The sequence below is a fragment of the Alkalihalobacterium chitinilyticum genome (assembly GCF_029028005.1).
Classification (GTDB): Bacteria; Bacillota; Bacilli; order Bacillales; family Bacillaceae_F; genus Alkalihalobacterium; species Alkalihalobacterium chitinilyticum.
This window is the reverse complement of record NZ_JAOTPO010000001.1, coordinates 1-115343: the sequence shown is the minus strand read 5'-3', so window position 1 is coordinate 115343 and position 115343 is coordinate 1. Positions and strand designations below refer to the sequence as shown.

Genomic DNA, 115343 nt, shown 5'->3' with positions numbered 1-115343 from the left:
TTGAACAAAGGCTAGACGAAATGGATGAAGTTATAAAGCAAAATATGACGATTCCGTTAGAAGAACTACCACCAAAAAGACGTTCGTTGATGCAACTTTTTTCATTCTAAATAGTTTTTTGTTATGATGTGTTGTGAGGTGATCCCATGACACATGAAGAATTAAACAAACTAATCGAACTGACAAAACAACTACGCGAGTTTAACGATGCTTCTCGAAAGCAATATACAACCTATACGATCAAAGAAGGCTTTACTGCTGATTTTTATACAGACGTAAAGCCTTTTGCTGATCGTGTTTTTATGACTGCAAACCCGTGGAAAGAATTAGCGGAGCAGTGGGTAAAGGAGTACAGACCTAAATATGTTTATACGATGCAACTTTCAAATGCTTATGACCAATTGTTGGAAACGTCGGTTGCAGCTTTTCAAAAAGATACAAAATCAAAACGTTTTATAGATACAATTAAATCGATTGATTACCTCCTTGATACGGTTCTCATCCAAATTAAACAACATAACAAATAGATATTATGTTAATATGTAGGAAAATTCTAATAAATCTATAGAAATGGAGTGATTGGATGAAGCATGTAGTAGAGATGGAATGGCTTTCTCGTCATTTAGAGGATCCAAATGTAAGAATTGTCGATTGTAGATTTCAATTAGGAGCACCAGAGGAAGGGTTTAAAGCTTATCTAAAAGACCATATTCCAGGATCTTTTTACTTTGACTTAGAAAAAGATCTATCAAGTGAGGTAAAAGAGCATGGGGGAAGACACCCTCTTCCAGACGTGGAAGAATTGGCAGGTAAATTATCTGCTGCTGGAATTGATGAACATGTCACTGTTATTGCTTATGACGATCAAGGAGGACCTTTTGCATCAAGGATGTGGTGGCTGTTAAATTACTTAGGCCACTCAAAGGCTTTTGTATTAAATGGCACATATAGTCAGTGGAAAGAAAAAGGTTATCATGTAACAGATAAAATTCCTCAACTCTCTATCCGAAATTTTGAGGCAAACATCCAATCAGCATTCCTTATTGAGCGAAGTGAATTGATGAACAAAGTTAGGACTAAAAACCAAGATTACATATTACTCGATTCTAGAGAAGAAAAGCGGTATTTAGGAATAGAAGAACCAGTAGATAAAATTGCAGGACATATCCCAACTGCACGTCATTTCTTCTGGAAGGATTCGCTGACTGCAAATCAGAAGTGGAAACCGGTTGAAGAACAAAGCATGCGTTTAGGGGGGCTGGATAAAGACAAGGAAATAATCGTCTATTGCGGATCTGGTGTAACGGCTTGTCCTAATGTATTGACGTTGAAAGAAGCTGACTTCACCAATGTCCGTCTTTACGTAGGGAGTTGGAGTGATTGGATTACATATGAGGATTACTTAGTAGAAGCAGGAAGATAAATTTACATAAGAAAGGTGACTAAATAGGGTGCGCTTTCTGCTCTAACCTTATTTAGTCACCTTATTATTTAGGTGTTTAACTTACGGTGTGGAAGTCTCCATTGAAATGATACAGATAACATTCTCATAGTGACAATCAGTATAAAAAGTATAATTAGACCTGCAGTACCATTTACGATGTTAAGACCTATGCCAAGTCCTGCTAACATTGTCCAGGCAATGTATATTTCCTTTTGAAGAAAGAGTGGCTTTCTTCCAGCTAAAACATCTCGGATCATTCCACCGCCTGTTCCAGTTAATGCAGCTGCCACGATGACTGCACTTAAAGGATGTCCCATGGCTGAAGCGTACATTGCTCCTTGAATAGCGAAGGCAGCAAGCCCTAATGCATCAAAGAAAATTCCCCATTTTATCCAATGGTTAATCCAAAGAGAAGGTATAAAGAAGGCGATTGTCATAACAATTATTGCAATTGTAAAAAGATTGCCTTGTTCCCATAACGCAGAAACAGGAACACCTATTAGCAAGTTTCTGATGGCACCGCCGCCAAAAGCAGTAACTAAGCCTAGGATATAAACTCCCATCAAATCATAGTCTTCTTCCATTGCAACAATTACTCCACTTAAGGCAAAAGCAATCGTTCCTATTATGTTTAAAATATCCCAAGCCATCTGACTACCTCCTTCGTGTTGTATGTGACTTCGATAAAAAACGAACGCGATAAATCGCGCTCGTCTTATATCCTTTTATGTAAGGAAGCAGTTTAGTTGTTATCTGTTAGGCTTAGAAAAATCATATAAGCTAAAGTAACAAAAGAAAGAACAGCTAATGAAGTCATGATTAGACCAGATGGTTCAGCAGCACCTTCGGCAGCTTCTCCTCCTCCTGCAGCTAAGACAGTAGTAACTGGAAGAAGCAGTAAAGTAAATAAAAACGCTGTAAGCATCGTTAATTTTTTGATCATTTTCGATCCACCCCTTTTTACGCATAATTATGACAGATCAGCTCTGTCATTACAAATGATACCAACATTTACATTATAGTTTTCTACAAACGGAATCGCAATATAAATTGCCTTGAAAAGATTTTTCAAAGCAGTGAACTTATGATAAGATGTTAAAGGATATTTCGTTCGGCCAAAAGGCTGTCCTATAAGTATTTAATCCTTATGTTTATATGATTTTAGTTCATTAAATTGATGAAGAACGATCTAGGGATATTTATAGAGAAGCTAATTAATTTCTACTTCAGAAAGGGATTACAACGATGGGGAAAATTAATATAGAAGACATTATTATTGCAAATCAAACGTTAAAGGATGTAGTCTTTCATACACCTTTACAGAAGGATCAGGTTTTATCAGAAAGATATCAATGTAACGTGTACTTAAAAAGAGAAGACTTACAAGTCGTTCGTTCTTTTAAAATACGGGGTGCTTATTATCAAATCCAAAGTCATCCGAAAGAAGAGCTTGAGCAAGGTGTAGTTTGTGCAAGTGCTGGAAATCATGCGCAAGGAGTAGCATATTCATGTCGCACGCTAAAAATTAAAGGAAAAATCTTTATGCCTTCTACGACCCCACGACAAAAAGTAGACCAAGTTAAGTTTTTTGGAAAAGAGTATGTAGAAGTAATGTTAACAGGGGACACGTTTGATGACTCTTTTAATGAAGCAATGAAATACAGTACGGAACACAAAATGGCATTTATCCATCCTTTTGATCAGGAAAAGATTATCGCGGGTCAAGGAACCGTAGGAATGGAGATTATGAATGATATCGACGAAAAAATTGACTACTTGTTTAGCTCAATTGGTGGAGGCGGTTTAATCTCGGGTGTAGGTACGTACATTAAGAGTATTAGTCCTAAAACAAAGGTCATCGGAGCAGAACCTGCAGGAGCGCCAGGAATGAAAAACTCCATTGATGCGGGTCAAGTTGTAGAACTTGATAAAATCGATAAATTTGTAGATGGAGCCGCAGTTAAGAAGGTTGGACAACTTCCATTTGATATTTGCAAAAATGTGTTGGATGATATTGTCTTGGTTCCTGAGGGAAAAATATGCACAACGATCCTTGAATTATATAATCAAAATGCCATTGTCGCTGAACCTGCTGGTGCAATGCCAATCGCCGCCCTAGATTTCTATAAAGATGAGATTAAAGGAAAAACGGTTATATGTATAGTTAGTGGAGGAAATAACGACATTGGTCGAATGCAGGAAATGAGGGAACGTTCATTGATTTATGAAGGTTTACAACATTACTTTATCATTCAGTTCCCACAACGAGCTGGGGCGCTCCGTGAATTTATTGAAGATGTTTTAGGACCAGATGACGACATTACTCGATTTGAATATACGAAAAAGAACAATAAAGCCAATGGCCCTGCATTGGTCGGAATTGAACTAAAACGAGACGAGGATTATCATCTCTTTATTGAACGCTTAAATAAAAAAGGCTTTGAATACGATGAAATCAATAAAAATGAAAGTTTGTTTAACCTACTCATCTAAGGCGTGATTATTAACAAGTTTAATGGTAGTATAGTACTACAAAGAGATATGAGTAGGGGAGGAAAGTAAAATGTCCGAACATAAAGGAATTTTGCTTGAAAGTGGTACTAATGAACTAGAGGTAATTGCATTTACGATTGATGAAGGAACATTTGGCATAAATGTTCTTAAGGTAAGAGAAATTATCAACCCATTACCTATTGTAAAAGTACCAAATAGTCATCCGAATGTAGAAGGGATAATCCGATTACGAGATGAAGTTATTACAGTAGTCGATTTAGCTAAAGTGCTAGGTTTTCCACCTTCAGAAGACAGTGAAAAAGATAAGTTCATTGTAGCTGAACTGAATCAAATGAAAGTGGCTTTTCACGTTCATAATGTGTCAAGAATACATCGTATCTCATGGGAACAGATCGAGAAGCCGACTGAATTATCGCAAGGTCTGGAAGCTTCGACAATTGGTGTTGTGAAAATGGATGAACTAATGCTTCTTTTATTGGACTATGAAAAAATAGTCGTTGATATTAATCCTGAATCTGGAATTAATGTTGGACAACTGAAGTCGCTTGGAAAACGTGAACGCAGTATGAAAAAAATTGTAGTAGCCGAAGATTCGCCTATCTTAAGAAAATTACTTCAAGATACATTATCGGAAGCTGGTTATGTGAATGTTCAGTTTTTTCATGATGGTAAAGAAGCATGGGAGTTTCTCGAGCAGATAAAACAATCCGATGTAACTGTTGAGCAAAAGGTACAATTGGTCATTACAGATTTAGAAATGCCGAAGATGGACGGGCACCATTTAACGAAGAGAATTAAAGATGATGTTTGTTTAAATGTTTTACCAGTTATTATATTCTCGTCATTAATTACAGGTGACCTCTATCATAAAGGGGTAAGAGTAGGTGCAGATGCACAAGTAAGTAAACCTGAAATTGTAGAACTCGTCCATATCATTGATAAACATATTATTTAGAGGCTGAGTTATTTCATTTAAGGTAACAAATTAAACTGTTCAGGATGATCACTAATTAACATGTATAGTTTTCATTAACGAAAGAGGCTGACATTTTGCTAAAGTCAGTCTCTTTTTTATATTGTGGAAAATGTAGAATTAGTAGAATTGTATTGGTATAATAAAGTGATAGAATAGTAAAAATGTAGGGGGAGTTAAGTAGTGGGGATTGCACAATTTTTTCGCTCAAAACAAGAGGAAAGTCTAGCAGATAAAAGTATGAAACATGAGGCTTTTCTTAGAATACCTAGTGACAAAAAAGAATTGAAAGAGCAAGTAAAAATAATAAATTTAACACTGGATGATTTAAAGGTTATCCAAGAATTGAAGCCATTTGTAGAAAGAAATGTGGGAGATCTTACAGACATGTTTTATTCTACAATAGGGCAGTCACCGGACTTGGTAAACATTATTTCTAACCACTCTACAATAGAAAGATTAAAAGGTACATTACAAACTCACTTAATTGAAATGTTCAGTGGTACAATAGATGAGGTATTTATAGAGAAACGTATTCGTATTGCAAAAGCGCATGTTCGAATTGGTCTAGAACAGAAATGGTATATCTGTGCCTATCAAGGTTTGCTCAATCATTTTGTAGGACTCATTGAGAAGGAATTTGAAAATGCAAGTGACACCTTAATTGCACTGAAAGCCGTTACTAAATTAATTAATCTAGAACAACAATTAGTAGTGGAAGCTTATGATGAAGAAATACTGCGCTTAAAACAAAAAGAAGAAGAAACGAAAAGTGAAGTAAAAGCATTAATGGATGAAACATCAGCTAGTTTAGCCACGCTGGCACAGGAAACGAATGCAGCGATTGAGGAAGTTAATGCACAAACAGATGAAATGGCCGTTAAGTCAACAAAAGGACTAGAAATTGCAAGTCTTGCCGAAGAAAAAGCAAACGATGGTAAAAAGCTAATTGACCAAGTAAGTAATAATATAAAAGATATTAAGAAAACAACAGATATTATTACCGAAGATATCACTGAACTTGAAGTTACGGCAAAACAAATTAATGAAATTGTAACGATTGTTCAATCGATTGCAAATGAAACGAACCTCCTTGCCCTAAATGCAGCCATAGAAGCAGCACGTGCTGGTGAACATGGAAAAGGATTTGCTGTCGTTGCGGAAGAAGTACGAAAACTATCTGAGCAAACCAATCAATCGGTAGAAGGCGTTAAAAAATTAATTGAAAAAACAAATGAACAAATCTATAAAAATAATGCCAGCATGAAAAAAGTAGAAACGTTGGTCGAACAAAGTAATCAAAATATGAAGGATACTGAAGCTTCTTTTGTCGAGATTATTCAACAAATGAACGAAACTAAAGAGAAAAATAGAGAAATTCAAACCGATTTAGACGAGTTTACGCGAGTAATCGGTGAAATTGCAAAAGCATCGTCTAACATCGCCTCAGCTTCAGATAATCTCCTTCACACAACTAAACAATGGTAATAAAGAAAGGTACCTGGCACCAGCAGGATCAGATTTAGAAAAAAACTCTAATTAACTACCAATTAAGATGAAAAAATTTTTTAGCGGACTCACAGGACCTTATTTACTTAAAATCTATCATGTTATCAGTGTTAGTGGACTGAGAGGTCCTTATTTGTAGCATTTTTTGTGTAAAAGGTTGTATTATTATCCAATAAGAGCCTCAGAGTCCGTTAGACCTTAGAAAACACTGTTTTTTCCAGAAATAACGGCTCTTGAGTCCGCTTGTTGTAAAACAAAACAACAAGCGATATCTGACCCTCACTAAAGAAAGAGGTGCAAATCATAAATTGATTCGCACCTCTATTTTTTGTAGTGTTTAATAGTTTTTTCTTCGATAACTGACACGTTAGCCCGATATCTTTTTTTGTTCTTATCTTTAAATTAATTAAGTGCCAGCATACTTTCCATATCATCTTTTGCATTGCTGATAAGTTGTAGATTAAATGCTTCTTGAAGTACATTTAATACCCCTGGAGTAACAAATTCAGGTGGCTTTGGTCCGATTCTGATGTCCTTAATACCTAAGCTGAACAGACCGAGCAGGATGGCAACAGCTTTTTGCTCAAACCATGATAAAACGATACTCACTGGCAATTCATTTACTTCACAACCAAACGCATCAGCTAAAGCCATTGCAATCTTTACAGTTGAAACAGAATTATTACATTGACCCAAGTCTACAAATCTAGGAATGTTAGTTCCTTCGATCGTTCCGTATTCAACATCATTAAAACGGAACTTTCCACAGGATGTTGTCAAAATAATGGTGTCATTTGGGAGCGAAGTAGCTAATTCACGATAGTAATTGCCGCCAGGACCAGGTGCATCACAACCAGCAATAACAAAGAAACGCTTTATTTTACCAGCTTTAACTGCGTCAATAATTTCAGGTGCTAAGCCAATAACTGTCTCATGGTGAAAACCAGTTGTTAATGTATCTTCACTTTCCATATCGGCGTCAGGTAGAACTAACGCTTTTTGGATTAAACCAGAAAAGTCATCATTTTCAATCTTATGAACACCTTCTAAACCAGTAATATCATAGGAATAGAAACGATCAGAATAGCTGCCTTTTATCGGCATTACACAGTTTGTAGTTGCAAGAATGGCCCCAGGAAACTTTTCAAACAAACGGCGTTGATCAAACCAAGCTTTCCCGATGTTACCTTTTAAATGCGGGTACTTTCTTAGTTCCGGATACCCATGTGCAGGTAACATTTCCGAGTGTGTATATATGTTTACTCCTTTACCTTCAGACTGTTTTAATAATTCCTCAAGGGCGAGTAAGTTGTGTCCAGTAACGATAATTGCTTTTCCTTCAACTTTATTTTGACTGACAGTAATCGGTTGCGGAATACCAAGGCGATCTGTATGAGCTCGGTCTAAAAGTTCCATGATACGTACAGCAGCATTCCCAACTTTTAATGCCATATCGATATGTTCTTGCATATTAAAGTTTGAATTCGTTAATGTCATATAAAGTGCTTCATGTGTTACTTTATCAACTTCTGGGTCTGAATATCCTAATTGTCTAGCATGAGTAGCATACGCAGCAATTCCTTTTAATGCAAAGACAATCGTATCTTGTAAACTGGCTATATCTTCATTTTTTCCGCAAACTCCTACGATCTTACATCCACCTGTAGGTGTTTGCTCACATTGATGGCAAAACATAAGGATCCCCTCCAATAATAAACATGTATTTAAAATACATATTAAAGGATTGGAAAAAATTCCACTGTGATAAAAATCACACCTTCATTAATTTTCACAACTTAGTCAAAAAACTGTAATTAATTAGAAAATTTCGATTTATAAATATTCATCAATATGCATTGAAAAGTTTAGTAGATTTGCGTATTGTTAATATGAGATACATAGGAGGAGAGAATTTCATTGAATCATTTGATAACTCGTTGGTTATTTATTATAGTCGGATTACTAATAACATCATTAGGTTTAAGGATATTGGCCATCCATCATTTCACTTTTGGAGGTACTGCAGGAGTTGCTACCATATTAGACTTTCTAACGAATTGGTCTTGGGGAATTTTATTCTTTCTAGTAAACTTGCCGTTTTTTATCATCTCCATTCAAAAGCTAGGAATGAGGTTTACAATTTCCAGTCTTGTTTCCATTACTGCAATTTCTTTTATTAGTGAATGGTTTCAGGTTTTTCAAGTGACTCCTTTTCCTGATTGGCTTGCAACGATTGTTGCAGGACTATTTATTGGAATCGGTGTGACGCTTGTTTTAAATAATGGGTCTTCACTCGGCGGTATTCACATCTTAGCGTTATACTTAGATCAAAAGTTTAAAATTAACCGTGGTATTACTATTTTTGCAAGTGATTTCTTAATTATCTTCTTAGCTGGAGTATTAGTCGGTTGGTCAAACGCATTACTTTCAGTAGCTGCTATTTTTATTGCAAGTTCAATTATTGGGCGATATAAAAAGAGCCCTATTAATGAAAAGCAAGTTCAAGAGGAAGAGGCACAATTCCAGGCTGTGTCAACACAAGTTCAAAAATAGACTGGAAATAAAAAAGCGGAAAGGTGATGTTTTTTCACCTTTCCGCTTTTTGTACGCTAAGATTATAAATTTTTCAGTAAACGTTCATTTTAATTTAATGTTCTTGCTCCAAGATAACGGGAGTTCCAGTATGAACCATCAATACTACTGATTGTTACCCCAGTTGATGAACCTGCATGAATAAATTGACGGTTACCGAGATAAATTCCTACGTGTGATGGTCCTGACTGATACGTTGTAAAAAAGACAAGGTCACCAGGTTGCGGGTTAGTGGTAGCAGTACTCGATCCCCAAATAGATGATGTGTTCCTTGGGATCGACCTTCCATGTTGTTTATAGACATATTGTAAAAACCCGCTGCAGTCAAAACCAGACCTTGTCGTTCCACCCCATTTATAAGGAGTTCCTATTAAGGATTTTGCAGTGGAGATAACCGACGAATTGGCTACAGGTGTTGAAACAGTCTCCTCAACTGGTTCAGGTTTCTTAGCAGATGAGTCCTCAGCCTCTTCTGTGACATCAGCTGTACTGTTATTGGAAGCAACGGTGTTTTCTATATGTGTAATTGAAGTTTCAGAAGTAACAACTGCTCGTTCTTGTTCAATATTTTGTGGAGCTCTTTGATCTTTAGTTTTTCTGTAATCTGTATACGTCTTCTTTTTACTATCACTAGTCATATGTTGAATAGTTTGAGGTCCTGCTATCCCATCAACATTGAGTTGATGAGCCTTTTGGTAGTTGATGATTGCAGTTTTTGTCTGCGGTCCATATATTCCATCTATATGTTTATAATACCCTAAATCTTGAAGCTTTTGTTGAATTAAGGTGACAGCTTTTCCTTTATCTCCGACCTTCAATAAAAGATCTGAAGAGAGTTCCGTTATTTTCGTTAACGTTTCAGCTGGTGCGGCGGAAAGAAGTACAGAAGTTGTATCATTTTTATCTTCTTGGTAATGCACAATTTCACTCATTTTTTTTTGACTTATCGTATGAAATACATCTGTATGCTCATGATAAAGATGATTTAATGTCTTCTTTCCTGCAATTCCATCAGGTTTTAGCGAGTGAGATCTTTGATAGTCTCTTACTGCTTGTTTCGTAAGCATTCCATATAATCCATCCATTTTCCCGTTATAGTACTTAAAAGTAGCTAAGAACATTTGCAACTGGGATACAGCTGCTCCCCCTTTGCCAAAACTTATTGTTGAATACGGTTCGTACTTATTCACTTCTGAGTCTGCTTTTGGTTCAGTAGATGTTAATGTTCGTTCACTAACTTCTAATTCACTTGCACCTACATTCATCAATGAACTTAAAATAACTGAGGATGCTAAAAGAGTTCCCGTCGAATATTGAAAAAGAGTCATCATCGTCCTCCTAAGCTGTTTTTTTACATTCCATGCCCGAATGTTTCTTCACTGATGTAATGAATGATGACAAAAATTCACCCACGAACATCATCATTTTCATATGTAGACTCGTAAAACTATTCGATATAAAGTTTATGAAAATGACACTTTATGGGCTATTGTATGAGTGTTCCTAATGAATAGAACGGGATAGGTTTGTCTTGATACTTTATTACTAAAATAAAGAAATACCTTGAGTATTCAATTGAAAACGGGATGATCCACATTGTAAAATGAACTGTCACACCTTGGGATATGAGCTTAAAGGAAACAAGGATCTTCAAAGAGGGAGGGAAGTTAGTTGGAATTTCATTTCTTAGGAACAGGAGCTGGGGTACCATCAACAAAACGAAATGTAAGTTCACTGGCCATTCGTTTTTTACAATGCAACGGAAGTGTGTGGATGGTTGATTGTGGAGAAGGTACTCAACAACAAATTCTAAGGTCTTCCATTAAATTAAGTAAGCTTGAAAAAATATTTATTACCCACCTTCATGGTGATCATATTTTCGGCTTACCAGGTTTGCTTGGAAGCAGATCGTTTCAAGGGGGAATTACACCGCTTACGATTTACGGTCCAAAGGGTATCAAAGCATATATTGAGCAATGTCTTTCTCTTTCAAACACTACATTGCTGTATCCTTTATCAGTTGTGGAGCTAGAAGAAGGAATCATCTTTGAAGATAAACACTATTCAGTTCAATGCTTATTGTTAGAGCATGTCATGCCTAGCTATGGTTTTAGAATAGAAGAAAAAGCTCAAAGTGGGGAGCTGTTAGTGGATAAATTAAAAGAGAAAGGAATTACGCCTGGTCCGCTGTATAAAAAAGTGAAGGCTAAAGAAAAAATTCAATTAAGTACAGGAGAATGGATTGATGGTGCTGAATTTGTTGGACCAGAAGTTCCAGGTCGAATCGTTACTATATTAGGGGATACAAAACCGTGTGAAGCAGCTGTTAAATTAGCTGTAAATGCAGATGTACTTATTCATGAAGCAACTTTTAGTATTGAAAATCAAGAAATGGCTCATCAATACGGTCATTCTACAGCTTATGACGCTGCTAAAATTGCAAGAAATGCAAAGGTGAAGACGCTTATCTTAAATCATATTAGTGCCAGGTATGAGGGGAAATCTCATCTATTAGAAACAGAAGCATGTGAAGTGTTTCCAAATACTTATATTGCTCATGATTCGTATATACATACATTGTTGCGCAGCAAGAGCAGCTAAGACCTATTCATAGAAAAAGAAAATGTTTATCCTCAGGAATAAAACAGTTCAATAAAAGACAAATTAATACCATTGAACTGTGATTGTAAAGAGGAGGAAATGGTGTGGTTATACATCAACAAGTAGATTTCTATTTATTAAAAGCAAATCAGGTCATTGAACAAGCTCAAGAACAATTGAATGTAGGTATGCAAGTTCAAGAGGGAGATGTTGCTGAGTATACAAATGCACAACAACAGTTAGAGGAAATCAGTCAAGAAATTGAGGCGTTATCAAGAAGTGCAACGGCCGAACAAAGGGACCAGTTAGGTAGAGCACAACAACGTCTTCGACAAATGCAAAATCAAATGATCCTGCAACGTTCAGATTATTAATGAGAAAAAGAGGCTGATAAATCAGCCTCTTTTTTTATGAGAGTGAAAAACGAGCACGAAGCAATCTAGATGCTGCCAGTGCTGTGGTTATTGTTTAGCTAAGTCTTAGTTTGTGAGCACTAAGACTGTTGCTTTTTTATTACCAAGTGTAAGCTGCACCAACGATAATTAACAAGATGAATAATACAACAATTAGAGTGAAACCACCGCTATAAGTGTGTCCCATTCTAAGCACCTCCTTAAATTAATTCATCTTACATTTATAAGCTATGTAAAATTTCTTCTACATGTGTGGGCGATCTCCCAGAAAGTTTAACTTTCTTATAGGTTAAAATATACAAAAAGAAATAAGAGGAGAATTATTAAAAATATGGTATTGTAGTAGTAATAATAATTGTTTAGGAGTGTGAAACAAATGGTAGCAGAATTATTACCCCCAGAACGAGTTTTAATGGGTCCAGGACCAAGTAATGTTCATCCACACGTTTTACGTGCCATGTCTACTCCATTGTTAGGACATCTTGATCCTGCGTTTTTAACGATTATGAATGAGACGATGGATTTATTGAGAAAAGTTTATCAAACGGAGAATAAATTAACAATTGCGATGAGTGGAACAGGCAGTGCAGGAATGGAGACTGTTTTTGTCAATTTGGTTGAGCCAGGAGATAAGGTGATAGTTGGCGTTAATGGTTTATTTGGAACACGTATGGTTGATGTTGCTGAGCGATGCGGTGCAACTGTTGTGCAAATAAGTGCGCCATGGGGAGAAATTATTGAGCCTCAAAAGGTAAAAGAAGCTTTAGATTCTCACCCCGATGCAAAATTAGTCGCGGTCGTCCATGCTGAGACATCAACTGGGGTTAGGCAGCCACTAGAGAAGATAAGTGAAATTGTACATAATACGGACGCTTTACTTGTGTGTGATATGGTTACATCACTTGGCGGCTGTCCAACTGAAATTGATAAGTTAAAAATTGATGCAGCTTATAGCGGGACACAGAAGTGTTTAAGTGCACCTCCTGGGTTAGCACCTGTAACAATGAGTGACCGTGCTGTTGAAGTGATGAATAACCGCAAATCGAAAGTACAAAGCTGGTATTTAGATTTGTCTATGATCGTCAGCTATTGGGGAGAAGAACGTTCCTATCATCACACAGCTCCGATAACGATGGCTTATTCATTACGTGAGTCATTGCGGTTAATTGTTAATGAAGGTGTAGAGAATGTCTATGCTCGTCATGCGTTGTATGGAGAAGCTCTTCAACAGGGGTTAGAAGCGATGGGACTTAAACTGTTAGTTAATAAAGAACATCGACTTCATCAATTAACTTCAGTTTGTATTCCAGAAGGTGTGAATGATGCAAAGGTAAGAAGTCGCCTGTTAGAAAAATATGATCTTGAAATTGGCGGTGGCTTAGGAGAGTTAAAAGGAAAGGTCTGGAGAATTGGATTGATGGGCTATAACGCCAGACAACAGAATGTCACGTTAATGCTTAGTGCTTTAGAAGACATTCTTTTAGAAGAAGGGGCTTCCATTGAACAAGGGGCAGCACTTTCAAAAGCGAATGAAGTATTAAAGAAATGTGTACTCGTTTGATGAATACAATGTTCTAAATTAAAGGCAATATTTTATACTCCATTGAAAAAACACTGCATAGAGGAACTTTTTATTTGAGCTTGACTTAAAGCTGAATTATTAATTAAGTCAGGCTCCATTCTTTTTTCGAGGTGGCGCAGGTGGAGCCGGAATTAATTCTAACTTTTACAATATTAGCGGTTACAACCGTGTTTTTTATGATAGGAAATATTCGTACCGACCTTGTGGCTTTATTATCGTTGTTAACCCTCGTATTAACCGGGATCATTTCAACACAGGATGCACTGAATGGATTTTCAAATTCAGTGGTTATTATGATTGCAGGTCTTTTTATTGTAGGCGGCGGAATTTTCCGAACAGGTCTCGCAAGTCAGGCAGGACAAATATTAATGAAAGCTTCAAAGAACAGTGAACTGAGGCTTCTAATTTTACTAATGATCATTGTAGGTGTCTTAAGCGGATTTATGAGTAATACAGGGACAGTTGCTGTTTTATTACCAGTAGTTGTGAGTTTGGCGATGAGCATGAAAAAGAGTCCTGCCAAATTTCTAATTCCACTAGCATTTGCCAGCAGTCTAGGAGGTGTTCTGACCTTGATCGGTACACCGCCTAACTTAATTGTAAGTCAAATGTTAGCCGATTATGGGTATGAACGGTTATCTTTTTTTGATTTTACACCATTGGGACTCGTCGCTTTTATAACCGGGATTATTTTTCTTGTTTTTTTCGGCCCTTTCTTGTTACCAAAAGATAGTCAATTTAATAGAGAACGGCGAGATGGCACGATAAGCGTCACGGAGATGGCAAAAAACTATCAAATTACTGATAAGTTATACACGGTGAGAGTTTTGCAAGGGTGTCCTATGGCAAATCAAAAATTAGCAGATATTAGACTTCCTGCTAACTATCAACTATGCGTATTAAAAATTCAAAGAAAATCAAAAGAAGGAACAAAGATCTTGCCCGTGACTTATCATGAAATGGCAGGCCCAAAGAGCATCATTCACGAACAAGATATTTTATATCTGCAAGGGGCTCAAGAAAATATAGAAAAATTATGTAAAGACTATGGATTGAAGTTAACCACAGAGAGTTCAACAGACGCAGAAAAACTGGTTTCTAGAGAATTAGGAATTGCTGAAGTTCTTTTAACACCACACTCTAGGCTTATTAATTCGACAATACAAAAATTATCATTTAGAGAAAAGTATAACTTAAACATTATCGGGATTAATCGAAAAGGTCAGTATGTACTAGATAATATGTCGAATGTAAAGCTTCGTTTTGGAGATGCTCTCCTCGTTCAAGGAGCATGGCCTGATATTGAATTGTTAGCGAAAGAGACACAAGATGTGGTTGTAGTTGGACAGCCGCAAGAACAAGCGAGTATGGCAGCCGCTAGTGGAAAAGCTCCCATTGCAGGGGCTATAATGCTAATGATGTTAATCTTAATGACATTTGAGATTGTACCTGCTGTTACGGCGGTTATTATTGCTGCAGTATTAATGGTCATTACTGGTTGTTTACGTAATATGGACGATGCATATGGAAGAATTAATTGGGAAAGCGTCATTTTAATTGCTGCGATGCTGCCAATGGCAACAGCTCTTGAGAATACTGGTGGAGTACAATTCTTGGCTGATGGGCTGGTGTCAGTTTTAGGCGGGTATGGTCCACTTGCTGTATTGGCAGGTTTTTATTTAGCGACTATGTTCTTTAGTCAGTTTATTTCAAATACAGCCACAGCGGTTTTGTTTGCTCCAATTGCTGTAACGGCGGCGGTCAATATGGGAGTTAGTCCTTATCCATTACTATTATCTGTAAGTATTGCTGCTAGTATGGCATTTGCCACACCGGTGGCTTCACCAACCAATGCTCTCGTTATGACAGCCGGGGGATATAAGTTTAGTGATTTTGTTAAAATTGGTGTACCGCTTCAACTGCTTTTATTTATCGTTATGTTGTTTGCTATCCCTTTTTTCTTCCCATTTTGATTGAGGTGGTTTTATGAAAGAAATATCGAGACAGCAGCTAATTCAAATGTTAGGAAGTCAAGTAGGAGTATCTTTAGTTTACTTTTATTCTCCTTTTTGCGGAACGTGTAAGTTAGCGACAAAAATGTTAGAAGTGATTACAACTGAGATATACCCAACTTTACAAATTAGTAAGTGTAATATTAATGCAGTTCCTGATGTTGCACAGTCATTAAAAATTAAAAGTGTACCTTTATTATTAATTATGAAGCATGGAGAAATTGTTGAAGAAATTTATGCATTTCGTTCAATCGAATATCTCGATAAAATTCTTGAACCGTACTAGTACGTTAATATTTGATTCAAATGTTTTCACTATAGTATGATGAGTTTGTATGTAATGGAAAGGTTTATTAAAAGGCTCTTTTCTAAATGTTGCTCTTTGCTGGGGTCCTAATAACAAATGAGTACAACCTTTTGAAATAGCTTTTAAACATTAGATTGTGGAAGGGGAAAAGAAATATGTCAATGTCTTATGAAGAATATATGCGTCAAGTTGTACAGCCCATGCGTGCAGAACTAACAAATGCTGGTTTTACAGAACTAACTACTGTAGAGGAAGTCGAAAATTTCATGGAAACCGTAGAAGGAACAACACTCGTTGTTATTAACTCGGTTTGTGGCTGTGCAGCTGGACTAGCTCGTCCGGCAGCTGTTGTTTCTCAAAATAATGAAAAGAAACCAGATCACATCGTAACAGTCTTTGCTGGACAAGACCGTGACGCAACTGCAAAACTGCGTGAATATATTACAGGATATGAACCATCTTCACCGTCAATGGCTCTTTTTAAAGGGAAGGAAATCGTACATTTCATTCCGAGAGAGCAAATTGAAGATCAATCCGTTGAAAGTATCGTTAATAATCTCACGTCTGCATTTAATATTCACTGCTAGAATTTTTCTATGGATATTTCAAGTATTCGATTATTCGACATTCAAGAAAGTCGTGAAGTCAGTTTATCAGAATATAGAGGTAAACCATGTATAATTACATTTTGGGCGTCTTGGTGTCCTGACTCACAGCGGGATCTTGTCCGAAAACATCAGCTGTATCAGCAAATGGACAAAAGTGAATTAGGTTTTATTACGATCAATGTCGTAGGTCGAGAAGGAAATAAACTGGACGGAATTAAGTACATGGAACAAAATCAGTTTCAATTCCCTGTATTATTAGATGAAGGTACAAAAATTTATGATTTGTTTGAATGTAAAGGTGTACCTACTACGATCATACTAGATGAGGAACTCGTCGTACGAGAGACGTTTGGTGAACGAGCAACTTTCATTGAAATAATGAATGGACTTGCAAAAGTAATATAAGGCTGTGTTAATAGAGTCTCTATTGACACAGCCTCTATTTATACATAAAAACCTATATCATTCATTCATAAGCACATATTTAGAACTAAATGAAGTGATATGTTAGCATAATAATAAATAAAAAAAGACAGTGGAAGGATGATGAATATGTACATAAAAACAATTGAACCGACTCCGAGTCCAAATACAATGAAGTTAATACTATCTGAAACGTTGGCAGCAGGTAAACGTAATAATTACACAAAGGAAAATGCAAATGAAGCACCTGAATTCATTGAACAACTGTTTACGGTTGAAGGGATCAAAGGGGTTTACCACGTTGCTGATTTTATTGCGCTAGAGAGAAATGCCAAATTTGACTGGAAAGTCATCTTGCCAAAAGTTCGAGAAATTTTTGGAGAAGCACCGGTAAATGAGAATGAAGGTCAAGTTCTACAAAATAATGAGCAGTCATTTGGAGAAGTTCGAGTACAGCTTCAATTGTTTAAACAAATTCCAATGCAAGTGAAAGTAACGGATGGAGAGCGTGAAGTACGTGTTGGTTTGCCTGAGCGGTTTATGGCTGCATTACAAAAAGTTCAATCAGACAACGATAATGTTGTATTAGAACGAAAATGGGTAGAGCAAGATGTGAGGTATGGTGAGTTAGAAGAAGTTGCTAACACCGTTGCGGAAGAGATTGAAGCAGCCTACTCAGAGGACCGAATTAACCAGCTATTAAATGGAGAAAGTTCGTCGAAACAAGTGGATAAGCAAAATCTTTATAAGAAAGTAACATTGGAGATGTTAGATAACCCCGACTGGAAAAAAAGGTATGAGGCTCTTGACCGAATGAATCCCACAGAAGAAGATCTTCCCATCTTATTAAAAGCATTAGAAGATGAGAAAGCCTCCATTCGCAGACAAGCAACTGTATATTTAGGAATGCTTGAAGATACGGCGCTTCAATACTTATATAAAGCGTTAAACGATAAGTCGGTTACCGTAAGAAGAACGGCAGGCGATTGTTTATCAGATATTGGTAATAAAGAGGCGATCCCGGCTATGGTTGAAGCCTTAAAAGATGAAAGTAAGCTTGTTCGTTGGCGTGCTGCGATGTTCCTTTATGAAGTTGGCGATGAGCAGGTCCTTCCTGCATTGAAGGAGGCTAAAAATGACAGTGAATTTGAAGTCAGTATGCAAATTAATATGGCTATCGAGCGAATTGAAAAAGGGGAGGAAGCAAAAGGGTCTGTTTGGAAACAAATGACGGAAGCAGTATTAAAAAAAGATAGCAAGGATTAGTGATTAGTTTACAAGTGATGCATGATATGAACTTCAGGAAAAAATCAGGCTATACTAAACCTTTTTATGGGCAAATGTTCCAATTAATGAATATTCACGTTAAAATAAAATGAGTATGTTATGGGAGGTTTGTTAAATGAACAAAGATGAGTTAATTCAACAATTAACCGAAAAACAATTAGATGATATTATTGAATTAATTGAAGATGCTGAAGGAGGATACTTAGAGGAACTGGAACTCGTTGAGTCTTTAGGGTTGGTTCACGATGGTGAATTGAACACCAGAGTGATTGAATTGTTGAAATCATTAGGTGTGAAAATCATTTATGTCACAGACGATGAGTAATCAAGAGTTTATGAGTAAACGACCTGCTCCAAGTCGAGCCATTGCTAGAAAAGCGCTGACGGTGTGGAGGATCCGAGCAAGTATTGAATCTCTATTTGTTGCTTTAGTCCCCATTGGATATGGGATTTTAATGCTTTATTTCCCAATTCCTGTGTGGATGTTGTATATCTTAATTCCTGCATTTGTTATTTTTGTTATTGTAAATGTCATTGTAGCCCCGTATTTTCGATGGAAGAGATTTAAATATGAAGTGTATGATGAGGAAGTTGAACTGCAATATGGTGTAATTATTGTAAGGCGCACCTTAATCCCAATGATTCGGGTACAACATGTTGATACAGAACAAGGACCGTTATTGCGAAAATTTGATTTAGCGGCTGTCACCATTTCAACTGCAGCAACAACGCACCGAATACCAGCTCTAACGACTTCGATTGCAGATGAATTGAGAAATCAAATTGTTAAATTAGCAGCTGTGGCGGATGATGATGCCGATGAATAATGAAAGCTATCGACTTCATTGGTCAGCGATACTCATTTCTTTTTTTACTTCATTAAAACATTTGATTGTCCCTATACTCTTTGGGTTAATATTTGGAACGACAAGGGATACGACGCTATTCGGATCGATCTATTTTTATATCATTCTTTTCCTTATGCTTTTTTCACTCATACATAGTATTTTGTATTGGTTCACCTTCCGTTATGAATGGATTGAAGGAGAACTGCGAGTGAAAGAGGGTGTGTTCGTTAAGAAGCGGAGATATATCCGCCTCGAGCGCGTACAGAGCGTTGATCTCACTTCAGGATTAATACAAAGGTTGTTCGGATTAGTAAGTGTAAAAATTGAAACAGCTGGCGGTGGAAACGAACCTGAAGTTCATTTAATTGCCGTAAGTAAAGAAGAAGGTATAAGTACTCGAAATTATCTTTTACAAAAGGATGGTTCACTTCAATCGAATGAAACTCCAGTTGAAGACGGCTTTCAGGAAGAGCTTCAAATAGAAAAACCTAGTCAATGGGTACTCTCCAAAAAAGATTTGATGATCGCATCAATGACTTCTAGTGGTATTGGTATCGTTCTCTCTGCTGTCATTGCTTTGTTTCCGCAGATTGAACAATTCTTTTCAATCACGATATTTGAGGAGTTCATTGAGTATTTTACAGGTACGTCTTACGTAGTAGTATTACTTTATAGTTTGTTTATCATTGCGATCGCTTGGCTCATATCGATCGTCATTACGGTATTTAAGTACGGGAACTTTTCTGTTGAAAAAATTGGTAATGAGCTAACGATTACAAGAGGCTTACTAGAAAAAAGACAACTCACGTTACAAACTGACCGGATAACGGCTGTAAGAGTCGTTCGGAATATATTTCGTCAACCGTTTGGTTACAGTGCTGTATATGTCGAAAGTAAAGGTGGCGGGACCAATGAGGAGCAGCGATCGACAGTTGTGTTTCCATTGATCAGACATCGTGATATTGATAAAACACTTGAAGGCTTTATATCTGAATATAGGATGAGCGAAGAGTTAGAGCGAGCACCAAAGCGGGCCTGGATCCGATTCCAATTTCGAATGTTGTTATTGCCGGTTTTAATCTTTGGTGCAATTGCTTATTTCTTTCCAGCTGTCACTTATTTTGCTGGGATTTTCGTTATCCTTTCGTTTGTAGGTTTTTTACAATATCGTGATGCAGCTATCGGAATAAAGGATAATCAAGTAACCCTATCATACCGAGTCCTGTCTAAGAACATCGTTTTAATTAGAAAAAATAAGGTGCAAAGCGGAGAGTTGGTTTCTTCACCTATCCAACGTTACCGTTCATTGACGACAATCCAATTGTCAGTATTGTCTAGCTTGTTTGGTAAGACCTTTTCTGTTGTTGATTTAGATCAACAAACTGGGCTGACCTTGTTATCTTGGTTATCACATAGTAAAAAGGAGTGATCTATGATCACTCCTTTTTATATATAGAAATCTAAGGATTGAGTTTAAGCTGCACCGTTAAACGGGCACTTGCGTTTTGCTATGTCAAGCTCCAGGCGCCATCGGTTCGAGGTCGCTTTTCTTGTCTTCATGATGTAAATGAGTTTGTGTAAGTGACGATTGAACGGACCCCAGTAGAAGAGGTTAACTCAAAGCGATCATAGACGGTATCTAATCCTTTATTTAACTTACGTTCATAGTGATGTTGAATGATGATCATGTCATTCTGATCTTTATACGTAATAAAGTTTGTGCCATTAAACTCTTTTTGTTCAGTCGAAAATAATAATTGACCTACTAAAGAGTTATGACAGTTTATCATTTGTTTATGAGTTAAATGATTTGTTTTTAAAAAATGTTCAAAAGACTGAAGAGCTGGTTTATCAAGCTCATTTAATAATAATTCATACGGTTCTAGATGTTTTTTGTTTAGACGTAGGATTTTATCTTCCTTCAGTTTGTATTTTTTTCCTGATACTGCTTGGAACAGCCATTTTGAGTAATATCCCCCTTTTACCCAGCCGCGGCTTGTTTTTAATTCAAATTCAAACGGACAACCTTCTAACGGGACTTCTTTTTTATGAATCTCTTCAACTAAAATAGGACTGTTATTTCGATTCTCCAAAGTATAATATAAGTAATCTGTTTTCTCACTATCATCTGCTTCTATTAGTGATAAATCTTTTAGAATAGAAGTAGCACGAGAAGGTTCGAATTCATGAAGATAACTAGCTAATGCTTCAAAAATACTAGAATGCTCTTTACTTTTATCTTTATGATAGTTAAGTTGTTTAATTATCGCTAATTCGAGACCTTTCTTGTAGGTAACAGCAGTACTATCGGCTTCGAAGGGGATAATCTTAGTACCGCTTACTTCGATTGTTTCTCCTTCGGAGTAAAGGGGTAAACCAAGTTCTACACCGTTTTTAATAGTAGGTTTTGGTAGAGTTTCGACAGAGACGATCTTCACTAATCCTCGCCACGGTTTTCTAGGTGCTGTAATAACTTCTTCGAGTGTTCCAATATATTGTCCTTGTTCGTTCTCGTTTATCATAACTAGTTTTCCTACTAGTGTTTCCGCTTGTTTTCGTTCCATGGTTACCCTCGCTTTATGAAAAAATATGTTCATAGAAATATGGAATGTGGTATGTTTTCATTTTATCTGATAAATGGGCTTCTGTAAATTTCGTTTATGAAAAACCCTCACTAGAATTGTAATTACAGTAAATGAAAGAAAAAAGGCCGACATCGTGTCAGCCTTATCACCTTAACGTTTTTTCTTAGCAAGATAATCTGCAATGCCCATTGCACAAACAGATGTATCTAGTTTAATAAATTCATAAACAGGGTGTGTTTCAGGAATATTATACTTTTTTAAATCTTCCTTCGCAGCTTGTAACAGTTGTTCTGCAATCCAGTGGTGGTCTTTTCCTGTTTCCTCAGCTTTTTCCCCAATCTCAACAAAAATAGGCAACCATGTTTTAATCTGCTTGTACACTTCCTCAACATCCCGGGCTACATTAAAGTGACCAAAATAAACACAGTCTACATTCAGGGCATGTATTCGTTCTAGAGAAGCTAACATGGCATCCGGCTTAAATTGATTTGGTGATGTGGATGGAAGATAAAGCTGGATATCAGTACCTTCAAGTACTTGATTGTAATTTACACCAATTGTATCACCTGTAAATATACCATTACTGACTGGATCATAAATACTAAAGTGATGATCACTATGTCCTGGTGTATCGTAGAAAGTTAGTTCACATGTCTCACTCAATGCTAGAGTTTCTAAATCTTCTTTAATAATTACTTTTTCTTCAGGAATAGGTAAGATTGGATCAAATAATCGGTCGAAGTCATCTCCATAAACAGCTTTTGCTCCTATAATGAGGCGGGATGGGTCAATTAAATGACGAGCACCTTTAGGATGAACGATTACTTTAGCGTTTGGGCAATCTTTTAATAGTAATCCAGCGCCGCCAGAATGGTCTAAATGAATGTGGGTAACAATTATGTATGTAACGTCGTTAGGGTCAATTTCCAGCTCTTTAAGACCGTTTAAAATATGAGGAACAGAAAGACTCGGTCCAGTTTCTACAAGTGCAATTTTTTCATCTTGGATAACGTATGTACCTGTACGATAAGGTAACCCAAGGTCAAATCCATCAATGAGATGAATACGATTTCCTAAATCAAATATTTTTTGTGTCATAGTATCCTCCTTTTTTCAATTCCTTCCCATTTTGAAAACCCTTACAATAGAGTTTATAAGAAGGGACGAGCGATGTAAAGCAGTTTAAGTACAATCGATGAAATTTTTCCAAAATTAAAACATTTTTTACAGTTAAAAACAGGTGACACTGACGTCACCTGTTTTGTTATTCGTGTCTGTCATTAGTATACCTTAAATGATTGAGCTTTAATAAATGTTCCATCCGCTGAACTCTTGCTTTTTCAAGGTCTTCTTTTAAACGAATGAGAGTTAATTCCATTTTAGATAACGTTACGAACACATTTTCACGTTGTTCTTTTTTATTCTCAGGGGATAAAGAGAGATACGTATGGACTAGGTTAGGAATGTCTTCATTTAACATCCGCTTCATCATATGTCTTTCTTCAATTTCAAGTAATGAAAAGTCAGGTAGTAACATTTCAGTATGATCGATAATTTGTTCTAGTCTTTTTTCAATCAGTGGGTCAATATGAAGCTTACGTGTATGGCTGATCAACCGATTGGTTTCCATAACTAAACTTTTTACTTGATCATTACTTTTTAGTTGATTGGTTTGTGGAATGTAATTCTCTTCTTCATTATCACTCTGAATAAGTTGTCCAAGTAAGGCATCATCTAATTTATCAATTTTATAAAATAAATTTTGTGTATATGGTGATTTTTTGACACTTCGTACGAATGTTTTTTTATTTTTGGTGTAGTGAATGGATGCTTCTTTACATTTCCCAACACCGTGATCTGCTTTAAAGTACTTACGATAACATTGAATGTAAATACGTTTTTTATATTTAGATTTGGAGTAATACGTATCCAGGATCGTTAGGCTAATCATTTTCTTTTTTATTTTTACAGTGATGACATATTCATGATGCTTCTTTTTCACGGTCCGGTTTTTACTATATTTACTGGATTGCTTAATGACATGTTCTAGGATGCGTTCAGCTTCATGTAAAGTTTCCAATGTAGCTTCGTCTGATAAAATTTCATCTTGGACGGGACGAAGTCGATCAGGTAAAATACTTTCTATCCAAGGAATTTCTAATAAACGATTTAACATCGCTTTCGCTCCTTTAAAGGCCAATGAGCACTCTTACTGAAGTAACTTTGTTTTCATTCGATCATTTAATTCATCGATTTCTGCGATAAATCGTTTTCCACTGGAAATGATCCGCTCATTTGATTGCTCAGTAAGTTGGATAGCAGAAAACACATCCTCATAGGCCTTTTTAAATGATTCAAGCGCAATTGCTGGCTCTTCTAAAGTTTTTAAGGTCTGTTCTGTATTATCTTTTAACATCTGTGCATTGGTAAGTAACATGGATTCTGTCGCTTGATTAACATTTTGAACGGCTTTAATCACTTTTTGCTGATTCCCTAATGCAAGTTGGATAGATGCAGTTACTGTTATTATGTTTTTCGTCATGGTAATTGCGTTAAATATCGCTTCTTCTAGCTTATCATTATTCTCAATAATAAGGTCGATAGAAGCAACCGATTGTTGCAATACCATAATGGCCTGCGACATATTTTTAATACGAGATATCACTTTTTGCTGTCCTTTTTGCAAGGCAGCGGGGTTATCTTTCCATTCTTCCGCTGTCATTTCAGCTTCAAGCATGCCATTTAACTGTTTGCCAATTTCGATTTGCTCATTTAAGTTCGTGATACGATCTCTCGCAACAACTTTTAATTCTTTAAGCATGAGGGAGTCTTCTTGAAGTTTATCTTTACCGTGGAGCAAGCCTTCAATAATGGACTCAATTTGAGCTTCAACCGTTTGATACTTTTTAGCATATTGTTCAATTGGACTGCGACGTAATACTTTATTAACGAATTTTTTTAGTTGTCCGTCTTTTAAATAATCAGGTTCAAGTTCACCCACAACTTCCTTTAACTTATGCAGTTGAGCAGGCAAGTCATTATTGGGCTGCGACAACATTTCTTTTACAGGTCGTTTCAAGGCCTCAAGTGATTCTCCTGCTTCTTTTTGTGCAGCTTCACCAAGTCCACCGATTTTATGTAATACTTTATCTACATCTTGTTCTTCTTTAAACATATCAAGTAGTTCTTGTGAATAATTTGCTTTTTCAGTCATTTTCACGCCTCCTCTTCCATTCGTATTAGTATTTACGATTTGAGTGAAATAAAGTTTCATACTATACTATGTCTAAAAATTATACCAATCTTTTACCTTTACCTACAAGGAGTGTATATAATGTGTTTAATTAATTTTGCTTATAAATCACACGACCAATACGATTTAATCTTAGCTGCGAACCGTGATGAATTCTTTATAAGGCCGACAGCAAAAGCTGATTATTGGAAAGAGGTACCTGGTCTCATTGCCGGAAAAGACCTCGAGCAAGGTGGAACGTGGCTTGGTGTTACAACAGAAGGGCGTTTTGCTGCACTTACAAACTATCGTGAAGTACGAGAAAAGAAAGATGAAAAGTCTCGTGGAGAATTAGTACTAAATTTTTTAAAAAGTGACTCGTCCGCAAGAGACTTTTTAAACAGGGTAAGAGATCGCAGGGCTGATTATTTAGGATTTAATCTATTATGTGGTACTGTCGACGATCTTTTTTATTACTCAAATCGCCAAGACACCATTAAAAAAATTGAGCCTGGAATTCATAGTGTCAGCAATGCTTTTTTAAATACATCATGGCCAAAAGTTGAGCGTGGGAGAACATTAGTAGAAAAAACTCTTCAAAATGAGAAAGAGGATATCATTGGGGAGTTATTAGATGGTCTTACAAACGACGAAAAAGCAGAAGAACAATTATTACCTGAAACAGGGGTAGGTATTGAGTTAGAAAAACAATTATCACCGATGTTTATTAATATGGAGACATACGGAACGAGATGTTCGACGGTTATAACGATTAGCAAGTCAAAGCAAGTAACATTTTGTGAACGTACTTATGTACAAGGTCAAAAAACATTTGAAGATCAAGTTTTCCTATTCCGAATAGGAAAATAGATTCAATAATGGATAGGTAGTTACTGTGAAAATAATGAATGTAAGCATATAGAACTTGATGAATAGGGCGCTAGTCAGGAGTAAAAGTCAAAAAAACGTCTAAAACCCTTCTGTTAGAGAATATATACCTATGATAATATAAGAATACTAGATAAAAAGAGGTATATATGAGTAGGGGAGTAGTATTAATGGACTTGATGAAACAACGACTTTTAGTAGTTCTAGCAGCGGTGTTATTTGTAGGTGTTTGGAGTGTGGTTATTATACAATTAACTTCAGCTCAAGAAAAAGCGAAGACAGGAATGGCGGTTTCTGGTTTAGAACGAATGAGTATTGAAAAACAAAAGGTCGATATAGCCTGGGGAGAAGATTGGGATACTCGAATTCTAAAGACAGACCATCAAGTTAACCAAACTAAAGAAGTGGGTACAAGGGACTTGAGAACTGTCAGTTTTAGTGATATTGACACGTCAGATGGTGTACCGATAGATATCATCTTAAAAAGGCTTGAACTTAAATAATTCGTAATTCGTTACAAAAACTAAAATATTTGTTATTATAGAGAAAGAAATGTTAGGAGATTGTAGATATGGATCCAGGAATGATGATTGTTTTATTAGGGTTTGGCTTTTTTCTATTAACTGGGATGTTTGGTGCTCTAGGTTTTTTCTTCATTATGAAGGCTAAAAAGCGCTTAGCTGCTATATTTTTTGCCATTGGTTTTTCTTGTATAGCTATATTTATCTTTTCTTTGTTTACATTTTTATAATCCTAAAAGGTAAAGCTGCATATGCAGCTTTTTTCAGTTGTAAGGGAGCAGAATATATGAGTATGAAGTGGAATACTATTATAGGTTTGGTCTGCTTTTTAACAGTTGCCTTGTATCTATTATCAGTCTTTTATTCTAGTTTACTATTGAGTGTGTCGTATAGTTTATTAGCAGCCGTTTTGTTGTTTGCTGCGTTACCTTTTGTAAGGAAGAGCAGTATTATCATTACTATTCCATTATTAACGATTGGAATGGCTGTCTTTTTTACGGCAGATACGGATGCGACTTCTTTCTTATTGGCGTTTGGCTATAATATTAATTTATTATCCCTCTTTTTGCTCGTACCGTTAATAGGGGTTTTTATTTCTTTAGCTGGGTTATTGACAACGTTAAAAATCCGTATTGAACGAATGGAACAGGAAAAGAAAAATAATTCGCATCCTTATCGTCTAGGTTTTCTACTAACAGCAACGATGGGTGCCATACTTAATTTAGGTTCGATGGTTCTAGTACATCGAATTATCGAAGGAAGTTTATCCAATTTTTTAAAAAAGAAAATGGTAATGATCTTACTTCGAGCCTTTGGGTTTTGCATGTTTTGGTCTCCATATTTTGTAAATGTAGGTCTTGTGTTAGTTCTTTTCGATGTGTCATGGAGTTCAATCGGGGTATTTGGACTAACCATTGGATTGATTTACGCAGTGATTTCTATTATTTTCTTTCCTCGATTGGAATTTGAACATGATGAAAAACATGTTCTGCCTAAGGGTGTGAAAAAAGAACATGAAAAAGAGCTACCGTCCCTGCGTTTATTAGTGTTGTTTGGTTTAGGGCTGTTTTTAAGTTCATTTCTATTAGAATTCATCCTGCCCGTTAATATGTTAACGGTTGTGTCTCTGCTCGGATTTTTTTATCCAATATTATGGGCCGTTTTTTCAAGACAGTTCAAAGATTATATACGGGAACTAGTTTCTTATATTAATCAATGTTTTGCTCGTTTGAAAAATGAAATTGTTATTTTTATTAGTGCGGGTTTTTTTGGTGCAGCACTATCATTAACAGAAATTGGAGCCCATGTTTCTCAAATGATCTTAACTGTTTCTCAAGGGTATATTTATGTAATGGCTATAATCGTTATAAGTTTTGCGATTCTTTTATCGATTTTTGGGATACATCCCGTTGTGATTGTAATTGGGATAGGTAGTGCACTGTCACCGCAACTTTTTTCCGTTAGTTCTGAATTCATGGCGATACTTTTGTTGATTGCCTGGACGTTAGCAACGCAAGTGTCACCTTTTTCTGGATCGGTTCTAATGGCCTCAGGATTAATGAACTATTCATCAATTGATATTGCAAAAAAGAACAGTCAATTTGTCTTTGTTTGTATGTTTGTATTAGCATTATTCCTCTATCTATTTCATTGGCTGCAGCTTATTTAAAAGGGGAGATCAACTTTGAATAACACAAACTCTAATATGTTTACATACGTATTGCTTATGTTCGTTATGGTCATCTGGGGGATGAATGTCGTATTTATTAAAATGCTTGTTGATGTTTTTCCAACCGTTACCATGACGTCTTTTCGAGTATTCTTAGCAGGAGTTGTAGCAATTACAGTATGTATCTTGATTAAACAATTAAGGAAATTCACAAAGGTAGAATGGAAGTACATTTTTATAGCAACAATTTTTGGAGTGACGGGTCACCATTTTTTCTTAGCATGGGGTTTAACAACGACAACAGCATCTAATACAGCATTAATTTTAGCATTACTGCCTCTGACAACATCAATTTTGGCTTCTGTCATGTTAAAAGATTCATTATCGAGGTTACGGGTTGTGGGTATTATTTTCGCTTTCTGTGGTGTTGCTTCAATCATTTTACAAAGTGGAGAGAGTTTCACATCGATAAATGTGGGAGATGTCTCTATATTTATTGCGATGTTCGTTCAGGCGGTTTCTTTTATATACATTAAGAAAGGAACAAATACGATCGATTCAAGGGTAATGACAGCGGTAATGTTAGTTGTCGGTTCCAGTTTTTTATTTGTTATCAGCTTATTTGCAGAGCCGGCAGGAACATCCCAAATGATCGAACAAACCGGTTGGATCTGGGGTATATTTTTAGTTTCTTCTATTTTCGCTACAGCTTTAGGTCATTTCTTGTTTAATGCTGCGATCCATCGACTTGGGGCTGGGCAGACGGCAGTATTTAATAATTTTGTTCCTTTCTTTGGATTAGTTTTTTCAGCTTTGTGGTTAGGCGAACAAATAACGTTACTACAATTAACTGGTTTTGTATTTATCGTACTCGGTGTTTTATTAGGGACTGGATTCATTGACGAATATGTGAAGAGGCGAGTATTGAAAAAGAGAAAAGTGCAAAAGGCAGTTTAAAGAAAACCCCGAGTTACCTCATTAGGTTAACTCGGGGTTGTTTAGTTATAGTTTCCTCATCTATTTGATCACTTTTAGCCAACGTTATAAGAAATTTCTGGGAAAATGGTCGTTCGTAATTGTTGTTCTTCTTCTTCTGTTAATGGAACGAGAGGAAGACGAACTGAACCTACCGTAATTCCTTTCATATTTAACGCTGCTTTGACAGGTGATGGACTAGGTGCTGTAAATAATGATTTCATTACTGGTAATAATGTGCGATGTTGTTCTGCAGCTTCATATACATTTCCTTTCAAGAAGCTTGTTACCATGTTTTGCATTTCATTCCCGAGAATGTGTGCAGAAACCGAAACAATGCCTGTACCTCCAATTGATAAGATCGGTAATGTTAGACTGTCATCCCCACTATAGAGACTAAAGTTGCTGTCCGTTTCACTAATAATTTTTGCCATTGCTTCTAAATCTCCGCTTGCTTCTTTAGTTGCAACGATATTAGGAATATGCGATAAGCGGACAGTCGTTTCTACCGAGATATTAACAGCGCTGCGCCCAGGGATGTTATAGATCATAACAGGCAATTTTGTTTGCTCTGCAATCGCTTTGAAGTGTTGATAAAGTCCTTCTTGAGATGGTTTATTATAATAAGGGGCAACGAGCATGATGCCATCCACACCAATTTCTTCTGCTTGTTTTGTTAGTTCAATTGATGTTGCTGTATTGTTAGAACCTGTTCCTGCAATGACAGGTACTCGACCGTTTACAACCTCAACTACATGTTTGAAAAGCGTTAGTTTTTCTGTTGCAGTTAAAGTAGGTGATTCACCTGTAGTTCCTGCGACAACAAGTCCGTCCGAACCATTGGCGATCAGGTGATTTACTAATTGCTCCGTAGCTTGCAGATCGAGATTTCCATATACGTCAAAAGGTGTAACCATTGCTGTTAAAACTTTTCCAAAATTCATTTTAGCTTCCCCCTTAGTGCATTTAAAATACAAATTTTATAACAATAAAAAGCAACAATGAGAAGAGCTGCTCATTGTTGCTAGGAATGACAATTACCATTATCCTTGCGTAAGATAGCCCTCCATATAGTATGTACTATATGACAGTTCTGCATTTCTTCAATACAGAACCAGCCCTTGGTTAGTATGAGAACCGTAGACTTCGGCAAATCCCCCTTTCAACAATGTTCACAAGAGCTCATCCTCCTCGCATTGCTTACTTATGGTCTTTGCACCTCTATCCTCACTTCAATTTAGAAGTAAAGAATATTCATTTTTGTTGTTGTGTCTACCTTATCAAATTGTAGTATTGATTGCAATGGTTAATCGAAAATTCTTTTAGGTTTTCGAAAAAGCTACATTCACATCGATCTCTAGACTAGTCAACCAAAACCGACTTATTCGATTGTACTATTCATTTGCTTTTTAAGGCGAGCTCATGTCAAATATAATGCCGATCAACCGTTTTTCAATTTCCTATAGTTTACAGGGGTATTATGTTGAAAAAAATTAAACGATAATAAAAGAAAGGGGAGTGTACCGTGAAAAAAGTATGTATCTGCTTTTTATCGTTATGGGTTTTAGTTATTGTATCAACTGCTTGTGGTACAGGAGCAGGGGTGCAACAAAATGAACAAAGAATATTGGAAGAACAACAAGTTCCAGAGCTAGATCCGGAAATGGCTGTTGATGGGAGAACCCCATTAATGAGTAGACAACTTATTACTTCGAGAAGAAATACGGGTCATGGGACAAACACTAGAACTGATAATGCGGATTACATTGAATTTTATAATGGAAACAGACCTTTAACGAAGCAACTGTTGCAATTAGAGGAAGTTGAAGACGCACATGTGTATATTCAAGGAAGAATAGTCTTAGTAGGTGTTTATACAACAGAAGAGTGGAACGATGAGATAGAAAACAAGGTGAAAAAAACAGTACATTCAGCTATCGCAAATGATGAGGAAGTTCGTGTCATTCATGATGATCAAGGTTTTTCTGAATTCCAAAGACAACTTTATAACTTGAGAGAGGGAACTCCTTATGAAGAAGGTATAGAATCTGAAAACTTTATGAGGGACCTTGGTAGAATTTTGCAACGTCCATTTGAACGGGCTAGAATAATTAATTAATTTTTTCTAAAGTGCCAGAACTGCCCATTACCTTGAAAGAACTTCGATTTGTTTCTTTTAAGTGTAAAAAGTAATGCTGGCACTTTTTCGTTTGTTTGCGATCAGCCGCTATGATATTTTTATTTGTTTTTTCTCGGCTTCCAGTTGTCCATCTGCATATCCAAGATGGTATGTACTTCTAATGATACGTTCGATCTCATCTTGTGTTTGATAAGAGACTTTGACACCATCCATCAGTTGAAGACGTAAAAGAATTTCCTGGCAAGCTATTTTTACACCATCCACAGATACAACTCCTTACACATTGAAGTAGAAGAATGTTCTTTTAAACAAAGGGGTTAAACTATATAAGTATAGTGGTAAAGATGCTTTTATTATAACAATAGTAGCCGTGAAAGGTAAACAATAAATGGTAACTACTTGGCCATTTTCACATTCATACAGGTCGTTTGCTGCGCTAGGTTCAACAGCCTGTCCAACTCTTGACTACATCTAACCGTTGCCTCGGAAGTATAGCCATATTTTTCAGCTAGTAAGATCATCTGACTTCTTTTTCGTTCAATCGCATACAATAACATTTCTTCCACTCCATTTTTTCATCAATATTAATTTGTGTAAACCGATTGTCTCATTGCTAATATGTGAGAAAGTTTGAATTTATTTTACACACAACGACAATTATACGTATTTTTAGTGATAATTAAATACATTCCCTAAAAGTAGTCATGAACTTTAAAAATAAACAACAAATCGACAAAAAGTGAGGTTTCTTCTATAAGTTTTTCTCTTGTAAAGAAACAATTTCCGCTAACTTCTTCTCATGAAATCGACTCATTGTACACAACTTATAAGTAACAAGAAAGGAGAATTATGATGAAAAAACTAACCTCGGTTATCGTCATGCTTATGTTGCTCTTAGCGATGTTCTCCGGATGTGGCGTTGTGGAACAGAAGCACCCAATGGGCGCAAACCATTTTCGTGAAGAGGGATTTAGTGGTTTCGGAACCAATCGAGCTAGAAATCATGAAGGTCCTTTAAGTGATATGATGGTTCCTGATGGTGTACCAAAGGGGCGTACTGATCGGGCACAACCGATTGCTCAAAATAATATGTACTATACAAGCGAACGTAATTTAGGATTTAAAACCCAAGGTACAAATCGAAGTGGGGCAAGGATTTACAATAATATTCCTAATACAATTAGAGGTAAGTATGTGCTTGGAGATCGTCCACATTTAAGACATAAGCAAATGGATAACGAAAAACTTCAAACTTTAGATACTAATGATTCCATTCGACAAAGATTGTTGGCAATTGAAAATATCAATGAAGTTTATGTGCTCCCGCATGAAGGGGTGTTACTTATTGGCATTGAATCACCGGAACAAAATCGACCGAAGCTTATTCAAGAAGTTGAGGAAGAACTCTCCGAAGTAGTTGATCTAGACCGAGTGCGCATTGCTATAGATCGAAGAAACGTCAATCGAATTCGTGCAGTGCTTGAAGGAAACGATATCGCCGAGCCGTTCCAAGGAATTGGCGGTCAACTATCAGAAATCAGAAAAAACGTCTTCCCTAGACATGAATAATTTAACCGGTGCCAGGCACCTTCACCGCTTTAATGTAGTGAAGGTGCCTGGCACTTTTTTTATTTGATCCCGTGTTCTTCGAGTACGCCTTTATATTCACGTTCCATCGACTTTACGGCAATAATGGTGTTTTCGTAATATAAACGAGCCCTTCTAAAGTCAACCTCATCATTTAAGTCCATATCCTCTAAACTTTTCATAAGAGAGTCTAGTTCCAGGAGTGTACTACTATGTCCTATATAAAGATTTACGAACTCTGGTGGTGTATCTAAACTAAGTATGTACTCACTCCAATCCTGTGCATTTTGAACGTGTTCTCGAGCCTCGTGAACATCAGTTTCTGTTGGGTTTTCTGTATAAAACAAATTATTTAAAGGCTCCAGGTGAGCATATAATTGGTTTAAATAATATCCAAATTCCGAAGCATAAGAAACCGCGTTCTCAGTTACATCTCTTCTTGTTTTATTCTGATCTTTATTTGAAGGATGCAAGGGTTCAATTCCGTCTGCACCACGCATATGTTGTTTTTCTATACTTTGTGTAATATCTTCAGGACGATCTTGGCAAGCTGTAAACGTAAGCATCGTAACAGTTAGGACAATTAAGATAGCAAGTTTTTGCATAAGTAAATAAATCTCCTTTGCGATGAAAATAATCTGACAGTATCCATTTGAAAAATGATCGGACGTTACATTGGACTTCGACCAAAAATCGTATATATTTAATTTAGTGCCTGTCATTTTCTTCTTCGATTATTATCCTTTTTCCAGTACAATTTTATACATGAGTACTAAAAGAATTTAAAGCATGAATTTTTGTTTAGGGGAAAAAACTACTATAGGGCTGCTTTGGTCATAAAGGTAGCCACCCAAGAAGCTACAAAGTGAAGGTTTGCATTTTAAAATTGAGATTACATAACCTAATAAAGTTGTGACAGCAGGTTGTATAATGAATTGAATGAATTAAGAATGGGTTGGTGGATGTATGAAAGAGTTTTGTAAGCCAAAAGTGGTGGTCAGTAAATGTATTGAATTTTCTGCTTGCCGCTATAATGGAGATAAATTAACGGACCAAACCGTACATAATTTAAAGCCGTATGTTGAATTCATTCCAGTATGTCCAGAAGTGGAAATCGGTTTAGGAACACCTCGAGAAGTTATTCGTCTCGTGGCAGAAGGTGAAAAAGACCGCCTGGTACAACCGAAAACAGGAAAAGACTTAACGACACATATGGAAGAATTTGCAGATAGTTTTTTAGAGGAATTAAAAGATGTTGATGGATTTATTCTGAAAAATCGTTCCCCAAGTTGTGGGATTACAGATGTAAAAGTATATTCAGGCTTAGAGAAGTCTCCAACTGTACGAACTGGCAGTGGTGCTTTCACTGCAAAAGTACTACAGTATTATCCGAAATCCTCTATTGAAGATGAAGGAAGACTAAAAAATTTTAAGATTAGAGAACACTATTTAACGAAATTATTTACGACGACCGAATTTAAAAAAGTAAAGTCACTTTTAAAACTAAATCAACTCAATGACTTTCATAAGAAAAATAAATATTTATTCATGTCCTATAACCAAAAAAGGTTGAAGATTTTAGGTCAAATTCTAAGTAATAAAGATAACAGACCAATTGAAGAAACGTTTAGTTTATATGAGGATGAACTATTTCAGCTTTTTAGCAGAATACCTCGTTACACATCAAACATCAATGTATGCCAGCGGATATTCGGCTATTTTTCGCCTCATTTATCAGTGAAAGAAAAGGAATACTTTTTATCGACATTAGAAAAGTATCGTGAAAAGAAACTTCCTATTAGCAGCGTTGTGAGTATTTTAAAAGCATGGGCGTATCGATTTGAAAATGAGTATATGCTCGAACAAACTTTTTTTGAGCCATACCCTGAGGAGCTTGTTGAAATAAGCGATTCAGGAAAAGGAAGAAACTATAGTTGAGGACCACGATATCTTATTATTGACAATGAATTCGTCAGGCCAGATAGGTAAGTAAGATAGAGGTGCTAATTTGATTAGCACCTCTATTAGAGTCGGCTACACTTAATGGCTTTCCTCGTTTTGTTTGATTTCCTCTTCAAGTTGACGGGAACGTTTGGCATTTCCTTGTGCAAAATTCTCTAAGCGATTTTTTAATACATCATTATCATGGATTCGCTCTGCTAAAATCGTGTACGTTTTCAACATTTCTTCTTCTTGCTGTAAACTCGACTTGAGCAAATTCACGATTTGTGTTTCTGTTAGTTCATCTTCACGATCGCCATCTCGATCGTAGTCGATATCATGATTATAACTCAAAAGATTCACCTCGTTTGATTTTTTGTCTTGGTTTCTTTTTCTGGGACAGGGTCAAATCCACCTGGATGAAACGGATGACACTTTAATATCCTTTTTAGCGTCAACCAGCTTCCTTTAATAGCCCCAAATCGTTTAATCGCTTCAAAGCCGTAATGGGAACAAGATGGATGAAAGCGGCAGGTAGGTGGTTTTAGTGGCGAAATGATTTTTTGATATAAGTATATAATCCCCAGTAACAGCCTTTTCATTTGTAGTAATCTCCCCGTTCTCTTTATTTATGTTTATCTTATCATAAGAACTTAACCAAAATAAAAAAACGTCTGTTTCGATTCTGATTGAAACAGACATTTTCTATACTTGAACTATGACAGCACTAACATCATCCTTCATGCGCTAACCTCCATAAATTACCTTCCTTGTATTGAGTTTATTGTGATTGTTCAAATAATTGTTCAATTTGATCTACGGTCATTGAATTCACAAACTGATAAAAGTCTAATTTACTTTCAATCCCGTATTTTTCACAGTTAGATAAATAAAGAAACCATACATGACGATATTTTTCAGTTTGACACATTAACAACCGCCTCCTAATTTCAATCTGTTTTATAACAGATTTTTTTCTTATCTCTATACTATAACAGATAGTGGTCGTTGGTCAACTGAATTTGATTAAAATAGGCAGAAAATTTATAAAATTCATTTTCGTCTTAGAGGTTTTCTAGGTAATCGAGTACTGTATCGACATTTTTAGTTAACGATAAGCCTTTCTCTTTTAGTATAGCTTGATGGATATCATTAAACGTTTTGGTTTCCAGTTGTATCGTTCGAGACCATTCAGATAAATGTTTTTGGTGCTCAGTGTCCAACTGATCTTCAATGGTTGAGCAGATAAACGATCGACAGGTTGCATTTTTATAGGAAGGTTTGAGCGAACAGCCTTTATTCCTTTCGAAAAATTGACAGGTCGAATAGCTTAATTTTAAATCAGATAGCTCAATGGAAGAGAGCTGATCGGTGTTTTCTTCTTCAAAAAGAGGATGTACATGCGCATGAATAATAATGTTAAAGTCATTAATGGTACAGTTATCATTCTTATAAATTGTATTAATAAAAAAATTACGGTCAGTTTGTTGTACCATTTGATTAATTTCATAAAGACTGATTACAGGACTGTAACTGCAACAACCAATAACAGGTAAACTAGAATGTCCAGGTTGAAAATATGAATCACTGCAATTGAAGCAGGCTTTACTTAGGATTTGCAGCTGTTTTTTGTCAATCTCAATCATGTTTTTCACTCCAAAATTAAAGTTGCATAAAGACCCATAGTCGAAAGTTCGTTAAATACTTGTGTTAGGCGTTTGAAATCGAACGAGCGCAAACAACGCAAAAGATTATTTTATATCGAAAAAAATAAAATATGAAACCAATTGTACTACGGTTACGTATAAAAAGATAGAAACGAGTTTCATCAAAATTTTAAAATTGTAAGTAATAGTCAAGAACGTTTTTTATACACATTCGCTGGCGAGTCACATCAATAAAATGAAAGAAAAAAATAAATGGGGGGATCTACGTGACACAACAACATTTATTTATTGATTTTGAATTTACTATGAGCCAAAGTAAGGGAAATCCAAGTATGTTTCGTCCTGAAATTATTGAGGTTGGTGTTGTATCAGTCATTGACGAAAAAATATATGATACATATTCGTCTTTTGTTAAGCCTGTATTGTTTCCAAAACTAACAGAACGTTGTGTTGGCTTTTTAGGTATTCAACAAGAGCAGGTTGATCAAGGTATACCACTTGCCCACCTTGTGGAGTTGCTCAACATGTATATGTCGTTCGGTCCAACGAAGGTCGTTACTTGGGGTAATCAAGATATAAAGGTGTTACGTAACAATTGCCGCTACTCTAATATAGAATGTCCGATAAAAGAAAGAGAGCGTGATCTATCCAAAGAGTATCAACGGTTTTTCGGTCATAAAAATCAAAGCGGGCTATGGAGAGTTCTTGAGGAATATGGTAGTAAAGGTATTGGTAAACATCATCGTGCCTTAGATGATGCCTTAACAACGTATGAGGTCTTTAAAGCCATCGAAAAGGATAAGGCCTATATGAAGCCTACAAAACAACCAACATTAGGAGATCGTGTTGACTTCTCTAAAATATTATCCCACCTTGCATAACCAAAGGGGCACGATGAATATAGGAAAAGAAAAACCTACCAAAAGGTAGGTTTTTCCATCCGTAGAGACCTGTTTCATCTTAGAACTTTACAACCTCTATTCTAATTCCCTTGATGTAATTTTGTTGTATGTTGTATTCTGCCTAAAAGCAGCATACAAATAGGGGCTATTATCGTTACAATTCCAATAACCGTAAATGCCATTCCCCAATTAAATTGATCAAGAAAATATCCAAAAACAATTGGAGAAAAAATCGTTACCGTAAAGCCTAGAACAGATTGGACTCCTAGTGCCAGAGCAATTACATCTGGGTCAGATACTTCCGTTATGGATACATTATAAATAGGAGAATCAGCCACAATGGTAAAACCATAGACGACTGCTAGTAGGAGCATAAGTATGATTGGAAGTTGGACTGACCAACCAATGGCGATGGAACAAAAGATACTAATTAGTAAAAAGAATGTTGCAGCCCTCACCCGGCCGATAGCATCTGAAACTCTACCGCCTATATATGTAGCAATACCGCCTATCATAATGACTAAAGCACCGGCAATGTTACCAAAGCGGATGGCAGCCTCTTGTTCAAATCCTTGCTGGAGAAAGTAGTATACGAGAAAAGGTCCAATCCATGCCCACATCGCATATAACTCCCAACAATGTCCAGCATAACCGCCATTCACTAATAGGTTAGGTTTTTTAAATACGTTCTTTATTTTCTTCAAGTCAAAAGCACTTCCATTACCAGAAGGCATTGGTGGAACTTTAACAAAAAACGCAATTAAGCTAGCGATTAAGCAAAATGTAGAAGTAATAAATACAACACCTTGCCATCCTATCATTTCAATAAACAACCCGGAGATGAGTAAGGAAAACCCCGACCCAACAACTAATGAACCTACAAAGACTCCAAGTGCCTTACCTCTTTCATAAGAAGGAAATAATTGCGATATAATTCGCATGCCAGGTACATAAATTCCTGCAATTCCAATTCCGCTTATTGTTCGTAAAATGAGAGTAGACCAAAAACCTTGGGCAAAGAAGCTCAGTAAAATTCCAGCTGTTCCAGCAATTAAAGCTCCATAAACAAAAGATTGTTTTGGATCATACTTATCACTCATAAAGCTATAAAAAAGGATAGCAATGACATAACCGAGGTGGAAACAAGCGATGATAACACCCGATTGTGTTGAAGTTAATCCCCATTCACTTTCTACGACTGGGAGTACTGCAGAAAAATTAAACCAGACTTGCATCGCTAAGAATTGAGCGATTGAAAGTAACCAAAGTATTTTATACGGATTCATGCTCGTACCACCTCTCCTAGTGTTCATTATATTATAAATAGGAAGAGAGTTTAATAGATATGATATAAAATTGGAAAAAAACGGTTGATTGAGTGAGTGGACAGTAGTTTAATTCTTAAAATTAATATGGTGAGGTAACCCTAATTAACCTAGTTAACCAAATGGCAATTATAATGTATAATAGACAACGTAGATTTTAAAACTTGAAAGTGAGTGTTCATTATGGGTCGTAAATGGAATAACATTAAAGAGAAAAAAGCGGCTAAAGACAAAAATACGAGTCGTGTTTATGCAAAGTTTGGTCGTGAAATTTACGTGGCTGCAAAACAAGGTGAGCCTGATCCAGAATCTAACCAAGCTTTAAAAGTAGTCCTTGAGCGTGCAAAAACATATAGTGTACCGAAGACAATTATTGATCGAGCGATTGAAAAAGCAAAAGGTGGTTCAGAGGAAAGTTACGATGAATTACGTTATGAAGGTTTTGGACCAAACGGGTCAATGATTATCGTCGACGCGCTAACAAATAACGTGAACCGTACAGCAGCTGAAGTGCGTGCTGCTTTCAAAAAAAATGGTGGAAATATGGGTGTTAGTGGTTCGGTATCTTATATGTTTGATGCAACGACTGTTATCGGTGTTGAAGGAAAAACTGCCGATGAAGTGTTAGAGCTATTAATGGAAGCGGATATCGATCCACGAGATATTTTGGAAGAAGATGAAACAGTTATTGTTTACGCTGAACCAGATCAGTTCCATGAAGTGCAGGAAGCGTTTATAAATAACGGTATTACAGAATTCAATGTTGCTGAACTAACGATGCTAGCACAAAATGACATTACGCTTCCAGAAGATGCACAAGAACAATTCGAAAAATTATTGGATGCTCTAGAAGACTTAGAAGATGTGGGTCAAGTGTATCACAATGTTGATTTTGGTTAATAAATAAAACTAAAAAGCTTGCTTTTCTGTATGATGATTATCCGTTTCATACAGGAGGGGAGCTTTTTTGTTAGAAAATATTTTAATGTGTGCTATGAAAACTGAGTATTATAACGATTATTTTAAAAAGAGAGAAGCGGGACCTACCTTACGATAAAAGGAGAAAGTGAATCGGAAATTAAAAACAAACAGTACACATCACGCCTAACCAATAAAAAACCCGATTATCCAATGGAGAGGGATAATCGAGCTAAAAAATTTGTCGTAATATTATTAGTTCTGTTTAGCCACGATCATTTACTTCATAAATTGCAAACTTTAAGTAATCGCCTTCTTCCGCACTAAGCAGTTTAGGGTGATCATAACCTGCGCCGCTCCAATGAATTTGACGGAGAACTTTGCGTGCATCAAATGCTGCTTCTTGGACCATTTCTTCAAACATATGCCCATGGACATGAAACGAGCAACTGGCGGTAACAAAATATCCTCCATCACGAACAAGTTTTAAACCATTTAAGTTGACGTCTTTATAGCCTCGTAATGCTTTTTTTACAGCATGACGCGATTTTGCAAATGCCGGTGGATCGATGATGACTACGTCAAACTCGGTTCCTTTTTGAACTTCATCACGTAAGTAATCAAAGGCATTAGCAACAACAAAATCTACATTAGAAAAGCCATTAAGACTTGCATTTTGCTTTGCTGTTGCAATTGCATGATCTGAGATATCGACGGCAGTAACGTGCTTAGCGCCATACTTACACGCATTTAACATAAAAGAGCCAGTGTGAGTAAAACAATCGAGAACTGTTGATTCTGAAGTAATAAGCGGTTTGATCGCTGCACGATTTTGACGTTGGTCAAAGAAGAAGCCTGTTTTTTGGCCGCCTTCAATATCAGCAATATATTTCACACCGTTTTCTTCAATTTCAATCTCAGTAGGTCCTTCTCCGTACCAAAATCCTTTTTCTTGTTCTAAACCTTCCAATTCTCTAACGTATACATCGTTTCTTAAGTAAATTGCTTTTGGACTAAATACCTCTAGTAAAGCCTCTAATATAAGCTCTTTTCGTACTTCCATACCTAGAGCCATATTTTGAACGACTAAAGTGTCTTCATATTTATCAACTATTAACCCTGGTAAAAAGTCCGCTTCGCCATAGATCGCACGGCAAGAACGTACATTTGGAACAAAGCGTTCACGATGTGACCAAGCTTTTTTGACTTTTCGATAAAAAAACGCTTGATCAATAGCTTCGTCTTTTTCATAAGACAGAATGCGAACAATCATTTGCGAATTCGGATTAATAAAACCTTTTGCTAAAAAGAAATTTTGATGATTATAGACATCAACGATATCTCCTGGTTGGTAGTCCCCTTCAATAGAAGCGACCTCACTCTGATAAACCCATGGGTGTCCTTGTTCTAGTCGTTTTCTTCGTTTGCGATTTAAAACTACTTTTGCCACATTCTCAACTCCAATTTTTCCTGGTGATTGAACTTGTTCAGTATAGAAACTGTTAGAAGTTCACGATATGTATTATCTTGTCTATCATACATAATTGTATGTTCATTTACAATAAAGGGCACATGGTAGCAGGGTGATGTCCTTACATGAAAAATAGTATTGAAGATGGGGAGGTTAAAGTATAAAGGTTAGTACTTTATATTACACAATGTAATCACAATACGTAAAAAACATAAGAGGCCCACCCAACATGATAAATAAATACTCCAAAGTAAATTAGGAGTGCAAAAGTTAATGTTCGTTTGACTAAACGATTAGAAAAGGCATAGGGGATGAAAATGAGTAACATTACAGGCAGTATGATTTTTAAAACATAAAATAAAGAGATACTTGTGTGGTAGACTGAATTCATAATGGGATTGAGTTCTGTAATAACAGCGTGACGTAAACCGAAATCGGTAAAAATCGCATCAGCAAGTGACAATAGTAAGAGACAAAAGGTTATGAGGTATGGCTTTCGATGTTTATGGATATGTTCAAGCACGTGAAATAACCTCCTACACCGTTCTTAATAAAGAATGTTGTTCTTTATTAAGAATACAATAAAGGGGAAAGAGAAGGAAGAAAAAACAATCGCATAGTAAACATTAGTCCATATGACCTATTACTTCAGCTTTTTACGATTTATAATATCTATGCCCAATTTCATAATAAATAATTTCGATATGTAAATATTTTCGCAGAAAATAAGATATTTCTTTAGAGCAAAAAAAGAGGCTGACTCTAAGCCAGCCTCTTAAGGTAAATTCATAATAGTTTTTATCGTACGAATTTAGTTCTTTAAGTCTTCAATTGAGTCAATATCCATGTATGCTGGAACAACTAGACCAATTTTTGCGCCGTCTAAGTTTGCACCAAGATCAACAAAGTCTTCTTTGAAGTCTTCGTAGTAAGACTCATGAGTTGCTGGAAGCCATGCTGCTACCATAGCATCTGCACTACCTGTTGCAACTGCTGTAAACATTGGACCTGGTTCCATTGACATTAATGTTACATCATAACCAATTGATTCAAGAACGGCACCAATCATGTGTGTTGAAGCAATTTCAGAATCCCATGCTACAAATGCTAGTGTAATCGCTTCGCCATCAACTGCATCAACACCATTTGTCCACTCAGAAACGATGTCTTGATTACCTTCGATCCAAGCAGCAGCTGCATCTGCAGGTTCAGCACCTTCGTTCACTTCAACCATGATTTCTCCCATGTGATCAGGTGTCCAGTAGAAGTTATCTAATACTTGGTACGCTTCAGGTAAGTCAGCATCTAAACCTTCACGAACGATCGTGTGGATGCTTTCGGCTGCACCGAATACACCTTCAGGATCTTCTAAGTATTTTAAATCATATGCAGCAAACTTCCAATGGGGTGTCCAACCTGTTACAACAATAGCTTCTTCTCTTTCAATGGCAGCATCTAGTGCACTAGTCATCGCTGCACCAGAACTAGGTTGTAATTGATAGTCATCTAAACCATAAGTTTCAATTGCGTTTTCTGTTGCTGCCATAATACCAGCACCTGCATCAATTCCTGTAATTGTAAAGTCTAGTTGCTCTCCTACAGATACTTCTTCTGTTACAGCATCATCATTGCTGTCGCCAGTTGGTGCTTCTTGACTAGCATCTTCTGAACCGCACCCCGCAGCTACTAATGTTAAAGATAGACCAGTAGCTATTCCTAACCTTTTTAAATATTTTTTCATTTTGACCCTCTCCTTTTGTTTTTATCTATGTCAACTCTAGTAAAAGAGTGACGAGCGTAATCTTAATGTGTTGTTCCTTTTTGCCGGTTAAAGCTTTGTGTTAAACGATCGAGAATAATTGCTAGTATAACGATAGCAATCCCTGCTTCAAATCCACCGCCTGCATCATTTCTACCCACGGCGTAGTACACTTTTGTACCAAGCCCCATCGCTCCAATCATCGAAGCAATAACGACCATGGATAGGGCAAGCATAATACTTTGGTTAACACCAGCCATGATGGTAGTCTTGGCCATCGGCAATTGAACTTTAAAAAGTTTTTGTGCCGGGGTTGAACCGAAAGCATCTGCAGCTTCTACTAATTCAGTCGATACTTGCCGGATGCCTAAGTTCGTCAAGCGAACAGTAGGAGGCATAGCAAAAATAACAGATGCAACGACACCAGGTACCATTCCAATCCCAAAGAACACAACAGCAGGAATTAAGTATACGAATGCGGGCATCGTTTGCATAAAGTCTAATATTGGCTTGAAAATACTATCAATCACCTTGTTTTTGGCCATCCAAATTCCAAGAGGAATTCCAAAGATGACAGAGATCATTGCACTCGTCAGGACAAGAGACAATGTAAGTAACATATCTTGCCAGAAACCTAAATTATCAATTAAGAGTAACCCTAAAAAGACAAAGACAGCTAAGCCCCATTTTCGTTTAGTGACAAAATAAGCGACCACTGTTAATAACAAGATGAATAACCAACTTGGAAGTAAACTTAGTAAGAGTTCATTTACATCCACTAAAAAACGAATGGCCCCTGTAACCGCCGAGAAAAACCACTCCGCATTTTTTAACCAATCTACAAAACTATCAATCCAATCAGCTAATGGAAGCTTCGGTAATAGATCCATTGAAATTCACCTCACTTCCTGATAAAGCTGCAAGAACTGCGCCTCGTACTATAATACCTTTTAATTTATTGTCATCGACTACAGCGATAGGAACTGGACTTGTAGATGCAATTTCCATTAAGTCATTTAAGGGTGTCTCAGAAGTGACTTGAGGAACATTCTTCTGGACAATTCCTTCTAAACTATTAATATTTTCTTTGACAAGCTTTGAAACTTCATCGGCATGAACGATCCCGAGAAGTTCTTTATTGCGTTTCGTAACAAAAATACTTGATATGCCAGCTTCCTTCATACGTTGAAGGGCTACTCGCGGTCCGTCTTTTTCAAGGTTGACGGCTTCTGGCCGCATCATAACGTGCTGGGCTGTAAATACTTTGGAGCGATCAACATCTTCAACAAATCGTTCTACGTATTCATTTTCAGGGCTTGTTAAGATTTCTTCTGGCGTTCCAATTTGAATAATGGCACCGTCTTTCATAATCATAATACGGTCACCGATTCGCAGTGCTTCATCAAGATCGTGAGTGATGAATATGATCGTTTTTTTCATTTGTTCTTGTAAATCGAGGAGTTCATCCTGCATATCTTTACGGATAAGAGGATCTAGTGCTGAAAATGCCTCGTCCATTAACAAAACATCGGGATCATTCGCTAACGCACGAGCCAAGCCAACACGTTGCTGCATACCGCCAGAAAGTTCATTGGGATATTTGTCTTCATATCCTTTTAGACCTACAAGCTCTAATGAAGTTTGAGATTTAGCTCTTCGTTCTTGCTTTGGAATTCCTTGTACTTCTAAGCCGTATTCAACATTTTCTATTATCGTTCGGAAAGGAAAAAGACCGAACTTTTGAAATACCATACTCATTTTACTTCGTCTTACTTCACGTAATTTTTTTTCATCCATTTTCGCTAAATCCTCACCATCGATCCAAACACTTCCATCCGTCGGTTCAATGAGTCGGTTAAGTAAACGGACAAGTGTCGACTTACCACTGCCGGAAAGACCCATAATTACAAAGATTTCACCGTGTTCAACTTCAAAGCTTGCTTTATTCACTCCTACAGTCATATTGGTTTCTTTTAATATCTCATCTTTTGATTTTTGTTGATTTAACATGTCTAAGGCTCGTTTTGGCTTTTTACCGAATATCTTAGTAAGCTCTTCAACCTTAATTTTTGACATCTTATTTCACCTCTTTATGTTTACTTCAATCATTTCGACTAACGAATGAATGCTGACTTTATAACTATACTCCTCCTTTTTTTCCAAATCAAACCTTATATTTTGTATGTTTAGTTCAAAAAGTTTGTAAAGTTTAAACTGTACAAAGTATACTTTCGAAATACGCCATATTTCTAATAAATACGAACAAATACTACATAAAAGCATAACTTTTATGTTTTTTCATTCTTTGTTAATATGTAAAGTGTGAATTGGTAATAGAAAAGGAGAAGGCTATGAGTCAACAGGAAGAGTGGAAAAAGTTAGAGCAGTATCGGACTCGTTTTATCCAAGAGATATCAAAAAATATGTATTTGTATGGCATTACTCCTTCTGTAGGACGGTTATATGGAACGGTGTTTTTTGCTGATGAACCATTAACTTTAGACGAGATGAGTAAAGAGCTAGGAATGAGCAAAACAAGTATGAGTACTGGTATTCGAAATTTGTTAGACTCTGATATGGTAGAACGAGTGTGGCAAAAAGGAGTAAGAAAAGATCTTTATCAGACAGAAGAGGATTGGTACAAATCTTTTTCTTCATTATTTGTAAACCGCTGGCGTGCAGCTGTTGACGATAATCTTGAAGCAGGTATAGAGTTAAGTGGTGCATTAGATGAACTGTATACAGAAACTAAAGACGATAAGTTAAAAGAAGTTATAGAGATAGACCGGAAAAAACTTGAAAAAGCAAAGAGTTATTATGAATGGCTCGGGCAAGTGATTGAACTATTTGAAAGTGGCAAGATTTATGAAATTGTACCTAAACCAAAAAAAGACTAAAAAAAGCTGATTGAACCTTCATTTGGTTCAATCAGCTTTTTTTGCGGATAAGCCTTCTGTTAAGTACTATTGCAGATTCGTTAGAAATCATTTTGTGTTTAGAATTTTTATCCTAAATTCCCTAAATTATTGTAATATTTGTTAATATAAAGAATAGTACATATGAAAAGTGAGAGGGGAAATCAATGAGTAAACAGATGAAGATAAGAGGTATTATTGCACTGTTTGTTACGTTGTTTTTACTAGCCGGCTGTTCAGAAGAGCTTCCGACACCAGAAGATGCATTAAGTGAATTTGCAACGCACTGGGAAAAAAGAAACTACGATTTAATGTATGAACTTCTTTCAATTCAGGCAAAAAACTTGATTTCAAAGGAAGAGTTTATAGAAACGTATACTGAAATCTACAGCGAAATACAAGCAGAAGATCTCGTGGTGACAACACCTATCAGAGATCCGGAAGATGAAATAACAGAAGATGTGACAGAGGCGCTCCTTCAATATGAGCAGGAGCTCGATACAATTGCAGGTAAACTTCAATTAGAATATGCAGTTGACTTACAATTAGAAGAAACAGATGAGTTAAAACAGTGGAAAATCAATTGGACACCAGCGATGATATTCCCGCCGCTTGAGCAAGGAGATCGAGTAAAAGTAAGAACGTTAACTCCAATACGCGGAGAAATCATTGATCGAAATGGAGATTATTTAGCAAAGAATGGAAATGCTGTTCAGATTGGGCTTGTACAAGGTCGTATGGAAGGGCTAGAAGAATATACGATTAGCGAATTAAGTAAACAAATTGACGTGTCTGTTGAAGAGATTGAAGCAGCACTGGATCAATCGTGGGTAAGGCCTGACACATTTGTCCCTGTTAAAACAGTTCCATACGACCAAATGGAATTTGTTGAGGAGTTACGCACCATTTCTGAAGGTGTAACGTATTTACTCGTTCCTGCAAGGGAATATCCTCTGGGAGAAGCTGCAGCTCATTTAATAGGGTATATTACGCCGATAACAAAGGAACTTTTAGAAAAAAATGAAGATAAGGGATATAACTCAAATTCCTTAATTGGTCGGACTGGGCTTGAAAGTTTATATGAAGACGAACTAAGAGGTGAAAACGGCGCAGTCATTTCTATTGTAGATAAAGGCGGCAACGAGAAGGATATCCTAGCTAAAAAAGAGGCTGTTGATGGAAAAACGTTACAACTAACGATTGACGGTGCAGTACAAGTTTCAATATATGAGCAGTATAAAAAAGATAATGATGCAGGAACTGGTGTGGCATTACATCCGACATCGGGAGAAGTTTTAGCGTTAGTGAATGCACCTGCGTATAACCCCAATGAATTTGTAATCGGAAGTGTATCTGAAACTAACTATACTGAAGATGAACGCAGACCTTTACTCAATCGTTTCACTCAAGCATATGCACCAGGGTCAACGGTAAAATCAGTCACTGCTGCAATTGCTCTAGAAGATGGTTGGGACCCTGATGAAAAGCGCAAGATCGACGGTTTAGGTTGGCGGAAGGACGATTCATGGGGGAACTATGAAGTAAGACGTGTAAAAGATCCAAATCACGATATTGACTTAACCGATGCTCTCGTGTATTCCGATAATATATATATCGCTCAAATGGCTCTTGAACTTAATGAAAAAAGTGTAGTTGATGGTTTGCAATCATTTGGGTTTGAAGAAAGCGTTCCTTTTAAATATCCATTAACAACATCTCAGATTGCTAATGACGGGATAAAAACAGAAGTTCAATTAGCAGATACAGCGTATGGCCAAGCTGAAATGTTAGTAAATCCTTTGCACATGTCCTTAATGTATACTGCCTTTATAAATGAAGGAAACATTCCAAAGCCGTTACTTTTCACGGATGAAGAGCCGGAAATTTGGAAAGAAGACGTTATAAGTAACGATCACGCTAATCGTATTCTATCTGACCTGTCGCAAGTGATCCAAAGTCCAAATGGTACGGCATCCAATGCAAAGATAGATGGTATACCTCTTGCAGGGAAAACGGGTACGACTGAATATAAATTAAGTCAAACTGAAGAAGGTAAAGAGTTTGGCTGGTTTATTGCTATGAACACTAATGATCCTGAATTACTTGTACTAATGATGGTTGAAGATGTTGAAGGTGGAAGCGGGTACGTTGTCCCGAAAGTAAAAGATGTGTTTTTACAAAATTTAAGATAGTTCATTCACAGAAAGGATTTCTCCTGTTGAGAAGTCCTTTTTGCTTATTTGAAATGGATAAATAAGCATTTTGTTATAATAAAATAACCCTTAATAACGCTAATATGATGGCTGCAACACTAAGTCCAGTCCCAATTGTCCACTTGACAATCTTTAAGTGAATTTCCTTTGTTTTATTTTTCACTTCTGTTTCAGTTGTAAATTCTTTTTCAGTCAAAATTTTATCAACGGTTAATGCAACTTGTTCATTTGTCATGTACTTATTTTCCTTCATTTGTTCATCTATAATTACTTTTACATCATTATTATCGGTTTTTTTTTCAATAACTCTGGATAATGCTTCCACTTCCTGTTTTAGTTGATCTATTTTTTCATGAAGTACTATCATTTCGTTTTGATTTCTTTCCATTATTATCCCTCCTCAGTCTGCGCTAATATATTCTATTTGTAAGAAGACTGTTTCGTATGGACAAAATACTCAGGAATTTTAATTTTTCATGTATGATGTTTTGATTTTTGAGAAAAATAACTACGGGAACTGAGTGAGACGCAAAAGTAAAAAAGGGAGATATCCTTTATTACTTTTACTTCGATCTCAACCTAATACTAAAAAATTATGAATGAGGTGTAGGTCATGGCTAACAACAATAACCGTAACAACAGAAACAACAACAACAACAACAATAACAACAACAACAACAACAACAACAACGAATTAAACATCGACAATGTAAACACTGAGTTTGCGAATGAGAACGATGCGCAAGATTTCAACAACCGTAACAACAATAACAATAATAACAATAACAACAACAACAACTAAAAGTTGCCACAGCTAACGTACAAGAAATTGTTCATTCCATGTACGTATTCAATCATCACTTTCTAAAAGGAGACGTTCACTTTGGATCAGCAATGTTTTTATTGTAACGGTGAACTAGAAGAGACAAACTTCCATTACGCTTCTTTTATTCAAGATAGTGATCATGTTGAACATCCGCTTTGTAGTGAATGCTACAAGGAGTGGCTTGTAGGAAATAAAGGGTAACCGAGAAGAGGCCTAACGTATAGGCCTCTTTTTTCTGTTTTCAACATAAAAAGAGTGCAATTGAAATAGTTTTATTGTAAGGGATTACAAAGCTGATATTAAAAAATGGAGGGAATTAATTTGTAGCGAGGTGTAGCTTATGAAACGAATTCAATGCAGTGACCTTTCAATAAAACTAGATAAACAGCAATTAGATCGATTGATAAAAGGGGTACTAAGTGTTAATTATAGTATTTTTTGGGGTTTTGACTCAGGTAAGATGGTTTTAAACATTTATTCAGCTGAAGGAAATCATACGCTGACCATGATGAAACATAAATCCTTTCTTGAGATCATTGAAGTTGACATAAAAACTGAAAAAATGCTTCATACGATTGATCAATTAGTTCCAATAAAAGTAGAACTTAATAGAAAAAAGCAAGAAGAGCGAATCAAAAAAGAAGATGAAATTTACCGTCGTATTGATAAGTACTTACTAGAATTAAGTGATTATTTAAAAAGTGGGGACGAAAAAACGGCAGAGCAAATAAAATTAAAGCTGGCTCATCTTAACAGCGAGTTATTAAAATTAAAACAAGATTCATAAATGAATGTGAATGACCGAATTTAGGCACTGTACACAGTGCCTTTTTTTTCTGGGAATAGAATTTAAGACTGATCTTTTGGAAACAGAAGCAAAGCATAATATCAATTATAAAGAACAAAAGAAAGAAAGGGGGTGTCGAGAAACTTCTAATTGGTATATATTAGAATAATAGTCAGTATTTTTATTATCTACAACTGTAAAAAATTGAAGAAGGAGTGGGGAGAATGAATGAACAACACCATCTTAACGTTATAGAAAACACGAACCGTAAACAGCGAGTGGCTGAAGACCAATTAGCTTTTGGTAAAGAATTTACGGACCATATGTTTGTTATGGATTATTCAACTGAAAAAGGTTGGCATCATCCTCGCATTACTCCATATGAACCGATTACTTTAGACCCTGCGGCAATGATTTTTCATTATGGACAAACTGTTTTTGAAGGATTAAAAGCCTATCGCACAGAGGATGATCGTATATTATTATTTCGACCTGAAAAGAACTTTCAACGGATGAACCGATCAAGTGAACGATTGAGCATCCCTCTATTAGATGAAAAACTGGTTCTAACTTACTTAGAAGAATTGCTGCGTATTGAAAAGGAGTGGGTGCCGAAAACAGCGGGATACTCTCTTTATATCCGACCATTTATTATTGCAACGGAACCAAATCTCTCTTTAGCACCATCAAATACATATCAATTTTACATTATTTTATCTCCAGTCGGTTCGTATTATCGTGAAGGGATACACCCTGTAAAAATCTTCGTAGAAGAAGAGTTTACAAGAGCTGTTCGTGGGGGGACAGGAATGGCAAAAACCGCTGGAAATTATTCAGCAGCTTATATTGCTCAACAAAGAGCGACTGATAAAGGATATTCTCAAGTATTATGGCTCGATGGAGTAGAAAAAAAATACATAGAAGAAGTAGGAAGTATGAATGTGTTCTTTAAAATAGGAGAAGAAGTAGTTACGCCACTCTTAAATGGAAGCATTTTAGAGGGAATTACGAGATTGTCAATTATTGAACTTTTAAAGGATTGGAATGTTCCGGTTGTTGAGAGGAGAGTTTCAATCGAAGAAATTTTTCAAGCGCATAAAGAAGGAATAGTAGAAGAAGTCTTTGGCACAGGTACTGCTGCTGTCGTTTCACCAGTGGGCGAATTGACATGGAATGATGAGCAAATGATTATAAATAATGGGCATACAGGGAAACTCTCTAAAAAGTTATACGAGACTTTAACCGCTATTCAAACAGGGAAACAGCAAGATCCTTATGGTTGGACGGTGGAAATAAAAGAATAACACACACTGGAGCTGACTCTATAAAGTCAGCTCTTTTTAAATGTAATTAGTAAGAAAATACAAAATGTAAGAATTGTTTGTAATTTTTGTAGAATCAAAGCTGCCGATATAGTAAAATAACCATAATAATAGTGAAAAGTTTGACGGAAATTCATCAAATTTGAAAGGTATTGGAAAAGATGAAACTAAAAACAAAACTTTATTTTGGATTTGGCGCCATCCTCTTCATAATTGTTATACTCAGTGCCAATGTATATTACACGATGAACCAGCAGAAAGATAATATGAATGCTATCGTTTACGAAAACTATGAAAGAGTCAAACTGATCGAATTGCTTCGAAATGAGATTAATACGACAGCAAGAGAAATCAGGGAGCTTCTATTGATGAGTGATGACATCGTGATTGAAGAACATATTAGAGCTATCCAACAGTCAAGAGTCGACACGACAGAGTTATTTGCAAAATTAGATGTAATGCCATATTCTGAGCCTGAAAGTAAACAAATCGTTTCATCATTACAGGATTTAAGTACTGCATATTTTGAAGTTGTTAGCCGGGCGATCCAACATACTTTAGAAGGAAATAATCAACTAGGGATAAGTGAATTAATTGATGATAATCGTGGGATGAGAAACCAAATCGTTACTGGATTTGATCGTCTAAATGAAATAGAAGAAAATGCAATGAATACAGCGTTAGCAAGTATCGAGAGTGATTTTCGGAATACGGTGATTTTTTTATTCTCGCTCTTTATAGTTGCTGCAATTATTGTAACTGGAATTACTATTTCTGTCGTACGTAGTATTACGAAAAGCATTTACAAAGTTCGAGATGTAATAACGAGTGTACCAGGGCATATAAATGAAGATTTACCACGTATTGAGGCTATTTCTAAGGATGAAATTGGTGATATAGCAAATGCGTATAATGAAATGGCACATGCGCTAGAGGATTATTCTAAGCAAGAAAAAGATTTAAAAAAATATCTTGAAAATGAGAATTGGATCAAAACAACGTATGCAGAAACTATGACTAAATTCCAGGGCTTGCAAAATATTGAACGGTTTGGTGAAATGCTCATTTCAAAAGTAGCAGCTTCCGTTGAGGCTACGTATGGTACAGTTTATTTAAAAGAAGAAGGCGAACTAAAACAAATTGCAGGATATGCATTAAGCCAAAATAGAAAAGTTGGAGAAGGAACATTTAAAATCGGAGAAGGACTAGTAGGACAATGCGCACTAGATAATAAGATCTTAAAGATTGATAAACTCCCAGTAGATTATATATCGGTCAAATCAGGTTTAGGAGAGTCGGCTCCAACTTCTTTAGTACTTCTTCCAATAGAAATAGAAGATGAGGTTCTAGGGGTTTTAGAATTAGCTAAATTTGAAAGGTTCACTTCTTTACAATTGAAACTATTAAAGCAAGTTAGTGAATCATCCGGGGCCATTATAAATCGAATTATTAATCATATGCAAATTGAAAAACTATTGACCGAGTCACAAACACTAACTGAAGAGCTGCAAACTCAATCAGAAGAGCTTCAGCAGCAACAAGAAGAACTTAGACTTACAAATGAACAGTTACATGAGCAATATAAAACTTCAGATGAAAAAACAAAAGAGCTGGAAAAAATCAAAAAGGACCTGGAAGAGAAAAATCGAGGCATTGAATTGAGCTCGAAATATAAGTCGGAATTTTTGGCTAATATGTCTCATGAACTTCGAACACCTCTTAACAGTATGTTAATTTTGTCGCAAATTCTGTCTGAAAATGGAGAAGGAAACTTAACAGAGAAACAAATTGAGTATGCTTTAACGATCCATTCTTCAGGAAGTGATCTCCTTGATCTAATCAACGATATACTTGATTTATCAAAAATCGAGTCAGGAAAGATAGACATATATCCTGAACAAGTGCTTTTAAATGATGTAAAAAGTTTTGTTGAGCGACAATTTAATCCTGTTGCACGTCAAAAAGGCTTGAATTTTAAAATTACACTTGCAGAGGATGCACCAAAGATAATTTTTACGGATGATCAACGCTTAAAACAAATTTTAAAAAATTTATTGTCGAATGCTTTTAAATTCACACAAAAAGGATCAGTTGAACTTCGATTGAGTAAAGGAAGAGAAGACGTCAGGTCAAAAATTGTCTTTTCAGTTGTTGATACGGGTATTGGTATCCCTAGAAGTAAGCAACAAGATATTTTTGAAGCGTTTTTCCAAGGGGATGGAACAACGAGCCGAAAATATGGCGGAACAGGTCTTGGATTGTCAATTACCCGTGAATTATCTCAACTGTTAGGTGGTTATGTAACGATTGAAAGTGTTGAAGGAAGAGGAAGTACTTTTAGTCTTCACATACCAGATTATTACGAACTTTCAGAGATCCAACAATCGGTAATGGAAGAAGTTGCCGCAACCAAGGAAAATAATGTGCTCATTGTAGAGTCTAATCAGTATCCAGAACTAGAGAAAATTGAGGCACCTGTTGTGAATGAAGAGCAGAATGAAGCCTTTGAAGATCGAGTGGTACTCGTTGTCGATGATGATATGCGGAATGTATTTGCATTAACAACAGCTCTTGAAATGCAGAATATGAAAGTGTTGTTTGCTGAAAACGGGAGAGAGGCTCTTGAAATTTTAAATAGTGACACATCAATCGACATTGTACTTATGGATATAATGATGCCAGAAATGGATGGATATGAAGCAATGAAGCGGATCCGTGAAGTGGATGAATTTCAAGAACTTCCAATCATCGCATTAACGGCAAAAGCGATGAAAAGCGATAAAGAAAAATGTATTATGGCTGGTGCATCAGACTATATTAGTAAGCCGGTTAATATGGAACAGCTGCTATCCCTAATCAAAGTATGGATATATAAGTGAGGAAATGAATGACAATGGTATACTCTTCAGAAGACGCAGATTTAGATGTGGAAAGAATAGAGATTGAACTATTGCTAGAAGGTATTTATCGTCATTATGGATTTGATTTTAGAAATTATGCATACTCTTCCGTAAAACGAAGAGTATGGCACCGAGTTCGTGCTGAGCAACTTAACACTATTTCCGAATTGCAATCGAAAGTGCTGCATGACCCAATCGTTTTAAAATGTTTTCTAAACGACTTATCTATTAATGTGACAGAGATGTTTCGTGATCCAAGCTTTTTTAAAGCATTCCGAGAAAAAGTAATTCCATCTTTACGTGATTTACCGTTCATTCGTATATGGCATGCAGGGTGTTCATCGGGGGAAGAAGCCTATTCAATGGCCATCTTGTTACTTGAAGAAGGGCTATATGATAAAACAAAAATTTATGCTACTGATATGAATGAAGATATTTTAGAAAAGGCGAGAGAAGCAAGAATACCGTTGAGCTATATGCAAGTGTATACGAAAAACTATCAGCAAGCTGGAGGGCTTAAGGAATTTTCAGAGTATTATACAGCCCACCATGATTATGTCCTCTTGCGCCCAATGCTTAAGAAAAATATCGTATTTGCCCACCATAACTTAGTCACTGATCATTCCTTTAATGAATTTCATGTGATCATATGTCGTAACGTGTTAATTTATTTTAATACTTCATTAAAAAATAGAGTTTATGAGCTTTTTTTTCATAGTTTAAGTGATGGTGGTTTCTTAGGTTTAGGAAATAAAGAGACGCTAACTAGTGGTGACACCTCACACTTCTATCAAGAAGTTGATAGGGATGAGAAGATATACATTAAAGGCACGCCTAAAAACACTACCGGTAGCCTCAACTAAGATTCTAGACATGATTACCGAAAAAACCTAAAACTACTAAAGGAAATTGAGGGATAAAAGATATGGTGAATGGGGAGAAAGTAGATATATTGTTAGTAGATGATCGACCTGAAAACCTTATTGCACTTGAAGCCGTTCTTGCGTCGCCGTACTATAATCTTATTAAAGCTGATTGTGGGGAAGAAGCTTTAAAATATGTTCTACAATATGATTTTGCAGTTATTTTGTTGGATGTTCAAATGCCAGGGCTGAATGGGTTTGAGACTGCTGAATTAATTAAACAAAGAAAAACCTCAATGCATATTCCAATTATTTTTATTACTGCCTTAAGCAAAGCATCTGAACACGTTTCTAAAGGTTACTCAGCTGGTGCAGTTGATTATATCTTTAAACCATTTAATCCGAGTTTGTTACGAAGTAAGGTAGAGGCGTTTGTCGATATATATAGAAATAGAAAAGAGATTGAAGTACAACGAAATGAATTAGAAAGACAGACCGCGGATCTAAAGCAAAAGTATATGAACTTAGAAGTGATTATCGCTGATAAAACCAAAGAGTTACTTTTAGCAAATGAAGAATTACAAGTTTCTCAAGAAAGTTTCCGGAAAATATTTCATTGCAGTCCCAACTTGATGGCGATCCGGTCGCTATATGATAAAAAGTACCTGCAAGTAAATAAAATATGGTCTGAGGTCACCGGTTATGAAATAGAAGAACTAGAAGGTGTACTTGATAACTTATTACACATTAAACCTGAAACTTCAACGGAGTTTAGCAATGAGACACATTCTCTAGAGTTACAAGATGGGCTATACAACGAACAAGTAACGTATGTAACGAAGGGCGGCGAAACAAGAGATGGTCTACTTTCTACCGAACAGGTCTATATCAACGGTGAGCCCTGTATTATAAGTGTGATAACTGATGTTACTGATTCGGTCAAAATGCAAAAAGAAATTACTCGTTTAGATCGATTGAATTTAGTTGGAGAAATGGCAGCGGGTATCGCTCATGAAATACGTAATCCGATGACGACAGTACTTGGCTTTTTGCAACTTTCGAAAAAACAACAAGAATATCCTACCCCAATCGAGTATATTGACTTAATGATAGGTGAATTAGAGCGTGCTAATGGAATTATTACCGAATTTTTGGCATTAGCAAAAGATAAAGCAACAGATCCTCGACTTGAAAATTTAAATGACATTATTTATGCATTGCACCCATTATTGCAGGCTGAAGGGATGTTAGGAAATAAAAATGTTAACTTAGATTTAGAAGACTGTCCGCTATTATTTATTGACGAAAAAGAAATTAGGCAACTCATATTGAATATCGCTTTAAATGGACTAGAGGCGATGCCTTTAGGTGGACAACTGACGATTCGTACTTATGTTGAAAGTGACAGAGCGATATTAAAAATTATTGATGAGGGTCCAGGGATTGAACCAGACGTACTAAAACATATCGGCACACCTTTTTTTACTACAAAAGATAAAGGGACAGGTCTTGGGTTAGCGATATGCTACAGTATTGCAGCAAGGAATCGTGCAAATATTGAAGCTGATACGAGTGAACATGGGACAACGTTTATTGTAACTTTTCAACAAAGCATGCGATTATGTAAAAACGCTGAGAATACTACAAATATATAGTTTTATTACAAAACATAATCCGTGGGGTTATGTTTTTTGTTTTTATTACAAGGAAAAATTCATAGATGGGTTAAAGAAAGTTAAAACTATTAAGGAAATGACCATCTGAATGGATATAACTTTAAAAGGATTGGGGTTCTGAGTATGGACGTGGTGACAATTGGTGAGACAATGGCACTTTTTACACCAGAAACTTCAGGCTTGATGCGATATGCTCATACTTACTCTCGTAAGTTCGGTGGATCTGAATCGAATGTAGCTATTGGTTTAACCCGGTTAGGGCATCGGTCGGGCTGGATTAGTCGTATAGGGGACGATGAATTAGGAAAAGCAATGGTTTCGTTTATTCGAGGTGAAGGTGTTGATGTTAGTGAAGTTCAAGTCGAAAAAAGTGCTCAGACAGGAATTTACTTTAAGGAATTACGACGTGAAGACGATGTTAGGGTGCTTTACTACCGTAAAAACTCGGCTGCCAGTCGAATGTCTAAAAATGATTTGAATGAAGAATACATTGCTCAAGCAAAATATCTTCATATTACAGGAATTACACCGGCTTTGAGTGATAGTTGTTATGAGATGTTAAAAGAGGCTGTTCATCTAGCAAAGAAACACGGAGTAACGGTCGTTTTTGATCCCAATTTAAGAAAAACACTATGGTCTGAAGAGAAAGCGAGACAAGTTCTACTTGAGTTCGTGAAGGAAAGTGATATCGTTCTTCCTGGGATTGCGGAAGGAAAGTTTTTATATGGGGTAGACGATCCACAACAGTTAGGGGAACGCTTTTTGGCAGATGGTTCAACAACCTGTGTATTAAAGTTAGGACCAAGAGGCGCTCAATATTTTACAAGAGAAAAGACAGAATTTGTTCCGAGTTTTACGGTAAAGAAGGTTATTGATCCAGTTGGCTCAGGCGATGGTTTTTGTAGTGGATTTTTATCAGGACTTTTAGATGGACTTTCTTTATATGATGCTGTAAGACGAGGTAACGGGGTAGGTGCAATGGTCGCAATGGTAAACGGTGATGTGGAAGGTCTCCCTGATAAACGTGACTTAGAGCTATTCATAAATGAGACAGACAAAGATGATGTCAATCGATAATGGAGGTTGATCACTTATGGGTTACCTAGATAGGATCAAAGAAAATGGGGTTGTGGCAATTATTCGTGGCGCTGACCCTGAAAATATTTTACATATTGCTAAAGCCCTTCAAGTAGGTGGAATACAAACATTAGAAATAACAGTGGAGACGCCAAAGGTCATGACTTTAATTGAGTCGGTTCGTACGGAATACCCAGATTTAATTGTAGGTGCAGGCACAGTACTTGATCCGGAGACAGCTCGAGCAGCAATTCTCGCTGGTTCTCAATTTATTTTTTCTCCAACTGTGAACGAAGAAACGATTCGCTTAACGAAAAGATACGGTGTTATTAGCATCCCTGGAGCATTAACTCCAACGGAGATTTTAACAGCGTATGAGCATGGTGCGGATGTCATTAAGGTTTTTCCTGCTAATATTTACGGTCCGGGTTATTTAAAGGATGTGCATGGACCTCTGCCGCACATCCCATTGATGCCTACAGGCGGGATCGATTTACATAATGTTGCCGACTATATTCAAACGGGTGCAGTGGCTGTAGGTCTAGGCGGTGCACTTGTAAATACGAAAATAGAAATGACTGACGAGTATTTCAAAGACTTAACGGAAAAATCAAAATCATTTGTAGAGGCTGTTAGGAAAGCGCGAGAAGTGTGAAGGGAAGGAAAAGCGAGAAGATAATGAAGTAACCACTAGGATGATGCTATTCCTAGTGGTTTTTAAAATTTTCAACGCCAACTCTAATGTAAGCAACAGGCAAAATAGAAACAGCTAGTTATTGATAGGTGGCTATTGATAGCTACAAGTATTCCTCTAATGACGTCTTTGATAATCACTTATCGTTTTGTAATGGGGTTGTAGCGAAATATAAAGATTTTTAAATGTATGATAGAGGGTTTGATATACTTTATGATTTTCTTCGCTCGGCAAATAACATGTTTCCATTGGAATAAACTCTTTTATATCTGTCAAATATTTTTCTTCTCCTACGCCGACGAGTCCCATCCAAGCAGCACCCCAGGCAGAACTTTGATGACTTTTAGGAACTTGAACTTCTTGCCCGAAAACATCTGCTAAAATTTGAAGCCAGAGTGGAGAGCGTGCAAACCCGCCGCTTGCGAAGAAATTTTTAGCAGGGCCAGCAAGTCTTTCAAGTGCTTCACTTACTGTTAGTAAACTAAAGATGACCCCTTCCATTCCTGCGCGAATAAGATGTTCTTTCTTATGTGCTAATGTTAATCCGATAAAGCTCCCTCTAGCATTTGCGTCCCAATACGGAGCGCGCTCTCCATTTAAATAAGGTAAGAACAATAATCCGTCAGCCCCAGGGTTGACCGTCTTAGCAAGCTCAACAAGTTGTTCATAGGCTCTTTTCTCATCTTTTTGTGCAAGGTAAACTTGATGTTCACCAACAATCTCCTTTAACCACTGAAGGACAATCCCGCCATTATTTGTAGGCCCTCCCATAATCCAAGAGTCTCTCGTTAAGCCATAACAAAAGATCTCCTGCAGCTCATCCGTTTGGGGTTTACTCGCCATTTGCCGGATCGCTCCGCTTGTACCAACTGTAATGGCAACATCACCTGGATTAATTGCCCCTATCCCGAGGTTCGCAAGAGGACCATCACTGGCACCGATGACAAACTTAGTATCCAAGCTCAATCCTGTTTCTTCTACGACTGCATTTGATAGCCCTTCTACTACATGAGTTGGAGGAACCGGTTTTGATAGTTGCCCTCTTTGAATACCGGTCATTGCTAAGGCTTGTTCATCCCATTCGAATGTATGTACATTAAACATTCCTGTTGCTGAAGCAATGGAATAGTCAACAATATATTGATTAAACCATTTCTTCATTAAGTACTCTTTTATTGAAACAAATTTGTATGCCTTAAGGTAAGGGGAATAATTGGTTTCCTTCATCCAGATTAATTTTATCAATGGTGACATTGGATGGACCGGTGTTCCTGTTTTCATATAAATATCAAGCCCGCTTGTTGACTTAATTTTTTCTGCTTGGTGAACGCTTCTTCCATCCGCCCATGTAATGGAAGGTGAAATGGCGTTTCCTTGAGCGTCCATGCAAATAAGCGAGTGCATCGCAGAAGAAATTCCTACAACTATAATATGATCAGTAGAAGTCACTCCTGCTTCAACTATGGATTTAAGCGCTTTTTTTGCAGCTTTTTCTATTTCATTAGGATCCTGCTCAACCCATGATGGATGAGGGTGGGAGACATTATAGGTTTCTTCACTTTCTGCTTTCACAGTCCCATCTCTCGTAAAAAGAACAGCTTTCGCACTTGTTGTGCCAATGTCTAGTCCAATAACATAATCCACGGTACGTTCTTCCTTTCAGTTAAAAAGCTCAGCCCTATATAAGAGAAGTACTTCTTTTCCTTAATATTAGCGATTTCAATCATTGTATCCATCCATATTGAAAGGAAATACCAAATTTCTATAATTTCTTTAGTAGAAATGCATAATATTCCTTTCCTAAATCAAAATAAGAAAAGTGATTTTGAAAATTAATGAGGTTCAAAAGCTATAAGGAAAGTGGTTACTTTACTACAGGATGAAATCTAAAGTTCATCATAAAGAAAAAACAGGAGGTATTACGGGTGAATTACTTCAAAATAATTTTCACAACGATTTTTATTTTCGCATTGTTTTTTGTAGCTGCTGCTTGTGGTACAGCGCCAGCTGAGCCAGATGCAGGAGAAGGGACAGCAGGTGAAGCGGCACCTGGTGTACAACGTACGATCCGTGCTGGTATTGGATTAAATGATCAGCATCCTCAATACTTAGGCTTACTAAAGTTTAAAGAGTTGGTTGAGGAAAGAACCGATGGATCGATCGTTGTTGAGACATATCACAGTGGTCAATTAGGGGATGACCGGTCAATGATGGAAGCACTGCAACTTGGTACTCAGGAAGTGACTGTTCCCTCCACTGCACCCATTGCCGGATTTGTTCAAGAGTTTACTGTATTTGATTTCCCATTCTTATTTCCTAGTAATGAAGTAGCTGATGAAGTACTAGATGGAGAAGTAGGTCAAATGATGTTGGATAAGTTAGATGACCAAAATTTAGTCGGACTTGCTTATTGGGAAAATGGTTTCCGTGATTTAACGAATGCACGTCGAGCAGTAGCATCAATGGAGGACATGAAAGGCTTATCGATTCGCACGATGGAAAATGAACTTCACTTGGAAGCATTTCGTGCATTAGGTGCAAACCCTACACCAATGGCATTCACGGAATTATTTACTGCCTTACAACAAGGTGCTGTAGACGGACAAGAAAACCCAGTAGCAACTGTATATTTACAAGGGTTTCATGAAGTTCAAGACCACATCTCTAACACGCACCATATTTATAGCCCGTTTGTTTTTCTAATGTCAAAGACATTCTTTGATTCACTGACAGAGGAAGAACAAGAAATTGTAAGAGATGCAGCTAGAGAAGCTGGCCAACATCAACGTCAATTAAATCGTGAAGCGAATGCCCAGTATTTAGATGATTTACAAGAAGAGGGTATGACCTACACGGAAATTGATGAAGAAGCTCGCCAAGAAATGATTGATACTGTTCAGCCTGTATTAGATAAGTATGCTGAGCGCATCGGTCAAGATATTGTTGACCAAGTATACGAAGCAATACGTGAAGCCCAAGAAGATTAGTTCATTCGAAACAAAGGGACTTGAATATATATAAGTTTTCAAGTCCCTTTGTTCTAATCATTTTAAAGAAGAAAACTAAAAGTATATATCTTATCAACGTACTATTATTTTTACATAGAATGATGATTTACATATAAGGTATATAGTTTTGAGGCTCTTCAATAATAGAAGTAACTAAAAATGAAATGTAAAAAAGTGAGGGGTGCTTAGTGTTTGTAGTAAGGTGGCTAAATGAGCATATTGAGGAAGTGTTCCTCGTTATTTTTTCTATGATTATGGTTGTGGTCATTGCAATGCAAGTTTTTATGAGATATGTCATGGAAGCTTCCCTTGCTTGGTCTGAAGAATTGGCACGTTATTGCTTTATTTGGTTAGTCTATCTTGGAATTAGCTATGGGGTAAAAAAACAACGTCACATTAAAGTCGACGTCATGCTCTTATTACTAAAGGACAAAGGAAAAATCATTTTAAATATCATTGCGAACTTATTATTCTTAGGATTTGCGATTTTCGTCGTCTATTATGGGTATGATATTGCTTCAAGGTTATTAGCATGGGGCCAGCGGTCTCCAGCTCTTCAGTTACCGATGGGACTCGTATATATGGCGACGCCTATTGGCATGGGTTTAACGATTATACGATTAATCCAACAACTGATAAAACAGGTGAAGTCGTTATTAGGAAAAGAAGAATTTGATGTAAAGACAGAACAAGAGAGACTGCTTGATATACCAGATATTGAAGAAGATGTTGAAAGAGGAAAGAATAAATTATAAAGGGGTATTGATATGGCAGCAGGTGTACTTTTCGGAAGCTTTGCCCTTTTTCTACTATTAAGCGTTCCTATAGGGATTGCACTAGGTTTAGCAACACTGGTAACGATTGTATATACCGGTTCTTTACCTGTTGAGTTTCTTGCACAAGGTCTAGTGACTTCCGTTGATTCGTTTCCTTTAATGGCCGTTCCTTTTTTCATTTTAGCAGGTGAAATTATGGGGAAAGGTGGAGTTTCTGACCGCCTTTTCCGAGTAGCGAATACGATTGTAGGAAATAAAACAGGCGGGTTTGCGATTGCGACTATTATTACATGTATGTTTTTTGCCGCTATTTCTGGGTCAGGACCAGCGACAGTTGCAGCAATTGGTGGAATTATGATACCAGCTATGGTGCGCCAAGGTTATGATAAACGATTTTCAACCGCAGTTGTCGCTGCAGCTGGTTCATTAGGTGTTATAATTCCTCCAAGTATCCCTATGGTAATTTACGGGGTTGTCGGTGGTGTTTCCATTGGCAGTTTATTTATTGCAGGGATTATTCCTGGTCTCCTCGTAGGTTTCGCCCTCATGGCCTATGCCTACTTTTATTCGAGAAAGATGGGCTATCGCGGAACAGAAGATAAATTTTCATTCATGACGTTTTTAAAGGCAAGTTGGGAAGCGAAGTGGGCATTACTTGTTCCGATTATTATTCTTGGTGGTATTTATGGCGGTATTTTTACACCGACTGAGGCAGCAGTAATTGCAGTTGTATATGGTTTAATCGCAGGAATGATACTGTATCGTGAATTAAAAATTAAAGATATGCCGAAAGTTTTTATTGATGCGGCTCTGACAACAGCCACAATATTGATTATTGTCGGGACGGCAACAGCGTTTGGCCGGTTATTAACGGTACAACAAATTCCAAATCAAGTGGCACAAGCGATGTTAAACTTTTCAGAGAATCCGATCGTTATTATCTTATTAATTACACTCTTGTTATTAATTGTCGGATGTTTTATGGATACGCTGGCAGCTATTATTATTTTAACGCCTATCCTTCTACCGATTGCAATAAATATTGGCTACGATCCGATCCACTTTGGAATTTTAATGATTGTTAATCTAGCTATTGGTTTTATTACACCGCCATTAGGCGTAAACCTTTTTGTTGGTTCAGGGATATCAGGTTTATCAATAGAAGCCATATCTCGAGCGATTATTCCGTTTTTCCTAGTGATGCTTTTTGCCCTTTTCATCATTATTTTCATTCCACAACTGTCACTAATGTTATTGAATTTATAGTAAGAGAATTGGAGTGAACGAAAAATGAGCGAAATTAGTTATAAAGAAATTACAATTAACCTCAGCGAGGATCGAACAATAATTGAATTGAGTAAAATAATTCAACCTTTTCAAGCCGAAATATATTTGCGTAAGTTGTTACGTGGTAATCCTATTGAAGTCAATTTAAAAAGTTTTCTAGGGTTAATTACAATGAATCTTCAAAACGGCGATGCAATTACTGTGAAGGCTGTAGGTAAAGATAGTGATGAAGCTGTACAAGCTGTTGTAGATTATTTAACACAAGCATAGTTTACAGTGAAAAAGAGGCGGATGAAGGAAGCCGTCTCTTTTTTAAAAGGTAGAAGTATCTAATAAGTACTGAACATTATTCTCCTTGCTATTCATGAGTGACGCGGATTTCCTATTCTACGGAGGGTAATAGTTGTTCTGATTGGGGGGAGTAGGGTGACTATATTTCTTGAGGTAGTTTTACCTGTTCTTCTAGTTTTTTTCATTGGCTTTCTCGTACAGAAATGGCGGAAAATTAAAATTCCTGCGGTTTCAGAAGTTGCTATTTATATTATGACACCATGTTTAGTATTTCGTACATTTTATACGGCTCACTTAGATATGCAGTATTTCTACATGGTTATTTTTTCTGTTTTGCTCTTATTTGCCTTGATCTTGATTAATAAAGTGTATTCATTTTTTATGAAATATCCTCAGTCAACAGAAGGAGGACTAATTCTGTCTACTGCTTTTATGAATTCTGGCAATTATGGGGCACCGATTATTTTATTCGCTTACGGTGAAGTCGGTTTTGATTATTCGGTTACTTTCTTAGTACTGCAGGCAATTGTTATGAACTTCTTTGGGGTTTATTATGCAGCGAGAGGAAATGAAGGAATAAAAATTGCAATGAAGGCTGTTTTTTTAATGCCGGCAACGTATGCAGTTATTATTGCCTTACTGGCTAAAACGTTAGATGTGTCTGTTCCTAATAACTTAATGGCAACCGTACATATTATAGCTGAGGCAACTGTTCCTACCGTCATGATCATCTTAGGAATGCAACTTGCTTTGATTGAGTTAGGTAATTTTGAATGGGGCAAAATAGCATACGGTACAATCGTCCGGCTAATAATGTCGCCCCTTATTGCGTATGCGATCACATTAGTTTTACCTATTGACCCTCTCCTCACAAAGGTCCTTATCGTTTCTGCTGCGATGCCATCTGCAGCGACGATCGTAATGTATGCTGTTCAATTTGACTCTGAGCCTAAGCTTGTTTCTAGTATAACGTTAGTCACCACTTTAGTGAGTATTTTAACCATTACTCTATTGCTGGGCTTGTTACAGTAGTCTTCGTTCATTTCACAAACTTTATTAATAATACATTTGGAGGAACAATAATGGATATTTACTTTTCACCAGAATTAAGTAAAGAAGATGCACAAGTATTGAATATTGTTGATCGTGATGAAAAAGCAGTAGGGTATTTAGCCTATATAATTGATGAAAAAAAAGTATATGTGTATGGTCAGTTAGAGAATGAAGGTGTTTATGAAGATTTTAAGGACTTAGTTAAGCCATACCTTAAAGGTTTACAAAAAATAAAAGAAGGTGCAGAAGTGTATTCATATCTATCTGTTGGAGGTAAGAAAGTAGAGCTTGAGGATGAAAAAGAATAAATACATAATGGTCTTAAGTGTAAGGGAAGGTGCCGGACATCTTGCCTTCTTTAAGTTTTAAAGGGATGATACATATATTCATGTACCACCCCAATGCGCAAGTATTATTGATATTGATTAGATGAATAGTGGGATTGCTGGTTTTGTGGTGAATATTGTGATTGTTGAAGCTGAGGTGAATGTGTTTGGCTTTGGTACGGCATAAATGTTTGTTGAGAAGATTGTTGTTGAACCATTTGGTGCATTCGTTGATTCTCTTGGATTAACTGTTGGCAAAGTTGTTGTAGTTGCTGAACTTGTCTTGTTGCCATAGACTCGTGCTGACTTAAATCTTGAATTTGGTTAGCGATTTTTCTTAATTCGGTAGCGTTTTGTTGCTCCATCTGCTGCATTTGTCCAAGTGTTTGTTGAATTTGGTTTCCAACTGGTTGTTGCGAGTTCATTTGATTAAATTGTTGATACATAATAAAAACCTCCTAATAATAGTAATGTAAATTACAAAGATAAGTTTCGCAATTGGAGGTTGATGTATGTAATTTTTTATTGAATTATTGATGAATATTTTAATTAAAAAAAGCCGACTTAATTTTCAATCCCAACCCATACTCGAAAAACGCCTTGGAGTATATAAAGGTGAAGGGTGAATTTTAAGTCAGCTATAACGTCCGTTATTATTTTTTACTCGTAACTCTTTTCTAGTTCATCTACCAGCGAGCCTACAAAAGCAACGGCCTTTCTAATCGGGTCTGGAGTGGACATGTCGACTCCAGCGTGCTTCAGTAGATCTAGTGGTTTTTTCGTACCACCCATCTTCAATACTTCAATCCAGCGGTCAATAGCAGGTTGTCCTTCTTCTTCAATCAATTGTGCAACAGCTGTTGAAGCTGTTAGACCAGCAGAATAAGTGTACGGGTAAAGTCCCATGTAATAATGCGGTTGACGCATCCAAGTGAGGCTTGCTCCTTCATCCATTTCTACAGAATCTCCCCAGAAGTTAGAAAGAATTTCACCTTTCGTTTTACTTAAAGTATTTGCTGTGATCGGTTGTCCAGATTCAGCGATACGATAAATACGTCGTTGCAGCTCACCTTCTAATAAATGTGTAACGAAATTATGGTAATACGTACCTAGGAACTGAAGGAGTACCCAACGTTTCATTCGTTTATCATCTGTACTAGCTAGCAAGTGCTTACCGAGAATTAATTCATTCATTGTTGATGGTGCTTCAATAAAATATAGCGATGGGCGAGTGTTTGTTAAGCGTTGATTTCCACCAGCTAAATAGAAGTGTCCCGCATGTCCGAGTTCGTGTGCCAAAATAAATGCTCCGCGCATCGTATCCGTCCACGTAATTAAAATATAAGGATGAACACCATAAGGGCTTGCACAAAAAGCACCTGTTGACTTTCCATAATTTTCAGCGTAATCAATCCAACCTTCGTTTAATCCTTTTTCCATAATTTGACTGTATTCAGGTCCAAGAATTTGTAAAGCTTCTTGAATTACTTTAGAAGCTTCGTCGATTGTTGTTGGCGGGTTAAAGTCCGGATCAAGAGGTGCTTTTAAATCACAGAACATCATTTTATCCAGCCCAAGAACTCGTTGTTTTAATTTTGCAAATCGACGCATATGTGGAGCTAACTCTTCTTGAATAATATCCAACTGATTGTTATACATTTCTTCTGTCACTTGCTGAGGCTGTAAGAGCATTTCCGTTACAGAATTATAATTTCTTAAACGGGAAAGCGCTACTTGCTTTTTAATTTCTGTTGAATAGGTGGAAGCAAAAGTATTTTCGTATTGCTTTAACGTATTAGTAAATGATTGATAAGCATTTCTTCGGATGTTCGTATTAGCTGATAATTCATAACGATCTTCAAAAGAAGCAAATGATAACGGAATGTCGTTACCGTCCTCGTCTTTAAAAGAAGAGAAGACCATATCCGAAGATTTACTTAATTGATACGTTTTGTAAGGAGATGCTAAGACTTCACCAAGTGATGCTAAAGCCAACTCTGTTTCAGGAGACAGGGTGTGTGGCTTTTTTTCTAATCGCTCTTTTAAGTTTTTCTCAAAAGATTCAAGAGCAGGCTCATTTTCTATGTATTTTTCAATTGTTCCATCAGGAAGTGCGAGAATTTCAGTTTCTATAAATGAAAGTTCTGCTTCAACATTTGAAAGCATTGAAGCAACTCGAGCTGAGTTAGCTTGGCTTTCTGAATTAGAACCATCCTCAGAAAGACGTAAGTTTGCATATGTTGCAACATACGTTAAGCGCTTTTGAATATCCTCTAAAGCTGTTAGGCAGTTGAGTAATTGTTTTGAACCTTCCGCAAGAGTTCCTTTGTATTGAGTGACTTTTTTTACATCTGAATGTACGTCTTGTAATTCTTTCTCCCAAGCATCACTTGTTTGAAATAAATCTTTTAAATCCCACTTTAAATGTTCAGGAACTTCACCACGAGTCATTATTTTAGACAAATAGACCGTCTCCTCTCATTGAATGAATGTTTTTATTTCGTAATACGAATTATATTTATTATATATGAAAACTGAATATTTTGCTATTAGGTAATAAGAATTTTCATAGATAAATCCCACCAATAAATGACCTTTCTCTACGAATTTAGATAGCAGGAGCAAAAAAAGTAGTCCATCTTACGAGTAAGATATGTACATTCCGAGCGTAATCGCGTATTTGTATTCATTTTTGAAAGTATTGCAGAAAAATAGAATGTTATTAGAAGTTTTGTCACCTTGAAGGAAAAAACATATAGGTGTATCTAATAGTGATACAAAGAGCCATTATGACTGGAAAAATAGAAAGGAGAGAATTTGAATGGGGAACGTTATACAAAAGTATTCTACGAAAGAAGTATCGAGGTTATTAAAAATTCCCGTAGGTAATTTGAGAAAATGGGAGCGGACATTTGAAGGTATGTTATATGTACAAAGAACGAAAACGGGGGCTAGATTATATACCGATTATGAAATTGATACATTAAAGAAAATTAAATTATTGAAAGATAAAAATATAAAAGATGAGGATGTAAAATATATACTTGAAACGAATATCCAAGTGGAATACAACGATGAGTCAGATGAAAAAGAAGAGAGTGAAGATTATAATCAGTATGAGATGATGATTTCAATGCAACAAGAAACAGTAGAAAGTGTTGAGAAATTAACAAATTCAATTTTTTCTTTTAAAGATGAAGTACTTCAAGAGACGAAAGAAGAAATTAAAAATGAAGTGAAAAAAGAAATTAATCTTGGTCATAATAAAACAACATCGCTTGTACAATCGTATTCACAAATGTTGTTGGATACTTCGGATCAAACAAAGGATGAACTGCAAAGGTTGAGACAAGAAATAGAACAGGAAAATGAAGAAAAGCTGTTTATCCATCAAAAATTAGAAGAACGAGAAGTACATTTCCGAGAATTTGTACAACATTTTAGAGAAACAGCTGCTTCGAAACAAGAACAAACCATTAAGAATAAGGTCTCTAAGTGGTTAAGTCAATTCACTAAAGACAAGAAAGAGGATACAATTAAACCACATTATTAATATGTTGAAATACTGTAAAATATATTCACTGTTATTAGTTAATATGAATAAATCAGGTAGATTATTGAAATCTATCTGATTTTTTTATTGTAATCAACGCGGAATGGATAGGGGAGAGATTTTAAAGTAGTATCAAAGAACTGATAGTAATGTGAATTATCAAGAAGAGACTACTGAATGTAGTAAAAAAGACACAATTAATCTTAAAACCTAATTGAATTCACCTATGTTAAATTTTAAAATTAAATAAAGGAATAGAATGGCAATTCTACTAAGAAAAAAAGTTCTGGGGGAGTAAACATGACTAAAACAATACAGATATTAATTGATAAAGATTTAAAGGATCTAATTCCTGGATTTATGGAGAATAGAAAAAAAGATATAGAAACAATGAAATTCGCTTTATCAGAAGAGGATTTTGAGCAGGTTCGTATGATTGGGCATCGTATGAAAGGCTTTGGTTCAGGATATGGATTTGAATTTATTACAGATTTAGGAAAACAGCTAGAAGAAGCAGCAAAAGAAGGAGATAAACTGAAGATTGAAGGCGGTATTACCGCTTTGATTAATTACTTAGATCAAATAGAAATATGTTTTGAATAATTGGTACAGTCCTATGAAGTTATTAATTCCTACCGATAGTATAGAATTTTCCCAACAAGCCTATGATTTCTTGTCAAAGCAAATTCTTCAAATTTGTACTCAACTTTATTTTGTACATGTCGTTCCGAATGCCAATGATCTGGAAAGTATTTACCCTAATGTAAAAGAAAAGTTATTAGGACAAGGGGAAATATTAATTGAACAAAGTATGCAGCTGTTTCAGGAAACAGGTGTTTTTATTGAAGGTAAAGTGGTGATGGGGAAACCTTCCATAGAAATTGTCAACATTGCTAATGAAGAGGATGTTGATGTAATTGTGATCGGAAATCGCAGCCATACGGCCGAAGGAGAGTACACGTTTGGAAGTGTGAGTTATGGTGTCGTTCACCTGTCAACTCAACCTGTTCTAGTAATTAAATAAATACTGTTAAGAGTTGGATTTTGATTAGTATTGAAGAAAGTGAAATAAGCTGAGCAAATCCACGCTTTCAAAATAATGTATTTTAAGCACGCAAAAAAGGAGTAAAAGAGATGATCGAGAAAAAGCTTTGTTGCTTCTGCTTAAAAATATCCATTTCTTATTTATACGATGATAAAGAAAAATGGATCTGTCCTCACTGCAAAAGAGAGATTATCGATATTCCAGCCATTCCGGTGGACGAAGATCTGGATACTAATTATGTAGATAAAATAATGAAAAAGAGAGAAGAGAAATTAGGGATCCATCGTAAGTAACATTAGAAAAGTAAGTGCTTTGAATGCTCTTAAAGAGTAACTGAGGGGGATTATTATGAGGAGAAAGATTTTAGTAGTAGATGATTGTATTGACAGTCGTAATCTACTAGAAAGGTTATTGAATAAATCGGGGTATAAGGATATTATTCTGGCCCAGTCTGCTGACGAGACGTTTGATATTCTAAAAAAGCAAGGAAATGAAATCGACTTAATTTTATTAGATGTGATTATGCCTGGCATGGATGGAATTGAGGTATGTAATCAAATAAAAGAACTTGAGGCTGTAAAAGACATCCCGATTATTATGGTAACAGGATTAAGTAACGTCAAAGTGCTTGAGCAAGCCTTTATTGCAGGAGCGAGCGATTATGTTACAAAGCCGTTTCACTCTATTGAATTAAATGCTCGAATTGCATCTGTGCTTCGATTAAAGGATGAAATGGATAAACGTATCCAACGGGAAGCAGAACTCGTTATCGCTAATGAAAAATTACATCAATTAAATGAAGTACTTGAACAATTATCCTCTTTGGACGGGCTGACGGGTATTCCAAATCGTCGAAGATTTAATAGTTATATTGAATTGGAATGGAAACGAGCGGGACGCCAAAAGTCAAATTTGTCTCTCATCCTCTTAGATATCGATAAGTTTAAATTATATAACGATACGTATGGACATCTAGAAGGCGATGAGTGTTTAAAGAAAGTAGCAAAGGTTCTTCAAAGTACGGTTAATCGAGCGACGGATTTAGTAGCTCGTTACGGTGGAGAGGAATTTGCTGTCGTTTTACCTGATACAGATCTAGATGGGGCAATACACATTGCTGAAACGATGAGAAGAAATATTGAAAATAGTCAAATTCCCCATGCAAGCTCAACAGTAAGTAATGTTGTAACAATAAGTTTAGGTGTATCTTCTTTTCATGGGTGTGAAAGTATTCAATCCATTGAAACACTAATAGATATGGCAGATAAAGCTTTATACGAGGCAAAAAACTCAGGACGGAACCGAGTAGAGTGTTTTGATATATGTTTACTAGAAGAAGTTTAACTAGTTTGCACGTCATAGAGTTCTAAGGAGATGTCCATGAAAATTACTAAGATTAAAGAGCTTCTAAGTCATCGCTTTACGATTTTAATTATTATAGTCAGTCTTATCGTTGTTACCATTTTGTTTTCAAGAATGGCGAATAACATACTTTATGAAAGGGCTGAAGAGAAGTTTTCTCATGACACTGAACAGATCATTGATGAACTTCATAAATCGGTAAAAACGTATGTTGAAGTTTTAAATGCTTATCAAAGCTTTTTCACAGCAAGTGATCCCGTAACAATCGATTATATAAAATGGAAAAAATACGAGGAACAATTTCAACCTTTTCAAAATTACCCGGGCATTCATGTCATATCATTCGCAAAGTATGTTCATGGTCAGCAAGCTTTACTAGAATTTAAAGAAGAATTGCAATTGCCCTATGAAGGTAAGTATGAGGTTTGGCCTGAAAGTAACGAAGATGAATATTTAATTAATCAATTTGTTTCGCCATCAACTCATATAGAAATAGGAGTAGGTTTTAACCATTTTACAGAGGAAAATCGGCGATTAGCGATGCAAAAGGCTAGAGAAACTGGAGAATATACGGCAACTTCGAAAATTACCCTTATTACTGACAAAGGAGACAGCGGTCCAGGCTACATTCTTTATGCACCGGTTTATTCTTATTGGGATGAAACTGTTGGTAGTTTAAATGGAGAGCACGAAAGTAACTGGTATGGTCATGTTTTAATAGCGTTATATTTGCAAGAAGTTGTTGAAGCCACTTTATCTAGTTACATCAATTCAGATCTTAATTTTAGAATATATGAACAATCTAATGTTTCTTCTATCAATGAATTAAAGCCGCAACAGTTAATATACGAATGGGTTAGTGCACCGCAAGACAGGCTTTTTACGTCCAATTATGATTTTGTTCAAAGTGTTTCGTTTCCTTTTGTAGACCAAGAGTGGAAGATCTATTTTGAAAGCTCACCGTATTTTTTTGCTGGCTTACAGCAAGAAATACCGAATATCATTTTAATTACTGGTCTTATTATAACACTTCTTGTATTTTTTGTTTTAAGGTCGCTGGCCCATATGAGACAGCATGCAGAAATGTTAGCTAATGACATAACTAAAGAGTTAAGCAAAGTAAACCATGTACGTCAAGCGATACTAGATAGTACAAATAATTTAATTATTACAACAAATGAAGAAGGAATTATACAAACCTTTAATAAAGCAGCCGAACATCAGTTGGGTTATAAAGCGCAGGAAGTAATCGGAAAGGAAACGCCATTTCTTTTTCATGATAAAAAAGATTTAGAACCGTATATAACAATACATAATATAAATATAGAAGGTGCGGTTCAATATTTCATTAATGATTTACTTGGTTGTGAGGAAGAGTACATTCGAGAAGTGATTTATTATAGAAAAAATGGCTCCACATTTCCAGTTGAAATTCATATTACGCGATTAATAGATTATAACGGTCATACGATCGGTTTACTTGGAATTGGACAAGATATTAGTGAAGTAAAAAAAGCTCAACAAAAGGTAAAAGAAAAAGATCAATTACTTTCTAATATAATTGATACAATCCCTCATCCCATTTTTGTGAAAGATTCGGCAGGAAAATATTTGTTAGTTAATCGAGCGACATCAGAGTTATTTAATACTGCAGCTGAAGAAATCATTGGAAAGACATACTCCGACTTTTCCATTTCGGAAAAAGCTGAGGACGTAAGAATAATTGAAACGGAAGTATTAGAGTCAGGTAAAGCAGTATACGTACAAGAACAGCCGATCAGACATCCAGTCACCGGGGAATTAAGGTGGTATTACCAAGTGAAGCTTCCTTTACAAACGAGCGATGGTCAGCGGATCTTAGGCATAGCCATGGATATTACTGAACGGAAGTGGTTTGAAGAAGAGTTAAAAGGTCTCAGAGACCAAGCGCTTGTTGCTTCACAAGCGAAATCTGATTTTTTAGCTATGGTAAGTCATGAAATTAGGACACCTATGAATGCTATTATTGGAATGTCAGATCTATTATTAGAGACAGAACTGAACATGGAACAACACCAATATGTAACGATCACTAAAAATTCAGCTGCTAATTTACTTCGTATCATTAATGATGTTCTAGATTTATCAAAGGTGGAAGCAGGTCATGTTTCCATTGTGGAGGAAGAGTTTGATTTAAAGAATTTGGTTGATGAAGTTATTCAAGTGTTCTCCTTTGAAGCGAATAAAAAAGGAATTCAATTAAGCTATAATTATGATCATAGCCTACCTGCAGTTGTAGTAACTGACCAAGCGCGTTTAAGACAAATTTTCACGAACTTAATCGGAAATGCAATAAAGTTTACTGAACATGGTCAAGTCTGTATTAAACTAAAGCCAAAAGATTTAATTGAAAAAAATACTTTTATTCTTGAATGTCAGGTCATCGATACTGGAATTGGGATTCCTAAAGATAAACTTTCAACGATATTCGATCAATTTACACAAGTGGACATTTCGACAACCCGCCGCTTCGGCGGAACAGGATTAGGACTTACGATCGTTCGCAGTTTCATTGAAAGAATGGGTGGAACGATACAGGTTAAGAGTGAGCTAGGGAAGGGTAGCACGTTCACTTTTACATTACAGTTAAAAAGAGGCCATTCAGAAAAACTTGATAAAGAAAAACAGTTTAGAGAAAGAGATGAAGATAAAGACATCTCGATTGCCGGAAGACGAATTTTACTTGTGGAAGACTCTTATGATAACCAAGTCTTAATGAAAGCATTTCTAAAACAAGAACGGATTACTATAGATGTTGCTGAAAATGGTCTTGAAGCGGTTCGGTTATTTAAGAGAACCTCATATGATTTTGTATTTATGGATATACAAATGCCAGTAATGGATGGGTATGAAGCAACCCGTTTGATGAGAGAATGGGAAGCGAAACATAATAAAAAACGAACTCCGATTGTCGCCTTAACCGCACATGCTCTTAACAAAGATAAGCAAAAGAGCTATCAATCTGGATGTGATGGGTACTTAACGAAGCCAATAACGAAAAAATGCATAATTGAAACGATTGATTATTATTGTAGGAAAATGTAATGTTTCAGTATTAACAGAACGTTTGTTTAAAAGAGACAGGATAGGTGTAAAATGCACCCTATAGAGTAGACACTTTGAAAAAAAGGACTACTTTATAGGGTTGTTTTTATAGTAACTATTAAAACTTTTTCTAATAGTTACTATATTGGAAGTGTAAGGTATATATATTAATCTTGGAAGTAGATATGTTAGAGTGGGTAATTGAAATTATATGAGTGTAAAGGAGAAAAAGTTGACAGTAGTCCATCACTAAAATGAAAGAAGGCTTAAAACCGAAAGAGAAGTGAGCATTTTAGCATTACTGAACTAAGCGGGTGCCTATTATTTAAGTAGCTCAACATACGTTTCAACAGCAACCAAATATAGACTTTCAACAAAATGTTTTATTAACACTGCTTCTTTACAATTCGTAATAAGTAGTCTGAGAAGGCTTCAGAAATTTCATCTTGGGTTTTTCCACCCTCAGGGGAATACCATTCTAATATCCAGTTTAATGAACCTAATATGAGTAATCGTAATAATTTGACATCAACATGGTCAAATTCACCAGATTGAATTCCTTCATTAATGATTTGATCAAAGTTTTTTTCGTACTCGGATCGTTGTTGTAAAATATCTTCTAAATACTCACCTGAAAATTTTTGTTCAGGCTTATCCATTAGGCTAAACATTGACTTTTCAGTTGTTGCTAATTTAATGTGGGATATAATAGCAGACCTTAATTTCTCTAGTGGGCTCTTTTCGCTATTAATAATGTCCTCAATTTTTTCGTTACTTTTATCGATCATCATTCTATGACATTGAAAATAAAGGTCTTCTTTATTCTTAAAATAATAGTACATAGAACCTTTAGTCATTAATAGCTTTGTTGCAATATCTTCCATGGTCGCACCGTGATAGCCTTTTTCGTTCAAGACTTCAGCAGCAGATCTAAGTATTTCTTCTTTCTTTTTCTCAATTTTTTTCTTTCTCAAAGACATAACTGAACCTCCTTTTTGTCCTACTATGATGAATACTCATTTGGAAACACGGGTTAAAACCAACAGTTCCTTATCAATGTTACTAATACCAACCTATAAAAATTTTATCATAACAAGTAATTACCATTATATAAAAAATACCGATAATTCACACCTATTTTTTTAAACTTAAATTCAAAAAATAAATGTTTGTAAAAAAGTCTGAAAATTGTTATTATTTAATTAAAGTTAATGATTTGTGGTTGGTTTCAATTTAAGACCCAAAAGTAAATAGCAAGTCCTCTAGAAAAGGCCTAATTAAAAAAACTTTCATTCATTAAGTTATGAAAAAAGAATTGTTTTGAACAGGACTATTGAAAATATCATCTATTATCTACTAATTTTTATTTCATCATGTGTAAGATAACAATCGCTCAGTCTGGAAAAAGGCAACAACTGTATAGCAAAATGTAAGGGTTTACAAAAGGTATAGTACGAGTACTTTTATAAAAAATTCCAATAATAATTTTTCAAGTCGTTATAGTAACAAGATTATTAAGCAAAAGAAAGGATGTTTGATTTGAAAGGTAATGTAGTTATTGTTACTGGTGGCGGGAGCGGGATTGGTAAAGGGATGGCTAAAAAATTTGCTCAAGAAGGAGCTAATGTCGTCATTACTGGACGTACATTAGATAAATTAGAGGAAGCAAAAAAAGAAATTGAAACATTTGAAACCCAAGTACTATGTCTTCAAATGGATGTGAGAGACCCAGAAGCAGTTAAGAAAATGGTTGAGGATACGAAGCAAGCATTTGGAAAAATAGATCACCTTGTGAATAATGCAGCAGGTAATTTCATTTGTCCATCTGAGGACTTGTCTTTAAACGGGTGGTATTCGGTTGTCGATATCGTTCTTAATGGAACGTGGTATTGTACGCAAACAGTAGGTAAAGAGTGGATTGAAAGTAGACATCAAGGTTCAATTTTAAATATATCAACGACGTATGCCTGGATGGCCAGTCCAGGAACTGTTCATTCGGCTGCTGCTAAAGCTGGAGTTTTAGCGATGACACGTACTTTAGCAGTGGAGTGGGGTAAAAAATACGGAATTCGTTTAAATGCAATTGCACCAGGACCAATTGCTGAAACCGGCGCTGTTGAAAAATTATGGCCCACGGATAAGCAAGCTGAAAAAGTATTGAATAGCATACCGTCAAAACGACTAGGTACAACTGAAGAGGTAGCAAATCTAGCTTACTTTTTATTATCACCAGCAGCTCAGTATATCAATGGGGAATGTATCACAATTGACGGCGCACAATGGTTGAATAATAGTAGTTTTCAGTTGTGAGATAGATTCATTAAATATTTTAGGTAATTATGTAAATATTTAGATCAACCTATGTAATATAAATTAGAAAAGAGGTGTAGTTTTGACATTACCGTTAGAAAATATTCGAGTTTTAGATTTAAGTCGTTTACTTCCTGGTCCCTTTTGTACATTAACACTCGCTGATTTCGGAGCTGATGTGATTAAAATTGAAGATCCCAAAATAGGGGACTACTCTCGTTGGAATGAACCACAGGTTAATGGTCAAAGTCATATGTTTCTATCCTTAAATCGTAATAAAAGGAGTGTAACTTTGGACCTTAAGTCTGAAAAAGGGAAAGAAATATTTAAACAATTAGTAGAAACAGCGGATATATTAGTAGAGTCATTTCGTCCTGGTGTAATGGAACGTCTTAATTTAGGATATGAAACCTTAAAGGAGATCAATCCTGCCTTAATTTATTGTGCCATTACGGGATATGGTCAAACTGGTCCTTACTCTCAATATCCTGGGCACGATATTAATTATTTAAGTTTTGCTGGTTTATTAGGACAGCAAGGAGAACAAACTGGGAAACCTGTTTCTTCAGCTGTTCAGATTGCCGACATCGGTGGTGGTGCTCAAATGGCAATTAGTGGAATACTTCTAGCGCTTTTTGAACGAAGTCGGTCAGGTAGAGGACAGTTTGTAGATATTTCGATGTTGGATGGATCTATTTCATGGCTGCAAACGTTGCTACCAGATTATCTTGCAACAAAAGAAGTCCAAAAACAAGGTCAATCTGTTCTAAATGGTGGGCGCGCTTGTTATGAAGTATATGAAACGAAGGATCAGCGCTATTTATCTGTAGGGGCACTTGAGCCTAAATTTTGGGTTCAATTTTGTAAAACAATCGAAAAAACACATTTAATCTCACAACTAGAGGCACCATTGGAGCAACAAAATATGATGAAAGTTGAAATTCAATCTGTCATTCAGCAAAAGACGTTGGAAGAATGGGTAAATATATTTGATGGGGTAGATGCTTGTGTAGCTCCGCTTCTAAATTTTGAAGAAGTAATTGAAAATCCTCAAGTAGTTCATCGTCAACTCATAAAGGAAATCTATGATCCGAATTTAGGGAAAATTCAACAAATTGGAGTCCCTATTAAACTTTCAGAAACGCCGGGCGAGATTCGCTTCCAGGCTCCAAAGCTAGGGGAACATAATAAAGAAATTTTATCGGAGCTCGGTTACTCCAATGACGAAATTAAGGAAATAAATCTTTGAAAAATATTGAAATGATCAAAGCTGTAAATCTTCCCTGAAAATCCTTTTATATAATTAGTCAGTCTTCAAAATGTGAGAAGACAAGTGAGCAAAATTTTCAAAAGTCAATTTGTCCTAGTTACTTATTTATAAATGCAAGTCTGATGTCGTACCATAAATATCCAATCATCTCATCGTAAACATATGCATCATGAAAAACACTGAAAAGGCAGTCTAAGAAAAGGAAATCTCAGCGAAGGAGAGAGGTACATGAGCCAGTTTGATAGCTATGGAATGAGTGATACGGTCATTGAATTACGTCAAAAAGTGAGAACTTTTATTGATGAGAAGGTTATTCCAGTTGAAACGATTGTCGAAGAAGGTGGAGATCAAGGGGAACGAGTACTAAAAGAACTACAAGAACAAGCAAAACATGAAGGTATTTGGGCGTTAGGACTACCTAAGGATATTGGTGGCGGCGGATTAAAATTTATGGATTATGTCTATATAAATGAGATCGTCGGCCGCTCAGAAGCTGCTATGTTTGCGCTCGGTACGCATACTGCGCAAGATTCTACAATGCTTAATATGTTTGGTACGAATGAACAAAAAGATAAATGGTTGTATCCAATGGTTAGAGGTGAGATCTATCCGTCTGTTGGGCTGACTGAACCAGAGGTTGCTGGGTCCGACCCAACACTTATTCAATCTAATGCGTACTTAGATGGTGATGAATGGGTTATTAATGCCCATAAGTGGTTTACAACGGGTGCAAATAAAGCAGCGTTTACGACCATGTTTTGTGTAACAGAACCAGACGGGGAGCGCCATCGAAGAGCTTCAATGATTATTGTACCGACTGATACGCCAGGTTACGAGATAGTAAGAGTTGTTCCCACTATGGGGCATAACTCCGGTAATCATTGTGAAATCAGCTTAACAAATGTACGTGTACCAAAAGGAAATTTGCTTGGGGAGCGTGGTCACGGCTTTGTTATTGCTCAAAAACGATTAGGACCAGGGCGAATTTATCATAGTATGAGGTGGCTCGGTCAAGCCCAACGAGCATTTGATCTTATGTGTGAGCGTTCATTAAATCGTTTTGCACATGGTTCATTACTATCAGAAAAGCAAATGATTCAAAAATTTATTGCGGACTCTGCAACTGAAATTCAAACGGCACGTCTTCTTACATTTGAAGCAGCACGAAAAATTGATCAAGGCGAAGATGCGCGTGTAGATATTGCGATGATCAAAGTGTATGGGGCAAAAGTTCTCCATGATGTTATTGATCGGGCAATACAAACCCATGGTGCTCTTGGTGTCACTTCTGATACACCACTTGAAAAAATGTATAGAGATGCGAGATATGCACGGATTTATGATGGGCCAGATGAAGTTCATACAGCGTCAATTGCTCGCCGTATCTTAAAGCGATATAAAGAAGGTGAAAGTTGGGATCCTGCCAACTTTTAATAGAATAGATCGTATAAATTCTTTAAGGAGGAAATAAATATGAGTGAACCTGCAGTACTATTTGAAGTGGAAAATGGAGTCGCGACGATTACTTTAAATCGACCAAAACAAATGAATACTCTTTCAGACGAAATCGTTGAGGGACTAAAAAACGCCTTAACTAGAATAAAAGAGGATTCTGCAATTCGAGCTGTGATATTAACAGGAAATGGCAGGGCGTTTTGTGCAGGTGGTGATATAAAGAGCTTTCCAGGTAATGGGAATAATGCGGCAGTTTCAAGAGAATACATGAAATTTGGGCTGCCTTTTATTGTTGAAATAGCACAACTTGAAAAACCCGTTGTAGCAGCAGTTCATGGTTATGCTGTCGGTGCAGGGTTTAGTATTGCAATTGCTAGCGATATGATTATTGCTTCTGAGGAATCAACCTTTGCGATGTCATTTAATAAGGTAGGTTTAGTCCCAGACCTTGGAGGACTATACCATTTACCAAGAATAGTAGGGATGGCTAGGGCAAAAGAATTGGCGCTAACAGGTAGGTCAATAACCCCTTATGAAGCCAAAGAATACGGTCTGGTTCTTGACGTCGTTCCTCAAGAAGAGCTATTAGAAAAAGCTAAAGAACTAGCAACGAAACTAGCGGAAGGTGCGACTCAAGCACTTGGATTAACGAAACATATTTTAAACCGAAGTTATGAGTTATCTTTAGAACAAGTTCTTCGAGAAGAAGCGATGGCACAAGCAATTGCCTTTTCAACTGATGATCATAAAGAAGGTGTTAAATCATTTTTTGAAAAAAGAAAACCGATTTTTTCTGGAATTTAGGCATTTGAAATTCTAAAATTATAATATTTTGAAAGGTGTGTGTCCATTGAGAAGTTGGTTAATAAGAGAACATGGAGACCCTTCTGACGTACTGCGTTTAGAAGAAGTACCGCAACCTACTATTGAAAGGAATCAAGTGTTGATCGAGGTAAATGCTGTAGCGTTAAACTTTTTTGATATCTTACTCTGTCAAGGAAAGTATCAAGAAAAGCCGCCATTTCCGTTTACAATAGGTGCTGAATTATCTGGAAAAATAGTATCTGTCAATGAGGGGAGTAAGTTTAAAGTAGGTCAACGTGTTATAGCACTACCTAAATTACCATCAGGTGGTTTAGCAGAATATGTTGCTGTAGATGAAAGATCAATATATCCCATTCCTAAGTCAATGTCATCATATGAAGCAGCATCGATGTTCGTCACGTACCATACTTCTTATTACGCGCTTCATAACCGTGGGAATATTAAGCCTGGAGAAGTATTGTTAGTACATGCAGGTGCTGGTGGCGTTGGTTCTGCTGCCATTCAATTAGGAAAAGCAGCAGGAGCCTATGTTATTGCAACAGCTGGTGGAACGGAAAAAACAAAAGTGTGTAGAAGTTTAGGAGCCGATATTGTAATTGATTACTTGACGGAAGATTTCGTTCAAGTCGTTAAAGAAAGGACCGATGGGAAAGGCGCTGACGTAATCTATGACCCTGTAGGTGGGGAAATTTTTGAGCGTTCCAGAAAATGTATTGCTTTTGATGGAAGGATTTTAGTCATTGGTTTTGCCGGTGGAAACATCCCGAGTGCACCGATTAACCACATTCTTGTAAAAAACTATTCTGTTGTAGGTGTCCATTGGGGGCTTTTCTCGAAACTTAAACCGCTAGAAATCCAAAAAGAACATAAAGCTTTAATGAGTTTATATGAAGAAGGTAAAATCAATCCTTTAATTTACCGTGAGTTTGGGTTTGAAGAAATAGTAGAAGCTTTGAACTTACTTGCTGATCGTAAAACATGGGGGAAACTAGTAGTTAAAGTGTAACGGATGGATAAAGGGGAAATGGTAGTGTGTATTAAACAAAACCTTACAAAAAAAGAGGGTGATGTGATTGACGGAAATAAACAATCCAATGAGAACAGCAACTAGTGAGATTCATTGGGATAAAGTAGAAAGCTATATTCGTAGAGAAGTACCATACCTAGGTAAAGAAACGATGAAGTCAAAAGCATTTTCAAATGGCTATTCAAATCTCACCTACCTTGTTGAGATTGGCGATTGGCAGGCTGTCATGAGACGCCCGCCGTTTGGTCCAATTCCTCCTAGAGCACATGATATGGAAAGGGAATATAGAATATTGGAAAAAATCTACCCTGTGTTTCCTTTAGCACCGAAGCCTTTACTATTTTGCGAAGATCCTAAAATTATGGAAAGACATTTTTATATTATGGAAAAGAAAAGTGGTGTTGTATTAGATCATGATCTACCTGAGGTTTATGAAAAAACGGAAAGAACAGGCCAATTAGTTTCTGAAGCCTTTGTGGAAACACTTGTAAAATTGCACAATATTGATATTAAAGCCACAGGTTTGGACACTATTGGTCGCCCGGAAGGTTATCTTGAACGTCAAGTTCACGGATGGATCAAACGATATCAAAACTCGAAAACGGAAGATATTGATAATGTGACGCATATAGAAAAGTGGTTAACCGAAAATATCCCGCTGTCACCTGCACCAACAATTGTTCACAACGATTTTAAATTAAACAATATGATGTATTGTAGCGAAGACCCTGGAAAAGTAGTTGGAGTTTTTGATTGGGAAATGTGTACAATTGGCGATCCTATGACAGATCTAGGTTCAGCAGTTGCATATTGGACAGCAGAAGGAGAGTCGTTTTCAGGATTACCTTCGGTTACGGGTCAACCAGGTTTTTACTCTCGTAAGGAAATTTTAGAAAACTATGCTCAAATTAGTGGTAGAGATGTATCTAATTTTGATTTCTATTTAACATTTGCCTTTTATAAAATAGCTGTCATCCTGCAGCAAATATACTATCGCTGGAAAATTGGAAAAGCAAATGATGAAAGATTTGAAACGTTAATTATTGGGGTGCGCAATTTAATAGAAAATGCATCACGCTCACAACGAAAAGAATTTTTAAAGTAAAAATATGCAGGCGCCATCATAATGCTAAACAGCTCTGTTAAAGATTAAAAGACCTTTTGGAGGAGGTATATAATGTTCCAGACGATTAAGTGTGACATTACCGACGAAATCATGACGATAACGCTCCAACGACCAGACCGTATGAATGCATTTAATATGGAAATGCTGGATGACTTACTCGCTGCCTTTGATAAAGCAGATGAAGATGATAACGTTCGCGTAATCATTGTGACAGGAGAGGGAAGAGCATTTTGTGCAGGGGCTGACCTAGATAATGGGGATCATTCATTTACTGGTGAAGTGGAAGATGATGTTGAATTTAGAGACTCAGGGGGAGTTCTTGCTTTACGAATATACGATTTAAAAAAACCGATCATCGCAGCGATAAACGGACCTGCTGTTGGTATCGGTATTACGATGACACTTCCAATGGATATAAGAATCGCTTCAACACAAGCAAAGATGGGCTTTGTATTTTGTCGTCGTGGAATTGCACCAGAAGCATGTAGTGGTTGGTTTTTACCACGAATTGTGGGTATCAGTCAAGCAAGCGAGTGGGTGTTAACGGGTCGTGTTTTTCCAGCTCAAGAAGCACTAGATAATCGACTTGTAAGTAAAGTTGTTGAGCCAGAAGAATTATTACCGATAGCTCGAGCTATAGCTAAGGAAATTGCAGAAAATACGTCAGCAACTTCTGTAGCATTATCTCGACAACTACTGTGGCGGATGCTCGGCGCTGACCATCCTGCGAGATCCCATGAAATTGAATCCAAAATGATCAATTGGTCAAGTAATCAAGCTGATGCAAAAGAAGGTGTCGCTTCATTTTTCGAAAAGAGACCAGCTGAATTTACCTTAACAGTTAGTAAGGATATGCCGTCATTCTACCCTTGGTGGGAATAAACAAAATAAGAACAAGTTATTGCTCCCCAAAAATAGGTGGAGCTTTTTACTTTCATTTAACAGTACTGAAATAAATTACAACACAAAGTAAGAGTACAGACGAGGACTCTAACCATCAATTTGTTTAAAAGTTGTTACAAATTATTATAGTAGATATTCCATTAAGCAGTCACTATCAATAATTACAAGGTTTTTTTAAAATACCACCTATAAAATAAATTGTTAATAAAATAAGAAATCCAAATTGTAATAAAGCTCCAATACCAAGTCCATTTTTTGTATTCTATTAGCTTAGTGTACTTAACGGCTATTGTTTCAAAAAAAGTAATCATCGACGTAAAAAATAGATAGTGAATATTTTTCATAAGAAAACTTCGTTTTACAGGATAAAAAAGGTTAAAGAATACAGCAAATGCAGGAAAAATTAAATACTCAAATATAAAGCTTGATTTGTTAGACCGACTAAAGTAATAACGAAATGGATATCTGATTAGTCCCTTTTCCACGACGATTAAACCGAAAAACCATGTGAGGACTTGATGAAAAAGAAACGGAATAAGTGCTTGGCGTATCTTTTCTTTCGGGATTAGGAGAATTAACAATAAAATGGTCACAATGGTTGACGATATCGAGATACCTTTTTCTACTGTATATTTAGCCATTTTGCTTATCACCATCCTTGAAACGTGAATATTTAGGATTAGTCGAATTTTGAAAATGATTGGTTCACATAAAAATGCACAGAAATAATGTGTCTATATAAGAGCTAGTATAATTTAATCCTAGTATTGCACAGTTTATTACTAATTATTTGCGAACGCAAATAAAAAAACGTCGAGCAACGAAAAGTCTTAGTTGCCGACGGTTATTTTGTATCTTCTAATAAAGATTTTGTTGATTTTATTACCCACTCGGTATAAGGCGAGCCGATTAATTCTGAGCTTAATTGTGAGGCTACCTTAATGAATATAGAAAGATCCTGTTGAGAAATTTTTTCTATTGTTTTTAGAATTTGTAAGTCGGATTGAAGAATATGTTCCTCGATAAAATTGCGTACGATTTGTCTGCCAGCTTCTGTGAGTGTTAATAACTTCATTCGTGAGTCTTTTTCAATCTCGATTTCGATTAAACCCTCCTCTTTCAATTTCGTTACTTGTCGAAATGCATTAGAAAAATTAGTTTGTGCTATGTAATTAAGGTCAGTCATCGTCATTTTTTTTTCGAAATATAAGATCCAAAGCGTGCGGAAACTTGGTAGAGATATTTCGTGCTTTTTTAAGCTTTGAGCTAAATCATTTTCAATAAACGAATTTAATCCTCTCGTATAAGCATAAATTTCATAACTTTTTGCAAGTTGTTCTTTACTCATAGCATCCCCCTGTTTTAAGTTGTACTGTTTATATTTAAAACTTTATACGTATCTACTTGTATATATTTCCATTTTATAGCAATTGTAGTTTATATTATTACCAGCTATAGGGTCTTTAAACAATGGCTTCTAATAAAAAGCCTATAATGTTCACAATGAACATTATAGGCTTGGATTGAAGTATGTTTTATTTATTTTTTTTGAAATTCATCCTTAATAGTACTTAATAATTCAGGCTTTGTCATAATGTCATAGGCAGTATTTGCCATACATTTAGCTGCTAGAATTAGTCCTTCAAAGCCTTGATCGCTCATTGCGGCCTCACGAAATTCGTGGGTATGACAAGCATACGGTTCATTACAAATTTTAATATATGGGTGAATAGAAGGGACTACATGACTTACATTCCCCAGATCTAGTGAACCGCCTGAGCCTTTTTCATGAATGCTTGCTTCCTGGATGCCTAGTTGTACAAGGTTATCTGTAAAAGTCGTCGATAGCGCTTCATTCGTTCTCATATCGTCATATGAAAATTCATAGAAAGAAGTATCAAGTTTGGCACTGGTAGCGAGTGCGGCTGCTTGGGCACAAGCTTTTACTTTTTCAACTACTTCATTCAAGTAACTACGATTTGCAGCACGTACATAAAACTGTGCAATGGCATGGTCAGGTACAATATTTGCCGCTTTCCCACCTTCAGGAATAATGCCGTGAATTCGAACATCTGAAGTTACGTGCTGTCTAAGTGCATTAATTGAATTGAAAGTTTGAATAACTGCGTCTAAAGCATTGATTCCTTCATGTGGAGAGGCTGCGGCATGAGCTGCTTTGCCAAAGAATTCAAACTGAATAGCATCCATGGCTAACGACGAACCACTTTTTTCGTGTCGGTGGTATGGATGAACCATCATCGCGACATCGAGATGATTAAAAATCCCTTGTTCTGCCATCGTTACTTTCCCGCCGCGTGTTTCCTCAGCTGGTGTTCCATAGACGTATATTTTTCCACCACAATTTTTTAATACTTTGCTTAAGCCAATTCCAGCCGCAATAGCCATCGTCCCAATTAGATTGTGACCGCAAGCATGACCTAGTTCAGGTAGTGCGTCATATTCTGCCATAAACCCAATCGTAGGACCAGGCAGTCCACTGTCGTAAACAGCTTCGAATGCAGTTGGAAGTCCAGCCGTACCCAGTTGGACTTGAAAATCGTGCTTTTGTAGTTCCTCGGACAATATTTTTGCTGCTTTAAATTCTTCATGACCTAATTCAGGGTTTTCGCCAATAAATTGACTTATTTTATAAAAAGACTCTCGTAGTTGTTCAATTTCTTGATTGATGTTATTTTTCATTTGAATCCTCCATTAAATCCTATTGTGCACAAACATTGTACCATGATTGTTATTCTTATATTTTAATATAAATATTTCGTTTTGCGAAGTAAATGTATTTGTGAGAAAATAAAGAAAAGTCAATAGGAGGAGATTATAATATGTTCAAAGAAGTATTTTTTAAAGAGTTGAAAGAACTGGCCGCAATACAAGGAGGGCCAGGGAACGAACAAAAAGTGGTTAAGCTGCTAGTGGAGTGGTTCAAGCCTTATAGTGATAAAGTTGAAGTAGATCATATGGGGAACATATTTGCTTATAAATATGGAAAGCAACCAGGTCCAACCATCATGGTATCCGCTCATTCTGATGAAATCGGTTGTGTTGTCCGTGATATTGATGAGCACGGTTTTCTGCGAGTAGAACGAACTGGGGGAATGTTAGAAGCTTTAATGATTGGTCGGAAAGTCCAAGTAAACGATCATTTTGGTGTGATTGGGGTAAAGGCTGGTCATTTACAAACACCTGAAGAGCGAAAAAAAGTACCTTCGATTTATGATTTATATGTAGACATTGGAGTAACCTCCAAACAAGAAGTGAGAGAAATGGGCATTCAAATTGGGGATCCAATTACATACATTAGTGATTTAGACCGGTTTTCGAATAGAGATTTAATATGTGGAAAAGCGATCGATAATCGAAGTTGCTGTGTGTTATTGCTGGAGCTGTTTAAAGCTTTAGAACAAGATGAGTTTAACGGGACACTAGTCGGTGTGATTGCAGTGCAAGAGGAAGTAGGATTAAGAGGTGCGAAAGTGGCTACGTATAAACTCAATCCGGATTACGCATTTGTTTTAGATACTATTCCTGGTGCAGATACGCCAGATAGTCTTGGTAGCGGTTATCCAATAGGTATTGGACAAGGGCCAGTAATACCGGCCCTAGCTGGTGGTGGAGTCAGAGGAAATATTATGTCAAGACAGATGAAACAAGTGATCACCAAATTTGCAGAGCAGCTTGATATCCCTTACCAGCTAGCGGTCATGTCTGGAGCGACAACCGATCTTGCTGCTGTACATTTAGAAAGAGAAGGAATATTAGGCGGAGCGATTACCTTTGCACGCCGTTATTCGCACTCCCCAGTTGAAGTTGCTAACTTGAATGACTTTGAACAAGGCTTTGTCCTTCTCAAAGAACTCATAAGAAACCAAGACCAGTGGGGTAGCATGGAGTTTATCTAAGATTTCGAGAGAAGAAAGAGGGAAGAAAGAGAGAAGAAAGAGAGAAGAAAGAGAGAAGAAAGAGAGAAGAAAGAGAGAAGAAAGATGGTGCCAGGCACCTTTAGTACAGTAAATGGATAAAGGTGCCTGGCACCATGAAAGGGATGTGTGGGTTATGCGGATATTTGAACGTGATGGACATACGGTTTATCCAATTGTAGTACCAGCAAATTATGGTCTAGAGACATGTAATTTTTACCTTCTTAAACATGGTGAAAGGTTAACGCTCATTGATGCTGGAATGCCCGACAAAAGCAGTTGGCAAGGATTGATGGAAGTGTTAGAAAAGAACAACTTTCACCTGCATGACATAACAGAAATCTTGCTAACACATCATCATATTGATCATGTTGGGTTAGTTAACCAAATTACAGAAAAGCATTCGGTCCCTGTCTATGCGCACCCCTTATCGATTCCGAGATTGAAAAGGGATAATGAGTTTCTTAAAATGAGAGTCGATTTTTTTGAACAGTTATACCGTGAAATGGATTGCGGTGACCAAGGTGAGAAACAAGTTCAATATTTAAAAGCTTCACTTGAAAAGAATGATAATCAAAAGCTAGCAGCAGACATTACACCAATTCAGGGAGGAATGAGACTGTTTGACTTCTCTATCATCGAAGTGCCTGGACATGCACCAGATCAAATAGCCTTTGTAGATGAAGCTAGAAAATGGTGTTTTGCTGGTGACCAACTAATCAAACACATATCGAGTAATGCGATTGTAGAACCTGACTTAGAAGGAAACCGAATTCAGTCACTAATCGATTACAAAAAATCTTTAACAGCCTTCAGAGACCTAAATGTTGACCTAGTATTTTCGGGTCACGGTGAACTGATCGATAATTCAAAGCAACTAATTGAGGCAAGATTAGAAAAAATGGTGATAAAATCACAAAAGATAAAGAAATTAATTAAAGACGGTATATCAACAGGGAATGCAGTGGCTCAGCACCTATACGAACGACACTATGAAAAGCAGTTCCCGTTAGTCATGTCAGAAATTACCGGTCATTTGGATGCTTTAGAAGCGGAAGGCCAAATTGGAAAGAGGTTCAAAAGTGGAGTTTGGTTTTATTATGCCGTTTAGGAGAATTGTTTTGTTATACGGTTATAATCCTAGTTCACATCTACGATCATTTATACAAACTAGGTAAGTTAAATAAGCTGAAAAATTTAACCTTCTTGGACATCATTCCATGAAGGTTTTTTGATGTTAATCCTTTTGGAAAAGGAGGGGATTTCAACCTTAGGTCTGATGATTCATTATCAAAATAGCGTAAAATTTGTTTTATCAGGTAACATTCATAAATAGAATAGGATGGGAAAGGGTGAGGTGAATGACAATGGATCGATCTGAATTTGCCATTGAAGCAACAGAATTAGTCAAGGTATTTGGTAAAAATCGAGCGGTTGATGGGGTAAATTTGAAAGTGCCTAAAGGTACGGTATATGGGATTTTAGGTCCAAATGGCGCAGGGAAGACAACGACCATTCGGATGCTTGCTACGTTATTAAAACCGGACGGCGGCGCGGCAACCATTTTAGGGCATGACCTATCTCATGAAGCGAATGAAGTTCGGCGCAAAGTCAGCTTAACCGGACAGTTTGCCTCTATTGATGAAGACTTATCAGGAATGGAAAACCTCGTGATGATCGGACGGCTTATGGGTTACTCAAGAAAAGGAGCAAAAGAAAGAGCCATTGAATTATTACGTGCTTTTGGTTTGGAGGAAGCAGCAAAGCGCCAAGTTAAAAAGTATTCTGGAGGAATGCGCCGTCGTATTGATATTGCAGCAAGCATTGTCGTAACACCAGAACTTTTGTTCTTAGATGAACCAACTACAGGACTTGACCCACGAAGTCGTAATCAAGTTTGGGACATCGTACGTGTTTTGGTGAGTACTGGAACAACGGTATTATTGACGACACAATACCTTGATGAAGCAGATCAATTGGCTGATCGAATTGCAGTCATTGATCGCGGGAAAGTAATTGCTGAGGGTACGAGTGGTGAACTAAAAGCATCCGTTGGTTCAGGAACATTGCACGTTAGAGTCCTAGATCCAGAATTGAGACCTCAAGCCGAAAAAATTCTTACCCATATTTTAGATGCGTCAATTCAACTTGCCTCAGATCCAGCAACGCTTTCAGCCCGTGTTTCCGATACAGAGCGTGTAGCTTATGCACTTGGTGAACTTTCAAGGGCAAATATTGCTATTGCTGATTTTTCGCTAGGTCAACCAAGCCTTGATGAAGTGTTTTTGACATTAACCGGAAGGCCACCTGAAGATAACACTACAAAAGAGGAGGCTCGTTCATGAATACAACAAGTAATCCTCCTAAGCCGGAAGTTGATGAAGCTTTACGTTCGGCACTGGCTCCTGGAAACCGTCCTGAAAAAGCAAGTGGCTTAACTTCTTCACTCGTTTTCGGCTGGAGGGCGATATTAAAAATTAAATATGTACCTGAGCAGTTACTTGATGTTACGATGTTCCCCATTATGTTTACGCTTATGTTTACGTATCTGTTTGGTGGTGCGATTGCTGGCTCTACTAGTGAATATTTGCAGTTTTTATTACCAGGAATTTTAGTGCAAACGGTCGTCTTTACATCTATTTATACAGGTACGGCATTAAATACTGACATTTCTAAGGGGATTTTTGACCGATTTCGTTCATTGCCAATATGGGGGCCGTCTCCTCTTGTTGGAGCTTTATTAGCAGACACCATTCGATATTCCATCGCTTCTTCTATTGTCATAGTCCTCGGCTTAATTTTAGGATTTCGTCCTGAAGGTGGAGTGATAGGTGTTCTTTTAGGTGTGATGCTTTTACTCGTTTTTGCTTTTAGTTTGTCGTGGATCTTTACAGCGCTTGGGTTAGTTATGCGAACGCCTAACGCTGTTATGGGGGTTAGCATGGTCGTCCTTTTCCCATTGACATTTGCTAGCAATGTGTTCGTCGATCCTCGAACGATGCCGTCTTGGCTACAAGCTTTTGTTGAAGCAAACCCAATCACATTACTTGTAACAGCAGTGCGTGGTTTGATGCAAGGAACGGTAACGTTTAATCAAATAGCTGCTGTGTTAATTGCGTCCTTTGTTATTGTCGTGATCTTTGCACCGCTTACGATTTATTTGTATCGTAATAGGAAGTAATTTTTTTATAAACTAGGATACAAATCACTTTGTTTTTAAAATTCTGAAAAACAATTGACTTTCTTGTTAAGTACTCTTATAATTTGAATTAACTTCCAAACGACTTACCTTTGTTAGATTAACTCTTTCAAAATCGTAAGTACTAAAAAGTGATCAAATTAAAATGCTTATACAATAGCTGAGGATTTACTATGACTCTATTAACGTAGAGCAGTGAGGTAATAATAGCCAGCTGTATTATGTTTATTCATAATGCAGTTGGCTATTTTTGTTTTTATTACTTTTGCGGTTAATTATCAAAGGAGGGAGTGTTATATGAGTGCACTTAATGGAATTAAAGTTTTAGATTTAACTAGAGTGTTAGCCGGCCCCTATTCTACGATGATTTTGGGTGATTTAGGGGCGGAAGTTATAAAAGTAGAAGCGCCTGGTGGAAGTGATGACACTAGGTATTGGGGCCCACCCTTTAAAGGTACAGAAAGTGCGTACTATTTATGTGCCAACCGAAATAAACGTGCCATCACATTAAATTTAAAATCGGAAGAGGGAATAGAAGTTTTAAAGAAGCTTATTAAACGATCTGATGTCGTTGTTGAAAATTTCAAAAGCGGTACGATGGAAAAATGGGGTCTTAGTTATGATGAAATGAAAACGATTAATAAAGAGATTATTCATTGTTCGATTACAGGTTTCGGACAAAATGGCCCCTATAAAAACCTGCCTGGCTATGATTTTATTATTCAAGCAATGTCTGGATTAATGAGTATAACCGGAAATAACCAATCAGGTCCTGTGAAAGTAGGAGTTGCAATATCCGATATTATTACTGGTCTTTATGCAAATATTGGTATTTTGGCTGCACTACAAGAAAGAACTCGATCAGGAGAAGGACAAAGTATTGATATTTCGTTATTTGACTCTCAAATCAGTGCATTAGCGAATGTAGCAAGTAATTATTTAATTTCGGGTAACATTCCAGGGCTATTAGGAAATAAACATCCAAATATTGTCCCGTATCAGCCCTTCCCGACACTGGACGGAGAAATGGTTGTTGCAGTTGGAAATGATGGGCAATTTAAGAAGTTGTGTATCTTGCTTGAATTAGAAACACTTTTAACAGACAACAAGTATACGACGAACTCAAAACGATTGGAAAATCGGGAGGAGTTAGTAAAAATACTTACTAAAAGAATGAAAACTAGGACATCAAATGAGTGGTTACTATTACTTAATGAAATTGGAATCCCTGCTGGACCTATTCAAAATATGGAGCAAGTATTCAATGATCCACAAGTAAGAGAAAGAAATATGATTGTTGAGATGGAACATCCAACTGCAGGAAACGTTCACTTAGTGGGCAGCCCGCTAAAGCTTTCACGTACACCTGTAGAAATTCACTCACATCCACCAGTTGCAGGAGAACATACTGATGAAGTTTTAGCAGAGATAGGGTATTCAACTGACAGGATACTAGCTTTAAAGGATAATAAATTTATTTAGGGGGAAATATCAATGATGAATTTTTCGTTTTCAGAAGAGCAAATAATGTTAAGGAAGATGGTTCGTAGTTTTGTTGATAAAGAAATAAATCCATATATTCAAGAGTGGGATGAACAACAATACTTTGAAAGAAGTATCATGGGGCGCTTAGCTGATTTAGACTTAATGGGTGTTTGCATTCCAGAAGAATACGGTGGCAGTGGAATGGACTATAATTCTTTGGCGATTGTATGTGAAGAGCTAGAAAGAGGCGATACTGCATTTCGTACCGCAGTATCTGTGCATACAGGATTAAATAGCATGACCCTATTGCAATGGGGAACAGAAGAACAAAAACAAAAATACTTAGTCCCGCAAGCTAAAGGATTGAAAGTAGGGGCATTCGGATTAACAGAACCTAATGCAGGTTCAGATGTAGCAGCCCTTCAAACGACCGCAGTGCAAGATGGAGACGATTATATTTTTAACGGATCAAAGACCTGGATTTCTTTATGTGATGTTGCTGACAACTTCCTCGTATTTGCCTATACAGATAAGTCGAAAAAACATAAAGGAATTTCTGCTTTTATTGTAGAGCGTGATATGCCCGGTTTTTCATCGAAAGCGATTAAAGGAAAATTAGGTATACGTGCTGGGAATACTGGTGAGATCTTTCTTGAAAATGTAAGAGTACCTAAAGAAAACTTAGTAGGCCAGGAAGGAGAAGGCTTTAAGATCGCGATGTCAGCTTTAGATAATGGACGTTTTACTGTCGCAGCTGGTGCTTGTGGAACCATTATGGCGTGTCTTGAGGAAAGTGTAAAATACTGCCATGAACGCAGTACATTTGGTAAAGAGATTGGAAAACATCAATTAGTTCAACAAATGATTGCAAAGATGGAAGCGGGCCTTCAAATGTCTAGACTTTTAGTGTATCGTGCAGGCTATTTGAAGAACGAAGGTATTAGAAATACGCGGGAAACATCATTAGCTAAATGGCAGTCATGTGATTTCGCTTTAGAAGCGGCAAATGATGCAGTGCAAATTCATGGAGCTTACGGTTTTTCAAATGAATATCCAGTAGAGCGCTTTTTACGAAATGCAAAAGCACCTGTGATTTATGAAGGTACAAGAGAAATTCATACGATTATGCAAGGAGAATATGTTCTTGGCTATCGTGAAGATAAGCCGCTTTCGAAAACATTGCCCGCTTGGCCATTTGAAAAACAAAGAGAAGAGGCGGTTAACTAGTTACTGTTTTTTAACAAATTCTTTTATAAAGCATTAAAAATATTCTTTAGTAAAAACCTTGGGGAAGTTAATTTCCTCAAGGTTTTAGCTTTTTTAATGTTATCCCATTTTCTAGAAGGATACTCCTTGAAAAAAGGGAAATAGGTAGTAAATATTTTGTGTGTTTGAGAGGAGCAAATAACATGTACCATCCGAAGACTTTATTTATAGCGGGGCACTCACGATTGCCTCAAGGAATGGCAGCTAAGAGTGTGTTTGATACTTTAACCGTTACTGTTGAGGTCGATTATAAATATGGAGTAATCCTTAATGCATCCTGCACGTTAGCAACTGAACATGGTCGTCAGTATATTGGAGACCTTTTAAAAGGCTATAGTTTAAAAGACGGCATTGAAGAGCCGATTAAAAGTATACAATTGCAATATCGTGGAAAAGCAACAAATGCTATCATCGCAGCCTTAAAGGATCTTCATTTACAATATAAACAGATTAATGAAGATTAAATACTAAGCATTAAATAGTTGTTTTCACAATCGGTAAATTTTCGACCTTATTGTCATAATCCCTGTAAATAAACACACACTACTTGTTAGGTGTGTTTATTTGTATGAAAAGGAGAGCGAACCAGTGAGTAAATTTAAAGTAGTTGTTACGGATTATGAATTTGAAACACTAGCACCAGAAATGGAAGTGTTGAATCAAGTGGATGGGGTTGAGTTTGTTCCCGTTCAATGTCGCACAGAGGAAGAGGTTATACGGGCGGCGCATGATGCGGATGGATTAATTAATCAATATGCACCCATATCTCGTAAAGTCATTGAAGCTCTAGAAAAATGTAAAGTCGTTTCTCGGTACGGAGTTGGAGTCAATACAATCGATATCGAGGCAGCTACGGAAAAAGGAATTATCGTCGGTAATGTTACGGATTATTGTATGGATGAAGTTTCCGATCATGCATTTGCTTTATTAATGGCCTGTGTAAGAAAAGTGGTTACATTGAATTCTGCAGTGAAAAGTGGCAATTGGGATTTCAAGGTAGGTGTACCGATTTTTCGTTTGCGTGGCCGAGTGCTAGGGCTAGTTGGGTTAGGGAAAATTCCACAAAATTTAGCTGTAAAAGCACAAGCGTTTGGCATAAAGGTGGTTGCATTTGATCCGTTCGTACCGAAAGACGTAGCGGACTCATTAAAAGTAGAACTATTAGAACTTAATGATTTATGTAAGGCAGCGGATTTCATTTCAGTACACGCCCCATTAATAGAAAGTACACGGGGGATGGTTAGTACCGAACAATTTAATGTAATGAAGAAAGAAGCTTTCATTATTAATACTGCACGTGGTCCTGTAATTGATGAAAAAGCATTAATTTTAGCTTTGCAAGAAGGAAAAATTGCAGGAGCGGGCTTAGATGTTCTTGAAGAAGAGCCTGTACAAAGTGATAATCCATTACTACAAATGGACAACGTCATTTTAAATCCCCATGTCGCTTGGTATTCAGAAGAAGCACAATTAGAATTGAAGCGAAAAACAGCACAAAACGTTGCGGATGTATTATTGGGTTATTATCCTACATACTTAGTAAATCAGGATGTTAAAGCTAAGGTCAGCCTACAAGAGAAGTGAGGGGAGAGAAATGATGAATCATACTGCTCGTTTTAAAGGGGTCATTCCACCAGTATCGACAATTTTTACTAATGAAGGTAAGTTAGATGAAATCGGGATGGGGAAGTTAATTGACTATCTTATCAAGTCCAAAGTAGATGGATTATTTTTTCTGGGTACCGGTGGAGAGTTTAGTCAAATGAGCATGGCGGAACGGAAAAAGGTCGCACAATATGCAGTGGACTATGTTGGTGGACGAGTTCCCGTTTTAATAGGAACAGGGAGTTCAAGTACAAGAGAAGTTATTGAATTAAGCCTTCATAGTAAAGAGGTTGGTGCAGATGGAGTGGTTGTCATCAATCCATTTTATTGGCCATTATCCGAGGATCATCTTTTTCAGCATTATGCCGAAATTGCAGAAAGTGTAGATTTACCAATTCTTTTATATAACTTTCCAGGGTTAACCGGTCAGGATCTATCCCCTGATTTTGTTCTTAGATTAGTAAACGAATATTCACATATAGCTGGGATAAAAGAAACCGTTGATACAGCTGGGCATATTCGCGAAATGGTTATAAAAGTAAAAGGGAAGCATCCTCATTTTAGTGTCTTATGTGGATTTGACGATCATTTATTCAATACACTCGCTTTAGGCGGTGACGGTGTCATTTCCGCGAGTGGTAATTTCGCTCCTGAACTAACAGTTGGAATTTATACTGCCTTTCTAAACAATGACATGAAAACAGCGGTTGAACTGCATCAACGTTTAGCCTATATTCCGTTAATGTATAAGCTCGATTCACCATTTGTTAATGTCATAAAAGAGGCAATTCAAATGCGAGGACAAGACATCTCTACTTATGTGTTACCGCCAGCAAGAACATTAAGTGATGAGAAGAAACAAGAGTTGAAGTTTATCTTACAACAAGCAGGATTAGTTTAGGGTTAGTAGAATAATGTTTACCGTTGTATTAATGAAATAAACAGCTCGACTTAAGCATGGTGCTTTTTTAGTACCTTGCTTTTTTATTTAAGGGAGAATTGATGCAGTTTAAAAGATATTAGGAGATTACAGTGACACAAAAATCAGGACGGTGAATCGTAAAGGAATTACTATGTTTAGCAGCCCATTTTTATCCAGATTAAACAAGTAATTATTGTAGTTATTTTATTTATTTGCCATAATGGATATTGTATAACTAATAGCTCGATTTAGATTATCCATGTGTAAAAAGAACACTAGAAGGTAGGTAGTATATGTCGGAGCAAAATATCACAAGAATAAACTTAGATGGGAAGGAACTAATCTTAATCGGTACCGCCCATGTTTCTAAGCAAAGTGCTGAACAAGTAAAGGAAGTAATTGAAGCGGAGCGTCCTGATTCAGTATGTGTTGAATTGGATGAACAACGTTATCAATCGATTATGGATAGTGATAAATGGAAGGATATGAATATATTTAAAGTCATTAAAGAGAAGAAGGCTACACTTCTATTAATGAATCTTGTTATTTCTTCTTTCCAGAAACGAATGGCCAAGCAGTTTGGGATTAAGCCAGGACAAGAAATGATTCAAGGTATTGAATCAGCAGAGGAAGTAGGTGCGGAGCTGGTTTTAGCGGATCGGAATATCCAAATTACTTTTGCCCGTATTTGGTACAATATCGGTTTCTGGGGAAAGGCCAAGCTTCTCATGGAGATTTTCGGTAGTATATTTAACAAAGAAGAAATCTCAGAAGCAGACTTGGAAAAAATGAAAGAACAGGATATGTTAGACTCCATGCTTCATGAATTTACCGTTTCGTTTCCAAAATTGAAGGTCCCATTAATCGATGAGCGCGATCAGTACTTGGCACAAAAAATTAAAGAAGCACCAGGTAAAAAGGTCGTTGCCGTTTTAGGTGCTGCCCATGTTCCAGGGATTAAAAATGAAATACATAATGAAAATGATTTAAAAGCCATATCAAAACGACCGCCAAAATCAAAAGCACCTACTATCATTGCATGGATGGTGCCGATTATCATTCTTAGCATTATTGGTTATACCTTTTTTATGAACCCTTCGGTTGGGCTTGACCTCACGTTAAGTTGGATTCTATGGAATGGTTCCTTTGCAGCGCTTGGAGCGGCGATTGCTTTTGGGCATCCTTTAAGTATTATAACGGCATTTATTGTAGCGCCGTTAAGTTCTCTAAACCCTCTACTAGCCGCTGGTTGGTTTGCTGGATTTGTAGAAGCCTACTTACGAAAACCAAAAGTGGGAGACTTTGAAAACTTGTCTGAAGATGTATTCACTGTCAAAGGCTTCTGGAGTAATATGGTAACCCGTATATTATTAGTCGTGGTCTTAACGAACTTAGGAAGTGCTTTAGGGACGTTTGTTGGAGGAGCGGATGTCATTAGGCAGTTTATCCAAAACATCCTTGGAGCGTAATTAAAATTACAATATGAATGGATAAAGTAGCATCTTTAAAAGGTGCTACTTATTTTGTTATAGTGAAGGATTGAGACATTTTATTTTTCAAGAGCTTTTTATGATTTAGACGATTTTATGATGTAGCATGTGTTTAAATAAAAAAATGATATAATAAAGTTTAGATTACTAGCAGGGGGAAGTTAACTTGGTAAAGCCGTTTGTAAAGTGGCCAGGAGGCAAGACTGGCGAACTGGAAATTATTCATCAATTTTTGCCTACATCAATGAACAATTATATAGAACCTTTTTTAGGTGGTGGGGCATGTTTCCTATCAATCCCGAAAGAAAAATATCATCAGGCTTATGTTAATGACTTTTCTGGGGAGCTTATTGCATTATATACATTAATTAGAGAAAGAAATGAGTTGTTTAATCGTTACTTACACGATATTTGGGATGTGTGGAGTTTCTTTGGGATGCTATCCAACGATTATTATGAAACACTTCGTAGCTATTATGGGCGATATAAGAGTGATGAGATAGAGAAAGAACAATTAAAAGAATTAATCGATGAATTTATCGAGATTAAGCGAAACGAAGTTGCTATAGGTGTGCAAAATAGTTTAGATATAAATTTTGAGAGATTAATAAAAGAGTTGAAAAAATCCATTCTGTCAAAGTTTACTAATACTAAAAATAACGAAATAAAGAAAGGCGACTTACCAGAGGAAGATTATCGGAAAAACTTTGAGTCGAGTATACGGGCAAGTGTCTATACGTATTATCGATACCTGTATAATGAAAGGGTAAAGTATAATCTCGATCAGGAAATGCATATTGCACTTTTTTTCTATTTACGTGAATTTTGTTATTCTTCGATGTTTAGATATAACAAGAGTGGAGGATTTAATGTTCCATACGGTGGAGCATCTTACAACAGCAAAGCATTTAACCATAAAATTGATTATCTCTGGAGTACAGATCTGCAAAATATCTTACGTCATACAAATATTTATAATGCTGACTTCCAAGAGTTTCTTCAAGAAATACCTAATCATGAAGAGGATTTTATATTTTTAGACCCGCCGTATGATAGTGATTTTTCAACGTATGCTAATCATTCATTCGTCAGTAAGGATCAGGAGCGTCTAGCGAATTATCTAATAAATCATTGCAATTGTCGTTTTATGTTAATTATTAAGAATACAGATTTCATTTATAATCTTTATAATCAACCGGGAATAAATATCATTGGTTTTGATAAAGAATATAGTGTTAGTTTCATGGATCGTAACGACCGAAAAGTAGAACATATATTAATAACGAACTATAAAAGGTAGAGCATTTGTCTCTACTTTTTTCATATAGTCTAAGTTTCAAAGGGGGAACCGAAATGAGTAATTATACCGAACGTGAAATTCTTGTAGTGGCAAAAAAGATATTAGAAGAGACGGGGGAAATGACAACGACTGAATTAAAAGAAGCTTTGATGATAGAAATGCAGCCAGACGGTAACGATTTACAAATTAATTTAAATCGTAATGACACGAAATTCGAGCAAAAAGTGAGAAATATGGTTTCACATCGGGAAAATAATGACTTACTAAAATATTGTGAGTATCGGCGGGTCGGTAATAATGGAGTCTTAAGGTCAAGAGCGTTACCGCAATTTGAAAAAGGAGATAACGAGAAAGTAGAAATCGAGGGTCGTAAAGAAAAGAAACGAAGGTTTATAGCGAGAAGAGTAAATTTTGAAGCGTTAAACTTAAAAAATCAAGAGCTTGGGTTAAAAGGAGAAGAATTTGTCCTTAAGTATGAAAAAGGTAGATTAAATCCTAATCTGAGTGAAAAAATCATTCATGTGTCAGTTGAAGAAGGTGATGGTGCTGGTTATGACATTTTATCTTATGATGAAAATGGGAAACCAAAATTCATTGAAGTTAAAACAACTACTGGTCCAAAAGATACAGATTTTTATTTAACTGAGAACGAAAAAGCGTTTATCGAAGAATATCAAGACCAAGCTGAAATTGTAAGAGTATATAATTTTGATATGAGTACAGGTAAAGGAGAAATTTTACGTATAAATGGAGAAGATTTTTATAAAAAAATGGCCCTTCAGCCTATAATGTATAAAGTATCGTTCATATAAAACTATTTTTGTGAATTTTATGTTTCATGTTTACACGGTTGTTTAAACATGAAACATAAGAAAAGAGAATAAATCCAATATAGGTTTATTCTCTTTAAAATATTTTCAATTTTCAATTTAATAATTTGATTGATAATAATCTGGGAATAATCCTGATCCTTGTCCATAAGGGAATCCATGGTGCCAATGGTATTGATGGTGTTTAATTGGTGATTTTATTTTCTGGTGTTGCGTTTTATTGATTGGTTTGGCTTTTACTTGCTGGGTATTATGAGTTTTTACTTTAGGTTGATAAGGAATGAGGTGTCCGTAATTAGGGTTCATACTAGATTGAAAGTTTCCTACGTTCCCGTAATTAGGATATGAGTATGGATGATATCCATAATGTCCCTGATACATAGAGTATGGCCCGTAGTGGCTATTAAGATGGCTAGATCTTACATTAGCAGGTACAGCTGGGTACATACCTTGAAATGAAGTTGTATACATGTACATTCACCTCCTTCAAGATATAACCTATTTTATTGAAGAGACCCTAGAAATGAGCTAGTCCCTATTGAAATTAGGCGAACAGATAGTATAACATCCTATTAATCAAGGGAGAAAGGAGAAACAAGTTGAAGCTACAGGAGCAGTTTGTAAGAAACGTGAGGCATTGCTTTAAGGAGCGGGGGGATATTTGGCTAAATAAATTACCGGATCTCATTCGTTATTGTGAGCAAAAGTGGTCATTACGAATAGAAGAACCGTATTCACTTTCAATTAATTATGTAGCACCTGCTAAAAAAGTAAATGGACAAGAAGTTGTAGTAAAACTATGTTTACCAGGCGATGATTTTTTAGCAGAGTTAGAAGCATTGCAACTATTTCAAGACCGGGGGATTGTGCAGTTGCTTGCTTTTGATCAGGAGCAGGGAATTTTAATCTTAGAAAAGATACTGCCTGGCCAGGAACTAGCAGATGTAACAGATGATGAAGCTGCTTGTTTAATAGCTGCAGATTTGTTTAAAAATCTAATGACTGAAGTTCCAAAAAAAACAAGAATTGGAACAACGAAAAAGAGAGAAGAGAAGTTAAGGGAAATTGTGAAGAGCCACCCCCACGGCCTTGGACCGATTTCTAGAGTTAGATTAAAAAACGCATTAAAGGTTTTTACTTATTTAAATGCAACAATCGAACGGCACTGGCTTCTCCATGGCGACTTTCATCCATACAATATCCTTTTATCTAATGATGGCAATTGGAAGGTGATTGATCCAAAGGGGCTTTTAGGAGAGGCTGAGTATGATCTTATTCAATTTCTCTTAAATAAATTACCTGAGGATGGGTCTTATGAGGTTATGAAGAATAGAGTAGATGTTTTTACTCAGCAACTTCAATTAAATAAAAAACGAATGATATTATGGGGATATTGTCATGCTGTGTTAGCCACTTCCTGGTCGGTAAATGGGACTCAGTATAGTACTTCTTTCTTTAAAGGAATTGGAATTTTTGAAAGATTATTTACGGAATACTATGGTACAGACATTGATATTTAACTAAAATAAATCTTTGTAAAGGTATTGTGTTCATAAAGTTTATTTTGAGTTCATACTTGATGTGCTATTCACATGCCATTCAGGATCTGAAAGGCAGTCATGCCAACACAACAAGTCTTTTAACATCGTCCAAATTAAAAAGGCACCCAAATCATAGAGGGTGCCTCTCGTCTCTCAGTCTAAGTTAACGATATTTTATATTCTTTCAGTAATTCCGCTAAAGCAGGCCTTTCATTACCGTCTCTCCCGTTCACACGAGTAGCCGTAATTAACGAATTCAGGATAGCCTCTTCAGTAGCTTCACCAACCGCTCGGAAGGCTAGGTCAATGTCTTCTTCGTGAATGGTTGGAATGGTTAGACATTTAGCTGGTTTTTCGTGAGGGATTTTTGTTGCGGTAGAAAATCCAATCGCGATGTCGCCACTGCCATTTGAAATGATCGAACCGGTTCGTGCTAATCCTGTGACTGTGCGTTTAATAATCCGGTTGAGTTGTCTTTCAGATACAGGAAGGTCGGTTCCGACGATAAAAATGATTGAACCTTTGTCTCTTTGTTCATATTTATTAGATATTGCATTACTTACAGTTCTTCCAATCAACTTCTCATTAATCGTCAAATCACTTAATTTTCCAAAGTTAGATAATACTAATACTCCCATAGTGTATGCCCCGTGCTCAAGGTGGATTACCCGTGAAGCAGTTCCTATCCCGCCCTTTAAAGAATAACAAACCATTCCTGTTCCTGCTCCAACTGTTCCTTCTTTAAATTCTGAGGCTGTATTTTCTAAAGCTTGAAAAACATGTTCTTTTGAAATTGCTCTAGCTCGGATATCGTTTAAAATCATATCATTACATTCGCCAATAATAGGATTAACAGTTCCTGTCGTTCGTCCGATTTCTGGATTTTGATCTAGCATATATTCAATAAGTGCATCTGTAGCAGTTCCGACGCTTAAGGTATTTGTTAGTATAATAGGTGTTTCTATCGTCCCTAATTCATTGACTTGGATCGTCCCCGTTGTTTTTCCAAACCCATTGAGTACATGAGTCGATGCAATTAACTTTTCTTTGAAAAGATTACCTTGATGGGGGAGTATGGCGGTCACACCTGTTTGAATGTCATCCTTACTTAACGTTAGATGACCTACTGTAACTCCCGCAACATCAGTAATTGCGTTATACTGACCTGTTTGTAATTCTCCTACTTCTACACCGTAATCTCTAATTCTTTTTTGACCAAGCATGAACTACCACCCCTTCGTATGTACAATCTTTATTTTCGCAAAGTGCTTACCAACGTTCAAGGACTGTTTCTGCAATGACAACATTTTGGTATAAGTTAAAAATTAATTGAGGTTGTATATAATGATTTGATACAATTAAAAGGAATTAAGTGGAAAAAAGAGGTGTGGCAGTGAGTGAAGTTAAGACCGGAATCCGGTTGCTTTTATTAAAAGGAATTTTTCTAAGGCATACTGATGAGCACCATCAATTATCGATAAAAGATCTAGTGGAAAAATTAAAAATGGAGCTTGGACCGGGGGAAACTGTAGAACAAAAGGCTGTGAAAAGATATATTAAAACCCTACAAGCGACGGGCTTTGATATCATTGAAAACATTGAGAAGTATGGTGAGATTTTTTACAGTCATCAAGACCGGCTGTTTGAAAACTATCAACTTAGACTATTAATTGATCCAATTCTTTCTGCTAGATTTATAACGGAAGATGAAAAGAAACACTTAGTAACTAACTTAAAAAAGTTGACAAGTAAACACACAGCCAAATCATTGCCAGATCCAATTGTGTACCAGCAGTCGATTAATAGTGATTACCAATTAATAAAATTACATATTGATACGATACATACTGCGATCTACGAGCAAAAAAGAATTACATTTCAATATGGTGACTTTAATTTTGAGAAAGAATTCCAATTGAGACATGGCGGGGCTTTGTACCGGATTGAACCACATGCTTTAATCTGGGAATCTGATTTTTATTATCTAATCGGTGAAGATATTAAATACGATGACACTGAAAATCCAAGAAATTATCGTCTAGATCGCATGCGCAATGTCACGATTACCGATGAACGCTTTACAAAAAAAACGAGAGATCTGAGTACATATGTACAAAATTCCTTTCATATGTTCGGTGGTCAAGACCAATGGGTGACACTAGAATTTAAATTAGATCAAAACGTCCTAAATGGTGTGATCGATAAGTTTGGGATTGAGGTGGATATTAGACAGACAGGGGAGGAAACTTTCGCAATAAAAGCGAAAGCAAAAATAAGTGAAGGATTGAAAGGTTGGATCTTGACCTGGGGCAGTAAAGTAAAAGTACTTTCGCCACCTTCTCTCGTTGAAGAGATTGAGAAGGAAATTCAGGAGATGATGAATCGTTACTTGAGGTAGATATGGTAATTCAACTTCTTTTCAATACAAAATAAAAGAAAAGGGCCTTGAACTGATCCAGTTTAAACGCCCCTTCTATACAGTTGTGGATAGAACTTCAGAAATAAGCTTTAATGATCGTCATCATCTATATGACATATAAAATCTAGAGCCTTTACTCATTGTCCGAATCATCTTCCTTATTAAACCATAGTGGATCATTATTATCTACTTCACCATTATAGTTGATAAATACTTCTTCACCCTTTTTGATATCCTTGTATGCATAGTAATCAAAAGTGTGGTTGTCAAAATTAATTTCATAGGTTGCATTCGGTTCATACGAATGGTTGAACAGCATTCCATATCCTAAGACGATGGCGGTATGGTTAATACCATACTCATACACATAATCACCCAAAATCGTTTGATCTAAAAATTCGTGTTGTTCATTAGGAACAGGAACAACGGGGGCTTCATGGAAGAGCTGCCCTTTTTTTATGTCTTGTGTTGCGAATACTCCTCTGTTGAATTCACCTTCACTTATTGAAGAGTTTTTTACCTCAATCATGTTAGTCACCTTCACAATCTGCTTTTTTTATCTTTTCTCCTCTATGACTGTAACATTCTATTCTAGACACGACAATTGAAATGTATTAAAACAACTAGGCTGATTAATAAGTTTATCGATAGTAAGACTCCAGTTCTAAGGAGAACAGCTGTAAAAATACGCTCAGTTATACAAATATTATATTCTGTATTTTGATAGAAATCTTAAAAATTCTTCTTGTGCTTGGTGGTGGTATTTTAGAATTGCATATGTATTGGCTTCAGGAAGTGGAAATGACTGAGAGTCCACTTCAAGTAACCTTCCTTCAAGTAATTCTCTACGAATGGTTGATGAAGGCAGATAGGACACTCCGAGTCCTTCCATAATAAACCGTTTGGTAATATGAATTTGTGAGACTTTCATCATTCGGACAGAAGGGTAAAAGAGTTTTACTGTCTTACATAAGTTATCCCAATAGCCAGGGTGATTATGTGTTAATAGGCGATTGGAGGATAAAATCTCCCCTTCTTCAAGTGGAAAAGCTGACTCAAAATCTCGCCCATCATGTGGCGTTACTAAACAGACTTTATCTTTGTAAAGTAAAGTTGTTTTAAGTTCTGGATGGAAGCTTTTTAAGCATGAAAGCCCAATATCAACGATTTCATCCAATACTGCCTTTTCGATGTTTTCCGATTCAATGATTTCAATAGAAATCTCAACTTCTGGATGGTTTTTGATGTATTGTTTTAGAACAAACGGTAATACAGTATCAGCGATTAATGGAGAGATGGCAAGCGTCAGTTTTGTTGTGTATCCTTGCGTGAATGTTTGCAGGTCTTGTAGTCCGTTATCGTAAACAGCTATGATTTGTTTTGCATGCTGTAAATACCTTCTACCGGACTCGGTCAGTTTGATTTTTTTGCCTTCTCTTTTAAAAAGTAGTACCCCGAGCTCCTTCTCCAATTGTTTAATGTGGACGGTGACCGTTGGTTGTGAAATAAATAACTGATCCGCTGTCTTTCGGAAGTTCCCATTCTCCGCCGCTGTAATAAATGTTTTAATCCAATTAAGTTCCATTAACAGGCTCCTTATTATAATTATTAATCATTTTATTTAAAAATATTTAATTTTATTAATCATTTATATATTATACAATTTTTGTAATAGAAGGAAGGAGTGATTGCAATGGTTAACAAAGGATTAAAGGGTGTAGTAGCTGCTGAAACGGCAATTAGTCACATTGATGGGAAAGAGGGCAAGCTTATTTATAGAGGGTATGAAATTCGTAATCTAACAGCTGCTCATTCATTTGAAGAAGTTGCTTTTCTATTATGGTTTGGACATTTACCGACAGTGGCAGAATTAGATAAGTTAAATACAGAATTAGTAAAAAGCAGGTATTTAACTGAAACAATGAAAACTGTTATGGATGTTCTTCCTACAAATATGGATTTCATGAGTGTTATTCGAACGGTTATTTCTGCAGAGGGGACGATTGACTATGGGTGGAAACCAACCATTTCTCAAGCGATTACATTGACTGCTGTAATGCCTACGATAATCGCGTATTGGTATAACAAGGTACAAGGTAAAACATGTAATGAACCTGTAGAAACCTTAAGCCATGTTGAGAATTATTTATACATGTTGAATGGGAGTAGCCCATTAGAAGCACAAGTTGAAGCACTTGAAACGTATATGATCTTAACTTTAGAGCATGGAATGAATGCATCCACATTCTCGGCACGCGTAACAGCTTCTACTGAATCAGATATCGTCTCAGCCATTACTTCCGCGATCGGCACGATGAAAGGTCCTCTTCATGGCGGTGCACCGTCTGGCGTTATCGATTTATTAAATGCAATTGAAACTGTAGAAAAAACAGAAGACGTCATACGGAAGAAACTTATGAGTGGTGAAAAATTGATGGGCTTTGGGCATCGTGTCTACAAAACCCATGATCCTAGAGCGATCGCATTAAGAAAAAAACTAATAGGGTTGAGCGGTGAAGATCGTTGGCTTGATCTTGCTGTTCATGTTGAAAATGTAGCAGTTAAATTATTAAATGAATTAAAACCTGGTAGAGCTTTATACACGAATGTAGAATTTTATGCAGCAGCTATTATGAAATCGATAAACTTGGCTCCAGAGCTGTTTACCCCAACTTTTACTGCTAGCCGTGTCGTTGGTTGGAGCGCTCATGTGCTCGAACAAGCCGAGGATAATACAATCTTTAGACCGCAATCTGAATATGTCGGTACGATGGCACAAATGTAATTTTTTCAAAGGCGCTTTCTTTTATGAGGAAGCGTCTTTTTAAAAGCTTAGAAAGAGCCTTTGGACCGTAAGCTAAGTTCACACATATGTGAATATTGAAAACCAAATCTTCTTTTATTTAAATTAACCTTGCAAATGTGCTCCAAAAAAGACCATAGTGTAAAAGCTTCAAGTATAAATAAAAATTATCGTTATCCTTTTTTTCGACCTAATATGGCAACATAATTGATCTATAATAAACGAATCCTATTTCAATGATTAGTAATTTAAATTGTAAAAATAATTAAAACCAATTTGACTTATAGGAATAATGTAGTACGATAAAATTATTCATTTATTAGTTTTATATTTTGTGAGGTGGATTTTGTTGCAATTACAAGTCATGAACAGTCCGTTTAATGAGGAGCAGGCAGAGCTCCTTAACCGTCTTCTGCCAACATTAACAGATTCACAAAAAGTATGGTTATGCGGTTATTTAGCAGCCACTCAGACTGTTGCTGCAGCTCCTGGTGCAGTAGAAACACAACCAGCAACAGTAACAGCTCCAAGTCCTACAGCAAAGGCAATTTCTAAAGATGTAACTGTTCTTTACGGTTCACAGACAGGAAACGCTCAAAGACTTGCAGACAGTACGGGCAAGACGCTTGAAAAACAAGGATTTAAAGTAACCGTTTCTTCAATGAGTGATTTTAAGCCTAATCAATTGAAAAAGGTAGAAAATTTACTAATTGTTGTGAGTACACACGGTGAAGGTGAACCACCAGATAATGCATTATCTTTCCATGAGTTTCTTCATGGCAGACGCGCACCGAAGCTTGATCATTTAAGATTTTCTGTATTATCACTTGGGGATAGCTCCTATGAATTCTTCTGTCAAACAGGGAAAGAATTTGATCAAAAGTTAGAGGATTTAGGTGGTACAAGGCTTTATGCACGTGTGGATTGTGACCTAGACTTCGATGAGCCAGCAGCGGAATGGGTAAAAGGAGTAATTGGCGGTTTAAGTGAAGCGCAAGAGGGAACAGTCTCAGAGCCTTCAGGAATTCCTGCATCACAAGCTGAAACAACTGAATATAGTCGTACAAATCCATTTAAAGCCGAAATTCTAGAGAATTTAAATTTAAATGGTCGTGGTTCTAATAAAGAAACACGTCATCTTGAGATATCATTAGAAGGTTCTGGTCTTACGTATGAGCCAGGCGACAGTTTAGGTATTTATCCAGAAAATGATCCTGAATTAGTTGAATTATTATTAAAAGAAATGAAGTTCGACCCGAATGAGAATGTGCCAGTAAATAAACAAGGGGCAACTCACTCTCTAAGGGAAGCGCTAAGCACACAATTTGAAATTACCGTTGTTACAAAGCCACTTCTTGAGCAGATTGCGAAGTTGTCAAAAAACAGTGAGTTACATGAGTTAGTATTACCAGGCAGTGAAGCAAAGTTAAAGGAATATATTAAAGGTCGTGACTTATTAGATGTAGTTCGTGATTATGGTCCGTGGGGCACATCAGCACAGGAATTCGTTTCAGTTCTTAGAAAAATGCCGCCACGCCTTTATTCAATTGCAAGCAGTCTATCGGCAAATCCTGACGAAGTTCATTTAACAATCGGTGCAGTTCGATACGAAGCACATGGACGAGAACGAAATGGTGTATGTTCAATTTTCTGTGCAGATCGTTTACAATCTGGAGATACATTACCGATCTTTATTCAAAATAACCAAAACTTTAAGCTCCCTGAAAACGCTGAAACACCGATTATTATGGTTGGACCAGGTACAGGAGTTGCTCCGTTCCGTGCTTTCATGCAAGAACGTGAAGAACTGGCTGAGGAAGGTAAGTCGTGGATGTTCTTTGGAGATCAGCATTTTGTTACAGACTTCCTCTATCAAACCGAATGGCAAAAATGGTTGAAAGACGGTGTCTTAACGAAGATGGATGTTGCGTTTTCTCGTGACACAGAAGAAAAGGTTTATGTACAGCACCGCATGCTTGAAAATAGTAAAGAATTGTTTGAATGGCTTCAAGAGGGAGCTGTTGTATATATATGTGGTGATGAAAAACATATGGCACATGACGTTCACAACACACTTCTTGATATTATTGAACAAGAAGGCAACCTGAGCCGTCAAGAAGCAGAAGCTTACTTAGCAAATATGCAACAACAAAAACGATATCAACGCGATGTATATTGATTGATTGGATTGAAAGGAGTAAATAAATATGGTGAATAAGACTTTATTAAAAGCACCAGAAGGGCCGCCGAGTGACGTTGAACGTATTAAAGAAGATAGTAATTACTTACGCGGTACATTAAAAGAAACAATGCTGGACCGAATTAGTGCAGGGATCTCAGATGATGATAATCGTCTTATGAAATTCCACGGAAGCTATTTACAAGATGACCGTGATCTACGTAATGAGCGTCAAAAACAAAAATTAGAGCCTGCGTATCAATTTATGTTACGAGTGCGAACACCTGGTGGGGTAGCTACTCCTGAACAATGGCTAGTGATGGATGACCTAGCTCAAAAATACGGGAACTGTACATTAAAATTGACGACGCGCCAAGCGTTTCAGATGCACGGTATTCTAAAGTGGAATATGAAAAAAACAATCCAAGAAATCCATGCTTCTTTATTAGATACGATTGCTGCGTGCGGGGACGTTAACCGTAACGTGATGTGCAACCCTAACCCTGATCAATCAGAAGTACATGAGGAAGTATTTAAGTGGTCAAAACTATTAAGTGATGACTTACTCCCGCGTACAAGAGCGTACCATGAGTTGTGGTTAGATGAAGAAATGGTAGCAGGTACACCTGATGTTGAAGAAGTTGAACCGATGTACGGACCGCTTTATTTACCAAGAAAGTTCAAGATCGGGATTGCAGTACCACCATCCAATGATGTGGATATCTTCTCGCAAGACCTTGGCTATATTGCTGTTGTAGAAGATGGTAAACTGCTTGGATTTAACGTTGTAATTGGCGGCGGTATGGGGATGAGTCACGGGGATAAAGAAACGTATCCTCAAGTAGCAAAAGTGATTGGGTTCTGTAAACCGGAGCAAATTTATGACGTTGCTGAAAAGATCATCATGATCCAGCGTGATTACGGAAATCGTTCCGAACGAAAAAATGCACGTTTCAAATATACGGTGGACCGACTAGGTTTAGATACGGTCGTAGCTGAAATTGAAGCTCGTCTTGGCTGGAGCCTCGAAGAAGCAAAGCCATACCACTTTGACCATAATGGTGACCGTTACGGATGGGTGAAAGGCGCAAAAGGCAAATGGCATTTTACATTATTCGTTGAAGGTGGACGTATTACTGATCTCGAAGACTATAAATTGATGACAGGTTTACGGGAAATTGCAAAAATCCACACAGGAGATTTTCGTTTAACAGCTAACCAAAACCTGGTCATTGCAAATGTTACGAGTCAGAAAAAGAAAAAAATTACTGAATTAATTGAGCAATTTGGCTTAACGGATGGAAAGCAGTATTCGGCTATTCGTCGCAGTTCATTAGCCTGTGTTGCCTTACCGACATGCGGGCTGGCGATGGCTGAAGCAGAGCGATATTTACCAGGACTTATCGATAAAATCGATGAAATTGTTGATGAGAGTGGTTTACATGATAAAGAGATCACAATTCGCATGACAGGCTGTCCTAATGGTTGTGCGCGTCATGCACTTGCTGAAATTGGTTTTATCGGTAAAGCCCCTGGTAAGTACAATATGTACCTCGGTGCAGCGTTTGATGGAAGTCGTCTAAGTAAAATGTACCGCGAAAACATCGGCGAAGAGGAAATCTTAAATGAGCTTCGTGTTCTACTTCCGCGCTATGCTAAAGAGCGAGAAGAAGGCGAACACTTTGGTGATTTTGTCATTCGTGCTGGTGTCATAAAAGAAACAACAGACGGTACAAATTTTCACGATTAATAAAGTAACCAAAAGAGACAGGGCTTATTCCCTGTCTCTTTTGGTTATTGATTTAATTTTTTTACAACACAATGTATCCGGCTTTTCTCACAGCTTCTGCCAAGTCATAAACTTCAGCTTTCGTTTCGTCATATTCAACCTCAACCTTTTTATCTTCAAGACTAGCTTTCGCTCGATTGACTCCATTCATTTGAGTTAATGCATTTTCTACGGTTGAGAGACAGTTTCCACAACTCATTTTTTCAACTTGAAGAGAGACGTGCTTCATCTTGGTCACCACACCTTTTTTTATCAGTTTTTAGCAAAGGGGTTACTTTTATTCGAGAAAAAGTTAGAGTGGTTTAGAAAAGTGGAGCAGAGTACAAGTTGAAATAAAAAAAGCCAAACAACCAGGAGCGTTGTTTGGTTTTTTTGTTGAAAGCGTCCAATTTAGTGTTACAGTTTAAACAAAATCCCGATAACTGAATAGATAATTACAGTTGAAAATAGGACTGTCATATGAATAAGAGAGAAAATAAAAAGTGATTTTGCCCATTTTTCTGGATCCATCTTTTTATAGCCATAAATACTTAAGATCAGCCATATAACACCTAAAAGAATTGCGACTAACATAAGACCAAGGCTCAGTGACCCGAGAAGGAAACTTGTAGCAATTAAAATGACTAAATAAATATTTGTCTGTAGATACGTTCTTCTAATGCCTTTTACCACAGGAAGCATTGGAACTTTAGCTGCTTTATATTCTTCATGTTTTCGAATAGCGATCGCATAGAAATGAGGCATTTGCCATACAACAGCTATAACAAAAAGGCCGAGAATAGCAGGATGGGTAATGTCTGGATAAATGGCAGCCCAACCGATAAGAGGAGGCATAGCCCCAGAAATACTGCCAATCTCTGTATTATAGATAGTCCTTCTTTTACTCCACATCGTATATGGTACGACATAAAAAAACAATCCTAGAAACCCTAGGAGTGCAGCTAGTGGCGTAGCTAGAGCGAGCACGGTGACCCCGGAGATTGACATTACAATCCCAAGCCATAAAACAGTAGCAGGCTTAATTTCACCAGTAACAGTTGGCCTGTTTTTCGTTCTCTCCATAATGGAGTCAATATCCCGATCGTATAAGTTATTAAATGAGCCAGCAGCACCCATAACAAGAATGGATCCTATCAAAGCAAAAATAATTTCCGGTATTTTATCAAAAAGACTATATTGGTATGTGTACAGAGCCAACGTTAATCCGGCAAACATCGTAACAAGATTGGATTTAATAATACCTGTTTTGACAGTGAGTGCTAAATTAGTTGATAGGCTCTGTTTCGGTGTTGTTAAATTTTGTTCCCCTTGCATTATTTCCCTCTTCCCTTTTACTAGATGATCTCATACGACCTTACATCATTGGCTGATATATGAAAGAGATTCCAATACAAATCATAACACATTTGGACTCTAGTAGGAATTTATATACTATAGGGAATATTAGTGATTTATGGCGGAATTGTCAAGAGATGTCGAGTAATGTTCTTATATCCGACCGAGTTTGTACGGATTATGGAATGACTGTTTTATTTTAAACCCTCACACAGCATAAGAGTCCTATGGAATTCATGAAGGATTGGTGAAAATTGTAAGGAAGCTATAGATTGATCCTAAAGTTTTAGTTAGAATGAACTAAAAAGAGATAAGAGGGGACAGCAGTGTGGGGATTAGGGGAGAGTTTTTTCAAACGTTAAATAAAAATAAAATCAGTATTTTTATACCCGTTTTGATTGTTTTATTTTTAATGGTCATCAGAGAACCTTTTTTTGAATTGGTAAAAGGGGAAAATTATGTAATTACACATCTTATTGTCAGTTTTTTTATTGTTATTGCTTGTGCCACTATATCATTACAAGCTTGGATTATTTATCCGTATACGCGATCAAGTAAACAATTATGGCTAGGGGCTATCTTTGTTACGATTACGATTTTGGAAATCGCACATGCAATTACATACAAAGGGATGCCTGTTTTCTTCGTAGAGAGTTCGCCTTATCAAGCTACATGGTTCTATATGATTAGTAGGTTGTTTTTGGCATTTGGGGTACTTGTTCTTGTATTAATGAAGGAAAGGAAAATGCCTGTAATTAGGAGATTTCTAGCGTATGGAGCAGGGTTATTCGTTTCTTTTATAATTCTGGTTGTTGTTTATGCTCCTGTTCAGTTGTTGCCTGATCTTGTAATTGAAGGGGTAGGTACAACATCATTGAAGAATGGTTTGCAATATGCAGCATTGATTATTCAAGCTTTAGGTATATTTGTAATCGTTTATAGGAAGTTGTTAAGCGATGTATTTTATCTTACACTCGTGCTTGCATCATTTTACATGATATTTAGTGATGTTATGTTTACTTCCTATATTAGTGTGTTTGGCTTTGAAAACTTTTTAGGTCATATCTTCCAAATATTTGGGTTTTGCTATCTTTTGCGAGCGCTCTATTATACAGCGGTAGAGGAACCCTTTATTTTTAAGAGAAGAGCTGAAGAGGTCGTAAAGAGAAAAGAAAGGTTCCTAAATACAGTTATGTCTAATATGGGGGAAGGTGTTGTTGTTGTAGACCGCTATGGCCAAGTGACACTAATCAACCAAGAAGCAGAGGCCATCTTACAGTGGAAGAGCGAGGAGATACTGGGTGAGGAATTGCTAGGGTTTGTTAAGTTAAAGGGAGTAAGAAGCGAACAATTAACTCAAGACTTTCTAGAGGCTAACTTATTTGAAAAACAAAGTCGCAGGGTAGAAGAAGGTTGGTTTCTAAGGAAAGACGGAAGTGCAGTTCCAGTTTCAATTACCATTACCATTACCCCTAATGAAGAAGATGGAACTGTAGTTGGAAACATTATAGTTTTTCGTGATATTAGTCAGCAAAGAAAAGATAAAAAGAAAATTGAATATATGGCTTATAATGATGAACTTACAGGGTTGCCAAACAATCGTTACTTCAAGCGAATGGTGGAGCAGCAAATAGCTAATAACCCTCAGGAGAAAATAGCGGTCTTGTTGTTTGAAATTGATGGTGCAAAAAATATAAAAGAGGTATTTGGGCAGGTCATCGCAGATAAACTTGTGTTAACGTTTACTCAAAAACTTCATCAGTTCATTCCAAAGAGGACCCTTTTTTCAAGGATCGATCGAGATGTATTTGCTATTTTATTATCTCCTGTTACAGATGAAATAGAGTGTTAAGAGGTGTGCAAACAAATACATAATGCATTGGAAAGAACAATTCAAGTTGAAGACCTCTTATTAAAAGTTTCGGCTAATGTTGGTGTATCGTTTTATCCGCAACATGCTATACAGGTTGATGATTTGATAAAAAATGCTTATATTGCTATGCATCAAGCAGAGGACTTATCAAAAAGTTGTGTAATTTACGACGCAGAACTATCAGAAAAAATATTAGATCAAATCGTGTTAGAAAGTGACATGCATAAGGCTCTTTCTAATGAAGAATTCTACTTGGTCTATCAGCCTCAAGTAAATAGTAAAACAGGCAAGGTATTTGCAGTGGAAGCCCTAATCCGCTGGGAACACCCGACACGAGGTCTTATCTCACCTGCTGAGTTCATTCCGATGGTAGAAAAAAGTGGTCTTATTATTTCAATTGGAGAGTGGGTAATGAATACTGCATGTAGGCAATTAAAAACGTGGCATGAACAAGGGTGTTTGGATTTAGCCGTCTCTGTCAACCTTTCAACACGGCAATTTTACCAGGAGAATTTAGTAGAAACCGTTGAAAGCATACTCCGGAAATATGATGTCCCTGGATATTTCTTGAAATTGGAAATTACTGAAAGTATGGCAATGGTTAATCTCGAACATTCCATCAGGGTTCTTCACAATCTAAAAAAACTTGGAATCCAGATAGCTATTGATGACTTTGGGACCGGTTATTGTTCGCTAAGTTATTTAAAAGATTTACCTTTTGATTTAATTAAGATTGATCGTTCATTTATTCAAAATCTTGATGCTGCCAATCACAGTGATTTGACCATTCTTTCAATGGCACGTTTTTTACATATGAGAGTAATAGCTGAAGGGGTTGAAACGTTAGGTCAAGTTGAGTTGTTAAATGAAAAAGAGTGTTATCACATACAGGGATACTTGTTTAGTCAGCCTTTAAAACCTCAAGATGTGATAGGGAAAATTCAACAAATTGAACAGCAGTTTGAAAAAGAAAGTGGAGAAACTTTGTGAGAATAAAAAAATAACTTCACAAACGAATCGATTTTTAAAGAGGAGTGGGAAAGTGAAGTCTGGATTTAGACTAAAATTATCTATAATTATGATAGTATTTGCAATAATCATTTCGTTTACAATTACTTTAATTGACCATCAACGCTTAAAAAACGAATTGAAAAAGAATGAACAATTCCATATAGAGCAAATTGAAAATATAGCTGAGTATTCTCTTAATACAATAGAAAAAGCGTATTTTCTATTTGAAGCTGAGACTGCGGCAAAAATGAAATCGAGTTCTGAAATACTAATCAGTAAATATGAAGAACAACCTAATTTTGATCAATGGGACTTTCAAGAATTAAAAAAAATGTTAGAGTTTGATATCTACATTATTAATGAAGATTTTGTTATTACACATAGTAGTTTTCAGGAGGACATCGGACTAGATTTTATGGCTTGTTGTCGGAAGCTTGCTAGTGTGCTGGAAGAAAGAAGGCAGACTGGAAACTTTTATGATGATGGGATGGATATTGAACAGCACACTGGATTAGTTAAAAAGTACAGTTACATGGCAACGCGGGATAAAAAGTACATGATACAACTTGGGTATTCGCTCCAAGATGGAGTGATTTTTCAGGAGTTTAATTTCTTAGACACGATCGAGGAATTGGAAAAACGGTATCCTTCTGTAGATAATATTAATGTTCTTAATATCGGGGGGAATTTATTAGGGATTCCTATTGAGGAAATGCGCTTGACACAAGGGAGAAGAGCTGCATTTGAACGTACACTCTCAACACAGGAGATGACTGAGTTAAGAGAGGAAGTGAATGGAGAAGCTTCGATTTACCGGTATATCCCGTATACATCAAAATATGATGGAGGGACAACTAAGAATAAGGTCATTGAAATTGTGTACAATGAGAAAAACTTACAGGATGTTTTAAACGGCAATAAGAGAACGTTCTATATACAGTTGTCTGTTATCTTGATGGTTGCTGTTGTCATTGCACTGCTCATTGCCAGGTGGTTAGCTAAGCCGATGTACTTAGCTTTTCATGACAGTTTAACTGGTTTGAAAAACAGGGCAGCTTTTGATGAATTATTGCGTTCTGCCTTACTAGACAAAAACGATGGATTGGCATTAGTCATGCTTGATTTAGATAATTTTAAGTTAGTGAATGATTATCATGGACATGATAAAGGTGATTTGTTGTTAAAAAACGTAGCCAGGACGTTAAAGACTTTTGCTGGTGCAAAGGATGTATCGGCTAGACTCGGTGGAGACGAGTTTGCAATGATCATTCGTTCTTCTGACCTGAAAGAAATAAAAAAGACTGCAGATCAGATGATTGCAGCTGTTCGGGATATCTGTGAAGAAATAGAACTTGATGGAGAACGAGTAACCGTGAGTATAGGAATAGCACTTACACCAGAACATGGTACAACCCCCGCAGAACTATATAAAAATGCCGATACCGCTTTGTACCGTTCGAAAGCCAAGGGGAAAAATCAGTTTTGTTTTTTTCAAAATGAAAATTAATTACCTAGATGTCCTTTGTGTATAACGTAAGATATATAGAAGTAAAGGCTACCTGCACTTTGTGATATGCTCCCCTATAGGTAGACAGATTAAAAAATAAAAATCTGTTTACCTTGGGGGAGTTTTTCTATGCCTAATAGTAAGTATTCTAAAGAATTTAAAAATGAAGTTTTACTGGCTTATGAAA

General features: G+C 36.6%; 115 protein-coding genes and 1 riboswitch (1 of these 116 running past the window's edge). Of the genes, 78 read left to right on the top strand and 37 right to left on the bottom strand.

Features of this window, described 5'->3' with window-relative positions; genetic code table 11:
* The 3 genes in view from racA to N7Z68_RS00560 are tightly spaced (at most 56 nt apart) and all read left to right on the top strand, a layout consistent with a single transcriptional unit that may run on beyond the window.
* Nucleotides 1-110: the end of a chromosome-anchoring protein RacA gene (gene racA, locus N7Z68_RS00570; protein ID WP_275116508.1), read on the top strand. The gene continues 406 nt to the left of window position 1, outside the view; only the last 110 of its 516 coding nucleotides appear in the window; its start codon lies beyond the left edge, outside the window; the stop codon is at nucleotides 108-110.
* A 36-nt stretch (nucleotides 111-146) separates the two neighbouring features.
* The gene (locus N7Z68_RS00565; protein WP_275116507.1) at nucleotides 147-527 is read left to right on the top strand and encodes a YppE family protein; all 381 of its coding nucleotides are present in this window, start codon (nucleotides 147-149) and stop codon (nucleotides 525-527) included.
* Between the two features lie 56 nt (nucleotides 528-583).
* Nucleotides 584-1423: a sulfurtransferase gene (locus N7Z68_RS00560; RefSeq protein ID WP_275116506.1), complete on the top strand. Its 840-nt coding sequence runs from the start codon at nucleotides 584-586 to the stop codon at nucleotides 1421-1423.
* Between the two features lie 68 nt (nucleotides 1424-1491).
* Here N7Z68_RS00560 and N7Z68_RS00555 read toward each other — a convergent pair whose 3' ends face one another.
* Entirely contained in the window at nucleotides 1492-2094 is a 603-nt protein-coding gene (locus N7Z68_RS00555; protein ID WP_275116505.1) for a trimeric intracellular cation channel family protein, read from the bottom strand.
* 92 nt (nucleotides 2095-2186) lie between these two features.
* Nucleotides 2187-2387, bottom strand: a complete 201-nt coding sequence (locus N7Z68_RS00550) for a hypothetical protein (RefSeq protein WP_275116504.1) — start codon at nucleotides 2385-2387, stop codon at nucleotides 2187-2189.
* 302 nt (nucleotides 2388-2689) lie between these two features.
* Here N7Z68_RS00550 and ilvA point away from each other — a divergent pair, with 302 nt between their 5' ends.
* The 3 genes from ilvA (at nucleotide 2690) to N7Z68_RS00535 (ending at nucleotide 6419) form a co-directional block, all read left to right on the top strand.
* Nucleotides 2690-3937 carry a threonine ammonia-lyase IlvA gene (gene ilvA / locus N7Z68_RS00545; RefSeq protein WP_275116503.1) on the top strand — a complete coding sequence of 416 codons (1248 nt, stop codon included), beginning with the start codon at nucleotides 2690-2692 and terminating at the stop codon, nucleotides 3935-3937.
* 70 nt (nucleotides 3938-4007) lie between these two features.
* Entirely contained in the window at nucleotides 4008-4913 is a 906-nt protein-coding gene (locus tag N7Z68_RS00540; RefSeq protein ID WP_275116502.1) for a chemotaxis protein, read from the top strand.
* 201 nt (nucleotides 4914-5114) lie between these two features.
* Complete coding sequence (locus tag N7Z68_RS00535) at nucleotides 5115-6419, top strand: globin-coupled sensor protein (protein WP_275116501.1); 1305 nt, start codon at nucleotides 5115-5117, stop codon at nucleotides 6417-6419.
* Nucleotides 6420-6842: 423 nt separating this feature from the next.
* Here N7Z68_RS00535 and hcp read toward each other — a convergent pair whose 3' ends face one another.
* Entirely contained in the window at nucleotides 6843-8135 is a 1293-nt protein-coding gene (gene hcp / locus N7Z68_RS00530) for a hydroxylamine reductase (protein WP_275116500.1), read from the bottom strand.
* Nucleotides 8136-8357: 222 nt separating this feature from the next.
* Here hcp and N7Z68_RS00525 point away from each other — a divergent pair, with 222 nt between their 5' ends.
* Nucleotides 8358-8993 (top strand): YitT family protein, encoded by a 636-nt coding sequence (locus N7Z68_RS00525; protein WP_275116499.1) that lies wholly within the window; start codon nucleotides 8358-8360, stop codon nucleotides 8991-8993.
* An 89-nt stretch (nucleotides 8994-9082) separates the two neighbouring features.
* Here N7Z68_RS00525 and N7Z68_RS00520 read toward each other — a convergent pair whose 3' ends face one another.
* Nucleotides 9083-10360 (bottom strand): C40 family peptidase, encoded by a 1278-nt coding sequence (locus N7Z68_RS00520; RefSeq protein ID WP_275116498.1) that lies wholly within the window; start codon nucleotides 10358-10360, stop codon nucleotides 9083-9085.
* Between the two features lie 343 nt (nucleotides 10361-10703).
* Here N7Z68_RS00520 and rnz point away from each other — a divergent pair, with 343 nt between their 5' ends.
* Nucleotides 10704-11633, top strand: a complete 930-nt coding sequence (gene rnz, locus N7Z68_RS00515) for a ribonuclease Z (protein WP_275116497.1) — start codon at nucleotides 10704-10706, stop codon at nucleotides 11631-11633.
* A 104-nt stretch (nucleotides 11634-11737) separates the two neighbouring features.
* A complete protein-coding gene (locus N7Z68_RS00510; protein ID WP_275116496.1) occupies nucleotides 11738-12007 on the top strand; it encodes a DUF2524 family protein in 270 nt (89 codons plus the stop codon).
* 139 nt (nucleotides 12008-12146) lie between these two features.
* Here N7Z68_RS00510 and N7Z68_RS00505 read toward each other — a convergent pair whose 3' ends face one another.
* Nucleotides 12147-12233 (bottom strand): YjcZ family sporulation protein, encoded by an 87-nt coding sequence (locus tag N7Z68_RS00505; protein ID WP_275116904.1) that lies wholly within the window; start codon nucleotides 12231-12233, stop codon nucleotides 12147-12149.
* 189 nt (nucleotides 12234-12422) lie between these two features.
* Here N7Z68_RS00505 and N7Z68_RS00500 point away from each other — a divergent pair, with 189 nt between their 5' ends.
* From N7Z68_RS00500 to N7Z68_RS00460, 9 genes are all read left to right on the top strand, one after another.
* The gene (locus tag N7Z68_RS00500) at nucleotides 12423-13607 is read left to right on the top strand and encodes a pyridoxal-phosphate-dependent aminotransferase family protein (protein ID WP_275116495.1); all 1185 of its coding nucleotides are present in this window, start codon (nucleotides 12423-12425) and stop codon (nucleotides 13605-13607) included.
* Nucleotides 13608-13747: 140 nt separating this feature from the next.
* Nucleotides 13748-15601 carry an SLC13 family permease gene (locus N7Z68_RS00495; protein WP_275116494.1) on the top strand — a complete coding sequence of 618 codons (1854 nt, stop codon included), beginning with the start codon at nucleotides 13748-13750 and terminating at the stop codon, nucleotides 15599-15601.
* Nucleotides 15602-15614: 13 nt separating this feature from the next.
* Entirely contained in the window at nucleotides 15615-15926 is a 312-nt protein-coding gene (locus tag N7Z68_RS00490; protein WP_275116493.1) for a thioredoxin family protein, read from the top strand.
* Between the two features lie 176 nt (nucleotides 15927-16102).
* Nucleotides 16103-16534: a BrxA/BrxB family bacilliredoxin gene (locus N7Z68_RS00485; RefSeq protein ID WP_275116491.1), complete on the top strand. Its 432-nt coding sequence runs from the start codon at nucleotides 16103-16105 to the stop codon at nucleotides 16532-16534.
* A gap of 9 nt (nucleotides 16535-16543) precedes the next feature.
* Nucleotides 16544-16960: a TlpA disulfide reductase family protein gene (locus N7Z68_RS00480; RefSeq protein ID WP_275116490.1), complete on the top strand. Its 417-nt coding sequence runs from the start codon at nucleotides 16544-16546 to the stop codon at nucleotides 16958-16960.
* Nucleotides 16961-17107: 147 nt separating this feature from the next.
* Nucleotides 17108-18244 (top strand): conserved virulence factor C family protein, encoded by a 1137-nt coding sequence (locus tag N7Z68_RS00475; RefSeq protein ID WP_275116489.1) that lies wholly within the window; start codon nucleotides 17108-17110, stop codon nucleotides 18242-18244.
* 136 nt (nucleotides 18245-18380) lie between these two features.
* The gene (locus tag N7Z68_RS00470; protein WP_275116488.1) at nucleotides 18381-18590 is read left to right on the top strand and encodes a hypothetical protein; all 210 of its coding nucleotides are present in this window, start codon (nucleotides 18381-18383) and stop codon (nucleotides 18588-18590) included.
* Nucleotides 18571-19092 (top strand): PH domain-containing protein, encoded by a 522-nt coding sequence (locus tag N7Z68_RS00465; protein ID WP_275116487.1) that lies wholly within the window; start codon nucleotides 18571-18573, stop codon nucleotides 19090-19092. The genes N7Z68_RS00470 and N7Z68_RS00465 overlap by 20 nt, the downstream gene beginning before the upstream one ends.
* Nucleotides 19073-20542 (top strand): PH domain-containing protein, encoded by a 1470-nt coding sequence (locus N7Z68_RS00460; RefSeq protein ID WP_275116486.1) that lies wholly within the window; start codon nucleotides 19073-19075, stop codon nucleotides 20540-20542. The genes N7Z68_RS00465 and N7Z68_RS00460 overlap by 20 nt, the downstream gene beginning before the upstream one ends.
* 127 nt (nucleotides 20543-20669) lie before the next feature.
* On the opposite strand, the gene N7Z68_RS00455 is transcribed toward N7Z68_RS00460, so the two are convergent.
* From N7Z68_RS00455 to N7Z68_RS00440, 4 genes are all read right to left on the bottom strand, one after another.
* Nucleotides 20670-21677, bottom strand: a complete 1008-nt coding sequence (locus N7Z68_RS00455; protein WP_275116485.1) for a DUF2777 family protein — start codon at nucleotides 21675-21677, stop codon at nucleotides 20670-20672.
* Nucleotides 21678-21848: 171 nt separating this feature from the next.
* On the bottom strand, nucleotides 21849-22796 hold the full coding sequence (locus N7Z68_RS00450) for an MBL fold metallo-hydrolase (protein WP_275116484.1): 948 nt from the start codon (nucleotides 22794-22796) through the stop codon (nucleotides 21849-21851).
* 166 nt (nucleotides 22797-22962) lie between these two features.
* Nucleotides 22963-23874 (bottom strand): hypothetical protein, encoded by a 912-nt coding sequence (locus N7Z68_RS00445; protein WP_275116483.1) that lies wholly within the window; start codon nucleotides 23872-23874, stop codon nucleotides 22963-22965.
* Between the two features lie 33 nt (nucleotides 23875-23907).
* Nucleotides 23908-24912, bottom strand: a complete 1005-nt coding sequence (locus tag N7Z68_RS00440) for a toxic anion resistance protein (protein WP_275116482.1) — start codon at nucleotides 24910-24912, stop codon at nucleotides 23908-23910.
* A gap of 120 nt (nucleotides 24913-25032) precedes the next feature.
* On the opposite strand from N7Z68_RS00440, the gene N7Z68_RS00435 reads away from it, so the two are divergent.
* The 5 genes from N7Z68_RS00435 (at nucleotide 25033) to N7Z68_RS00415 (ending at nucleotide 28965) form a co-directional block, all read left to right on the top strand.
* Nucleotides 25033-25800: an NRDE family protein gene (locus N7Z68_RS00435; protein ID WP_275116481.1), complete on the top strand. Its 768-nt coding sequence runs from the start codon at nucleotides 25033-25035 to the stop codon at nucleotides 25798-25800.
* 167 nt (nucleotides 25801-25967) lie between these two features.
* Nucleotides 25968-26321 carry a hypothetical protein gene (locus N7Z68_RS00430; protein ID WP_275116480.1) on the top strand — a complete coding sequence of 118 codons (354 nt, stop codon included), beginning with the start codon at nucleotides 25968-25970 and terminating at the stop codon, nucleotides 26319-26321.
* Nucleotides 26322-26389: 68 nt separating this feature from the next.
* Nucleotides 26390-26569 (top strand): hypothetical protein, encoded by a 180-nt coding sequence (locus N7Z68_RS00425; RefSeq protein WP_275116479.1) that lies wholly within the window; start codon nucleotides 26390-26392, stop codon nucleotides 26567-26569.
* Between the two features lie 56 nt (nucleotides 26570-26625).
* Nucleotides 26626-28008, top strand: coding sequence for a hypothetical protein (locus tag N7Z68_RS00420; protein ID WP_275116478.1), 1383 nt, complete (start codon nucleotides 26626-26628; stop codon nucleotides 28006-28008).
* 15 nt (nucleotides 28009-28023) lie between these two features.
* Nucleotides 28024-28965, top strand: coding sequence for a DMT family transporter (locus tag N7Z68_RS00415; protein WP_275116477.1), 942 nt, complete (start codon nucleotides 28024-28026; stop codon nucleotides 28963-28965).
* Between the two features lie 74 nt (nucleotides 28966-29039).
* On the opposite strand, the gene dapA is transcribed toward N7Z68_RS00415, so the two are convergent.
* Nucleotides 29040-29927, bottom strand: a complete 888-nt coding sequence (gene dapA, locus N7Z68_RS00410) for a 4-hydroxy-tetrahydrodipicolinate synthase (protein ID WP_275116476.1) — start codon at nucleotides 29925-29927, stop codon at nucleotides 29040-29042.
* 107 nt (nucleotides 29928-30034) lie between these two features.
* Nucleotides 30035-30215: riboswitch (Lysine riboswitch) on the bottom strand.
* 293 nt (nucleotides 30216-30508) lie between these two features.
* On the opposite strand from dapA, the gene N7Z68_RS00405 reads away from it, so the two are divergent.
* Nucleotides 30509-31102: a YhcN/YlaJ family sporulation lipoprotein gene (locus N7Z68_RS00405; RefSeq protein WP_275116475.1), complete on the top strand. Its 594-nt coding sequence runs from the start codon at nucleotides 30509-30511 to the stop codon at nucleotides 31100-31102.
* 108 nt (nucleotides 31103-31210) lie between these two features.
* Here N7Z68_RS00405 and N7Z68_RS00400 read toward each other — a convergent pair whose 3' ends face one another.
* Nucleotides 31211-31387 carry a hypothetical protein gene (locus N7Z68_RS00400; protein ID WP_275116474.1) on the bottom strand — a complete coding sequence of 59 codons (177 nt, stop codon included), beginning with the start codon at nucleotides 31385-31387 and terminating at the stop codon, nucleotides 31211-31213.
* Nucleotides 31388-31518: 131 nt separating this feature from the next.
* Nucleotides 31519-31680 (bottom strand): aspartyl-phosphate phosphatase Spo0E family protein, encoded by a 162-nt coding sequence (locus tag N7Z68_RS00395; protein WP_275116473.1) that lies wholly within the window; start codon nucleotides 31678-31680, stop codon nucleotides 31519-31521.
* A gap of 295 nt (nucleotides 31681-31975) precedes the next feature.
* Here N7Z68_RS00395 and N7Z68_RS00390 point away from each other — a divergent pair, with 295 nt between their 5' ends.
* Entirely contained in the window at nucleotides 31976-32692 is a 717-nt protein-coding gene (locus N7Z68_RS00390) for a YhcN/YlaJ family sporulation lipoprotein (protein ID WP_275116472.1), read from the top strand.
* Between the two features lie 59 nt (nucleotides 32693-32751).
* Here the strand turns inward: N7Z68_RS00390 and N7Z68_RS00385 are convergent, their stop codons facing one another.
* Nucleotides 32752-33315: a hypothetical protein gene (locus N7Z68_RS00385; RefSeq protein ID WP_275116471.1), complete on the bottom strand. Its 564-nt coding sequence runs from the start codon at nucleotides 33313-33315 to the stop codon at nucleotides 32752-32754.
* Nucleotides 33316-33676: 361 nt separating this feature from the next.
* Here N7Z68_RS00385 and N7Z68_RS00380 point away from each other — a divergent pair, with 361 nt between their 5' ends.
* Nucleotides 33677-34648, top strand: a complete 972-nt coding sequence (locus tag N7Z68_RS00380) for a YbgA family protein (RefSeq protein ID WP_275116470.1) — start codon at nucleotides 33677-33679, stop codon at nucleotides 34646-34648.
* A gap of 102 nt (nucleotides 34649-34750) precedes the next feature.
* Here the strand turns inward: N7Z68_RS00380 and N7Z68_RS00375 are convergent, their stop codons facing one another.
* The 4 genes from N7Z68_RS00375 to N7Z68_RS00360 all read right to left on the bottom strand — a co-directional run bounded on the left by N7Z68_RS00375 (nucleotide 34751) and on the right by N7Z68_RS00360 (nucleotide 36297).
* Nucleotides 34751-35005, bottom strand: coding sequence for a hypothetical protein (locus tag N7Z68_RS00375; protein ID WP_275116469.1), 255 nt, complete (start codon nucleotides 35003-35005; stop codon nucleotides 34751-34753).
* 5 nt (nucleotides 35006-35010) lie between these two features.
* Nucleotides 35011-35253 (bottom strand): membrane protein insertion efficiency factor YidD, encoded by a 243-nt coding sequence (gene yidD / locus N7Z68_RS00370; protein ID WP_275116468.1) that lies wholly within the window; start codon nucleotides 35251-35253, stop codon nucleotides 35011-35013.
* Between the two features lie 179 nt (nucleotides 35254-35432).
* Nucleotides 35433-35582 carry a hypothetical protein gene (locus N7Z68_RS00365; protein ID WP_275116467.1) on the bottom strand — a complete coding sequence of 50 codons (150 nt, stop codon included), beginning with the start codon at nucleotides 35580-35582 and terminating at the stop codon, nucleotides 35433-35435.
* Between the two features lie 133 nt (nucleotides 35583-35715).
* Entirely contained in the window at nucleotides 35716-36297 is a 582-nt protein-coding gene (locus N7Z68_RS00360; protein ID WP_275116466.1) for a hypothetical protein, read from the bottom strand.
* A 287-nt stretch (nucleotides 36298-36584) separates the two neighbouring features.
* Here N7Z68_RS00360 and kapD point away from each other — a divergent pair, with 287 nt between their 5' ends.
* On the top strand, nucleotides 36585-37199 hold the full coding sequence (gene kapD, locus N7Z68_RS00355; protein WP_275116465.1) for a 3'-5' exonuclease KapD: 615 nt from the start codon (nucleotides 36585-36587) through the stop codon (nucleotides 37197-37199).
* 101 nt (nucleotides 37200-37300) lie between these two features.
* Here kapD and N7Z68_RS00350 read toward each other — a convergent pair whose 3' ends face one another.
* Entirely contained in the window at nucleotides 37301-38506 is a 1206-nt protein-coding gene (locus tag N7Z68_RS00350) for an MFS transporter (protein WP_275116464.1), read from the bottom strand.
* Nucleotides 38507-38728: 222 nt separating this feature from the next.
* Between N7Z68_RS00350 and N7Z68_RS00345 the strand changes: the two genes are divergently transcribed.
* Complete coding sequence (locus N7Z68_RS00345; RefSeq protein WP_275116463.1) at nucleotides 38729-39445, top strand: YebC/PmpR family DNA-binding transcriptional regulator; 717 nt, start codon at nucleotides 38729-38731, stop codon at nucleotides 39443-39445.
* Between the two features lie 283 nt (nucleotides 39446-39728).
* Here N7Z68_RS00345 and N7Z68_RS00340 read toward each other — a convergent pair whose 3' ends face one another.
* From N7Z68_RS00340 to N7Z68_RS00320, 5 genes are all read right to left on the bottom strand, one after another.
* Nucleotides 39729-40913, bottom strand: coding sequence for a class I SAM-dependent rRNA methyltransferase (locus N7Z68_RS00340; RefSeq protein ID WP_275116462.1), 1185 nt, complete (start codon nucleotides 40911-40913; stop codon nucleotides 39729-39731).
* A gap of 214 nt (nucleotides 40914-41127) precedes the next feature.
* Entirely contained in the window at nucleotides 41128-41457 is a 330-nt protein-coding gene (locus N7Z68_RS00335) for a DUF5658 family protein (protein WP_275116461.1), read from the bottom strand.
* A 288-nt stretch (nucleotides 41458-41745) separates the two neighbouring features.
* A complete protein-coding gene (locus tag N7Z68_RS00330; RefSeq protein WP_275116460.1) occupies nucleotides 41746-42675 on the bottom strand; it encodes a glycine betaine ABC transporter substrate-binding protein in 930 nt (309 codons plus the stop codon).
* A gap of 62 nt (nucleotides 42676-42737) precedes the next feature.
* The gene (locus N7Z68_RS00325) at nucleotides 42738-43583 is read right to left on the bottom strand and encodes an ABC transporter permease (RefSeq protein WP_275116459.1); all 846 of its coding nucleotides are present in this window, start codon (nucleotides 43581-43583) and stop codon (nucleotides 42738-42740) included.
* Nucleotides 43552-44769 carry a quaternary amine ABC transporter ATP-binding protein gene (locus N7Z68_RS00320; protein ID WP_275116458.1) on the bottom strand — a complete coding sequence of 406 codons (1218 nt, stop codon included), beginning with the start codon at nucleotides 44767-44769 and terminating at the stop codon, nucleotides 43552-43554. The genes N7Z68_RS00325 and N7Z68_RS00320 overlap by 32 nt, the downstream gene beginning before the upstream one ends.
* A 275-nt stretch (nucleotides 44770-45044) precedes the next feature.
* Here N7Z68_RS00320 and N7Z68_RS00315 point away from each other — a divergent pair, with 275 nt between their 5' ends.
* Both N7Z68_RS00315 and N7Z68_RS00310 read left to right on the top strand, forming a co-directional pair.
* Nucleotides 45045-45590 carry a GbsR/MarR family transcriptional regulator gene (locus N7Z68_RS00315; protein ID WP_275116457.1) on the top strand — a complete coding sequence of 182 codons (546 nt, stop codon included), beginning with the start codon at nucleotides 45045-45047 and terminating at the stop codon, nucleotides 45588-45590.
* A gap of 185 nt (nucleotides 45591-45775) precedes the next feature.
* The gene (locus tag N7Z68_RS00310) at nucleotides 45776-47800 is read left to right on the top strand and encodes a penicillin-binding transpeptidase domain-containing protein (RefSeq protein WP_275116456.1); all 2025 of its coding nucleotides are present in this window, start codon (nucleotides 45776-45778) and stop codon (nucleotides 47798-47800) included.
* A 73-nt stretch (nucleotides 47801-47873) separates the two neighbouring features.
* Here N7Z68_RS00310 and N7Z68_RS00305 read toward each other — a convergent pair whose 3' ends face one another.
* Nucleotides 47874-48209 (bottom strand): hypothetical protein, encoded by a 336-nt coding sequence (locus N7Z68_RS00305; protein ID WP_275116455.1) that lies wholly within the window; start codon nucleotides 48207-48209, stop codon nucleotides 47874-47876.
* Between the two features lie 225 nt (nucleotides 48210-48434).
* Between N7Z68_RS00305 and N7Z68_RS00300 the strand changes: the two genes are divergently transcribed.
* The 9 genes from N7Z68_RS00300 (at nucleotide 48435) to N7Z68_RS00260 (ending at nucleotide 57927) form a co-directional block, all read left to right on the top strand.
* Nucleotides 48435-48623 (top strand): hypothetical protein, encoded by a 189-nt coding sequence (locus N7Z68_RS00300; protein WP_275116454.1) that lies wholly within the window; start codon nucleotides 48435-48437, stop codon nucleotides 48621-48623.
* 81 nt (nucleotides 48624-48704) lie between these two features.
* Nucleotides 48705-48848: a hypothetical protein gene (locus N7Z68_RS00295; protein WP_275116453.1), complete on the top strand. Its 144-nt coding sequence runs from the start codon at nucleotides 48705-48707 to the stop codon at nucleotides 48846-48848.
* 139 nt (nucleotides 48849-48987) lie between these two features.
* Nucleotides 48988-49434: a hypothetical protein gene (locus N7Z68_RS00290; RefSeq protein ID WP_275116452.1), complete on the top strand. Its 447-nt coding sequence runs from the start codon at nucleotides 48988-48990 to the stop codon at nucleotides 49432-49434.
* Between the two features lie 224 nt (nucleotides 49435-49658).
* A complete protein-coding gene (locus N7Z68_RS00285) occupies nucleotides 49659-50738 on the top strand; it encodes a branched-chain amino acid aminotransferase (RefSeq protein WP_275116451.1) in 1080 nt (359 codons plus the stop codon).
* Nucleotides 50739-50917: 179 nt separating this feature from the next.
* Nucleotides 50918-53635 carry a response regulator gene (locus tag N7Z68_RS00280; protein ID WP_275116450.1) on the top strand — a complete coding sequence of 906 codons (2718 nt, stop codon included), beginning with the start codon at nucleotides 50918-50920 and terminating at the stop codon, nucleotides 53633-53635.
* Between the two features lie 14 nt (nucleotides 53636-53649).
* A complete protein-coding gene (locus tag N7Z68_RS00275; RefSeq protein ID WP_275116903.1) occupies nucleotides 53650-54519 on the top strand; it encodes a CheR family methyltransferase in 870 nt (289 codons plus the stop codon).
* A gap of 62 nt (nucleotides 54520-54581) precedes the next feature.
* Nucleotides 54582-56174 carry a response regulator gene (locus N7Z68_RS00270; protein ID WP_275116449.1) on the top strand — a complete coding sequence of 531 codons (1593 nt, stop codon included), beginning with the start codon at nucleotides 54582-54584 and terminating at the stop codon, nucleotides 56172-56174.
* Between the two features lie 144 nt (nucleotides 56175-56318).
* Nucleotides 56319-57272 (top strand): sugar kinase, encoded by a 954-nt coding sequence (locus N7Z68_RS00265; RefSeq protein WP_275116448.1) that lies wholly within the window; start codon nucleotides 56319-56321, stop codon nucleotides 57270-57272.
* Between the two features lie 16 nt (nucleotides 57273-57288).
* Entirely contained in the window at nucleotides 57289-57927 is a 639-nt protein-coding gene (locus N7Z68_RS00260; protein WP_275116447.1) for a bifunctional 4-hydroxy-2-oxoglutarate aldolase/2-dehydro-3-deoxy-phosphogluconate aldolase, read from the top strand.
* Nucleotides 57928-58083: 156 nt separating this feature from the next.
* Here the strand turns inward: N7Z68_RS00260 and N7Z68_RS00255 are convergent, their stop codons facing one another.
* Nucleotides 58084-59610 carry a gluconokinase gene (locus tag N7Z68_RS00255; protein WP_275116446.1) on the bottom strand — a complete coding sequence of 509 codons (1527 nt, stop codon included), beginning with the start codon at nucleotides 59608-59610 and terminating at the stop codon, nucleotides 58084-58086.
* Nucleotides 59611-59891: 281 nt separating this feature from the next.
* Between N7Z68_RS00255 and N7Z68_RS00250 the strand changes: the two genes are divergently transcribed.
* From N7Z68_RS00250 to N7Z68_RS00225, 6 genes are all read left to right on the top strand, one after another.
* On the top strand, nucleotides 59892-60953 hold the full coding sequence (locus N7Z68_RS00250) for a TRAP transporter substrate-binding protein (protein ID WP_275116445.1): 1062 nt from the start codon (nucleotides 59892-59894) through the stop codon (nucleotides 60951-60953).
* Between the two features lie 209 nt (nucleotides 60954-61162).
* Complete coding sequence (locus tag N7Z68_RS00245) at nucleotides 61163-61729, top strand: TRAP transporter small permease (RefSeq protein WP_275116444.1); 567 nt, start codon at nucleotides 61163-61165, stop codon at nucleotides 61727-61729.
* 12 nt (nucleotides 61730-61741) lie between these two features.
* Nucleotides 61742-63016 carry a TRAP transporter large permease gene (locus tag N7Z68_RS00240; protein ID WP_275116443.1) on the top strand — a complete coding sequence of 425 codons (1275 nt, stop codon included), beginning with the start codon at nucleotides 61742-61744 and terminating at the stop codon, nucleotides 63014-63016.
* 24 nt (nucleotides 63017-63040) lie between these two features.
* Nucleotides 63041-63307: an HPr family phosphocarrier protein gene (locus tag N7Z68_RS00235; RefSeq protein ID WP_275116442.1), complete on the top strand. Its 267-nt coding sequence runs from the start codon at nucleotides 63041-63043 to the stop codon at nucleotides 63305-63307.
* A 156-nt stretch (nucleotides 63308-63463) separates the two neighbouring features.
* A complete protein-coding gene (locus N7Z68_RS00230; RefSeq protein WP_275116441.1) occupies nucleotides 63464-64360 on the top strand; it encodes an AEC family transporter in 897 nt (298 codons plus the stop codon).
* 50 nt (nucleotides 64361-64410) lie between these two features.
* Complete coding sequence (locus tag N7Z68_RS00225) at nucleotides 64411-64689, top strand: hypothetical protein (RefSeq protein WP_275116440.1); 279 nt, start codon at nucleotides 64411-64413, stop codon at nucleotides 64687-64689.
* 104 nt (nucleotides 64690-64793) lie between these two features.
* Here the strand turns inward: N7Z68_RS00225 and N7Z68_RS00220 are convergent, their stop codons facing one another.
* On the bottom strand, nucleotides 64794-65153 hold the full coding sequence (locus N7Z68_RS00220; protein WP_275116439.1) for a hypothetical protein: 360 nt from the start codon (nucleotides 65151-65153) through the stop codon (nucleotides 64794-64796).
* 214 nt (nucleotides 65154-65367) lie between these two features.
* Complete coding sequence (gene pepF, locus N7Z68_RS00215) at nucleotides 65368-67158, bottom strand: oligoendopeptidase F (RefSeq protein ID WP_275116902.1); 1791 nt, start codon at nucleotides 67156-67158, stop codon at nucleotides 65368-65370.
* 370 nt (nucleotides 67159-67528) lie between these two features.
* Here pepF and N7Z68_RS00210 point away from each other — a divergent pair, with 370 nt between their 5' ends.
* From N7Z68_RS00210 to N7Z68_RS00185, 6 genes are all read left to right on the top strand, one after another.
* Entirely contained in the window at nucleotides 67529-68260 is a 732-nt protein-coding gene (locus N7Z68_RS00210) for a MerR family transcriptional regulator (RefSeq protein ID WP_275116438.1), read from the top strand.
* Nucleotides 68261-68560: 300 nt separating this feature from the next.
* Nucleotides 68561-68863 (top strand): Hpt domain-containing protein, encoded by a 303-nt coding sequence (locus N7Z68_RS00205; protein WP_275116437.1) that lies wholly within the window; start codon nucleotides 68561-68563, stop codon nucleotides 68861-68863.
* Between the two features lie 13 nt (nucleotides 68864-68876).
* Entirely contained in the window at nucleotides 68877-69284 is a 408-nt protein-coding gene (locus N7Z68_RS00200; protein WP_275116436.1) for a universal stress protein, read from the top strand.
* A 110-nt stretch (nucleotides 69285-69394) separates the two neighbouring features.
* The gene (locus tag N7Z68_RS00195; RefSeq protein ID WP_275116435.1) at nucleotides 69395-69598 is read left to right on the top strand and encodes a hypothetical protein; all 204 of its coding nucleotides are present in this window, start codon (nucleotides 69395-69397) and stop codon (nucleotides 69596-69598) included.
* A 55-nt stretch (nucleotides 69599-69653) separates the two neighbouring features.
* On the top strand, nucleotides 69654-70649 hold the full coding sequence (locus tag N7Z68_RS00190) for a diguanylate cyclase (RefSeq protein ID WP_275116434.1): 996 nt from the start codon (nucleotides 69654-69656) through the stop codon (nucleotides 70647-70649).
* Nucleotides 70650-70685: 36 nt separating this feature from the next.
* On the top strand, nucleotides 70686-73751 hold the full coding sequence (locus tag N7Z68_RS00185) for a PAS domain S-box protein (RefSeq protein ID WP_275116433.1): 3066 nt from the start codon (nucleotides 70686-70688) through the stop codon (nucleotides 73749-73751).
* Between the two features lie 386 nt (nucleotides 73752-74137).
* Here the strand turns inward: N7Z68_RS00185 and N7Z68_RS00180 are convergent, their stop codons facing one another.
* Entirely contained in the window at nucleotides 74138-74731 is a 594-nt protein-coding gene (locus tag N7Z68_RS00180) for a TetR/AcrR family transcriptional regulator (RefSeq protein WP_275116432.1), read from the bottom strand.
* Between the two features lie 559 nt (nucleotides 74732-75290).
* Between N7Z68_RS00180 and fadH the strand changes: the two genes are divergently transcribed.
* The 7 genes from fadH to N7Z68_RS00145 all read left to right on the top strand — a co-directional run bounded on the left by fadH (nucleotide 75291) and on the right by N7Z68_RS00145 (nucleotide 82646).
* Nucleotides 75291-76061 (top strand): 2,4-dienoyl-CoA reductase, encoded by a 771-nt coding sequence (fadH, locus tag N7Z68_RS00175; RefSeq protein ID WP_275116431.1) that lies wholly within the window; start codon nucleotides 75291-75293, stop codon nucleotides 76059-76061.
* An 82-nt stretch (nucleotides 76062-76143) separates the two neighbouring features.
* The gene (locus N7Z68_RS00170) at nucleotides 76144-77310 is read left to right on the top strand and encodes a CaiB/BaiF CoA transferase family protein (protein WP_275116430.1); all 1167 of its coding nucleotides are present in this window, start codon (nucleotides 76144-76146) and stop codon (nucleotides 77308-77310) included.
* A 249-nt stretch (nucleotides 77311-77559) separates the two neighbouring features.
* A complete protein-coding gene (locus N7Z68_RS00165; protein WP_275116429.1) occupies nucleotides 77560-78765 on the top strand; it encodes an acyl-CoA dehydrogenase family protein in 1206 nt (401 codons plus the stop codon).
* 39 nt (nucleotides 78766-78804) lie between these two features.
* Nucleotides 78805-79590, top strand: coding sequence for an enoyl-CoA hydratase/isomerase family protein (locus tag N7Z68_RS00160; RefSeq protein ID WP_275116428.1), 786 nt, complete (start codon nucleotides 78805-78807; stop codon nucleotides 79588-79590).
* Between the two features lie 37 nt (nucleotides 79591-79627).
* On the top strand, nucleotides 79628-80617 hold the full coding sequence (locus tag N7Z68_RS00155) for an NADPH:quinone oxidoreductase family protein (RefSeq protein WP_308447205.1): 990 nt from the start codon (nucleotides 79628-79630) through the stop codon (nucleotides 80615-80617).
* Nucleotides 80618-80684: 67 nt separating this feature from the next.
* Nucleotides 80685-81743: a phosphotransferase family protein gene (locus tag N7Z68_RS00150; RefSeq protein WP_275116426.1), complete on the top strand. Its 1059-nt coding sequence runs from the start codon at nucleotides 80685-80687 to the stop codon at nucleotides 81741-81743.
* 72 nt (nucleotides 81744-81815) lie between these two features.
* The gene (locus N7Z68_RS00145) at nucleotides 81816-82646 is read left to right on the top strand and encodes a crotonase/enoyl-CoA hydratase family protein (RefSeq protein WP_275116425.1); all 831 of its coding nucleotides are present in this window, start codon (nucleotides 81816-81818) and stop codon (nucleotides 82644-82646) included.
* A 182-nt stretch (nucleotides 82647-82828) separates the two neighbouring features.
* On the opposite strand, the gene N7Z68_RS24310 is transcribed toward N7Z68_RS00145, so the two are convergent.
* From N7Z68_RS24310 to N7Z68_RS00135, 3 genes are all read right to left on the bottom strand, one after another.
* Nucleotides 82829-83308 carry a CBO0543 family protein gene (locus N7Z68_RS24310; RefSeq protein ID WP_308447200.1) on the bottom strand — a complete coding sequence of 160 codons (480 nt, stop codon included), beginning with the start codon at nucleotides 83306-83308 and terminating at the stop codon, nucleotides 82829-82831.
* A gap of 203 nt (nucleotides 83309-83511) precedes the next feature.
* Nucleotides 83512-84015, bottom strand: a complete 504-nt coding sequence (locus tag N7Z68_RS00140) for a MarR family winged helix-turn-helix transcriptional regulator (RefSeq protein ID WP_275116424.1) — start codon at nucleotides 84013-84015, stop codon at nucleotides 83512-83514.
* Between the two features lie 191 nt (nucleotides 84016-84206).
* A complete protein-coding gene (locus N7Z68_RS00135; protein ID WP_275116423.1) occupies nucleotides 84207-85367 on the bottom strand; it encodes a M20 family metallopeptidase in 1161 nt (386 codons plus the stop codon).
* A 140-nt stretch (nucleotides 85368-85507) separates the two neighbouring features.
* Here N7Z68_RS00135 and N7Z68_RS00130 point away from each other — a divergent pair, with 140 nt between their 5' ends.
* The 12 genes from N7Z68_RS00130 to N7Z68_RS00075 all read left to right on the top strand — a co-directional run bounded on the left by N7Z68_RS00130 (nucleotide 85508) and on the right by N7Z68_RS00075 (nucleotide 98681).
* On the top strand, nucleotides 85508-86584 hold the full coding sequence (locus tag N7Z68_RS00130; protein ID WP_275116422.1) for a M42 family metallopeptidase: 1077 nt from the start codon (nucleotides 85508-85510) through the stop codon (nucleotides 86582-86584).
* 154 nt (nucleotides 86585-86738) lie between these two features.
* A complete protein-coding gene (locus N7Z68_RS00125) occupies nucleotides 86739-87713 on the top strand; it encodes an MBL fold metallo-hydrolase (protein ID WP_275116421.1) in 975 nt (324 codons plus the stop codon).
* A gap of 250 nt (nucleotides 87714-87963) precedes the next feature.
* The gene (locus tag N7Z68_RS00120; protein WP_275116420.1) at nucleotides 87964-88947 is read left to right on the top strand and encodes an ATP-binding cassette domain-containing protein; all 984 of its coding nucleotides are present in this window, start codon (nucleotides 87964-87966) and stop codon (nucleotides 88945-88947) included.
* A complete protein-coding gene (locus N7Z68_RS00115) occupies nucleotides 88944-89783 on the top strand; it encodes an ABC transporter permease (RefSeq protein ID WP_275116419.1) in 840 nt (279 codons plus the stop codon). The genes N7Z68_RS00120 and N7Z68_RS00115 overlap by 4 nt, the downstream gene beginning before the upstream one ends.
* A gap of 315 nt (nucleotides 89784-90098) precedes the next feature.
* Nucleotides 90099-91283, top strand: a complete 1185-nt coding sequence (locus N7Z68_RS00110) for a CaiB/BaiF CoA transferase family protein (RefSeq protein WP_275116418.1) — start codon at nucleotides 90099-90101, stop codon at nucleotides 91281-91283.
* A 12-nt stretch (nucleotides 91284-91295) separates the two neighbouring features.
* Complete coding sequence (locus tag N7Z68_RS00105) at nucleotides 91296-92513, top strand: acyl-CoA dehydrogenase family protein (RefSeq protein WP_275116417.1); 1218 nt, start codon at nucleotides 91296-91298, stop codon at nucleotides 92511-92513.
* 182 nt (nucleotides 92514-92695) lie between these two features.
* Nucleotides 92696-93016: a DUF3870 domain-containing protein gene (locus N7Z68_RS00100; RefSeq protein ID WP_275116416.1), complete on the top strand. Its 321-nt coding sequence runs from the start codon at nucleotides 92696-92698 to the stop codon at nucleotides 93014-93016.
* A gap of 124 nt (nucleotides 93017-93140) precedes the next feature.
* Nucleotides 93141-94136, top strand: a complete 996-nt coding sequence (locus N7Z68_RS00095) for a C-terminal binding protein (protein ID WP_275116415.1) — start codon at nucleotides 93141-93143, stop codon at nucleotides 94134-94136.
* A gap of 10 nt (nucleotides 94137-94146) precedes the next feature.
* Entirely contained in the window at nucleotides 94147-95058 is a 912-nt protein-coding gene (locus N7Z68_RS00090; RefSeq protein ID WP_275116414.1) for a dihydrodipicolinate synthase family protein, read from the top strand.
* A 314-nt stretch (nucleotides 95059-95372) separates the two neighbouring features.
* The gene (locus tag N7Z68_RS00085) at nucleotides 95373-96548 is read left to right on the top strand and encodes a TraB/GumN family protein (protein WP_275116413.1); all 1176 of its coding nucleotides are present in this window, start codon (nucleotides 95373-95375) and stop codon (nucleotides 96546-96548) included.
* A 187-nt stretch (nucleotides 96549-96735) separates the two neighbouring features.
* Nucleotides 96736-97869 carry a DNA adenine methylase gene (locus tag N7Z68_RS00080; protein ID WP_275116412.1) on the top strand — a complete coding sequence of 378 codons (1134 nt, stop codon included), beginning with the start codon at nucleotides 96736-96738 and terminating at the stop codon, nucleotides 97867-97869.
* A gap of 53 nt (nucleotides 97870-97922) precedes the next feature.
* On the top strand, nucleotides 97923-98681 hold the full coding sequence (locus tag N7Z68_RS00075; RefSeq protein WP_275116411.1) for a protein NO VEIN domain-containing protein: 759 nt from the start codon (nucleotides 97923-97925) through the stop codon (nucleotides 98679-98681).
* A gap of 117 nt (nucleotides 98682-98798) precedes the next feature.
* Here the strand turns inward: N7Z68_RS00075 and N7Z68_RS00070 are convergent, their stop codons facing one another.
* The gene (locus tag N7Z68_RS00070) at nucleotides 98799-99170 is read right to left on the bottom strand and encodes a hypothetical protein (protein WP_275116410.1); all 372 of its coding nucleotides are present in this window, start codon (nucleotides 99168-99170) and stop codon (nucleotides 98799-98801) included.
* Between the two features lie 128 nt (nucleotides 99171-99298).
* Here N7Z68_RS00070 and N7Z68_RS00065 point away from each other — a divergent pair, with 128 nt between their 5' ends.
* Complete coding sequence (locus N7Z68_RS00065) at nucleotides 99299-100219, top strand: aminoglycoside phosphotransferase family protein (protein WP_275116409.1); 921 nt, start codon at nucleotides 99299-99301, stop codon at nucleotides 100217-100219.
* 179 nt (nucleotides 100220-100398) lie between these two features.
* Here the strand turns inward: N7Z68_RS00065 and N7Z68_RS00060 are convergent, their stop codons facing one another.
* Entirely contained in the window at nucleotides 100399-101463 is a 1065-nt protein-coding gene (locus tag N7Z68_RS00060; protein WP_275116408.1) for a DmpA family aminopeptidase, read from the bottom strand.
* A gap of 170 nt (nucleotides 101464-101633) precedes the next feature.
* Here N7Z68_RS00060 and N7Z68_RS00055 point away from each other — a divergent pair, with 170 nt between their 5' ends.
* A complete protein-coding gene (locus tag N7Z68_RS00055) occupies nucleotides 101634-102638 on the top strand; it encodes a helix-turn-helix transcriptional regulator (protein ID WP_275116407.1) in 1005 nt (334 codons plus the stop codon).
* A 154-nt stretch (nucleotides 102639-102792) separates the two neighbouring features.
* Here N7Z68_RS00055 and N7Z68_RS00050 read toward each other — a convergent pair whose 3' ends face one another.
* On the bottom strand, nucleotides 102793-103188 hold the full coding sequence (locus tag N7Z68_RS00050) for an SET domain-containing protein (protein ID WP_275116406.1): 396 nt from the start codon (nucleotides 103186-103188) through the stop codon (nucleotides 102793-102795).
* A gap of 177 nt (nucleotides 103189-103365) precedes the next feature.
* Nucleotides 103366-104244 carry a LysR family transcriptional regulator gene (locus N7Z68_RS00045; RefSeq protein WP_275116405.1) on the bottom strand — a complete coding sequence of 293 codons (879 nt, stop codon included), beginning with the start codon at nucleotides 104242-104244 and terminating at the stop codon, nucleotides 103366-103368.
* 108 nt (nucleotides 104245-104352) lie between these two features.
* Between N7Z68_RS00045 and N7Z68_RS00040 the strand changes: the two genes are divergently transcribed.
* From N7Z68_RS00040 to cysI, 3 genes are all read left to right on the top strand, one after another.
* Nucleotides 104353-105444, top strand: coding sequence for a citrate synthase/methylcitrate synthase (locus N7Z68_RS00040; protein WP_275116404.1), 1092 nt, complete (start codon nucleotides 104353-104355; stop codon nucleotides 105442-105444).
* A gap of 367 nt (nucleotides 105445-105811) precedes the next feature.
* Nucleotides 105812-107641, top strand: a complete 1830-nt coding sequence (locus tag N7Z68_RS00035) for an assimilatory sulfite reductase (NADPH) flavoprotein subunit (protein WP_275116403.1) — start codon at nucleotides 105812-105814, stop codon at nucleotides 107639-107641.
* 28 nt (nucleotides 107642-107669) lie between these two features.
* Nucleotides 107670-109391, top strand: a complete 1722-nt coding sequence (gene cysI / locus N7Z68_RS00030) for an assimilatory sulfite reductase (NADPH) hemoprotein subunit (RefSeq protein WP_275116402.1) — start codon at nucleotides 107670-107672, stop codon at nucleotides 109389-109391.
* Nucleotides 109392-109452: 61 nt separating this feature from the next.
* Here cysI and N7Z68_RS00025 read toward each other — a convergent pair whose 3' ends face one another.
* Entirely contained in the window at nucleotides 109453-109659 is a 207-nt protein-coding gene (locus tag N7Z68_RS00025; RefSeq protein ID WP_275116401.1) for a heavy-metal-associated domain-containing protein, read from the bottom strand.
* Nucleotides 109660-109826: 167 nt separating this feature from the next.
* A complete protein-coding gene (cyoE, locus tag N7Z68_RS00020; RefSeq protein ID WP_275116399.1) occupies nucleotides 109827-110744 on the bottom strand; it encodes a heme o synthase in 918 nt (305 codons plus the stop codon).
* A 349-nt stretch (nucleotides 110745-111093) separates the two neighbouring features.
* On the opposite strand from cyoE, the gene N7Z68_RS00015 reads away from it, so the two are divergent.
* From N7Z68_RS00015 to N7Z68_RS00005, 3 genes are read left to right on the top strand one after another with little or no spacing between them, the layout of a single operon-like run.
* A complete protein-coding gene (locus tag N7Z68_RS00015) occupies nucleotides 111094-112617 on the top strand; it encodes a sensor domain-containing diguanylate cyclase (RefSeq protein WP_275116398.1) in 1524 nt (507 codons plus the stop codon).
* A 3-nt stretch (nucleotides 112618-112620) separates the two neighbouring features.
* Nucleotides 112621-113628 carry a putative bifunctional diguanylate cyclase/phosphodiesterase gene (locus N7Z68_RS00010; protein WP_275116397.1) on the top strand — a complete coding sequence of 336 codons (1008 nt, stop codon included), beginning with the start codon at nucleotides 112621-112623 and terminating at the stop codon, nucleotides 113626-113628.
* Nucleotides 113629-113680: 52 nt separating this feature from the next.
* A complete protein-coding gene (locus N7Z68_RS00005) occupies nucleotides 113681-115156 on the top strand; it encodes a GGDEF domain-containing protein (protein ID WP_275116396.1) in 1476 nt (491 codons plus the stop codon).
* The last annotated feature ends 187 nt before the right edge of the window (nucleotides 115157-115343 follow it).

What these genes read in the sequence shown, in the direction of transcription:
- N7Z68_RS00465 (WP_275116487.1), top strand. Translation starts at nt 18,571, where the DNA reads ATGTCACAGACGATGAGTAATCAAGAGTTTATGAGTAAACGACCTGCT.
- N7Z68_RS00450 (WP_275116484.1), bottom strand. Translation starts at nt 22,796, where the DNA reads ATGACACAAAAAATATTTGATTTAGGAAATCGTATTCATCTCATTGAT.
- N7Z68_RS00520 (WP_275116498.1), bottom strand. Translation starts at nt 10,360, where the DNA reads ATGACTCTTTTTCAATATTCGACGGGAACTCTTTTAGCATCCTCAGTT.
- N7Z68_RS00045 (WP_275116405.1), bottom strand. Translation starts at nt 104,244, where the DNA reads ATGGAACTTAATTGGATTAAAACATTTATTACAGCGGCGGAGAATGGG.
- N7Z68_RS00380 (WP_275116470.1), top strand. Translation starts at nt 33,677, where the DNA reads ATGAAAGAGTTTTGTAAGCCAAAAGTGGTGGTCAGTAAATGTATTGAA.
- N7Z68_RS00100 (WP_275116416.1), top strand. Translation starts at nt 92,696, where the DNA reads ATGTACCATCCGAAGACTTTATTTATAGCGGGGCACTCACGATTGCCT.
- N7Z68_RS00550 (WP_275116504.1), bottom strand. Translation starts at nt 2,387, where the DNA reads ATGATCAAAAAATTAACGATGCTTACAGCGTTTTTATTTACTTTACTG.
- N7Z68_RS00385 (WP_275116471.1), bottom strand. Translation starts at nt 33,315, where the DNA reads ATGCAAAAACTTGCTATCTTAATTGTCCTAACTGTTACGATGCTTACG.
- N7Z68_RS00060 (WP_275116408.1), bottom strand. Translation starts at nt 101,463, where the DNA reads ATGCTTGGTCAAAAAAGAATTAGAGATTACGGTGTAGAAGTAGGAGAA.
- N7Z68_RS00435 (WP_275116481.1), top strand. Translation starts at nt 25,033, where the DNA reads ATGTGTTTAATTAATTTTGCTTATAAATCACACGACCAATACGATTTA.
- hcp (WP_275116500.1), bottom strand. Translation starts at nt 8,135, where the DNA reads ATGTTTTGCCATCAATGTGAGCAAACACCTACAGGTGGATGTAAGATC.
- N7Z68_RS00425 (WP_275116479.1), top strand. Translation starts at nt 26,390, where the DNA reads ATGGATCCAGGAATGATGATTGTTTTATTAGGGTTTGGCTTTTTTCTA.
- N7Z68_RS00195 (WP_275116435.1), top strand. Translation starts at nt 69,395, where the DNA reads ATGATCGAGAAAAAGCTTTGTTGCTTCTGCTTAAAAATATCCATTTCT.
- N7Z68_RS00120 (WP_275116420.1), top strand. Translation starts at nt 87,964, where the DNA reads ATGACAATGGATCGATCTGAATTTGCCATTGAAGCAACAGAATTAGTC.
- N7Z68_RS00180 (WP_275116432.1), bottom strand. Translation starts at nt 74,731, where the DNA reads ATGTCTTTGAGAAAGAAAAAAATTGAGAAAAAGAAAGAAGAAATACTT.
- N7Z68_RS00220 (WP_275116439.1), bottom strand. Translation starts at nt 65,153, where the DNA reads ATGTATCAACAATTTAATCAAATGAACTCGCAACAACCAGTTGGAAAC.
- N7Z68_RS00420 (WP_275116478.1), top strand. Translation starts at nt 26,626, where the DNA reads ATGAGTATGAAGTGGAATACTATTATAGGTTTGGTCTGCTTTTTAACA.
- N7Z68_RS00475 (WP_275116489.1), top strand. Translation starts at nt 17,108, where the DNA reads ATGTACATAAAAACAATTGAACCGACTCCGAGTCCAAATACAATGAAG.
- N7Z68_RS00160 (WP_275116428.1), top strand. Translation starts at nt 78,805, where the DNA reads ATGAGTGAACCTGCAGTACTATTTGAAGTGGAAAATGGAGTCGCGACG.
- N7Z68_RS00320 (WP_275116458.1), bottom strand. Translation starts at nt 44,769, where the DNA reads ATGTCAAAAATTAAGGTTGAAGAGCTTACTAAGATATTCGGTAAAAAG.
- N7Z68_RS00185 (WP_275116433.1), top strand. Translation starts at nt 70,686, where the DNA reads ATGAAAATTACTAAGATTAAAGAGCTTCTAAGTCATCGCTTTACGATT.
- N7Z68_RS00565 (WP_275116507.1), top strand. Translation starts at nt 147, where the DNA reads ATGACACATGAAGAATTAAACAAACTAATCGAACTGACAAAACAACTA.
- N7Z68_RS00555 (WP_275116505.1), bottom strand. Translation starts at nt 2,094, where the DNA reads ATGGCTTGGGATATTTTAAACATAATAGGAACGATTGCTTTTGCCTTA.
- ilvA (WP_275116503.1), top strand. Translation starts at nt 2,690, where the DNA reads ATGGGGAAAATTAATATAGAAGACATTATTATTGCAAATCAAACGTTA.
- yidD (WP_275116468.1), bottom strand. Translation starts at nt 35,253, where the DNA reads ATGAAAAGGCTGTTACTGGGGATTATATACTTATATCAAAAAATCATT.
- N7Z68_RS00460 (WP_275116486.1), top strand. Translation starts at nt 19,073, where the DNA reads ATGATGATGCCGATGAATAATGAAAGCTATCGACTTCATTGGTCAGCG.
- N7Z68_RS00070 (WP_275116410.1), bottom strand. Translation starts at nt 99,170, where the DNA reads ATGTATACAACTTCATTTCAAGGTATGTACCCAGCTGTACCTGCTAAT.
- N7Z68_RS00225 (WP_275116440.1), top strand. Translation starts at nt 64,411, where the DNA reads ATGGATATTTACTTTTCACCAGAATTAAGTAAAGAAGATGCACAAGTA.
- N7Z68_RS00210 (WP_275116438.1), top strand. Translation starts at nt 67,529, where the DNA reads ATGGGGAACGTTATACAAAAGTATTCTACGAAAGAAGTATCGAGGTTA.
- N7Z68_RS00290 (WP_275116452.1), top strand. Translation starts at nt 48,988, where the DNA reads ATGAAACGAATTCAATGCAGTGACCTTTCAATAAAACTAGATAAACAG.
- N7Z68_RS00480 (WP_275116490.1), top strand. Translation starts at nt 16,544, where the DNA reads ATGGATATTTCAAGTATTCGATTATTCGACATTCAAGAAAGTCGTGAA.
- N7Z68_RS00505 (WP_275116904.1), bottom strand. Translation starts at nt 12,233, where the DNA reads ATGGGACACACTTATAGCGGTGGTTTCACTCTAATTGTTGTATTATTC.
- N7Z68_RS00260 (WP_275116447.1), top strand. Translation starts at nt 57,289, where the DNA reads ATGGGTTACCTAGATAGGATCAAAGAAAATGGGGTTGTGGCAATTATT.
- N7Z68_RS00485 (WP_275116491.1), top strand. Translation starts at nt 16,103, where the DNA reads ATGTCAATGTCTTATGAAGAATATATGCGTCAAGTTGTACAGCCCATG.
- N7Z68_RS00130 (WP_275116422.1), top strand. Translation starts at nt 85,508, where the DNA reads ATGTTCAAAGAAGTATTTTTTAAAGAGTTGAAAGAACTGGCCGCAATA.
- N7Z68_RS00200 (WP_275116436.1), top strand. Translation starts at nt 68,877, where the DNA reads ATGAAGTTATTAATTCCTACCGATAGTATAGAATTTTCCCAACAAGCC.
- N7Z68_RS00085 (WP_275116413.1), top strand. Translation starts at nt 95,373, where the DNA reads ATGTCGGAGCAAAATATCACAAGAATAAACTTAGATGGGAAGGAACTA.
- N7Z68_RS00445 (WP_275116483.1), bottom strand. Translation starts at nt 23,874, where the DNA reads ATGTTAAATCGTTTATTAGAAATTCCTTGGATAGAAAGTATTTTACCT.
- N7Z68_RS00360 (WP_275116466.1), bottom strand. Translation starts at nt 36,297, where the DNA reads ATGATTGAGATTGACAAAAAACAGCTGCAAATCCTAAGTAAAGCCTGC.
- N7Z68_RS00075 (WP_275116411.1), top strand. Translation starts at nt 97,923, where the DNA reads ATGAGTAATTATACCGAACGTGAAATTCTTGTAGTGGCAAAAAAGATA.
- N7Z68_RS24310 (WP_308447200.1), bottom strand. Translation starts at nt 83,308, where the DNA reads ATGGCTAAATATACAGTAGAAAAAGGTATCTCGATATCGTCAACCATT.
- N7Z68_RS00305 (WP_275116455.1), bottom strand. Translation starts at nt 48,209, where the DNA reads ATGGAAAGAAATCAAAACGAAATGATAGTACTTCATGAAAAAATAGAT.
- N7Z68_RS00345 (WP_275116463.1), top strand. Translation starts at nt 38,729, where the DNA reads ATGGGTCGTAAATGGAATAACATTAAAGAGAAAAAAGCGGCTAAAGAC.
- N7Z68_RS00090 (WP_275116414.1), top strand. Translation starts at nt 94,147, where the DNA reads ATGATGAATCATACTGCTCGTTTTAAAGGGGTCATTCCACCAGTATCG.
- N7Z68_RS00140 (WP_275116424.1), bottom strand. Translation starts at nt 84,015, where the DNA reads ATGAGTAAAGAACAACTTGCAAAAAGTTATGAAATTTATGCTTATACG.
- N7Z68_RS00300 (WP_275116454.1), top strand. Translation starts at nt 48,435, where the DNA reads ATGGCTAACAACAATAACCGTAACAACAGAAACAACAACAACAACAAC.
- N7Z68_RS00165 (WP_275116429.1), top strand. Translation starts at nt 77,560, where the DNA reads ATGAGCCAGTTTGATAGCTATGGAATGAGTGATACGGTCATTGAATTA.
- N7Z68_RS00325 (WP_275116459.1), bottom strand. Translation starts at nt 43,583, where the DNA reads ATGGATCTATTACCGAAGCTTCCATTAGCTGATTGGATTGATAGTTTT.
- N7Z68_RS00270 (WP_275116449.1), top strand. Translation starts at nt 54,582, where the DNA reads ATGGTGAATGGGGAGAAAGTAGATATATTGTTAGTAGATGATCGACCT.
- N7Z68_RS00500 (WP_275116495.1), top strand. Translation starts at nt 12,423, where the DNA reads ATGGTAGCAGAATTATTACCCCCAGAACGAGTTTTAATGGGTCCAGGA.
- N7Z68_RS00440 (WP_275116482.1), bottom strand. Translation starts at nt 24,912, where the DNA reads ATGACTGAAAAAGCAAATTATTCACAAGAACTACTTGATATGTTTAAA.
- cysI (WP_275116402.1), top strand. Translation starts at nt 107,670, where the DNA reads ATGGTGAATAAGACTTTATTAAAAGCACCAGAAGGGCCGCCGAGTGAC.
- N7Z68_RS00125 (WP_275116421.1), top strand. Translation starts at nt 86,739, where the DNA reads ATGCGGATATTTGAACGTGATGGACATACGGTTTATCCAATTGTAGTA.
- N7Z68_RS00540 (WP_275116502.1), top strand. Translation starts at nt 4,008, where the DNA reads ATGTCCGAACATAAAGGAATTTTGCTTGAAAGTGGTACTAATGAACTA.
- N7Z68_RS00025 (WP_275116401.1), bottom strand. Translation starts at nt 109,659, where the DNA reads ATGAAGCACGTCTCTCTTCAAGTTGAAAAAATGAGTTGTGGAAACTGT.
- N7Z68_RS00560 (WP_275116506.1), top strand. Translation starts at nt 584, where the DNA reads ATGAAGCATGTAGTAGAGATGGAATGGCTTTCTCGTCATTTAGAGGAT.
- N7Z68_RS00280 (WP_275116450.1), top strand. Translation starts at nt 50,918, where the DNA reads ATGAAACTAAAAACAAAACTTTATTTTGGATTTGGCGCCATCCTCTTC.
- N7Z68_RS00105 (WP_275116417.1), top strand. Translation starts at nt 91,296, where the DNA reads ATGATGAATTTTTCGTTTTCAGAAGAGCAAATAATGTTAAGGAAGATG.
- N7Z68_RS00050 (WP_275116406.1), bottom strand. Translation starts at nt 103,188, where the DNA reads ATGATTGAGGTAAAAAACTCTTCAATAAGTGAAGGTGAATTCAACAGA.
- N7Z68_RS00240 (WP_275116443.1), top strand. Translation starts at nt 61,742, where the DNA reads ATGGCAGCAGGTGTACTTTTCGGAAGCTTTGCCCTTTTTCTACTATTA.
- N7Z68_RS00365 (WP_275116467.1), bottom strand. Translation starts at nt 35,582, where the DNA reads ATGTGTCAAACTGAAAAATATCGTCATGTATGGTTTCTTTATTTATCT.
- N7Z68_RS00040 (WP_275116404.1), top strand. Translation starts at nt 104,353, where the DNA reads ATGGTTAACAAAGGATTAAAGGGTGTAGTAGCTGCTGAAACGGCAATT.
- N7Z68_RS00490 (WP_275116493.1), top strand. Translation starts at nt 15,615, where the DNA reads ATGAAAGAAATATCGAGACAGCAGCTAATTCAAATGTTAGGAAGTCAA.
- N7Z68_RS00315 (WP_275116457.1), top strand. Translation starts at nt 45,045, where the DNA reads ATGAGTCAACAGGAAGAGTGGAAAAAGTTAGAGCAGTATCGGACTCGT.
- N7Z68_RS00190 (WP_275116434.1), top strand. Translation starts at nt 69,654, where the DNA reads ATGAGGAGAAAGATTTTAGTAGTAGATGATTGTATTGACAGTCGTAAT.
- N7Z68_RS00330 (WP_275116460.1), bottom strand. Translation starts at nt 42,675, where the DNA reads ATGAAAAAATATTTAAAAAGGTTAGGAATAGCTACTGGTCTATCTTTA.
- N7Z68_RS00235 (WP_275116442.1), top strand. Translation starts at nt 63,041, where the DNA reads ATGAGCGAAATTAGTTATAAAGAAATTACAATTAACCTCAGCGAGGAT.
- N7Z68_RS00145 (WP_275116425.1), top strand. Translation starts at nt 81,816, where the DNA reads ATGTTCCAGACGATTAAGTGTGACATTACCGACGAAATCATGACGATA.
- N7Z68_RS00115 (WP_275116419.1), top strand. Translation starts at nt 88,944, where the DNA reads ATGAATACAACAAGTAATCCTCCTAAGCCGGAAGTTGATGAAGCTTTA.
- N7Z68_RS00310 (WP_275116456.1), top strand. Translation starts at nt 45,776, where the DNA reads ATGAGTAAACAGATGAAGATAAGAGGTATTATTGCACTGTTTGTTACG.
- N7Z68_RS00265 (WP_275116448.1), top strand. Translation starts at nt 56,319, where the DNA reads ATGGACGTGGTGACAATTGGTGAGACAATGGCACTTTTTACACCAGAA.
- N7Z68_RS00110 (WP_275116418.1), top strand. Translation starts at nt 90,099, where the DNA reads ATGAGTGCACTTAATGGAATTAAAGTTTTAGATTTAACTAGAGTGTTA.
- N7Z68_RS00350 (WP_275116464.1), bottom strand. Translation starts at nt 38,506, where the DNA reads ATGAATCCGTATAAAATACTTTGGTTACTTTCAATCGCTCAATTCTTA.
- N7Z68_RS00275 (WP_275116903.1), top strand. Translation starts at nt 53,650, where the DNA reads ATGGTATACTCTTCAGAAGACGCAGATTTAGATGTGGAAAGAATAGAG.
- N7Z68_RS00470 (WP_275116488.1), top strand. Translation starts at nt 18,381, where the DNA reads ATGAACAAAGATGAGTTAATTCAACAATTAACCGAAAAACAATTAGAT.
- N7Z68_RS00395 (WP_275116473.1), bottom strand. Translation starts at nt 31,680, where the DNA reads ATGTTATTGTATGCGATTGAACGAAAAAGAAGTCAGATGATCTTACTA.
- cyoE (WP_275116399.1), bottom strand. Translation starts at nt 110,744, where the DNA reads ATGCAAGGGGAACAAAATTTAACAACACCGAAACAGAGCCTATCAACT.
- N7Z68_RS00135 (WP_275116423.1), bottom strand. Translation starts at nt 85,367, where the DNA reads ATGAAAAATAACATCAATCAAGAAATTGAACAACTACGAGAGTCTTTT.
- N7Z68_RS00455 (WP_275116485.1), bottom strand. Translation starts at nt 21,677, where the DNA reads ATGGAACGAAAACAAGCGGAAACACTAGTAGGAAAACTAGTTATGATA.
- N7Z68_RS00430 (WP_275116480.1), top strand. Translation starts at nt 25,968, where the DNA reads ATGAGTAGGGGAGTAGTATTAATGGACTTGATGAAACAACGACTTTTA.
- dapA (WP_275116476.1), bottom strand. Translation starts at nt 29,927, where the DNA reads ATGAATTTTGGAAAAGTTTTAACAGCAATGGTTACACCTTTTGACGTA.
- N7Z68_RS00285 (WP_275116451.1), top strand. Translation starts at nt 49,659, where the DNA reads ATGAATGAACAACACCATCTTAACGTTATAGAAAACACGAACCGTAAA.
- N7Z68_RS00390 (WP_275116472.1), top strand. Translation starts at nt 31,976, where the DNA reads ATGAAAAAACTAACCTCGGTTATCGTCATGCTTATGTTGCTCTTAGCG.
- N7Z68_RS00205 (WP_275116437.1), top strand. Translation starts at nt 68,561, where the DNA reads ATGACTAAAACAATACAGATATTAATTGATAAAGATTTAAAGGATCTA.
- pepF (WP_275116902.1), bottom strand. Translation starts at nt 67,158, where the DNA reads ATGACTCGTGGTGAAGTTCCTGAACATTTAAAGTGGGATTTAAAAGAT.